Source organism: Bacillus sp. es.036, assembly GCF_002563635.1.
GTDB lineage: Bacteria > Bacillota > Bacilli > Bacillales > Guptibacillaceae > Guptibacillus.
In genome coordinates, this window is record NZ_PDIZ01000001.1 from 3224556 (window position 1) to 3339898 (window position 115343).

At 41.7% G+C, this 115343-nt stretch carries 105 protein-coding genes, 4 pseudogenes and 2 riboswitches (2 of these 111 cut by a window edge); of the genes and pseudogenes, 17 read left to right on the forward strand and 92 right to left on the reverse strand.

Going from position 1 to position 115343, the window contains the following annotated elements:
• Positions 1-273, reverse strand: the 5' portion of a protein-coding gene (gene pgsC / locus ATG70_RS16200; protein WP_098445290.1) for a poly-gamma-glutamate biosynthesis protein PgsC. The gene continues 177 nt to the left of window position 1, outside the view; the window shows 273 of its 450 coding nt (coding positions 1-273); it begins with the start codon at positions 271-273; the stop codon falls past the left edge of the window.
• Positions 274-284: 11 nt separating this feature from the next.
• The gene (gene pgsB / locus ATG70_RS16205; RefSeq protein WP_098445291.1) at positions 285-1466 is read right to left on the reverse strand and encodes a poly-gamma-glutamate synthase PgsB; all 1182 of its coding nucleotides are present in this window, start codon (positions 1464-1466) and stop codon (positions 285-287) included.
• Positions 1467-2498: 1032 nt separating this feature from the next.
• On the opposite strand from pgsB, the gene ATG70_RS16210 reads away from it, so the two are divergent.
• From ATG70_RS16210 to ATG70_RS16220, 3 genes are read left to right on the forward strand one after another with little or no spacing between them, the layout of a single operon-like run.
• Positions 2499-3650 (forward strand): hypothetical protein, encoded by a 1152-nt coding sequence (locus tag ATG70_RS16210; RefSeq protein WP_098445292.1) that lies wholly within the window; start codon positions 2499-2501, stop codon positions 3648-3650.
• A 29-nt stretch (positions 3651-3679) separates the two neighbouring features.
• Entirely contained in the window at positions 3680-4255 is a 576-nt protein-coding gene (gene sipW, locus ATG70_RS16215; protein WP_373560789.1) for a signal peptidase I SipW, read from the forward strand.
• Between the two features lie 57 nt (positions 4256-4312).
• The gene (locus ATG70_RS16220; RefSeq protein WP_098445294.1) at positions 4313-5113 is read left to right on the forward strand and encodes a TasA family protein; all 801 of its coding nucleotides are present in this window, start codon (positions 4313-4315) and stop codon (positions 5111-5113) included.
• A gap of 313 nt (positions 5114-5426) precedes the next feature.
• Here ATG70_RS16220 and ATG70_RS16225 read toward each other — a convergent pair whose 3' ends face one another.
• Positions 5427-6203 carry a transposase gene (locus ATG70_RS16225; protein ID WP_098445295.1) on the reverse strand — a complete coding sequence of 259 codons (777 nt, stop codon included), beginning with the start codon at positions 6201-6203 and terminating at the stop codon, positions 5427-5429.
• Positions 6204-6223: 20 nt separating this feature from the next.
• Positions 6224-7783, reverse strand: a complete 1560-nt coding sequence (locus ATG70_RS16230) for a YifB family Mg chelatase-like AAA ATPase (RefSeq protein WP_098445296.1) — start codon at positions 7781-7783, stop codon at positions 6224-6226.
• 762 nt (positions 7784-8545) lie between these two features.
• On the opposite strand from ATG70_RS16230, the gene ATG70_RS16235 reads away from it, so the two are divergent.
• Entirely contained in the window at positions 8546-10006 is a 1461-nt protein-coding gene (locus ATG70_RS16235; protein ID WP_098445297.1) for an ankyrin repeat domain-containing protein, read from the forward strand.
• A 305-nt stretch (positions 10007-10311) separates the two neighbouring features.
• On the opposite strand, the pseudogene istB reads toward ATG70_RS16235, so the two are convergent.
• The 4 genes and pseudogenes from istB to ATG70_RS16250 all read right to left on the reverse strand — a co-directional run bounded on the left by istB (position 10312) and on the right by ATG70_RS16250 (position 14259).
• Positions 10312-11075 (reverse strand): annotated as a pseudogene (istB, locus tag ATG70_RS16240) (IS21-like element helper ATPase IstB).
• Positions 11075-12619, reverse strand: a pseudogene (gene istA / locus ATG70_RS16245) (IS21 family transposase). Before istA ends, istB begins: the two co-directional pseudogenes overlap by 1 nt.
• Before the next feature lie 245 nt (positions 12620-12864).
• Positions 12865-13044: pseudogene (gene tnpA / locus ATG70_RS22590) on the reverse strand (IS66 family insertion sequence element accessory protein TnpA); the annotation flags it as partial.
• A 684-nt stretch (positions 13045-13728) separates the two neighbouring features.
• Entirely contained in the window at positions 13729-14259 is a 531-nt protein-coding gene (locus tag ATG70_RS16250) for a transposase (RefSeq protein ID WP_306472718.1), read from the reverse strand.
• A 464-nt stretch (positions 14260-14723) separates the two neighbouring features.
• Here ATG70_RS16250 and ATG70_RS16255 point away from each other — a divergent pair.
• Positions 14724-14885, forward strand: a pseudogene (locus ATG70_RS16255) (ATP-binding protein); the annotation flags it as partial.
• Positions 14886-15232: 347 nt separating this feature from the next.
• On the opposite strand, the gene ATG70_RS16260 reads toward ATG70_RS16255, so the two are convergent.
• Entirely contained in the window at positions 15233-16009 is a 777-nt protein-coding gene (locus ATG70_RS16260) for a hypothetical protein (protein WP_098445298.1), read from the reverse strand.
• Between the two features lie 126 nt (positions 16010-16135).
• Between ATG70_RS16260 and ATG70_RS22995 the strand changes: the two genes are divergently transcribed.
• On the forward strand, positions 16136-16222 hold the full coding sequence (locus tag ATG70_RS22995; RefSeq protein WP_373560790.1) for a hypothetical protein: 87 nt from the start codon (positions 16136-16138) through the stop codon (positions 16220-16222).
• 112 nt (positions 16223-16334) lie between these two features.
• On the opposite strand, the gene ATG70_RS16265 is transcribed toward ATG70_RS22995, so the two are convergent.
• The 15 genes from ATG70_RS16265 to ATG70_RS16330 all read right to left on the reverse strand — a co-directional run bounded on the left by ATG70_RS16265 (position 16335) and on the right by ATG70_RS16330 (position 31424).
• Positions 16335-17747: a lipopolysaccharide biosynthesis protein gene (locus ATG70_RS16265; protein WP_098445299.1), complete on the reverse strand. Its 1413-nt coding sequence runs from the start codon at positions 17745-17747 to the stop codon at positions 16335-16337.
• A 67-nt stretch (positions 17748-17814) separates the two neighbouring features.
• Positions 17815-18927, reverse strand: a complete 1113-nt coding sequence (locus ATG70_RS16270) for a polysaccharide pyruvyl transferase family protein (RefSeq protein ID WP_098445300.1) — start codon at positions 18925-18927, stop codon at positions 17815-17817.
• A gap of 137 nt (positions 18928-19064) precedes the next feature.
• A complete protein-coding gene (locus ATG70_RS16275) occupies positions 19065-20138 on the reverse strand; it encodes an EpsG family protein (RefSeq protein WP_098445301.1) in 1074 nt (357 codons plus the stop codon).
• Between the two features lie 410 nt (positions 20139-20548).
• Complete coding sequence (locus ATG70_RS16280; RefSeq protein WP_179886307.1) at positions 20549-21343, reverse strand: glycosyltransferase family 2 protein; 795 nt, start codon at positions 21341-21343, stop codon at positions 20549-20551.
• A 40-nt stretch (positions 21344-21383) separates the two neighbouring features.
• On the reverse strand, positions 21384-22484 hold the full coding sequence (locus ATG70_RS16285; protein ID WP_098445303.1) for a glycosyltransferase family 4 protein: 1101 nt from the start codon (positions 22482-22484) through the stop codon (positions 21384-21386).
• 32 nt (positions 22485-22516) lie between these two features.
• The gene (locus ATG70_RS16290; RefSeq protein ID WP_098445304.1) at positions 22517-23491 is read right to left on the reverse strand and encodes an ATP-grasp domain-containing protein; all 975 of its coding nucleotides are present in this window, start codon (positions 23489-23491) and stop codon (positions 22517-22519) included.
• Positions 23481-24428: a 1-aminocyclopropane-1-carboxylate deaminase/D-cysteine desulfhydrase gene (locus tag ATG70_RS16295; RefSeq protein ID WP_098445305.1), complete on the reverse strand. Its 948-nt coding sequence runs from the start codon at positions 24426-24428 to the stop codon at positions 23481-23483. Before ATG70_RS16295 ends, ATG70_RS16290 begins: the two co-directional genes overlap by 11 nt.
• A complete protein-coding gene (locus ATG70_RS16300) occupies positions 24415-24948 on the reverse strand; it encodes a GNAT family N-acetyltransferase (protein ID WP_098445306.1) in 534 nt (177 codons plus the stop codon). The genes ATG70_RS16295 and ATG70_RS16300 overlap by 14 nt, the downstream gene beginning before the upstream one ends.
• A gap of 33 nt (positions 24949-24981) precedes the next feature.
• Positions 24982-25590, reverse strand: a complete 609-nt coding sequence (locus ATG70_RS16305; RefSeq protein WP_098445307.1) for a sugar transferase — start codon at positions 25588-25590, stop codon at positions 24982-24984.
• Complete coding sequence (locus tag ATG70_RS16310) at positions 25591-26703, reverse strand: DegT/DnrJ/EryC1/StrS family aminotransferase (protein WP_098445308.1); 1113 nt, start codon at positions 26701-26703, stop codon at positions 25591-25593. It abuts the gene before it with no gap.
• Positions 26704-26896: 193 nt separating this feature from the next.
• A complete protein-coding gene (locus ATG70_RS16315; protein WP_098445309.1) occupies positions 26897-28720 on the reverse strand; it encodes a polysaccharide biosynthesis protein in 1824 nt (607 codons plus the stop codon).
• Positions 28721-28873, reverse strand: coding sequence for a hypothetical protein (locus ATG70_RS22595; RefSeq protein WP_179886308.1), 153 nt, complete (start codon positions 28871-28873; stop codon positions 28721-28723).
• A 99-nt stretch (positions 28874-28972) separates the two neighbouring features.
• Positions 28973-29674 (reverse strand): CpsD/CapB family tyrosine-protein kinase, encoded by a 702-nt coding sequence (locus tag ATG70_RS16320; protein ID WP_098445310.1) that lies wholly within the window; start codon positions 29672-29674, stop codon positions 28973-28975.
• Positions 29664-30404 (reverse strand): YveK family protein, encoded by a 741-nt coding sequence (locus ATG70_RS16325; RefSeq protein WP_098445311.1) that lies wholly within the window; start codon positions 30402-30404, stop codon positions 29664-29666. Before ATG70_RS16325 ends, ATG70_RS16320 begins: the two co-directional genes overlap by 11 nt.
• Before the next feature lie 255 nt (positions 30405-30659).
• Complete coding sequence (locus ATG70_RS16330) at positions 30660-31424, reverse strand: tyrosine-protein phosphatase (protein WP_098445312.1); 765 nt, start codon at positions 31422-31424, stop codon at positions 30660-30662.
• Positions 31425-31655: 231 nt separating this feature from the next.
• On the opposite strand from ATG70_RS16330, the gene ATG70_RS16335 reads away from it, so the two are divergent.
• Complete coding sequence (locus tag ATG70_RS16335; protein ID WP_142329592.1) at positions 31656-32561, forward strand: LCP family glycopolymer transferase; 906 nt, start codon at positions 31656-31658, stop codon at positions 32559-32561.
• Positions 32562-32616: 55 nt separating this feature from the next.
• Here the strand turns inward: ATG70_RS16335 and ATG70_RS22600 are convergent, their stop codons facing one another.
• From ATG70_RS22600 to ATG70_RS16355, 5 genes are all read right to left on the reverse strand, one after another.
• Entirely contained in the window at positions 32617-32781 is a 165-nt protein-coding gene (locus ATG70_RS22600; protein WP_159785935.1) for a hypothetical protein, read from the reverse strand.
• A 620-nt stretch (positions 32782-33401) separates the two neighbouring features.
• Positions 33402-34238: an N-acetylmuramoyl-L-alanine amidase family protein gene (locus ATG70_RS16340; protein ID WP_179886309.1), complete on the reverse strand. Its 837-nt coding sequence runs from the start codon at positions 34236-34238 to the stop codon at positions 33402-33404.
• Positions 34238-35266, reverse strand: coding sequence for a YARHG domain-containing protein (locus ATG70_RS16345; protein ID WP_142329593.1), 1029 nt, complete (start codon positions 35264-35266; stop codon positions 34238-34240). The genes ATG70_RS16340 and ATG70_RS16345 overlap by 1 nt, the downstream gene beginning before the upstream one ends.
• A 325-nt stretch (positions 35267-35591) precedes the next feature.
• The gene (locus tag ATG70_RS16350) at positions 35592-36992 is read right to left on the reverse strand and encodes a cell wall-binding repeat-containing protein (protein WP_179886310.1); all 1401 of its coding nucleotides are present in this window, start codon (positions 36990-36992) and stop codon (positions 35592-35594) included.
• Positions 36993-37183: 191 nt separating this feature from the next.
• Positions 37184-38542: a cell wall-binding repeat-containing protein gene (locus ATG70_RS16355; protein WP_098445317.1), complete on the reverse strand. Its 1359-nt coding sequence runs from the start codon at positions 38540-38542 to the stop codon at positions 37184-37186.
• A 228-nt stretch (positions 38543-38770) separates the two neighbouring features.
• Here ATG70_RS16355 and ATG70_RS16360 point away from each other — a divergent pair, with 228 nt between their 5' ends.
• The 3 genes from ATG70_RS16360 (at position 38771) to ATG70_RS22605 (ending at position 40795) form a co-directional block, all read left to right on the forward strand.
• The gene (locus ATG70_RS16360) at positions 38771-39670 is read left to right on the forward strand and encodes a hypothetical protein (protein ID WP_098445318.1); all 900 of its coding nucleotides are present in this window, start codon (positions 38771-38773) and stop codon (positions 39668-39670) included.
• A 123-nt stretch (positions 39671-39793) separates the two neighbouring features.
• A complete protein-coding gene (locus ATG70_RS16365) occupies positions 39794-40411 on the forward strand; it encodes a cell wall hydrolase (RefSeq protein WP_098445319.1) in 618 nt (205 codons plus the stop codon).
• A 216-nt stretch (positions 40412-40627) separates the two neighbouring features.
• Positions 40628-40795, forward strand: coding sequence for a hypothetical protein (locus ATG70_RS22605; protein WP_179886311.1), 168 nt, complete (start codon positions 40628-40630; stop codon positions 40793-40795).
• A 108-nt stretch (positions 40796-40903) separates the two neighbouring features.
• Here ATG70_RS22605 and ATG70_RS16370 read toward each other — a convergent pair whose 3' ends face one another.
• The 22 genes from ATG70_RS16370 to ATG70_RS16475 form a co-directional block, all read right to left on the reverse strand.
• Positions 40904-41626, reverse strand: a complete 723-nt coding sequence (locus tag ATG70_RS16370) for an ATP-binding protein (protein ID WP_098445320.1) — start codon at positions 41624-41626, stop codon at positions 40904-40906.
• A complete protein-coding gene (locus tag ATG70_RS16375; protein ID WP_098445321.1) occupies positions 41623-42108 on the reverse strand; it encodes an ECF transporter S component in 486 nt (161 codons plus the stop codon). The genes ATG70_RS16370 and ATG70_RS16375 overlap by 4 nt, the downstream gene beginning before the upstream one ends.
• A 3-nt stretch (positions 42109-42111) precedes the next feature.
• Complete coding sequence (locus tag ATG70_RS16380) at positions 42112-42702, reverse strand: cob(I)yrinic acid a,c-diamide adenosyltransferase (protein WP_098445322.1); 591 nt, start codon at positions 42700-42702, stop codon at positions 42112-42114.
• An 18-nt stretch (positions 42703-42720) separates the two neighbouring features.
• Entirely contained in the window at positions 42721-43155 is a 435-nt protein-coding gene (locus tag ATG70_RS16385; protein ID WP_098445323.1) for a bifunctional adenosylcobinamide kinase/adenosylcobinamide-phosphate guanylyltransferase, read from the reverse strand.
• Positions 43107-43718 carry a histidine phosphatase family protein gene (locus ATG70_RS16390; protein ID WP_098445324.1) on the reverse strand — a complete coding sequence of 204 codons (612 nt, stop codon included), beginning with the start codon at positions 43716-43718 and terminating at the stop codon, positions 43107-43109. Before ATG70_RS16390 ends, ATG70_RS16385 begins: the two co-directional genes overlap by 49 nt.
• Positions 43676-44467, reverse strand: coding sequence for an adenosylcobinamide-GDP ribazoletransferase (gene cobS, locus ATG70_RS16395; protein ID WP_098445325.1), 792 nt, complete (start codon positions 44465-44467; stop codon positions 43676-43678). The genes ATG70_RS16390 and cobS overlap by 43 nt, the downstream gene beginning before the upstream one ends.
• Positions 44464-45942 carry a cobyric acid synthase gene (locus ATG70_RS16400; RefSeq protein WP_098445326.1) on the reverse strand — a complete coding sequence of 493 codons (1479 nt, stop codon included), beginning with the start codon at positions 45940-45942 and terminating at the stop codon, positions 44464-44466. The genes cobS and ATG70_RS16400 overlap by 4 nt, the downstream gene beginning before the upstream one ends.
• Positions 45939-46490, reverse strand: a complete 552-nt coding sequence (locus tag ATG70_RS16405) for a bifunctional adenosylcobinamide kinase/adenosylcobinamide-phosphate guanylyltransferase (protein WP_257147735.1) — start codon at positions 46488-46490, stop codon at positions 45939-45941. The genes ATG70_RS16400 and ATG70_RS16405 overlap by 4 nt, the downstream gene beginning before the upstream one ends.
• Positions 46469-47545: a threonine-phosphate decarboxylase CobD gene (cobD, locus tag ATG70_RS16410; RefSeq protein WP_098445327.1), complete on the reverse strand. Its 1077-nt coding sequence runs from the start codon at positions 47543-47545 to the stop codon at positions 46469-46471. Before cobD ends, ATG70_RS16405 begins: the two co-directional genes overlap by 22 nt.
• Positions 47520-48485 (reverse strand): adenosylcobinamide-phosphate synthase CbiB, encoded by a 966-nt coding sequence (gene cbiB / locus ATG70_RS16415; RefSeq protein ID WP_098445328.1) that lies wholly within the window; start codon positions 48483-48485, stop codon positions 47520-47522. The genes cobD and cbiB overlap by 26 nt, the downstream gene beginning before the upstream one ends.
• Positions 48482-49951 (reverse strand): adenosylcobinamide amidohydrolase, encoded by a 1470-nt coding sequence (locus ATG70_RS16420; RefSeq protein ID WP_098445329.1) that lies wholly within the window; start codon positions 49949-49951, stop codon positions 48482-48484. The genes cbiB and ATG70_RS16420 overlap by 4 nt, the downstream gene beginning before the upstream one ends.
• A gap of 2 nt (positions 49952-49953) precedes the next feature.
• Positions 49954-50994 (reverse strand): FecCD family ABC transporter permease, encoded by a 1041-nt coding sequence (locus ATG70_RS16425; RefSeq protein ID WP_179886340.1) that lies wholly within the window; start codon positions 50992-50994, stop codon positions 49954-49956.
• Complete coding sequence (locus ATG70_RS16430) at positions 50978-51961, reverse strand: ABC transporter substrate-binding protein (RefSeq protein WP_098445331.1); 984 nt, start codon at positions 51959-51961, stop codon at positions 50978-50980. Before ATG70_RS16430 ends, ATG70_RS16425 begins: the two co-directional genes overlap by 17 nt.
• Positions 51962-52096: 135 nt before the next feature.
• Positions 52097-52280: riboswitch (cobalamin riboswitch) on the reverse strand.
• Positions 52281-52536: 256 nt separating this feature from the next.
• A complete protein-coding gene (locus ATG70_RS16435) occupies positions 52537-55119 on the reverse strand; it encodes an ABC transporter permease (RefSeq protein ID WP_098445332.1) in 2583 nt (860 codons plus the stop codon).
• The gene (locus tag ATG70_RS16440; RefSeq protein ID WP_098445333.1) at positions 55116-55799 is read right to left on the reverse strand and encodes an ABC transporter ATP-binding protein; all 684 of its coding nucleotides are present in this window, start codon (positions 55797-55799) and stop codon (positions 55116-55118) included. Before ATG70_RS16440 ends, ATG70_RS16435 begins: the two co-directional genes overlap by 4 nt.
• A gap of 95 nt (positions 55800-55894) precedes the next feature.
• Complete coding sequence (locus tag ATG70_RS16445; RefSeq protein WP_098445334.1) at positions 55895-56899, reverse strand: sensor histidine kinase; 1005 nt, start codon at positions 56897-56899, stop codon at positions 55895-55897.
• Position 56900: 1 nt separating this feature from the next.
• Positions 56901-57590, reverse strand: a complete 690-nt coding sequence (locus ATG70_RS16450; protein ID WP_098445335.1) for a response regulator transcription factor — start codon at positions 57588-57590, stop codon at positions 56901-56903.
• A gap of 408 nt (positions 57591-57998) precedes the next feature.
• The gene (locus tag ATG70_RS16455) at positions 57999-58409 is read right to left on the reverse strand and encodes a ferritin family protein (protein WP_098445336.1); all 411 of its coding nucleotides are present in this window, start codon (positions 58407-58409) and stop codon (positions 57999-58001) included.
• 151 nt (positions 58410-58560) lie between these two features.
• Positions 58561-59256: a DsbA family protein gene (locus ATG70_RS16460; RefSeq protein WP_098445337.1), complete on the reverse strand. Its 696-nt coding sequence runs from the start codon at positions 59254-59256 to the stop codon at positions 58561-58563.
• Complete coding sequence (locus ATG70_RS16465) at positions 59256-59660, reverse strand: DoxX family protein (RefSeq protein ID WP_098445338.1); 405 nt, start codon at positions 59658-59660, stop codon at positions 59256-59258. Before ATG70_RS16465 ends, ATG70_RS16460 begins: the two co-directional genes overlap by 1 nt.
• A 55-nt stretch (positions 59661-59715) precedes the next feature.
• Positions 59716-60555 (reverse strand): M56 family metallopeptidase, encoded by an 840-nt coding sequence (locus ATG70_RS16470; protein ID WP_098445339.1) that lies wholly within the window; start codon positions 60553-60555, stop codon positions 59716-59718.
• Between the two features lies 1 nt (position 60556).
• Positions 60557-60967 (reverse strand): BlaI/MecI/CopY family transcriptional regulator, encoded by a 411-nt coding sequence (locus ATG70_RS16475; protein ID WP_098445340.1) that lies wholly within the window; start codon positions 60965-60967, stop codon positions 60557-60559.
• Between the two features lie 238 nt (positions 60968-61205).
• Here ATG70_RS16475 and ATG70_RS16480 point away from each other — a divergent pair, with 238 nt between their 5' ends.
• Positions 61206-61922: a hypothetical protein gene (locus tag ATG70_RS16480; protein WP_098445341.1), complete on the forward strand. Its 717-nt coding sequence runs from the start codon at positions 61206-61208 to the stop codon at positions 61920-61922.
• Positions 61923-62094: 172 nt separating this feature from the next.
• On the opposite strand, the gene ATG70_RS16485 is transcribed toward ATG70_RS16480, so the two are convergent.
• The 16 genes from ATG70_RS16485 to ATG70_RS16555 all read right to left on the reverse strand — a co-directional run bounded on the left by ATG70_RS16485 (position 62095) and on the right by ATG70_RS16555 (position 89517).
• A complete protein-coding gene (locus tag ATG70_RS16485) occupies positions 62095-62490 on the reverse strand; it encodes a nucleoside 2-deoxyribosyltransferase (protein ID WP_098445342.1) in 396 nt (131 codons plus the stop codon).
• Between the two features lie 99 nt (positions 62491-62589).
• Positions 62590-62691, reverse strand: coding sequence for a lipoprotein (locus ATG70_RS23000; RefSeq protein ID WP_373560769.1), 102 nt, complete (start codon positions 62689-62691; stop codon positions 62590-62592).
• 8 nt (positions 62692-62699) lie between these two features.
• Positions 62700-62990, reverse strand: a complete 291-nt coding sequence (locus ATG70_RS16490; RefSeq protein WP_098445343.1) for a hypothetical protein — start codon at positions 62988-62990, stop codon at positions 62700-62702.
• A gap of 194 nt (positions 62991-63184) precedes the next feature.
• On the reverse strand, positions 63185-64465 hold the full coding sequence (locus ATG70_RS16495) for a D-serine ammonia-lyase (RefSeq protein WP_098445344.1): 1281 nt from the start codon (positions 64463-64465) through the stop codon (positions 63185-63187).
• Between the two features lie 80 nt (positions 64466-64545).
• Positions 64546-66399, reverse strand: coding sequence for a cell wall-binding repeat-containing protein (locus ATG70_RS16500; protein WP_098445345.1), 1854 nt, complete (start codon positions 66397-66399; stop codon positions 64546-64548).
• Positions 66400-66616: 217 nt separating this feature from the next.
• Complete coding sequence (locus ATG70_RS16505) at positions 66617-68494, reverse strand: C40 family peptidase (protein WP_179886312.1); 1878 nt, start codon at positions 68492-68494, stop codon at positions 66617-66619.
• A 171-nt stretch (positions 68495-68665) separates the two neighbouring features.
• Positions 68666-71422, reverse strand: coding sequence for a cell wall-binding repeat-containing protein (locus tag ATG70_RS16510; RefSeq protein WP_098445347.1), 2757 nt, complete (start codon positions 71420-71422; stop codon positions 68666-68668).
• A 141-nt stretch (positions 71423-71563) separates the two neighbouring features.
• Positions 71564-73186, reverse strand: a complete 1623-nt coding sequence (locus tag ATG70_RS16515; RefSeq protein WP_098445348.1) for a cell wall-binding repeat-containing protein — start codon at positions 73184-73186, stop codon at positions 71564-71566.
• 151 nt (positions 73187-73337) lie between these two features.
• A complete protein-coding gene (locus tag ATG70_RS16520) occupies positions 73338-75788 on the reverse strand; it encodes a cell wall-binding repeat-containing protein (RefSeq protein WP_098445349.1) in 2451 nt (816 codons plus the stop codon).
• 183 nt (positions 75789-75971) lie between these two features.
• Entirely contained in the window at positions 75972-79799 is a 3828-nt protein-coding gene (locus tag ATG70_RS16525; protein ID WP_257147738.1) for a cell wall-binding repeat-containing protein, read from the reverse strand.
• Between the two features lie 526 nt (positions 79800-80325).
• On the reverse strand, positions 80326-81183 hold the full coding sequence (locus ATG70_RS16530) for a DNA-processing protein DprA (RefSeq protein ID WP_098445350.1): 858 nt from the start codon (positions 81181-81183) through the stop codon (positions 80326-80328).
• 47 nt (positions 81184-81230) lie between these two features.
• Positions 81231-81848: a transposase gene (locus ATG70_RS16535; protein ID WP_257147739.1), complete on the reverse strand. Its 618-nt coding sequence runs from the start codon at positions 81846-81848 to the stop codon at positions 81231-81233.
• A 370-nt stretch (positions 81849-82218) separates the two neighbouring features.
• Positions 82219-87735 (reverse strand): alpha amylase N-terminal ig-like domain-containing protein, encoded by a 5517-nt coding sequence (locus ATG70_RS16540; protein ID WP_098445351.1) that lies wholly within the window; start codon positions 87733-87735, stop codon positions 82219-82221.
• 166 nt (positions 87736-87901) lie between these two features.
• Positions 87902-88294, reverse strand: coding sequence for an SMU1112c/YaeR family gloxylase I-like metalloprotein (gene gloA2, locus ATG70_RS16545; RefSeq protein ID WP_218925494.1), 393 nt, complete (start codon positions 88292-88294; stop codon positions 87902-87904).
• Positions 88295-88368: 74 nt separating this feature from the next.
• Positions 88369-89136: an SDR family oxidoreductase gene (locus ATG70_RS16550; protein ID WP_373560770.1), complete on the reverse strand. Its 768-nt coding sequence runs from the start codon at positions 89134-89136 to the stop codon at positions 88369-88371.
• Between the two features lie 87 nt (positions 89137-89223).
• Positions 89224-89517, reverse strand: coding sequence for a hypothetical protein (locus tag ATG70_RS16555; RefSeq protein ID WP_098445354.1), 294 nt, complete (start codon positions 89515-89517; stop codon positions 89224-89226).
• A gap of 226 nt (positions 89518-89743) precedes the next feature.
• A riboswitch (cyclic di-GMP riboswitch) is annotated at positions 89744-89841 on the forward strand.
• Positions 89842-89863: 22 nt separating this feature from the next.
• On the opposite strand from ATG70_RS16555, the gene ATG70_RS16560 reads away from it, so the two are divergent.
• Both ATG70_RS16560 and ATG70_RS16565 read left to right on the forward strand, forming a co-directional pair.
• Complete coding sequence (locus ATG70_RS16560) at positions 89864-89983, forward strand: anti-repressor SinI family protein (protein ID WP_098445355.1); 120 nt, start codon at positions 89864-89866, stop codon at positions 89981-89983.
• Between the two features lie 112 nt (positions 89984-90095).
• The gene (locus tag ATG70_RS16565; protein WP_098445356.1) at positions 90096-90431 is read left to right on the forward strand and encodes a helix-turn-helix domain-containing protein; all 336 of its coding nucleotides are present in this window, start codon (positions 90096-90098) and stop codon (positions 90429-90431) included.
• A 123-nt stretch (positions 90432-90554) separates the two neighbouring features.
• Here the strand turns inward: ATG70_RS16565 and ATG70_RS16570 are convergent, their stop codons facing one another.
• Complete coding sequence (locus ATG70_RS16570) at positions 90555-90818, reverse strand: hypothetical protein (RefSeq protein ID WP_098445357.1); 264 nt, start codon at positions 90816-90818, stop codon at positions 90555-90557.
• Positions 90819-90830: 12 nt separating this feature from the next.
• Positions 90831-90953 (reverse strand): anti-repressor SinI family protein, encoded by a 123-nt coding sequence (locus tag ATG70_RS16575; RefSeq protein WP_098445358.1) that lies wholly within the window; start codon positions 90951-90953, stop codon positions 90831-90833.
• Positions 90954-91262: 309 nt separating this feature from the next.
• Between ATG70_RS16575 and ATG70_RS16580 the strand changes: the two genes are divergently transcribed.
• The gene (locus tag ATG70_RS16580; protein ID WP_098445359.1) at positions 91263-91604 is read left to right on the forward strand and encodes a helix-turn-helix domain-containing protein; all 342 of its coding nucleotides are present in this window, start codon (positions 91263-91265) and stop codon (positions 91602-91604) included.
• A gap of 35 nt (positions 91605-91639) precedes the next feature.
• Here ATG70_RS16580 and ATG70_RS22610 read toward each other — a convergent pair whose 3' ends face one another.
• The 8 genes from ATG70_RS22610 to ATG70_RS16615 all read right to left on the reverse strand — a co-directional run bounded on the left by ATG70_RS22610 (position 91640) and on the right by ATG70_RS16615 (position 97876).
• Positions 91640-91813, reverse strand: a complete 174-nt coding sequence (locus ATG70_RS22610; protein WP_179886313.1) for a hypothetical protein — start codon at positions 91811-91813, stop codon at positions 91640-91642.
• Between the two features lie 231 nt (positions 91814-92044).
• Positions 92045-92467, reverse strand: coding sequence for a 3-hydroxyacyl-ACP dehydratase FabZ (fabZ, locus tag ATG70_RS16585; protein ID WP_098445360.1), 423 nt, complete (start codon positions 92465-92467; stop codon positions 92045-92047).
• A gap of 18 nt (positions 92468-92485) precedes the next feature.
• Positions 92486-92770, reverse strand: a complete 285-nt coding sequence (locus tag ATG70_RS16590; RefSeq protein ID WP_098445361.1) for a DNA-directed RNA polymerase subunit beta — start codon at positions 92768-92770, stop codon at positions 92486-92488.
• A 36-nt stretch (positions 92771-92806) separates the two neighbouring features.
• Positions 92807-93808, reverse strand: coding sequence for a rod shape-determining protein (locus ATG70_RS16595; RefSeq protein WP_098445362.1), 1002 nt, complete (start codon positions 93806-93808; stop codon positions 92807-92809).
• A 139-nt stretch (positions 93809-93947) separates the two neighbouring features.
• On the reverse strand, positions 93948-94220 hold the full coding sequence (gene spoIIID / locus ATG70_RS16600) for a sporulation transcriptional regulator SpoIIID (RefSeq protein ID WP_048311390.1): 273 nt from the start codon (positions 94218-94220) through the stop codon (positions 93948-93950).
• A gap of 329 nt (positions 94221-94549) precedes the next feature.
• Entirely contained in the window at positions 94550-96211 is a 1662-nt protein-coding gene (locus ATG70_RS16605; protein WP_098445363.1) for a sodium:solute symporter family protein, read from the reverse strand.
• Between the two features lie 12 nt (positions 96212-96223).
• Complete coding sequence (locus ATG70_RS16610) at positions 96224-96523, reverse strand: DUF4212 domain-containing protein (RefSeq protein ID WP_098445364.1); 300 nt, start codon at positions 96521-96523, stop codon at positions 96224-96226.
• 450 nt (positions 96524-96973) lie between these two features.
• Positions 96974-97876 (reverse strand): M23 family metallopeptidase, encoded by a 903-nt coding sequence (locus ATG70_RS16615; RefSeq protein ID WP_098445365.1) that lies wholly within the window; start codon positions 97874-97876, stop codon positions 96974-96976.
• A gap of 324 nt (positions 97877-98200) precedes the next feature.
• On the opposite strand from ATG70_RS16615, the gene ATG70_RS16620 reads away from it, so the two are divergent.
• Positions 98201-99688 (forward strand): glycosyltransferase, encoded by a 1488-nt coding sequence (locus ATG70_RS16620; protein ID WP_098445366.1) that lies wholly within the window; start codon positions 98201-98203, stop codon positions 99686-99688.
• Positions 99689-99736: 48 nt separating this feature from the next.
• On the opposite strand, the gene spoIID is transcribed toward ATG70_RS16620, so the two are convergent.
• The 15 genes from spoIID to ATG70_RS16695 all read right to left on the reverse strand — a co-directional run bounded on the left by spoIID (position 99737) and on the right by ATG70_RS16695 (position 114264).
• Positions 99737-100738 (reverse strand): stage II sporulation protein D, encoded by a 1002-nt coding sequence (spoIID, locus tag ATG70_RS16625; protein WP_098445367.1) that lies wholly within the window; start codon positions 100736-100738, stop codon positions 99737-99739.
• Between the two features lie 177 nt (positions 100739-100915).
• A complete protein-coding gene (gene murA / locus ATG70_RS16630; protein WP_098445368.1) occupies positions 100916-102241 on the reverse strand; it encodes a UDP-N-acetylglucosamine 1-carboxyvinyltransferase in 1326 nt (441 codons plus the stop codon).
• Positions 102242-102270: 29 nt separating this feature from the next.
• A complete protein-coding gene (locus ATG70_RS16635) occupies positions 102271-103017 on the reverse strand; it encodes a YwmB family TATA-box binding protein (RefSeq protein WP_098445369.1) in 747 nt (248 codons plus the stop codon).
• A gap of 548 nt (positions 103018-103565) precedes the next feature.
• The gene (locus tag ATG70_RS16640) at positions 103566-103799 is read right to left on the reverse strand and encodes a DUF1146 family protein (protein WP_098445370.1); all 234 of its coding nucleotides are present in this window, start codon (positions 103797-103799) and stop codon (positions 103566-103568) included.
• 205 nt (positions 103800-104004) lie between these two features.
• A complete protein-coding gene (gene nuoN, locus ATG70_RS16645; RefSeq protein WP_098445371.1) occupies positions 104005-105531 on the reverse strand; it encodes an NADH-quinone oxidoreductase subunit NuoN in 1527 nt (508 codons plus the stop codon).
• Positions 105532-105534: 3 nt separating this feature from the next.
• On the reverse strand, positions 105535-107025 hold the full coding sequence (locus ATG70_RS16650) for a complex I subunit 4 family protein (RefSeq protein ID WP_098445372.1): 1491 nt from the start codon (positions 107023-107025) through the stop codon (positions 105535-105537).
• On the reverse strand, positions 107025-108869 hold the full coding sequence (gene nuoL, locus ATG70_RS16655) for an NADH-quinone oxidoreductase subunit L (protein WP_098445373.1): 1845 nt from the start codon (positions 108867-108869) through the stop codon (positions 107025-107027). Before nuoL ends, ATG70_RS16650 begins: the two co-directional genes overlap by 1 nt.
• A gap of 16 nt (positions 108870-108885) precedes the next feature.
• Positions 108886-109200: an NADH-quinone oxidoreductase subunit NuoK gene (nuoK, locus tag ATG70_RS16660; protein WP_098445374.1), complete on the reverse strand. Its 315-nt coding sequence runs from the start codon at positions 109198-109200 to the stop codon at positions 108886-108888.
• On the reverse strand, positions 109197-109706 hold the full coding sequence (locus tag ATG70_RS16665) for an NADH-quinone oxidoreductase subunit J (RefSeq protein WP_098445375.1): 510 nt from the start codon (positions 109704-109706) through the stop codon (positions 109197-109199). The genes nuoK and ATG70_RS16665 overlap by 4 nt, the downstream gene beginning before the upstream one ends.
• Positions 109703-110122 carry an NADH-quinone oxidoreductase subunit NuoI gene (gene nuoI / locus ATG70_RS16670; RefSeq protein WP_098445376.1) on the reverse strand — a complete coding sequence of 140 codons (420 nt, stop codon included), beginning with the start codon at positions 110120-110122 and terminating at the stop codon, positions 109703-109705. Before nuoI ends, ATG70_RS16665 begins: the two co-directional genes overlap by 4 nt.
• Before the next feature lie 18 nt (positions 110123-110140).
• Positions 110141-111148 (reverse strand): NADH-quinone oxidoreductase subunit NuoH, encoded by a 1008-nt coding sequence (gene nuoH, locus ATG70_RS16675; RefSeq protein ID WP_098445377.1) that lies wholly within the window; start codon positions 111146-111148, stop codon positions 110141-110143.
• Positions 111148-112245, reverse strand: coding sequence for an NADH-quinone oxidoreductase subunit D (locus ATG70_RS16680; RefSeq protein WP_098445378.1), 1098 nt, complete (start codon positions 112243-112245; stop codon positions 111148-111150). Before ATG70_RS16680 ends, nuoH begins: the two co-directional genes overlap by 1 nt.
• A 2-nt stretch (positions 112246-112247) precedes the next feature.
• A complete protein-coding gene (locus ATG70_RS16685; protein ID WP_098445379.1) occupies positions 112248-113381 on the reverse strand; it encodes an NADH-quinone oxidoreductase subunit C in 1134 nt (377 codons plus the stop codon).
• Positions 113378-113896, reverse strand: a complete 519-nt coding sequence (locus ATG70_RS16690; RefSeq protein ID WP_142329594.1) for a NuoB/complex I 20 kDa subunit family protein — start codon at positions 113894-113896, stop codon at positions 113378-113380. The genes ATG70_RS16685 and ATG70_RS16690 overlap by 4 nt, the downstream gene beginning before the upstream one ends.
• Positions 113887-114264, reverse strand: a complete 378-nt coding sequence (locus ATG70_RS16695; protein ID WP_098445381.1) for an NADH-quinone oxidoreductase subunit A — start codon at positions 114262-114264, stop codon at positions 113887-113889. Before ATG70_RS16695 ends, ATG70_RS16690 begins: the two co-directional genes overlap by 10 nt.
• Positions 114265-114384: 120 nt before the next feature.
• Here ATG70_RS16695 and ATG70_RS16700 point away from each other — a divergent pair, with 120 nt between their 5' ends.
• Both ATG70_RS16700 and ATG70_RS16705 read left to right on the forward strand, forming a co-directional pair.
• Positions 114385-114870 carry a YbgA family protein gene (locus tag ATG70_RS16700; protein ID WP_098445382.1) on the forward strand — a complete coding sequence of 162 codons (486 nt, stop codon included), beginning with the start codon at positions 114385-114387 and terminating at the stop codon, positions 114868-114870.
• Between the two features lie 55 nt (positions 114871-114925).
• Positions 114926-115343, forward strand: the 5' portion of a protein-coding gene (locus ATG70_RS16705) for a DUF1697 domain-containing protein (RefSeq protein WP_098445383.1). The gene runs 137 nt beyond the window's last position; the window shows 418 of its 555 coding nt (coding positions 1-418); the start codon lies at positions 114926-114928; its stop codon lies beyond the right edge, outside the window.

The window sequence follows — 115343 nt, forward strand, 5'->3', positions numbered from 1 at the left end:
CAAAGCAAGTTTTAATGCAATTCCTGTTGTTAACATCGCCGCAAATTTTCGTCGACCATATAGAATCGTAAATTTCGCTATTCCATGCTGAACAATTAAATAGGTTAGTAAACTAATAATAAACATCGTTAACATGAAAATCGGTTGATCAAAACTTAACGCAAGATAGCCTGGAACAATTAATCCTGCTGGAAGAATCCCCGTTTTTTCTGCATAAATCAAACTTAAAATAACACCGATAACTAAAGAAATATATAAATCCGAACCAAACACTATGCTTCCCCCTAGCTGACTTGCTGCTTAAACTTGTACTGATTGAGCTTTTCAATCAATGGTTCAGCAGCCCCGTGAATATTTCCCACACCATATAGTACCTTGTCGTTCAAAAACGGCTCTAATTCAGTAAAAATCTGATCTGTTGTATAATGCTCAAGATCAAGTAAATGATCTGCTGGAATGACTCCAGCCTCAAATGCACTTGCAATCGGACTTGTCGTTTCTCCAATTAATACAAGCGTGTGTGCTTCTATATAAGGAAGAACGTCTCTTGCAAATTGCTCTGTACGATCTACGCGGTCTTCTCTGCAATTCATAATCACGATCGGTTTTTTCGAAGGATAGCCTAGCTGATCGACGCGCTCCCATATATTAAGCGTAGATGCTGCGTCATTCGCTGCGAACCCATTCACAAAAAAGGCAGGAGAATTTGGATTACCTAGAGGTAGAATTCTCATTGCGCCAGGATCTGGCTGAGCATTCAACATTCCTTTAAACGCGGTTTCTTCGTCAATACCAATTGCTTCTGCAACCGCAAGGGCGAGAGAGGCATTATCGGGGAAGACCATATATTCAAACTTCAGAAGAAATTCATCAGAAATTCTTGAGTTATCGGCTACAATAACTTTTGTATTTCTTTTCTTCGCAATTTCCTTGTAGTACTCTTCATAAGGTGATTCAGTAATAATCAAATGCCCGTTATATGGAATCGTTGCAGTAAACGCTTCTGCCACTTCATCTAACGTTGGTCCCATGACATCCAGGTGGTCTTCAAGAACATTCACAATAACACCAATATTCGCTTGAAGCATTTGTTTTTGAAAAATTACTTGATAGTCTGGATTAACCGCCATACATTCACTAACTAACGCTTCTGCATTTAAGTCAGCGGCTTCTTTAACAACCATTTTCTGTTCACGTATATTAGGTCCTTCAAGTCTTCTCTTGATTGGTTTTTCTTCTCTTGTGTTCCAATACATCATTCTTGCAGACGTACCTGTTGTCTTCCCAACTGTTCGCATATTTGCTTCCACAAGTACGCCTGTCACTAGCCTGGTAACAGTTGATTTTCCTCGAATTCCATTAATGTTCACCCTAACTGGTAAACTCTCAATGTTTTTTTGATGTTGTCTGTGCTCATAAATGCCAATAGCTAATACGAGACACAATATAAAAGGAATAAGTAGCATTTCCTTCTCCTTCCTGAAGGTTCATGTTTTAAATAGTTTTTCCATCTTGTTACCAAACGTTGTCCATTATAAGGTAACACCGACGTAAAAACAACAGCTTAACGAAAGATACTATAGGTTTTCTACATTTTTCTACCTTCCTTATAATAGCACTAGCACTTCTACAGAGATACAGGCTATTTTTGTCGAATAGTGTAAAGATATACAATTACATTTACATACATCCAAAAGCTTAGTTTAGGCCTCATTTATAATAATTTGTTTTAACTAGAACTCTTACTAATGACTTCAATTTTTACATACATTTTATTTTACATACATCTACTAGCCAGTAACTTATTACATTGTCTTATCTATTACTTTTTTTGTAATTATAAAAGGTAGTCTATTTCTCGAGTAATAACTTCCTGAGATCCAATAACAGTTATTACAGAAAGAATATCTTTCTATAAAGCTTTCTTCGTTATAACCAATAAACATTTGCTATAGTACGGGCTTGATATACTAAGAACATATTATCACCTTAACCAATGTGTTCTATTATTCTGGACCGGATGATCTTAACCCCCTACTTCCTCCGCTATAGTCTCTGACACTGTAACGATCGTCTCGCTCCTGTATTCCAACTATGGGACGCGATGTTGCATATTCATCGCGGTTGATCGAACGATAGAGATCATTTACTTTTCATTTTAAATAGGTAGCAAAATATTAAGTAAGGATCACTCAATCGCATTCATATTCTCGATTCACAATAAACCAATCGACGATTCTTTAAATATGTACTTCATCTCTAACTCCTCCTTAAGTCCCAAACGCACTAGTACTTAATAACCACCAAAAAATCTAGTATATTCCAAATATTGAGTATTAATCAGAAAAAGGAAGGAAATAGAAGTTATTTTGTTCTTTATAAAGAATTTTAATAGAATTTAAGACTTTCCAAATGAACAGGAGGATAATATACTCTATTTATTCATTCTTTATAACGAACGACCTAAGACTTTTGGAGTATGGATTAGGTAGAATGGGGTGGGTCTTCTGAAAGAAAAATCGGAAAGAAGAAAGATAAAATCACAACGACTTGTAAATAAGCCACAAATATCTTACAAAATACCAAAAGCGCTATCAATAAATTTCGCATTATCAGCGCTAATTCTCAGCGGACTAGCTCAAATAACTGGACAAACATACAGCTCCTACAGTGATACAGAATCTATTAGCGGTCAAATTAAAACATGTGAGGTATTTCCTTCTGCTATCCAGGACAGTTACAACGAGCTTGATCAACATTTACAAATAGTCATTCAACTTAGTAACGCCATTTACACTTTTGAGCAGGAGCCATTCGAGTTTGAAGAATCCAATTCAGTGGATCAAGATGCAACTCCAGAACAGTTGATAACATTATCTGGTGACAGTGAAGTTCAAATAAAAGCGTTAACAAAGGAATTACAAGCAATAGATAAACAACATCTTACATACTCTGAGATCAAAATCAGCCTACAAAATGAATTAGATGGCATGAAAAAAGTGATTACTACGCTGAAACAATATGATTCAGGTGATTCAAAATGTACCAAAATTGATAAATCCGAAATTCGCACGAAACTAATCGATGACTATAGAAAAAGTAATTTCCTTCCCTCTACTTATCAAAATGAGATTGCCACACTATTAGATCTTTCACCCAAGAATCAATCGAGCACTAATGAAAATACGAAACAAGAAATTACTAAGGATCTAGCTGATGTATTAAATATTCTTGGCCAAGAGAGCAAAGTTCTTAAAGCCAAAATAGAAGAACTAGAAAATCTAGCAATCTTACTCCAAAAAAAGGCGGAAAAAGAAAAAATCGCAAATGAAAGCACCGTTAAAGAAGACAATGAAATTGATCAAAAAAATGAGAGTGAGACTACCGACACTGAGACGAATCCTCCAAAAGCGAACAGCAATTCTAAAGATGTAACTAAGGAAGCTAAACCTCAACAAGAAGAAAATAAAGACAATCCTCAGAAGGACACCGACTCAACTGAAGATCCAAGCACAGAACCTACAATTCCTGAAGAAGAGAAAGGTTCGTCTACGGATGGTCAAGATATCGAAACACCGCCAAACGATGTGAGTGAAGAAGTGGTAAAAGAAAGCCCTGCTTCTTCTACAGAAAATGAAAATCAAGAATAACTCATGAAGGAGACGGTATAAAAATGAGTTTGAAGAAAGTGCTGAGCACTCTTGGTACCTTTGTCAATATTATTCTGTTTGCTGCATTAGCCTGTATGGTCTTTATCGTAATCTCTTCAAAAGCATCTGGAGGAGAACCTAATATATTGGGATATCAAATTAAGACAGTTTTATCCGGCTCAATGGAACCAACTTTCCTAACTGGTTCTGTCATAGCTGTTGATCCAGATATTGATCAGAATAGCTTCCAGAAAGATGACATTGTTACATTTATGCAGGATCAGAATACGCTAGTCACCCACCGTATTATTGGAGTAGAAAAAAACGGCGAGTCAGTTATTTATGAAACAAAAGGTGACAACAACGATGGACCCGATACGCAGCCGTTACTTGCAGAGAACGTGGTGGGTGAATATACCGGAATCACTATCCCTTACTTAGGGAAAATGATTGCATTTGCCAATTCGAAAGCAGGTGCCATTTACCTTCTAATTGTACCTGGACTCCTCTTAATACTCTACTCTGCCATTACGATTTGGCTAACTTTAAGTAGATTTGTAGATAGTAAAGAAATTGAAGCAACGAAATCTGAAACTAGTTCATAATGGTTTGTTATCCCTTAGGGGGTTCAAAATATAAACTTATTTTAGGGAGGAAAAAGAATGAGCATTAAAAAGAAATTAGCAATGGGCGTTATGACAGGGGCACTAGGGCTTACATTAGTTGGGGGAGGTACATATGCTGCGTTTAATGACACAGCTACGATTAACAATCATTTTGCCTCTGGAGAGCTTGATTTAAAAGTGGGGAAATCAGGCAATAAACCAATTAGTTTTGACTTATCGAATTTAAAACCTGGCGATAATGTTCAAAGGATCTTTACTCTTAACAATGCAGGATCTCTTGCGATTAAAGACGTCTTAATGGATGCAACTGCAAGCAATTTTAGCGATGAAGAAGGCGACTCAACGAAAAATGATTTCCTTGACCAGTTTGAAATTGACTTTATGAATGTTGATACTGAAACTAATCAATGGCAGCCAAGAGGCGATGTCATTAAGTCAGGTGAGAAACTTACACTTAAAGATCTGGTGAATGGGGATGTTTCAAAAGTTAAAGGGGATCACGTAGTAGGCAATAGAATTAATCTTGCTTCCATTGCAAGTGGTGATGACCGTGGTATTCCAGTCAGTCCTCCAGATACTGATGACGTATTTATCCAAATTACATTCAAAGATGTTGACACTAAGTCTGGTGGAGAATATGTTCAAAATAAATACATGAATGCAAGTGTGGACTTCTTCTTTAATCTAGAAGCTACACAGTGGGATGGCGTTAACGTCGACTCTCATAACGGTAACGGGGCTGTAAACAATGGCGTACAAAGTTCTTCTGATGGAACGAACGACACTCCTAACCCTAAAACTACTGGAACTTCTGATTCTGAGGAAGTAACTGATTAACAAGCTTACGAGCTAATCTGCTCTGTTTTATTAATTCCATTTTCTAAACGAGCATTTAACAGCAGAATAATTAAAGGAGTTCTCCTCTAACGACTGAGGAGAACTCCTTTTGAATTCACCTAAATCCAAGTACTTTGCGATGGTTGTACAAATTTACTCGTTAATGACTAATGACCTAATGAATCACCTGGACGGTTCTACCGATTCATTTCCTTGTACGAAATCACGAGGATTCATTGTATTATAATAATTAATAAAGATACCAAATGACAACCATTAAACATCACCTATTATTCGATACATACTTAATAATTCAAGCCCTATAAATCAAAGTCTGCGAAACTCCCAAGATCCTTGCCATCTGCCTTTGCGATAACCCCTCTACAGCTTTCAACCTTCGTAAAATCGGATCCCGTTTCTCTCTCGCCAAACTTTTCACCTGAGCGATTTCCAGCTTTCCAAGTAATCCTTTAATCACAACTCTCGCTTCATCATCGGTCAACCTTTTCCTTTCAGAGTCGAAATCCTCTAAACACCGATCGTCGTTTACTGTCTCGTTAAACTCCTTGAACCTCTCAATAGCCATCGCTCGGTCTTTTCCAAACATGTTTAATATCAAATTACAATCTACCAAACGGGTTACTGAAGTTAGTTGATAATACGCCCTACAGCTACTCCACTCCCATTCATCCAGAGTTCTTACCATTCTAGCTTTTAGAGGGTTTTGATGAATGTAGCGAACGACGGTAAGGAGATACTCCACTGTCTCGACATTCTCACTTTTAAATCGATCCTCAAATAGATGGCCGGATGTGTTGTATTTAAAATGATAGTATTTGACGAAGCTTACGGCGATGCGCTTTATTGTGATAGAAATGTCTTCGTTCCCTTCTTTCAGCAGAAGGTGAACGTGATTGCTCATTAAACACCACGCATAGATTTTAACCTTGTACAGGGTTGAGTACTTTTCGAGAGTTTGAAGGAATTGAAGCCAATCTTCATTATCGTGAAAGATTTCCTGTCTGTTTGCTCCTCTATAGATAATGTGATAGATTCCTGTACGGCTTTTTTGTCTCGCTTTACGAGGCATGACAAATGACGATGACGTTTCTATTTGTAGTGCACATTATGGTTTTCTCCTGTGAGTGATTTTTTGTGGAAGGATTGGATTGAACGGAGAGATAGTTTCCGTAATAGAAGGGCTTCTTCAATGGCTTCATCTGAAATGATGTCGTCGCCTTTCAAATCAGCTATCGTTCTCGCCAGTCGAATGATTTTGATTTGCACGCGATTGCTGAATCCCTGTGCACTTGATAAAGATTGGAGGTTTTGTTGCTGGAGTGGTGTTAGAGGGCTACTGCTTGTGAGTTGCTCAAATGAAACGCTCCCGTTGCAAATTTCTTTACCGTAGCGGGCGTATTGCCTTTCTCTTGCAGCGATTACACGATTTTTCACTTCTTCTGATGATTCGATACCACTAAAATGATTTCCTTTCAGATTCACTGGTTTTAACGAGAGTAGGATATCGATTCGATCTAAAATAGGACCCGATACACGACTTTTGTAAGCTTTGATTTGTTTTTCAGAACAGGTACAATAGTGGTCGCTTGAATCAAAGTAGCCACATGGGCAGGGGTTCATTGCAGCGATGAAGATAAATTTCGCAGGATACGTAATGGTGGAATGGACGCGGCTGATCGTCACCTTCTCATTCTCCATAGGTTGCCTCAACATATCGAGCGTCTTCTTTGAGAATTCTCCTAGTTCATCGAGAAATAACACACCTCGGTGAGCAAGCGAAACTTCACCGGGCTTCGGGTTGGTTCCTCCACCAATGATTGAGACAGATGAAGCTGAATGATGAGGGTGACGATAGGATGGCAAAGTGAGCGAGTCGTATGGGGCGCCAGCTAATTGATATAAGCTGATCTTTTCAAGTTGGGCTTCCTTTGATAGCGGCGGGAGGATGGATGGGAACGTTTCAGCTAAAAGACTTTTTCCACAGCCTGGCGGACCATCCATGAGAAGATAGTGCTCTCCGCTTGCGGCGATTTCTAATGCCCGCTTTGCGAAGTCATGGCCGATTACTTGATTGAAGTTCCGTTGAAAATGAAAGCGTTCATCTGTCGATTCTTTTGGCTTATTCACTGACAGGATCTGTTGACCGGAGAGTAGATCGACTACGTCCTGTATTGTCTGGATGTATACCAATTCCAGCTCGTCAATTTCTACCAAAGGAATTGTGGGGTCAAATGGAAGGAATAACGTTTGAAGCTGCAACTTTTTCGCGGCTAAAATCGCGGCAATCATCCCCTCAACCGGTAGAACCGTACCATCTAGAGATAGTGCACCAATAAATCCGGTGTTCAGAGGGATCTTGTCCTTAATCGCTTTAAGTTCTTTCAGAATACCGATCGCGATAGGAAGATCAAATAACGGGCCATTCTTTTTCTGCTCAGATGGAGAAAGGTTAATCACAACTTTCGAATCCACTAAAGGAAATCCTATACTATAAAGCGCCGCCGACACCCGCTCCTTCGATTCTTTAACAGAGGCATCCGGGAGTCCAACGATGATAACGGTCTCAATCCCTTCCGTTACTTGTACTTCTACCTGAACGCGGTAACCTTCTAAACCTTTTAATCCGATGCTTGTTACTTTTGCGGACATGGATTAGCTCCTTTTTATTTAATTTTCTTGTTTTATCATTAATTGTTGGTTTTATAAGGCTTTTTGGGAGGGACTGTAATTCATAGATAATAGTATGGAGTGGTTGTGATACTGGGATAAAGAAGGAGTTATGAGGGTTAAAACATTTTAGCCCTTTCATTGGTGGTGTTCGTAACATTTAATTTTAGAGGTTAAAACAAACATCTTAATCATTTTAACGTGGATTTAGGATAGGAGAATATCGTTTCTAAATGAGTAGTTGATGCATTAATAATGTATTCTCCCTTCATGCAAGAAGTCCTTCAATTTTCAATTGATGAATCTCATAATAGATTATATCTTTACACTCCTATGTCCTCGCCTTCAATAAACTACTTTTAGTATATTGAAAGTGTTGCTAGATTGAACGGCAACTGTTGATTCTTATTTGGGAAAATCTATTAAAACTTGTTTGCTGAAAACTGTTAACTCTAGTTTAGCGGTTACAAAAAGCCATTCAATCAAACGTTTGTTTAATAACCTGTTTGTTTGCAACGAGAGTAAATAGTTATAACCGCTCCTTGATACTTAACACAAAAAAAGTCCAATTTAATAGACTTGCAACTTGTTGTGCTAGTTTCTTATATCGGAGTTTAATCCTTACTATGGCATTGGCCGATCAATAATATTGTATTGCTACGTCTATAATCTTTGGCTTTATTTAAGCTGTTATTACAATATAGAATCACGAGAACCGTCCCCGTGATTCCGAAAGAGAACAATATGGAATTAGTTTCTAATCTTATAGATTATGGCGCTTCTCCTAATCTATTATTACCTGATGGCTACACTCCTTTAACGAAAGCTGTTAAAGAAAATAATGCCAAATTAATTGAAATACTCCTATCAAGTGACATTGATGTCAACTTTCCAAATAAATCAGGAAATACTGTACTGTTAGAGGCATTAAAATCTGATGATATGGAACTAGTGAAAACCATCTTAGATTTGGGAGCAAATCTAAACGCTTTGGATGATAATAGTACCACTACTCCTTTAATCCAGGCAACCACCCTCAATTCTGAACCCTTTGTGAAACTATTATTAGAGAGTGGCTCCAATACAAACCAACAGATTAACAATAACAAGACTGCATTAGAGATTGCATTAGAAAATAATAATAAATCTATAATTGAATTATTACTTAAGTATGGTGCAATCCCAGAGAATTTAACGAGTAATGGCAATACTCCTCTAATCATTGCTATCGAACAAAACAATAATGATTTAACTCAATTTATGCTTAAATATGTAAAAGATATAAATGCTACGAATGTTAGTGGTGTGACTCCACTTATGAAAGCGGTCGACAAGAATAACTATGAAATCTCAGAACTATTGCTAAACAAAGGTGCAGATCCTAATAAAAAAGATAAGGAAGGAAACTACCCTATTGAAATTGCGTCTATCAATAATGACACTGAGATAATCGATCTGTTACAGAAATCCGGGAGTATTAGCTTAGTCGAAATGAATATTGATCAATACATCGGCTATTGGAGTTTAGAAGATAGTATTGCTGCTACCTTTCAGCTAACAAAAGTTAATAACGCCACGCTCCAACAATCACTAGTTGAGGATTTTAAACGATCTGAAAATTTATTAAACAGAGAAAATAATTTCAAAGGACTAGTAATAATAGGTGAAGATAAAATTAAGTTAGGCCCCAATTATTATATAAGAATTTCTAAAGATGAACATGAATCAAACGTAAGCAAGCAAAAACTTAACCAGGAAAAACTTGTATCTGATAGAGAGGAAGAAAAGAATAATATTGAAGCTGAAGAATTAACTAACAAAAGAATTGAAACGATGAATAAACTAATCGGGTTCTGGGAGCGCACTGATAATCTTGGCAACAATACTCATGATGATCGTTACATTTTCATCTATGGAAACAGCGACACCTATTGGAGATTAGATTTTCAGACTGAGTGGAGTGGTGAAGAGCATGATACTTATTTAAACGAAATTGATTTTAGCGGAGAACAGATATTATGTGATAATATTACCTTTATATTTAACTCAGACACTACTATCACTGTAAAGTACAAAAAGAAGAAAGTTGGGGGAATCAACTATGATAAAAATGGCTATGTTACCCAACATTATAAACGCGTTCATAAAAGTGAGGTCGAGCAAAAATATGTTGATAGGTATCCAAACTCACAATTAGCCTATTAATATAATCATCAGAATGGATTGGTTCTTTATTACCTGTGTGTATTGATCGATGCCAAGAGTGTCACCAGGAATCCTGAAGAAAAATGAATCACTAGAACGGTCATGGTGATTCCTAGTGGTTCTCAATTCAATACTGTTCAAAACAGGGTCTAATCCCTTGAGTCTTGTTTGTACCAAACACCAAAAACTAACGAAAACACTCACCGTTATACCTGAATAACCAGGGCGGTTCTGCAGATTCACTCTCTTACACCTAACAAATGTAGACGTCAAGTTGAATTTTACACTTTTTGCTCGTTTCCTTTTTACACTTCTGCTGAAAATATGCTTCTCCGATTTTTCATACGATGACTTTCCTCATTTTCTCCACCATGTATGACTTCGACACGATGAAGTAATCGATCTAAAATAGCTGTTGTAATGCCTTGGTCCCCAATTAAATTACCCCACTCATCTGGACTTTTATTTGAGGTAAGGATGATCGAACTTCGTTCGTATAAATGGTTGATCAAATGAAAGAATAAGTTTGCTTCTCTTTGATCCATTGCCATATACATTAAATCATCTATAATCACAAGATCAGCACTTCTAAGTCGTTTGAGTTGTACCTTTGATTTGTTCAGATATTCTTCTGTCTTTAAGATCTGTACTAGCTCGCCCATTGAAGCGAAATAGACATTGAACCCTCTGTAAACGGCCTCGAGTCCCAGTCCAATGGCGATGTAAGTTTTCCCAATGCCAGGTGGCCCCAGTAGAATTAAGTGTACTGCTGTTCCAGCCAGCTTAACTCTCTGAGTTGTGTTAGCTGTCGTGCTGTCAGAACATTTTGCCCTTCCAGTTCAAACTCATCTAATGACTTAACGAAAGGGAAGCGTGCCCATTTCATTCTTTTATCAAGGCTTTTCGCTTCACGTTTTGCTAGTTCATATCGCGTAATAGATTCTAAGAATTCTAAGTAGGTCCATGAAGTTTTTTCAGCTTCTCGAAGAAGCTGTGGGAGCTCCTCCGCGGTTTCTGAAAGTCTTAACTGACGGAATTGATTTTGTAATTCAGTCACAGTCTTATTCATCATGCCCGACCTCCTAAAATGCTAGTATACGTGTTTAGAGAACGGGTAGAGGCCACGATATTAGAATGTTTTACCGGGTTAGAATTAAAGGATTCTATTTCGTGAACGGGCAGATGACTCGTTGTATGAAGGTGATAGGCGATATCGCGAAAATCGTTAGCACTATACAGTTTTTCTGTCACACACTTGGTCATCACTGAATTGATAGATGTTGGATACTGTTGAATTACACGATGAATGATTGCGAACTGATCTCGACGATACCTTGGGTATCGTTGGCTAATTTCATCAAAATAGGCTCCTGCCTGATTCTGATCTTCGAAAAAGGAAATCAGACGTTGTTTAAACGCTTCAATCCCTTTTGAACGATCACGGGTATGATTGCGGTTTTGAATGAGCTTTCCTTTTCCAAAACTAATGCCGTGCTCGGCAATAGCTTCACCCACTGCTTGCTTTCGAATCACGAGCGTTTGTTTTTCATCACCTTTTACTTCAATGAAAACAAGATTCTCAGAGTTAGTTTGATAAGTCCCAAGTGGCACGGAATAACGGTTTGACTTATAACGGATTGTGTTGTCCTTGCTTACGCTTCTTGTTATACTTTTGTTATTGGTACTTTCATATGAAAGTAACGAAGAGACTGGCTGTAAGTGTTGCTTTTCGAGGAGAAACACTTCTGCTGGTCTTTTTTTCGTTGTTTGGTGAACCTGATGGTTCCCAGTACGCTGGAGCCACTGTAATGCTCGGTGATTCCAATCCTCTATGTCACTGAAGACTCGACTATCTGCGAAGTTGCCTTTTATGTACTTCACGACATTTTCAATCATACCCTTAGACTCCGGATCAGCTCTTCTGCACAAGTGAACTTTAAACTTACGTTCATTCACATAACTTTGAAACTCAGATGTTAAAAGCAGCTGACCTGCATTCTCACTAACTGTGATTAAGTGATCCTGATCATATACGATTTCTTCTGTTCGTCCTCCGTAAAATTGGAATGCATTTTCGTGACACCGGATCGCATCTCTCGTAGTAAACGGCCTTGTCTGCCACTCCATGTATTTCTGTCTTGAGTGAGCGAGGACAAACGCAATGAAATACAGCTTGAGCTCTTTATTGTCAGTAGTCTTCTGCTTTGTTTCGCCCCAGTCTACCTGAAGTTGTTTTCCCCTTGGTTGTTCAGGAACTGCTTCATAGTGACGAACAATACTCTTCTTCTCAATCTGATGAATTTCCCTAACTTCTCTCACATAAGATCTCATAGTACTTCCACCGACCACGAGGTCGGGATATCTCTCCAGAAGCCAATCATGAATTTGTGCACCACTCAGATGAGGGTATTCTTCTAACCAGGCAAGTATTCAGTCTTTGTAGTTGTCTAATTTCTTTTTCCGCCCAAGAGGCTGTTCAGTGTAAGCTTTTGCTTCCTCAAAGGTCATCTCCAAATATTTATAGACAGTTGGTCTTGAGATCTTAAGCTCCTTAGCCATTTGTGCTACTTTAAATTTTCGTTTATGTAATTCCTGAATTTTAATATATAACACTAATTTCTCCTCCAAAATCCTAACCTCCAGTAAATAACATCACAAACTATTTTACTAGAGTATTAGGCTGATAGAGCAAAAGTGTAAAATCTAATCAAGCGAAAACTGTCAACTTTATTCTAGCGTTTACAACAAAAAACCAAGCGGCTAATCAAAGATATGATTAGCCGCTTGGTTTTCTGTGACACATGTAGTAAAACCATGAGAAACTTAGTAGCGCTCTTTATAAACCACCATTGATTCATTTATTGCTCTGTAACTTTGAAGTGAATCATGAGAACCGTCCCCGTGATTCCTCTATCTTCTTCTTTGAATTTTTTTCGCCAGTAATGAAATTGATAAACACTGATTCCTTCTTGGGTAGACACCCATTCTTGAATCGGTTGTCCGCTAGCGTCGAAGTCTTCCATACGATTTATCCATAGTTGATACTTTTCTCACGATTCATAGCCACACTTCTGAAGTGGATTGATTAATCAGAGTATCGCATGAACCTTTTCAAAGAAGAAGGTGTCGTTCGTTTGGCGCTTACGAAACAGCAAGCTGGAGAAGTTCTTAATTTATTGAAATAAAAAACGGCAACAACTTATTATTGCGAATTATCGGGACAGTTATGCTGATTCACACCTATAAACAAAAAGAAACCCAGGTAAACTATCCATTTTATGATTAGTTTACCTGGGTTTCTTTTTGAATGATATTTGTGGAAATTATATTGGGAAATGAATCACGAGAACCGTCCCAGTGATTCCAAATGTTTGTTTCAATGTGTGGTTGTTTGGAAGTTGTGGGAATGTGATAGTGAATCACTATTGGCACGAGTGGGTCAATTTTGTGTAATTAGTGGATCAAAAAGATGGCAGGGGTGGATCTATCCTGTGTCCCTTTCAAAAAACCATTCAATCAAACGTTTGTTTAATAACCTGGTTGTTTGCAACGAGAGTCAATAGTTATAACCACCCCTTGATACTTAACACTAAAAACTCCGGTTTAATAGACTTGCAACTTATTGTGCTAGTTTATTATATCGGGGTTTGGTCTTTACAATGGCATAGGCCGATCAATAATATAGCATTGCTACGTCTATAGACTTTGGCTCTACTAAGCTATTATTGCAATATAGAATCACGAGAACCGTCCCCGTGATTCAAGTGGGCGTCACTCTCCACGTTCTCGCTATTAAATCTCTCTTGAAATAGATGCCCACATCTTCTATATTTCCGATTGTACCAGTACACGTAACTCGAACTTACCCTCTTCATAAACATTGAAAGGCTCTCCTCTGTCTCTTTTACCAATAGATGTACATGATTGTCCATTAAGCAGTAGGCGTATAGTTCAATGCCACTTTTGGTTTTGTATCGGGCAAGGATTTCTAAAAATTTTTCCTTGTCTTCCTCATCTTCAAAAATCGTCTGACGGTTGATCCCTCTAAATACAACATGATAGACCCCCGAGCTACTTTTCTTTCTAGCTTTTCTTGGCAGATTCACATCACCTTTTTTGTCCGTTATTAAGAACGGAATTGGATGCGAGTTTGGAATTCTAAGAAAGGAAATATTAAAAAGAAAATAAATGTAGTGGCTGGATACTAGAGGTACTTCTAAAAAAAAGGGAAGAGGAATGTCTAGTGTAATCACTAAACGGAAGCACCTTTATTTATTAGACACGAACACAAAGAATCCTTCTACAAAATCACTTTTAAATCGATAAAACTGGAAAGAAGGATGACATCGGGAGTATGCATGTGTGCTGCCAACACTTCTGTGTGAAAGCACAAGACTCTGTACCTCTGTGTTTATTGCAATATAGAAGTGCAGACCTTTGCAACAGAAAAATGCAGAGTCCTGCACTTATTTTAATAAGGGCATAAAAAAAAGACTTGCCAGTCACCCCAAGTCCCTCTAACGTAATTGGTGTCGAATCAATACGTGGAGGTAATGGAAGGATGCTAGCAATGTCTGATGTTAATTGTATCAAAAATTTAAGAAACAACAAAGGTCTATCAATCTCCCAAATACAGAAAATATTAGGGGCTAACTGGCGCACCGCAAAAAAATATGCAGATGAGGACCACATACCAAATGAAACCCTCAGGATTAGAAAATCTTACGTAGAATGGGGAAAGATTTTTGGTGACGATGTGCTGGCTACGGCCATGTTAGATCGAATTGTTCACCACTCTACTACATTTAATATCAAAGGTGGATCTTACAGATTAAGAGAAAAAGTAAAAGCTGGCATACAGCCAGCTAAGATGCGCTAATATTAGGGAATTTGTTTCCGTTGAAATTAGGGAATTTTAAACCGTTATTGACAATTTAGAATAAGAATCTTCAAGTAATTCGTTAATAAAGCTAAAATCAATGGCTTCATTAATGACTTTAAGCGTATGATTTTCGGGGATTTTATTATATAATATGGAATATAAACTAGCTTGCTTATTATGAGTGAGCATAAGAAAAAGCCTCCAATTTGGTTGATGGTTTCTAGTCCATTCTATCTTACCAAATTTGGGGGCTTTTTCTTTATTATTTTATATTTTTTCAATTTTTAGGAGTCGTTTTTCAGTGGCTTCAACCTGTCCCCATGTCCCTCTGATTCATTTCCCATCTAACTTTCAATCACCCTATCGACTACTAAAACTTCTTTAAAGAGATTTTCTTTTTCTATAAAAGAGATTTCTGTACATTGATTTAAAATTGGATTATTACCTATTAAAAAAAACTTTTTATTTATAGGATGGAAAACATACCAAATTTCACTATTGATGGTAATTGAGATCGTTTTAGTTTGAGAGTTTTTCAAACTAAAAAAATTGTAATATGTTTTGATTACTGGAAAGTAAATAAAAACTATATATAGAAAGTAAATAACCAACAGGATTACTAAGATTTCATAATTATTTTCCATCATCTTTTTCTCTAAAGCTACCTGTGAGTAAATTTTAGTTCCAAAGTAATATGCAGGCATAAAAAAAATGTTCAAGAATGATAAAGAGAATAGAATAAAACAAACTATTTTTCGGGTATTGTCATAATTTTCGATCAACGAATGTAGCGTTATTCCTTTATTCTCTAGTATAATCATCCACGTAAACATGATTATACTGAAGATGAACAGAATAATTGCAATATAAACATTGTATACCGAGTAATTCTTAAAAATAGAATCTGTAATAAGAAATACGATAAGAGTGTAAAATAGGATTTCACCAATCGTTCTGATAGTTGTTATTAAGAATCTCTTTTCTTTAGTTGCAACCCTCATCTCAACAACACTTGAAGAAATTAAAGTAATAGGATTTATTTTTATAAATATCATTAGTATGGTTAAGATAACTGTGGGGATTTTTAGTAAAGAAAACACTTCTTGTATTGAGATAGTCATATTGTCATCTCCCAAACAATTTTACCATATATTAGTTTTTGGTTAATGCTAAATTTTATTATCAATCAACAATAAATGAATAGAATTAATCAAACATTGAAGTCAAAAAGATACGAACAAGGGGCTATGATCTTAACTTCAAACAAGTTTTGCATTGAATGGGTCCAGATTTTTATGTTAGACCGAATCGTTCACCACTTCTACTATATTTAATATCAAGGGAGGATCTAACAGATTAAGAGAAAAAGTAAAAGCTGGCATACAGCCTGCTAATAGTCGCTAACATTAGGAAATTTAAAGCTGTTATTGACAATTAGTCAAGAACCTAAAGGTTACTTTCTCTCTTGAATAATATTTGCTTACATTTCACTACCAAGATATTAATTTCATGATAGTTAACTAAAATAAGAACCATAAACAAACAGATTTCTATTAAGTATTCAAATTCAAAACCTTTATATAATACTGCGATTTGAATAAATATAACAATCAAAGACAAGAGTATTTTTTTTACATTAATTTGTATATTTACAAATTTTTTAGTGTCATATATTCTGAATAACCAAATTGCAGCAAAGCTAAGCATCGTCCCAATGGAGGCACCATTTATCCCTATATATGGAATTAAAATAATGTTTGCTATCATATTTATTACTGCTCCAATAACTGATGTTTTAAAAACTCCTGATGTTTTTTTCGCTGCTATATAATTTGTACCTAAAAACCCAGAAAAACTTGAGAAAACTGCACCTAACAATAGAAAAGGAACATATTCCCAAGATTTGAAGTATTCTGACGCTACAAAAAAACCGACTACTATTTTCAAGTGTACAAGTATTAAAGAAGCTGCTATTAACATAATTATAGAAAACCAATTAAAAACATTCGAAAAAAATTTAGATTTGCTTTCAGAATTAACTTCTTCAATAGCTGCCATCTGCCATGCTTGAAAAAATATTGAATTAATTATATTTAAAATACTGGGTATTTTAGTTGCAAGAGCATATAGCCCATTCGCACTCAAGCCTAAAAAAAACGAAATGATGTATCTATCTGAAAAACTCATAATCCACCACATCATGGCATTAGGTATTAAGGGAACACTGTAATGTAACATCTCTTTCATTATTTTAATATTCGTCTTTTTAATTTTAAAATCCTTATAAACTTTTCCCACAATAATAGCGAAAAAACTACTTACCATATAAGCAATAATAAGCGACTGTAAATACCCATCGATACCGTTATGAAAAATAACAAGGAAAAGCACATTACAAATTAATAAAAATAATGCATTAATAATTCCAGTAATAGCAAATAATTTAACCATTCCATTTGCTCTTATATATTGTGAAAGAGTAGAAAAAATTGATTGAACTAATAATAATAAATAGAAATAGTAAATATAGCCTTTGAATGGCAAGATCATTACCATTACCGGATATAATGCACACAACATGGTAATACCAATAATTGTAACTATTAATGCATTAATTAATACTGTTTCCTTATCATAATTTTTATCCATGACAAACCTGAATACTGAATCAAATATACTTAAAGTAATTAACGGAATTAAAAGACTTGTAGTAGTTGTGAAGAGATCGACCATACCAAATTCGCTTGTAGTAAGATAATACGTATATAGAGGAACTAAAAATAAAATTAAGAGTTTAGTTCCTAGATTACCTACAGCATATATTAGTGAATTATTAAACAATTTTTTATATTTATTCATTACTTTAATCAACCTTACTCATTCTTATATCAATCTGTTTTCATTAACGATTATACCAGCAATATTCTTAATGATTATTCGACTTTATGCTTTGATGAATTTCATTCTTAAACTGCATATAGTATGAAGTATAGTTTAGCTTTTTTATGTTTTTTTTATTTTTCATTTCAGCAACTTCTTTTAAGAATTTTCCTTTAGACTCAATTATACCGTCATTATTTTTGATCCATTTAAGTCCGCTTCTTATCTTATGTCCTTTTATGTCTAATGCTATGCAAGGGCTTGTAGTTAAAGCGGAAAAAATCATACCATGATATCTATCTGTTACTATTACCTCATGTGATGAAAAATTAGTAAGCATTTCGTGAACGTATTTTTCTCTTTCATTTTTCATCACTTTTTTCCCTATTTCTGTATCTTGCACTGTTACCTTGATATCGAAATTATTTTTAAAAAAGTCTATGATACTTAGTTTTTTACTTTCTACAGCAGATTCTTTATCGTCTCTTAAACACACCAAAATTCCATTTCGATTAATTCCTTTATTATTTACATTGTCAAAATATGATAAGACTATATCAGGTACAAGAATTGTTTTTGCATTACTGAAGTTATTTTTAGAAAAGGTGAAACTATTTTCATCACGTGCAGCAATTACTATGTTGCTATGATTATTATATATTTTTTTTGCTTTTTGAAATAAGACATTTCCCGTTAACTTGTTACTAAACTCTATACTCTGGGGCATCTGGACAATTAAATTTTCTTTAAATTTTTTAACGATAAATTGTCTGGTTTTTTCAGTCTTAATATACCAATCTCCTAAATTCCCACCACCCTGAATAAAAATCAAATCCTCTTTTTTGATTTTTTTTACAATTGATGGATATAAGTAGTAAAAACTATTCTCAGGTATGTCAATGAGGTTATATTCGTTGAAGTTATTTCTAATCCAAGTTTTTGTAGCATGAGCAATTGCTTGGTCTCCAAGATTCCCGCCTGTTGGAGTCTGCAACAAGAAAATATTTTTATCTTTCACTTCAAAAGATGAGGTATTATTTTTCCCCTTAATTATCTGATACTGACAATCAATATTAAAAATGATTGAATCACTCAGTGGCTTAAGTACGTTATATAAAAATTTGTTTTTCTTTAGAATCTCTTTCATATTAGAAATCATTGTTTTCCCCTTTGCAACTCTTTTATATTAACAATGCTTATTTTATGAATTATATAATATTTAATTTAAAGAAAATCCTTCACTGATAGTCTACAATTAATGGATTACAAAAGTATCCATTAAAATGTGATCGGCATTTAACTAATTAATATATCTACCGAACCATTATAAAATCCTATCAAAAGAAGTATTAACAATACTAAACTAGTAAGTAATGGATTATATTGCTTTAAAGTTGTTAAAGGCAATAAAATTAGAAGTGGTATTAAAAACCAAGAGAAAGCTGCTATTCTATCTGAATAGGTAACAAATCCTAATAATAAAAAGTAAATGTTAAACATTACATATATCTTAAGTAGTTTGTTATACATATTAAAATTAACTTTATACTTTAAGAGTCTACGTATCCAAAGCCCCCACAATAAAAACACCATACTAAAAACAAAAAAATCTAGACGATTAACTCCACCAGTATATACATTTAACAGTGACCCATCTGAATATGAACTTATAAAAATATCTCCAACTACCCCTAACACTACTTTATTTAAGTGAGTTAAAAATAATAATGCTGAAAAAATCCATATGGTAATTAAACTCCTTAATTTAACATCGAATATTTTTAATACAAATAACGCTAACGATAAAGGTAGTGCAGAAACATGAACTAGTGGTGCACAGATAATCGCTATGTAAAATGTTTTATCTTGTTTTTTCCCGCTGATTAGAATTAATAAGGCAATAAATAGTATACTTATCGCTAAACCTTGTCGCATTGTATTGAGAATATAAGCAAAAAAAATAAAATTTGTAATATAACCGATTAGAATGGCTAATATCTGATAAGGATTAAAGATTTTCTTTAAAGAAATTAAAAAAAGTGTTATAAATAAAAGCCAAGAGGCTACTTTAAAAAAAATAGGTGATATTGAAATTTTAGAAAATGTCCATTGCATAATAGTAAACAATCGCTCTTTGTCTGAATAATCTAAGGCTTCAAATAACGAAAGTTGATGATAATTTAAAAAATCTTGAAAATATATTGGCATATCATTTGTGCTATCAATTTCTAAAGCTCCAATTTTAAATGTAATAAACAATATTAAACAAAATAAAATCACATAAACATTATATTTATTATTTAATATAGAATTAGGTTGAGCTGATAGTAAAGTTAAAGATAATAACATAATTAGAAAAAAAATTAACATTTTTATTTCCTTTCAAAGTGCTACTTTTATACATTAATTACATTATTAAAAATAAGGACTAAGTTTATTTCTAGTATTATACTAGTTTCAATTAATTAATAAATATTTTTAACTAATGATTCCTTTAATCAGATAGTGTAAAAATTGAGAAGAAAGCGTATAGTAAATAAAGATTTCTATTTAAATTTCATATTAGTAAAAATGCTGAACCTGCTTGTTGAATTAAATTTTTATGTGGGAATTTTACACAAGAGGTAATTCCCAATATCTTATTTGTGGATTCTGTAATATGATGCCAATAGCTTACCCATCACCCAGATTACACATATGATTAACACTTTTAAATCTTCTTATAATTATAATTGCATCTTAAAATCGAATTCTTTTCTCAAAAATCACTATTTAACTCTCTAATTAAATTTTTTTTCATGATATTTCATTAAAATTTTCACAGGAATTATCCCGACAAGAAGTGATCTGAAAGCGAATATTTCGTATTTCACTGGTAAACCGAGCTTTTTTCTCCACTTCTTTTTTAATCTATATTCACAAACTCTATATTTAAATTTTCTTTTACTATAAGAATCCCTTGCTTCATAATATTCGAAAAGTACGTCTCTTAAATTATAACCCTTGTAGCCTTTTTCATACATTTTACACCATAAGTCATAATCCTCAGTCCTTTCTGTGTCAGTACCAGTAGTGTACATTCCAACAGTTAGAACTTCTTTTCTTCGCATCATTATAGATGGATGGGTAAAGGTCCTTCCAAGAAATATATCAAGAATTGTTCTCTCGCCCTCTTTTATACTTCTACCCCAAATACCGCTTTCATCAAATAGATTTCGACTCGTCCCTACGATTGCATAATTTGGGTTAGAATCTAAAAAAGCTACTTGTTTAGCAAACCTATCTGGATAGGATAAGTCGTCATCATCCATTCTAGCAATATATTCACCTGTAGCTACATTCAAACAATTATTAAGAGTTTGAGCAAGACCCTGATTATTCCGATTTTGGATAAGCTTTATTCTTCCATCTCTATCAGCAAATTTTTGTATCAGTTCGATACTATTATCGTTAGAACCATCATCACATATAATAAATTCATAATCCGTAAAAGTTTGATTTATTATTGACTCGATAGCCTTGTTTATACTTCTAGCTCCATTATAAACTCCCATGATTACTGATACCTTCGGCATAGCACATATCCTTTCAAATCGTTCTTTTTTATAAATCATTTTAAAAATTCGAATATATTTCTTGCATTCTTTTTAGTATATTGTTAACATCAATAATCTTAGTCTTCTCTTTATTACTCAAAGACATTCTCTTCCCAGTATCTAATAGAACTCTATCAATGCTATTAGCAAACCCTTTAACATCGTCTGGTTTAACAAGCACCCCTCCTTCACCACTTTTAATTAAATCGTTATTCCCCCTAATATTTGAACATATAACCGGTAGACCACAAGTAATAGCCTCCATTAATGCTACAGATAGTCCTTCTCTAAACGACGGGAAGGCAAATATATCTGCAACCTTTAAAATTTCATCGATATCTTCACGATACCCAATTATTTTAACCCGTTCCTCAATACCTAAATATTGGGAAAGTTCTATTAAGTCGTCTTTTAATTTCCCCGCTCCGCATATTACATAATAAATATCAGGGTTGTTCAACATTCCTATTGCTCTAATTATAGTTTGATGATTTTTGTTTTTATTAAGTTCACCAACAGAAAGTAAAAGAACAGCATCTTTGGGGACACCTAATTCCTTGCGCTTAGATAATTTATCCACTACCACTTCATTAAACCTTTGAGTATCTATCCCAACTCCAGGAAGATATTCTACTTTTCCTACACTTAAAAATTTTTCTGCTCTATCATAATCTTCCTTATTAATAGTAATCAATAAATCAGTATATCTGGCTAAGATCCTCTCGATAGGATAATATATTAACCAATTTTTTAAAGGAGCTCCTTTAAAAAAATGAAACCCATGAGCTGTATAAATCACTTTTACATCTTGAAGTTTTTTACATGCAAGTCTCGTGCAAGCTGATGCAATAGGAGTGTGAGTGTGAACTATATTATATTTTTCTTCCTGTATAAGCATTTTTAAATGTTTATATGCACTATAGTTTTGTTTCGATAGGGGGGAGCGTTGAAAACCTATATTAATTACCTTACATCCCTGTTTTGTTAATCTATTACTTATTTCACTATCAATATTACAAGCAATATCCACTTGATGCCCATGATCTAGCAATAGCTCAATGTGTGGAATCAAAAACCTATTTATAGTATTTGAGATTGTTGCTACATATAATATTTTCATTTAACTACTCCCTCCTCACTTCTAATTAAATTTCAACCACTTTTTACAATAACTTCATTAAACTTCAACATAAATAATCCTTTATCATAATCTCCAATTTTCCCAAGATTAACTATGCCACTTACATTATTAAGAATTAACTCAGGAACATTAACACCACATTCATATGCATGTGGGTAACCTCCACCAAATCGAGGATTTACTTCAGAAATATAATATTCTCCATTCACTTTAAATATATCAATATCTATAATACCTTTAAATCCTGATTTACTAACGAAGTCTTCAATTAAACTAAAGAGCTTTTCATCTTTAATTGAAACAGACTTGTCAGTTTCTCCTGCTCTCATTTTAATTTTCTCTTTTGTGAAAATTGCAACAGGCTCACCAGAATTCATATCAATATAAACATCCGCACCGTACTCAGTTCCGTCCATGTATTCTTGAATCATTAAATCATCAAATTGGCTAAATAAGAACTCTATTTCTTCTCTTGAAGTAACTTTGTTTATGTTTAAACTAGCACTACCTCTAACCGGTTTCACAAAAACGGGATAATTAATTTCCCCTGTTTCAATATCATGATAAAAATTGTCTTTATTCACATAACTTTTTACTGTTTTAAATTTGTTTTGAATTAAGAATTCAAACATTTTATACTTATCAAAACATAATTCAACAACGTCTGAGTCTGAAACAATAGGTATAGTACCAATTTCTAAAAAAGATTTTTTGTTTTCTGCAAGCAAACTTAGCTCTGGATCAATTAATGATAAAACTGCCGTTATCTTATACTCTCTGCATATGGAAAGTATTTCATCTAAATAACCATTAGCATCCATTCTTGGGACAACAAAATGTTTATCGGCTTCATAAAGTGCAGGCGCTAATTCGCTACAATCTGTTGCAAACACACGCCCTTTTCCAGCTAATTCTTTTTTAAAATACTGAACAATTTTATTTCTAGTGCCACAACTTAAAATTAGTATGTTCAATTCATCGTTCATTTTTCAGTTCCCCCAAATCATTAAAAAACAACGGTGTACCACCAGTATGAATAAACAAAATCTCTTTTTCTTTTATCTGATTTTTCTTAACGTATTCTTTCATTCCCCAAAAAGCTTTTCCAGTATATGTAGTATCCAACGGGATAAAATCGTATGTTAAGACATTTTTTACAGTTTGTAATATTTGTTCATTATGGGATCCATACCCATTCAGTACATAATCATCTAGGAATGTAATTACTTCCTCAGTTACCGGTTTTATTCCTTGTGATTTTAAGTACTCATTCACACTATCTAGAACAACTTTTCCACCATAAGGATTTCTTCGGGCATTGCTAATACCTACAATTTCTTTTTCTCCACCATATATTAGTTTTCCGCATATTAGTCCTGCTTGTGTTGTTCCGGTTCCAGAAGTGTGAAAAATATAATCAAAATGTATTCCTGAAGATTTTTCATAATCAATTATTTCTTTGTACGCTGAAACATAAGCCTGTGTACCAAAGTTACCATGCCCTCCCCCTTGAATGAAGTAAGGATTATAACCCCGAGCTCTTAAATCCTTAAGCTTTTGGTCAATTTGATTACTTACTTCAGTAACAGGGCAATATGTAATGATTGCACTAAATAATTCAGTCATTTTACTATTGTAGGTTGAGTTAGATGATTCGCTAGGAGAAATAATATAACAGGGAATTTCATTTGCGGCCGCCATATTAGCTATAACTCTACAATGATTTGAACTGCTACTACCATAAGTTACTACGCAGTCAAAGTTCCCTACCTTTAAATCTTCAAAAAACAGAATCGCCTTTCTGGCCTTATTACCTCCAAATGATACAGGTAATAAATCATCACGTTTAATATAAAAGTTGTTATTATTTAAATTCTCATTCATTAGTTTGATTTGCGTAGCTTCATAGTTACCTAGATTCATTTACCGCACCTATATTTTGAATATAATTTTCTACATTCAGGCCATAAATATACCTATCAATTTTTTCCTCATTATGAACTAGGTCGTTTTTTAGTAAACCTTCCTTTTCAAAGGAGCAGCTTTCAAAAAGTTTTTGAGCTTGAATGTTTTCTACTTCTGTATATAAATAAATTTTATTAAGACCAATTTCTTCGTCTCCAAATTTTATCAATAGATCAGTTGCTACTTTAGCTATACCTTTACCCTTAAAGTTTTCACTACCCAGACATATATAATATTCTGCTTTTTTGTTTTTATTATCAATATTAAGTAATCCAATTAATCCAGCAGGCTCTCCATTATAAGTAATGGTAAAATCAACTCTATCATTTCTATTAACAAGACTTTCATACCATAGTAAAGTCTTTTCTTCTCGAAGTGGCAACTCATAATGAAGGTATTTGTTGTTCTTTTCATCATTAATCCATTTAACTTTATAAGGTATATCTTTTCTTTGGAATTTTCGAATGGATATTTCCATATTTCCAAACCTCCATTTAATAAAAAGTCAACTTCAATCATTATTATGGGTATAAATACTACTTCCTTTAAATAATTTCTTAATCGTCTTGAGGATAATCATTATGTCTAGCCAAACATTAAATTTTTCAACGTACTCTACATCAATCGGTATTCTTTTATCCCACGGCACAGAATTTCTCACAGTAACTTGTGTCAATCCAGTCATTCCCGGCTTCATTTCAAACCTTTTCTTTTGAAAGCTACTATAATCTTCGTATTTATAAGGATGATGAGGCACCGGTGGGCGAGGTCCTACTAAACTCATTTCCCCAACTACAACGTTCCAAAGTTGTGGGAGTTCATCGAGACTCGTGGAGCGTAACACCTTACCTATTTTTGTAATTCTATTATCATTTTCTGTTTTAACAAATAAACCCGTGCCAACTTTCTCAGCATTGACTACCATAGTTCTGAACTTTAAAATCTTAAATAATCCACCATTCTTACCTAATCTTTCTTGCCGAAAGAAAATCGGCCCTTTTGATGTTAACTTTATCGCTAATGCAATAATAATAATTATTGGTGAAATTATTATTATACCTATTAAACTACCCAATAAATCAATTGACCTTTTCATAAATACATTCAGATTTTTCTTCATTTATATCCACAACCCTTTAACGACATCAACAACCCTCTTCAAATCCTCATTCGTCATCTTCGTATCCGACGGCAAACAAACCCCATTCTCAAACAACCGCTCACTAACATCCGTACCCACAAAATCATATTTCTCAAAAAACGGTTGCAAATGCATCGGCTTCCAAATCGGTCTTGATTCAATATTTTCTGCTTCCAATGCTTCCATCACATCAAGTGGTCGTACACAACCATTCAATGTCATAGCACTTAACCAGTAGTTAGCGTAATCCCACTCATTTGCTGGCATAAATTCTACACCTTCAAGATCGCCAAGTTCTTTTTTATAGTACTCATAAATCGCTCTCTTCTTTTCAACTCGCTGATCCAAAACCTTAAGCTGACCTCTACCAATTCCAGCAACAACATTACTCATTCGATAGTTAAAGCCAAGTTCACTATGCTGATAGTGTCTCGCCGTATCTCTAGATTGCGTAGCCCAGAATCTCGCTTTAGCAATTTTCTCTTCATTATTTGAAACCAACATTCCACCACCAGAAGTAGTAATGATCTTATTGCCATTGAAAGAGAAAATCCCATAATCACCGAATGTGCCTGTATGCTGTCCTTTATAATAAGTACCAAGACTTTCCGCAGCATCTTCAATAAGTGTTACATTATGTTTTTTGCAAAGTGCTACGATTTGATCCATATCTGCTGATAGTCCATAAAGATGAACAACGATAACAGCCTTAACTTCAGGATATTTCGTAAAAGCTTCTTCCAACGCTTTCGGACACATGTTCCATGTTTCTTCATTACTATCAATAAAGACAGGAGTTGCATTTTGATAGATAATTGGATTTGCTGTAGCTGAGAACGTTAAGGTTGGACAAAAAACGATGTCCTCTTCCTCCACTCCAGCTGCTTTTAAGGCAAGGTGAATTGCTGCAGTTCCTGAAGAAAGAGCAGCTGCTGATTTAGATCCTACTTTCGAAGCAAGTTCATTTTCAAATTCGTTTACATTCGTTCCAAGCGGTGCGATCCAGTTTGTTTCAAACGCTTCATTCACATATTGCAGTTCATATCCTTCATCACTCATATGAGGTGACGAGAGAAAAATTCGATCTCTCATTGCTAAGTACTTCCTTCCATGCTGTAGTCTATTTTGTACTATGTATGATTGCATTACGTTTAGTTGCTTAGTACTTAACTGAATATATTTTTCTTCAAACTAACTACTAATCCACTAAAACATCAAAGTTAGAGGCACTGGGTGGATGACCACTCAGCACCTTAACTTTTCATATTAGATGTGTATAGATAGGTTACTTCGCATACAACAACTCTTTTTCAGATTCAACCCGATTATGTGCAATATCCAAAGCCCTCTCTCTAACACCTAACTTATCCATATCCTCAAACCGACCAACAAAATCCATCACAACATTCAAATCCGCATTAATCGACTTCCCAACATAAATCTTCGGATAAATCTGCTCATCATGAACCTCATCTTTTCCAAGAAGCTCTTCATACAACTTCTCACCAGGTCGCACACCAGCAAATTGAATTCCAATTTCATCAACGGAGTAACCGGATAATTTAATGAGGTTTTCTGCAAGATCGACAATCTTAACCGGCTCACCCATATCAAGAACGAAAATCTCTCCGCCTTGTGCCATGGCGCCAGCTTGAATGACTAGTCTCGAAGCTTCAGGGATTGTCATAAAGTAACGAACCATATCCGGATGCGTTACGGTAACTGGGCCACCTTTTTGTATTTGCTTCTTAAAGAGTGGAATGACACTACCACGGCTTCCTAGAACGTTACCGAAACGAACGGCTACGAATCTTGTTGCGCTGATCTTGTCCATTTGTTGCACAATCATTTCCGCAAGTCGTTTCGTTGCGCCCATCACGCTTGTCGGGTTAACGGCTTTATCTGTTGAAACCATCACGAATGTATCAACATCTGCATCGCTTGCGGCTTCGGCAACATTTTTCGTTCCAATCACGTTATTTTTCACCGATTCATGGGGGTTTGCTTCCATTAAAGGAACGTGTTTATGAGCTGCGGCATGATAGACAACGTTTGGACGGTGTGTTTTCATCACTTCACCAAGACGTTCGCGGTCCTGTACATCTGCGATCACTGGAATGAAGGTAATGGTATCACCGTATGTATTGCGGAGCTCCATTTCAATTGTATAAATGCTGTTTTCACCGTGACCAAGTAGAATCATCTGATCTGGATTGAACTTCGAAACCTGGCGACAGATTTCAGATCCGATCGATCCACCGGCACCTGTAACGAGCACTGTTTTTCCAGTGAGCGTTTCTGCTATGTTATCTGTATCCAATTTAATTGGTTCACGGCCTAATAAATCTTCTACTTTTACATTACGGAAGCTATTGATCGATAATTTACCAGTCATTAAATCTTCAATCATTGGAATGATTTGTGTTTTCGCTGTTGTTTTTGAGCATTCTTCATAGATACGTTTCATCTCACCTTTAGAAAGAGATGGAATCGCAATAACGATATTATCGATTTCAAGTTTTCTCACTTGTTCTTCGATATCATCCGTCGATCCAAGAACAGGAACACCCATAATTTCTAAGTTTTGCTTTCGGATATCATCATCAATAAAGCCAATTGGATTCAAGTCTGAATCCACACTTTGTCTTAATTGCCTGACGATCATCCGACCTGCTGATCCAGCGCCGATGACGAGAACACGCTTTTTCTTGTTTTTCGTATTCATATACGTATCGCGGAACATGCGCCATGCGAAGCGTGATCCACCGATAAGCAACATATGAATCATCCATGTAATTGATAGCGCTCGGAAGTAGATATCCTGCAACATGACGAACTGCGCTAGTGCTGCTAGGGCTATCGAGAACGTCACAACTCTGAAAATGACGACTAGCTCCCCAATACTCGCATACTGCCACGCTCGTTTATATAGCTTGTAATAGTATGAAAAGAAATGATGACCAAGTAAAAGTACAATTGAGCTTGCAATAATCGGTTTTGATGATAGAAAATCGTTATAATTTAAAAGAAAGCTACTAATAAAAATCGCAAAAGCTACAATCAATGAATCTATCACGATTAACGACGATAACCGCTTTCGATAAGTCACTTACTTGCACCCCACTTTTGATTTTGTCATACGCTCTTCAATCGATCGATTTAACAACCCCTGAATTTCTACCAGCTTCTGATCTGGCGCATCCTGCTTAATGTACCGAATGGCTTTTCGAATCGACTTTGGTAATTGATCCGTCCCCTTCATTTCACCACTCCCCCCTTTTAATGACGGTGACTTAAGACGCGCGCCTTAAGTCACGCGATTCTCCCAAAAAAATACTTCTCTAAAGAAGTATTTTCTTATTTATTTCTGCGCGTAGTAGTAATAATAGCTACCGTCTTTCATCTTCTTACGGTTAAGCACAACGCCAAGCAGCTTCCCCTTTGCTGAATCAAGGCGTTCTTTTGCCTTTACCACTGCTTCTCTTTCAGTTGTCCCACTGCTAATCACAAGTACGGTTCCCTGAACTTTATTCGCAAGAATTTGTGCATCTGCCACCGCAAGTATTGGAGGACAGTCGAAGAGTATAATGTCATAGTACGTAAGTGCCTCTTCGATGAGCGCATCCATTGCTTTTGAACCTAGAAGTTCTGATGGATTGGGTGGAACAGGTCCACTTGTTAGCACGTCTAGATTCGGTACTTCTGTTGCAGTCGTTACTTCTGTCAGCTCCGCCTGGCGCGTCAGGACGTTGGTAAGTCCTCTCGTGTTCATGACGCGGAACGTATAGTGAACAGTCGGTTTACGAAGGTCAGTATCAGCAATCAAAACCTTTTTTCCTTGCTGTGCGAGCACAACGCCAAGGTTCGCGATCGTTGTGGATTTCCCTTCCATCGGTCCGGAAGAGGTAACCATGATCGTACGCATGTCTTCTTCCACAGAAGCAAATTGAATATTCGTTCGGATCGTACGGTATTGCTCCGCGATTGGAGACTTTGGATTTTGGTGAGTAAGTAGACTTCTTTCCTTACTCACGTTAACGGAACCTCTCTCTTTACGACTCAACTGCTTCACCCCTTACTGACTTTTTGCCTTTTTTCTTCGTGATGCCTGCTTCGCGATCTTCAATGACAGCGATTGTACCTAGAACTGGTACGCCAAGAACTTTTTCAATATCTTCTTCAGTTTTAATCGTGTTATCCAGGTATTCAAGTAAGAATGCAAGTCCAACACCAACCATTAAGCCTACTACTAATGCAATTGCCATGTTTAGGACCGGATTTGGATTCACTGGCGAAGGTGTGCCTTCAAAGCCAGCTTTTGAAAGAATGCTAACGTTATCGACGTTCATGATGTTGCTAATTTCTTTTTCAAATACGCTTGCTGTTGTATTGGCAATATCAACCGCGACTGCAGGATCAGGATCTGTCACAGATAATGAAACAACCTGAGAGTTTTGCGCGTTGCTTACTGAAATCTTATTATTAAGTGCGCTTGTTGTCATATCAAGTGAAAGTTCTTCTTTTACATCGTCTAGTATCGTTGGACTTTTAATAATGACGCTATATGTATTAATAAGGTCCACGTTGGTTTTAATCTGGTTATAATCGAATCCATTTTCGGAATCTGCTTTTTGGTTTACTAAAATTTGGGTTGAAGTTTCATAAATTGGAGTAAGAAAGAAATAAGAGACAACACCGCTCGTTGCTGTAGCGAGTAGAGTAATAAGTAGAATGAGTGCAAGACGTTTTTTGAGTACTTCAAATATTTCCTTTAAACTAATCGTTTCTTCCATAAGGTGCCTCCAACGCAATCGTCATTTATTTTGGTACTGAAAGAATTACAGTTTTTACTATAACACAGAAAATCAGTTAAAATTAGGGTTTTTTTTACGTTAAAACCATTAAACCCTTAAATAGTAAGATAGATACATAGAACTATGTCGAACACTGTCGAAGAAAGCGCTTCCTTTACAAAAACTTCACGAAATTTCTTCATAGGAAAATCCGCTTATTTTTAGAATAAGCGGATTTTCGTGTTTTATTCTTGCTTAAAACAGGCCGAGCACTTTTTTCTTTTTGATGCGTTCAGGAATATCTTTGTCGATCATTCTTCCTTGCACCATTTCTTCCGGATTTTCCTGCACTTGATAACGTATCGACATCCCGAGTTCTTTTTCAACGGTCTCATACGCCTCTCTCAAATCAAATGGGCGCGTTGTCGTGTTATGTGAATCGGATGCGATGAAGTGTGCCAAGTTATGGGAAAGCAAATCAAGCGAGAATTTTTTAATCTTCTTGCCCATTCGTCCCGTTACGCTGGATGCTGTCACCTGACTTAGTGAACCTTCTTTAATTAAACGATAGAGCTTTGATGGATCCTCCATGATTTCTCTGTTCCGCTCAGGGTGCACGATAATGGGAACGATCCCTTTTAGCTGAAGATCAAACAGCAGCTTGTTCGCATAGCGCGGAAGGTGACTCGATGGAAACTCAATCAGCATATAGATGCCTGAGTTGTTCACCGTGAGAAGATCCACATCAAGATCCTCTTCCATCTCCCCGTAGATTCTCACTTCCTGCCCAGGAAGGATTTCGATGTCGATGCCTTCTCTCGTTAGTTCTTTGTTTAATCGATTTACTTCTGTCAGGATGTCCTGAAAGTTGTTATCAAAGCTTCCATTCTTATGATGGGGACTCGCCACGATACGCGTAATCCCTTGAGATTGCGCCTGACGCGCCATCTCAAGACTATCATTCAAATCTTTGGCGCCATCATCAATCCCCGGTAGAATGTGACAGTGAATATCAATCATGCTTTCCTTCCCCTTTCTGTGCGGTATATTTATATGTTTTTATAAGATCCGACAATGTGTTCTTTTTGAAGAACGTCTTTTTATGATGTTACCATAATATGAAACTTCATGCATCTTGAATCAGTGATTCTCTGGAAGGTATTTACTTTACAAAATAGTTCGACTTATAATGAAAGGTAGACTTTTAACCTTTCATTAAGACAACTACTCTATGGAAAGATGGAATGTATAATGAAGAAATTCCTTATCATCGTTGGCGTGATTCTCGGCGTTCTTGTCGTAGCCGGTGGTGGCTATGCCTATTACTTATATGACTCTGTGAAAGACACGGCAAGCGATATACATGAGCCAATTAGTCGGGAAACCTCTAAGCTCCGGACGGAGAAAGTAGAGACAAAGGAAAAAGATCCGATCTCGATTCTCTTAATGGGCGTTGATGAACGCGAAAATGATCAGGGCCGTTCGGATACGATGATCATGATTACAGTTAACCCAAATGACAATTCAATGATGATGTTTAATATTCCTCGCGATACGAGAACGGAAATTATCGGTCGTGGAACAGTAGAGAAAATGAACCATGCGTATGCCTATGGTGGCGTTGAAATGGCAATGGATACGGTCGAGAACTTCCTCGATGTTCCGATTGACTATTATTTTAAAGTAAACATGGAAGCATTCGAAGATGTGGTATCCGCTTTGAACGGTGTGACAGTAGATAATCCATTTGCCTTTGATTATGGTGGCTATACATTTCCTCAAGGTGAAGTAAGCTTAAATGCAGATGAAGCACTTGCTTTCTCTCGCATGCGCTACGAAGATCCGAAAGGTGACCTTGGTCGAAACGATCGCCAGCGTGAAATCATTAAAGCGATTATCGACAAAGGTGCAAACGTTGGAAGTATTAACAAAATTGATGATTTGCTTGAAGCAGTCGGTAGCAACGTAAAGACGAACATGACGTTTAATGAAATGAATGATATTTTCAAGAACTACAAAGGCGCTCGCAACAACATGGAAACGTTCGAGATTGACGGTAGCGGTGAAATGATTGACGGGCTCTGGTATTACATCGTATCTGATCAAGAGAAGCAGTCGATTACGCAGAAGTTGAAAGATCATCTTGAACTAAGCTAGCACACTAAAAAAAGAAGGCCCCTTCCAATTCGTTTGGAAGGGGCCTTCTTTTTTGCTATTCGATTTCTAGTTTCGATAGCGACATGTTCTTAGAGAGGATATCGCGAATCTGGTCTATGTACGGCTTTGCTTCGCCTGCCTGCTTCGCTTCGCCTTCAACCTGCTGCACAAATTGCTGTAATTCATCCCACATAGGGTTTTGAACCTCTTTCCCTTTCATTTCAAATCCTCCGTTTTCTAGTAAACTATTTTGCGATTATACCATTTATTTCAAGAAGCGCCTATATAAAAATTGTTAATTATCTGTAAACTGACTGTAAATGAAGGGCATTTACTAGGATTGTCAATCTTGTAATATGCTCATTTCGGTATATTTGTACCCGTTCGTGGGTATACTAAAACTAGTAAACGATACAAAATTAGCGTATTTCTTTTCCGCGGAACGACAGACTTTGATAGCGCTATCACGTATAGTAGAGTCAAGTTTTGCATTTGGATGCTTTCACAGTTTTGATTGATTCTTTATAAATAAATGATCAGGGTTTCTAAAAGGGAGATGAGGAAATGCACTACCAGGAAGAAGGCAACTTTGCTGTCGGTATGGTATGGGGCGTCTCATTAAGTATTCCTCTCTGGATCGCTTTGTTTGGGTGGGGTAAGATTTTGTTAAGTGTGGTTAGTTGAGATAGATAGTGAAAAGGGCAGTGCGGGTGCACTGTCCTTTTTTTGTTTTATGAGGGGCGGTTGATGTTGAGTAGTACTCGACTGTCCGTGTGGGGTGGATTTTGTTTGGGTTTTGTCTTCGAGGGGGGTCAGGCTCGCGCCTGACCCCCCTCCTCTCTATTTGCTATAAGCAACGATGCCTTCCGTTACATACGTCATAAGCTTGCGAAGATATGCTGGATCTGAGAGATTGTGATCATCTTCCGTATTTGTCATAAAACCCATTTCAATCAGCATTGTTGGAACTTGAGACCAATTAAACCCTGTGATATCACTTCGAAACGAAATGCCGTTCGTATCGATTGACTGATCACGTTGCACAGCGCTGAAGATGACTTTGGATGCTTGAAGGCTTTGTTTATGCATGGCATGACCTTCGGCTGGTGTGAGAATATGAAATCCTTTTACGCTGCTATCATTTGATCCATCCGCGTGTAATCGGATAAACAAATCTGCTTGATGTTCGTTTGCTATTTCTGCTCTTTCTTTGTTGCTTATATCCACCATGTTCTCCATTCTTGTTAGAACAACGTTAAATCCGTGCTCTGACAGGTATTCTTTTAAGATCAGAGCTGCTTCGAGCGTTAGTTCATACTCGGGTTTTGCTGTACTGACTCCCCTCGTACCTGAGGAGACTTTTCCTTTCATTTGTTTGCTTCCGGGAGCAAGGGGCTCTTGATCGTGATTGGCTAGCTGCTGGTGGCCGGGATCGATGACGATGGTAAAGTTTTTCTTAGGACTAGGAGAAGGTAGTGCTCTTTTGGCTTCTGCTTCTTGTTTAAGAGCTGCTGTCTTTTTTGTTTGATCCTCTTCAAAGGCCGGCTGTCCAGACGTTTGACCCACTTCACTCTGACTTGTATCCTGCGCGTTATAGAAGTAAAGAAATAAGGATAGCAAGAGGCCAACGAGAATAATTGAGCCAGTTATAATCGCTACTTTTCTTTTGCCTCTCACTAATATAGTTCCTCCAAATCTTCAATTAGTTTCACATTATACTCTTCGACGTTATTTAATGAACCATCGTAGTAAGGATCCGGATAATACCAGGTTTTTGCCGCGAAGTAACTTTCTAGTTCATCTGATTTGAACAAATAACCGTGACGAGCAAAGATTTCATTTCTGGCTAAACGGAGTTCGTCTTTATTGAAGGAAGTGAGTTCACTTTCAGATAGTTTGATAACGTCACTGTGTGGTAAGAGATAGGAACTGGAGCTCTCGATGTAGTCAAACACCGGATCCGCTGTGTATTCTGACATCATTTTTTCATCAATAAATAACGTCATTTCTCCCCAGTTGGTCGCTTGTAAAACAGGAATAGAATAGCCGCAGGAACCAGAGTATTGGGTAATAACGTCGGATGGGAGAGTCAGTGGATACTGAGCCACGCAATCATTGCCGACGCTGATGTTCCAGTCTACTTGCATTTGTTTTTCTAATTGTTGTGCAATGTGTAGTACTTCTATTGACCATTTTTTGATCGGAGCTAAGTTTTGCTGATCGTAAAGGGTAAATATGTGTTCCAGGTTAGCAGATGGAATTTCATCAGCTTGAATCAAGAGTTTTCCATCGTTCTTTGTGATATCCCATTCGCCTAAGGAAATGTCTCGTCCGTTTGCCTGAATGGAAAGGTTATTCAGTTCTTTAATGGCGCTGTCGATGTCTAGGGTTTTCCTGTTTGCATCGGTGTCGTTTTTCTCTGTCGTGCTTTTTAGAGTGGGGACTGGTTTCGCCTCAGATGTTTCTTGTGTGTTTTCTTTTGCTTCATTTTGGTCTACTTGACTTTTCTCGTCTACTGATGACACCTCGTCTGTTGTGAGAGCTGAATCATCACTCACATTTGATGGTTTTTGGGAAGTATACTTACCGCCAATATAAAATGCGCCGCCTACAAGTAAACCAATCAGAATGAATAAAGCGATGCCGATCATAGGTTTTGTGAACGGAGCTTTTCTTTTCACTCTCGATGGCGTGTCTTTCTCCATTAGGTGTACCCGCTGACCGCAAGCTGTACAGAATTCTTGATTTCGTTCTAATCTCTCACCGCAATTGGTACAATGCTCCACCCTTTTCGCCCCCTTAGCAACTCAGATTTCCCTCAACCAGTATATGGGACATTTGGTAGGGATAGCACTTCAGAGTGAGGGGTGCTTTGACATGTCCACGTGGGGTGGAATTTGTTATGGTTTTGTCTTTGAAGGGGGGTCAGGCTCGAGCCTGACCCCCCTTCAAAGACAAAAAATAAAAATGAAATACAAAAGATAAAATAAAAATAAAAAGACGGTCAGCAATTGCTGACCATCTAGTTCCTTACTCAAACATCTCCCAAATCTCATCCTCTACGTCCTCACTGACCGCATTCGGTCCACCGAAAATGGTGAAGAAGAATGTTTCTTTGTCGATAAAGAGATCTTTTACTTCCTCTGGTAGCTCATTTTTCTTCGTTAAGAGAATGGGCTCGTAGAAGTTTGCGGCTAGAACTGAGCCGGAAAGAGCATCGGCGTAGTTTTCACCGGTTGCTAGATTCACGAATTCCCCTGGTAGATCAAGCTGTCTTGCGACTTGAACAGACGTGTCGTAGCGGTTGTCTCCTGCAATCCGTTTTGGATGTGGTAATTTGTTGAAGACGGTGTTGCTTACAACGGCTGTACCACCAATAACATACGTGTCATTGTAGTTTTTCAACGCTTTTGCGGTTACGGCTGGTAGCTCTTTTGTTTTCGTTAAAAGAATTGGACTTCCCTGTGAAGCAGCGACCGATGCGACAGATAGTGCATCGGGGAAGTTTCCTCCGTACGTGACGAATGCGGTGTCACTAAAGTACGGATGGATTTCCTTTGCAATCTTGGCAGCTGTGTCGTAGCGGTCTTTTCCTTCAATGCGGTCATAATCGATGCCCATTTTTGTGAGGGATTTTTCGATGTTTTTAGAGATCGCTGTTGCCCCACCAAGAATCGTCACGTGCTCGGTGCCAAAATAGGCGAGCGCTTCTTTTACAGAAGCCGGTAACTCTTTTGTTGGGGAAAGAAGGATTGGTGCACCCAATTGAAGTGCAAGTGGTGCTCCAGCAAGAGCGTCAGGAAAGTTTTGTCCTGTTGCAAGTACAACTTCAGGCGTATACCCTTCTTCAAATCCCGTTTTCGCTATTTCGACCGCAGTTTCGTAGCGGTCTTCCCCTGCGATTCTCATGACGACTGGGTCATTTGAATACGTGAAGGCTGAAAAATAGTAATCTACGTTATTGTTTTTATTCTCCGTATCCGTCACTCGAAAATAGTAGGTCCCTGGCTCAAGCTCTTCGATTGCGCCGTAGTAACCGTATTCGCCATCTTCAAAGTCCGGTGTTAGTTTGTTTTGGTTTTCATCATAAAGGTCGACCCAAAGTTCCATCGTCGGCTCTTCTTCGTCTGTCCCCGCTCCGAAAGACAGAGAAACTGGTTCGTCTGCTTCAACTTCAAGTTTATAGAAATCCTCGTCTTGATCAGTTAGTTTCCCCGTCGCCACGTCATCGCTTATAAGGACGTTTGCTTCTTTGAAACTATTATTTGGTTCTACTTCAGAAACGTATTCCCACTCATTATAATCATCGTTCATGGAAATTTTCTGTGCCTTCTTCATAAGCGCATCATGGGTGGAAGCAGAGGCAACAGGTCCCCCCATTAGGCTTCCTGCAAGGATGGCAGTCGATAATAGTCCAAGTGCTTTTTTCATTCGTATCGTTTCCCCTATCAATCTCATTTTTTAAGCAAAACGAGCATGTCCCCTGCTCCTTCATCACCCTTCCATTTCTTTACACTAAGAGGATTATATAGGAGAAACGGGGGTTCGGCTATAGGCTATTTTTGTCGAATGGTAGACTTAATGAAAAAAGACTTGGACGTTTGTCCAAGTCTTCTAATCTTTTAATCAAATAAGATGCTAAGGTCGTCTTCAACGCCTTGTCCAATTGCATTCTTTCCACCTAAAATGGTGTAAGCTTTCGTTTCATTTTCAAGAAAAAGTTGCGCAGCTGGCGTTGTGAGACTGTCCTTTTTTGTAAGAACGATTGGTTGAGATGTATCGGCCGCATAGACGGAGCCTGCTAGCGCGTCCGCAAAATTCATGCCTGTTGCTAGCGTTGCGAATTTCACCGGTACATCAAGCTGCTTGATGACCTCAACGGATGTTTCATATCGGTTGGCACCTGCGATTCGCGTTCCTTCTGGGAGCTCTTCCAGAACGTTATCGTTGATAACTGCTGGCCCGCCGATCGTGTAGGTGCTGTCGTAGTTAGATAAGACTTTTTCTGTTTCAGCAGGAAGCTCATTTGTTTTCGTTAAAAGGATCGGGCTCCCGTCCTGTGCGGCGATGGAAGCAACCGATAGCGCATCAGGGAAGTCGCCCCCGTACGTAACGAACGCTGTGTCGCTCTCATCACCTAGGACACTCGCGATTCGGGCCGCTGTGTCATAGCGGTTCTCACCTGAAATGCGACTGAAGGCAATGTTCATGTCTTTTAGTTCGTTTTCAACATTTTCCGTAATCGCTGATTCTCCGCCAAGAATCGTCACGTGATTTACACCGAAGTAGTCAAGTGCTTCTTTTACCTCACTTGGAATCGAGTTTGATTTTGTTAGAAGAATCGGGGCATCCATCTGATACGCTAGAGGCGCTCCAGCAAGGGCATCAGGAAAATCGCCCCCTGTGGCAAGAACGACTTCAGATGCATTTCCTTCATTAAAATCAGCTTTCGCAATTTCAACCGCTGTTTCATAGCGATTGGCGCCTTCGATCCGCGTGATTTCTTGCTCGCCTGTCGCGATTGAAGCGGTGAAGTGGTACTCTGCACCGTTGTTTTTGTTGGCAGTATCTGAAACGGCAAAGTAATACGTGCCAGGTTCGAGAGCTTCAAAACCAGCATAGAAGCCTTCTTGCGTATCCTTGTAGTCAGGTGTGATTTCCTCTTGTGAACTGTTAAAGGTTTTCACCTTAAGATCGAGTGAGCTCATTTCTTCATATGTACCAGCGAAAACTTCCACTGGGAGTGCTTCGTCTCCGTCAATCACGACTTTATAATAGTCCTGATCACTGTCTGTTAGTTTCCCGATTGCATAGTCATTTAATGGCAGATTATTTGCCCAATCAAACGCATTGTTTGGCTCTACTTCCTCCATAAAGTGAAAGGCTTTCTGAGCATTGGTATCCTGTGTAGCTGAGGCTGCAGGAGCACCAAGCATACTTCCCGCAAGCATGACCGTCAGCAGGCCAACTGATTTTTTCATTCCGATCTCCCCTATCTATTGATTTTTTGAATCAATCCCCCGGACAAAATATTCCATTTTATTACTCAGTGTGAAGTATATAGGAGATAGATAGCTATGGCTAGGGGAGTTTTATTTTGTTTGTGTAAAAGTACAAGGAAATTTTTAGATTGTTATTACAATTAAAAGGGATGCATGTTGAGCATGACGAAAGGAGTATCCAGTCACTTCCAAAAAAGGAGCGGTACAATGAAGCTTGTGCTAAGTCGAAAAGGTTTTGATGCAGGTAGCGGTGGAAGATTATCGCCGTATGATGAGGCGACGGGGAAGTACGTTTGGTTACCTATTCCTGAGCGGAAGCAAGTCTTTCAGGCGAGGATTCGGTATGATGAAATACCGGTGGAGCGAGGGTATTTAGGAGCTGGGATCGGGACGAATGCGAGTGATGTTTATCAGGATATCTATCGAACTTCAAAAATCAAGGTAGGCAATGGAATGCGAGAAATCGACGATCCGGATATCTATGCGCATTTTGACCCGATGCTTGGAAGGCCACCATGGGTCTCAGAGACGAGTAGGCTACAGATCGGGAAAGGATTCGGTCAGGCAAATGCAGCACCTCATTTGCGAAAAATGGACGTTGCAGATGGGGATTTGTTTCTTTTCTTCGGAGGTTTTAAGGCGGTTGGGAAAGCACGGAAAGGACATTTTTTGTATGGATGGATGAAGGTGAAAAAGCGGATTGAAACGTATGCAGAAGCGCAGTCGGCTTCGGATCAGTATGGGCTCGGGCGTCACCCACATGTGACGAAAGATGCGTTTTCGAAATTAAATTATGTGTACGTGCCGGATGAATGGCTGTTTGAAGATCTTGGGATACCAGGGTGTGGTTACTTTAAGACGCTGAATGAGGGATTATGTTTGTCTGAGCGACTTGATGGGAAGCATGGAACGTGGCGATTACCATCGTTTTTGTACCAGAATATTAGTCAGGTTCACCATCGTACGTGGCACCAGGATGCTGACGGGTGCACCGTCTCGACCGGGATTGGGCAGGAGTTTGTTTGTGCGAATCCAGGTGCTGATGGGGAGGCGTGGATCAGGGAGCTGTTTGTACGGAATCAGGCGAATGTTTTTCGTGCAAGTTAGAATCTGGATAAAACTAGACTTTCGATGGGAATTGATATAAATGAAGAAAGGTACTCTGTTCCATATCTTCCCTTGATTTCCTGTATTATAATGAGGGTTAATTTATTTGAGAGGAGTTTGCTAATGAAATTTGTACATGTACTTGGTTCTCTTGTCCTTGCTTCATGCTTTTATTTATTCTTCTTTGAGGAAAAGGCTTCGGCAATGATGGACAAGGGCTCTACAGGATCAGAGGTTGAGCACATGCAAAGGGTTTTAGAGAAACTCGAATACTTCCATACGACACCAACTGGCTATTATGGTTCGGTTACGAAAGAAGCGGTTCGCGATTTTCAGGCGGATTTCGGTCTGAGCGCGGATGGCGTAGCGGGGACGAATACGCTGAACATGCTGAGTAATCTTGAAATGATCGCACACGTTGTGCACGGCGAGTCTCGTGGTGAGATTTATGAAGGAAAGGTTGCTGTCGCGTCTGTTATTCTGAATCGTGTTCAATCTTCCGCTTTTCCAGGGAGTACATACGGGGTGATTTATCAGCAAAATGCCTTTACGGCGCTGAATGATGGGCAGTATTGGCTTACGCCTGATGCTTCTTCTTACCGAGCAGCGAAGGATGCGTACTTTGGATGGGATCCATCTGAAGGGGCGACATATTACTATAATCCGAGCGGTGTTTCGGATGAGTGGATTTTTTCGCGTGACGTGATTAAGACGATTGGGCAGCATGTGTATGCGAGGTAGAGAATAATAGTGTTAATGCCGTAAAGTCCGCCTGAGGCGGACTTTACGGCATTATTGTTTGTGAAGGGGGTCAGGCTCGCGCCTGACCCCCTTCACACCTCTTTTCATTTCTTCCCACATTCTTTGTTAATTTCTTCACAATTTCTTAACACACAAAAACGCTCAAACACGTTATGCTAGAGGCAAATGGGATAGTCAAGGAAGGAGGTTGTGTTCATGGGAGTCCAACTCCGTAAAGGCATGATTGATCGTCGAACCTACCTAATTCGTAAGCTACTAAATTCACCTGATAACCGGAAAGATCTTAGTAAGTTACACGAACTTACTTTAACTGAGCTTGAGAAGATGTATGCGGATAATAATCGTAATAAACAAGTGTTGTAGTGGTAAATGATGTTCAATAGATAATAAAACCGCGTATTGTCCGCCCGAGGCGGACAATACGCGGTTTTTGTTTGTTGAGGGGGTCAGGCTCGAGCCTGACCCCCTTCTTTATATTGACCTTTTTATCTCCACTCTATTAAAATACTGCCCCGCTCGCTTCAACAGTCGACCTTCCATCATTCCATCATAAGCGACTATAAAACTAGTAGACGGCCCTGAAGATTTATAGAGATCAAGATCAGTCTGAACCATACTCTCCTGAACTTGCACGCCATCCAGAAGCTCATTCAACTCATAGAGAATCCCTTTGGATCCCACTGGAAGCACTGCCTGAAGGCCTTCCTGCTCACTTACCCAGCGAAAGAGTTCTAGTGGAGCGATGGCTGTCTCTTCGTTCACAACTTCTTCGCCAACGAGGGGGTTACCAATCACCGCGAAGCTCGTCGCCTTTTCTAAACGAACTTCCGCTATCTCACGCTTCTGCTTCCCCACGACGACAACTCCGAGCGCCGATTGAAGCAGCGGCATGTTCGTTTCCGAGCTTCCTGTAATCGTGATCTCGTGGTCGAAATCAAGCTCTCGAATTCCACGTTCTACTCCGCTCACAAGTGCTTCCCACTCCGAGTCTCCACAAAAATTATGCATCACCACGGAAATGGGAACGCCGCCAAGGGCGATGTTTTCCATCACCGCGACGCGAAAAGCGTAGTAGGCGACAACATCGTATGGAACCGCTACATGATCTTGTTCTTTCATACCAATTGCGCCGCTGTTATCGCTTGTGATGATAAGCGTCTCGTCACCTAATCCAATGACTGTCCCATCTCTCATAAGCTTGCCAGTCCGCTTTTCTCAAAAACTGGTGCTAGGCGAGGGATGAGAATGAGCGCAAGTGCGAGATTTAACACAGACGCAATCAACAGACTTGGAACGATTGCAACGTAAAATCCTGTTCCAAGGATGAAGAGAAACGGAAGCGGCGCGACAAGTCCATTCCCGATCGCAAACGTAGCGGAAGCCCACTTCGTTTTTTTCGCTTCATACAGTTTTCCAAACAGCCAGACGAGCGCGGCCATTTCCGCTGCGATGAAGACGTGCATTGGACCGAGTGGAAAACCGACGATAAGCGCAGATAACAGATGCCCGAAGCTTGCGATCAGCGCCCCGCTTCTTTTTCCAAGAAGTACCGCCGCTATTAGGGCTGGAAAGGCATCGAGAGCGATACTTCCAACGGCTGAGGGCATTTTAAGAATCGCGCCAACGACGGAGAGCGCAATGAACATCGCAAGAAGACTTGCGCGTTTTCCAGACATGATTTACTCTCCTTTACGCTTCCCGCCGCGGAACACCTTTGCGCTTCTTGCGTACTCGATGTCTTTTACGTTTAAGCGGAAGTTGATGACGCGTGCGAGCGCGAAGAAGTAGTCAGATAGACGGTTTAAGTATTTCATTGGCACGGTTGGTACGTTTTCTTCTTGCTTCATCAACGTCACAACATGTCGCTCGGCGCGACGTGTGATCGTCCTCGCGATATGGATCGTGGCGGATGGTTTGCTGCCGCCTGGGAGGATGAATTTTTCAAGAGCGGGTGCTTCTTCAATAAATTCATCAATACGCCCTTCCAGGTATGTGATCGATTCTTCTTTTAGCTTTAATTCACGCTTTGGCGAAACGTTCGCAAGGTCCCCACCGCAGTCAAAAAGCTCATGCTGAATTTTTTCAAGGTCATCAATTAGGTCGTTCAACGAATCTTTCCCAAGTTCACTTAGCTCGACAATCGCCTGTCCGACGAAACCGTTCACTTCATCGACCGTTCCATAAGCGTCAACGCGCACGTCGTCTTTATCAACTCTGCCACCGATAATGCTTGTTTTCCCTTCATCACCTGTTCGCGTATAAATTCTCATCCCTTTATCCCCCTTTGATTATTTAAGCTGCTGGTTCAGGCCATACCAGATCACGTCAACGCGGTCAGCTACGGCCGCGAGATCCTGGTACGCCCAGCCGGTTAAATCGCGCCAGTCGCGGTCTTCTTTTTCCATCGGAACAATGCCTTTTGTAATATCCGTGCCAATAATGACAACGGTGCGCTCATGACGCTCACTTTCCCACGTCCGCCAAATTCCAAGTAGCGACTGCCAGATTGCCCGGCATTCTTCAAATCCCGATTCGACCGTTAACCCCTTGAGCCACTGTTCCACGCCTTCAAGAACGACCACATCTCCGTAAAAGCGACTCACATTAAGCGGAATTTTCGTTTGGTCATAAGCCGATTTCCAGCAATGATCTTCGGTTAAGCCGTAGAAGTTCTTCACCCATTTTGTTTTGCCGTTATAGGCACCACCCGTAACGAAGTGCATCGCGCGTCCCTCCTTAGATCTTCTCGTTTCCATTCAAGCTCCACTGCGGAACCGTGCGGAACTTTCCATTCCCAGAACGACCGCTCCTCAGGGGCGTATTTCATTAACAAGTAGCGAATCACCCCGCCGTGCGTCGTAAGGATCACCTTTTTATGCAACTGCAAATTCATTTGTTTCACCATCGCTTGAAAGCCCTGATCAATTCGCTCCGTAAACTGCGCGAAGCTTTCTCCGCCAGGCGGTGCGTCCGCGAGCGGATCGGACACCCAGCTTCGATATTGCTTATCATGTTCAAGATCGGCATACGTTTTCCCTTCCCAATCGCCAAAGAGGATTTCGCGAAAAAGCGGTATCGAAATCGCTTTTCTGTGCGGAAAAAGTCGTTTTGTCGTTTGCATGCACCGGTCCAGGTCACTCGTAAAAATCAAATCATAATCATCCGTCACGTCCGCAAACTCAGCGTCTTCACTAATCGACGGATTCGTCCAACCAATATACGCCCCGCGCTTATTGTCTTCCGTTACACCATGACGAAATAATGTAATAACCACACGCTCATCCATAAAAGCACCTCCATTCCTTCAACGCTTGCGCCAAGCACATCGCCTGTGATGCCGTTAAACCATCTTAGACTATTTCGCTTCATTCCGATTGCCACCACGATCGTGACAGCACTTAATAGTAGCGTCATCCAAAACGCCTCGACTGAAATGAGAAACGTCGCCCCGATGATCAAAAGCCAATAAACTGGGTAGACCCATAAGCATGACCGCTCGATTCCTTTCTGAAAAAAAGCGGCGAGCCCCTTCTCTTTTGCCGGCTGTATCAAAACGAGAAACGCACCCATCACAGTTTTACTAAAAAAGGGAATCAGGATAATAAGGAAATACGAGACGTCCTGCGTCATCTGTGCGATTTCATAGAGAAACAGAAACTTAGCCGCAAGCAGGACGATCACCGATAGTACGCCAAACGCTCCTGTTCGCGGATCGTTCATTATCTCGAGACGCTTCTCCAGATCGCGATACGAGAAAAACGCATCGCTCGCATCCATCCAGCCGTCAAGATGAAGGCCACCTGTCAGCACCATCATAAATAGCCAGACGAAAAACGTTGCCACAAGTGTTGAAAACGGCGTCCACTGAAGTAACCCGTACAAAAGACCTGACGCTAGCAATCCCTGGAGTAACCCAAGCAACGGAAACGTTTGAATCGAACGCGTTAGCTGCTTCGGCCCCATCGGGATTTCACGGCGAATTGGAATAACGGTAAAAAACTGAAGGTTGATCAGCATTCCCTGCCATAAGTTCATCGGTGCTCACCCTGAAACATGATGTCTTTAATCAGCTCCCATTTCAGATGAGGCTTAAGGTCATGCACGAGATCGTCGTACGTTTTTTCTTTTAACTGCTTGCGATTGATTTGTTTCTGCTCTGGCAACTCCTTTTTCGCTCGAAGCCCGTTCAGCCAAACGGTGCGCCACTCATCATTATGAAAAAGGTGATGCAAATACGTGCCAATGACGCGGCCATCTTCTCCGTAGTACCCTTCAGACCGATCGCCAATCTTGAGAAACGGCGTTGCTGGATGGTCGAAAAGTGTTTCGCCAAGATGAATTTCGTATCCTTCAATTGGTGAGCCCGTTTCTACGTGTACCCCGCTCACTCGAATCGTCGTTTTCACTTCATGAAACGTCGTTTTTGCGGGAATCAGTCCGAGACCGGAAAGCTCCGTCCCAGCATTACCGGTATCTGAGCCATGTTCGTCAATTAGATTATTGGTCAGCATTTGATAGCCGCCGCAAATGCCAACAACATTTCCACCACTTGCGGCATAGCTTTTTAACGCATCTTCAAATCCTTGATCCTTCATCCACTGCAAGTCGCTGATCGTGCTTTTCGTTCCGGGAAGTATAATCGCATCCGGCGCACCCAGCTCACGCGGATCCTGCACCCAGCGAATCGTAACGTCTTCTTCGTTAAACGGTTCGATGTCGCTATAGTTTGAAAGAAACGGAAGCTTGATCACGGCGATCTCAAGCGTGCCCTTTTTATGTAAAAAGCGATCGGTCAGCGAAAGCGAATCTTCCCCTTCGACGCGATGGTTCACATACGGGAGGACCCCGACGATCGGGATGCCCGTACGCTTTTCAAGCCACGTGATGCCGTCTTCGAAAAGGTCTGGATCTCCGCGAAATTTATTGATGATGATTCCTTTGACCCGCTCTCGTTCTTCTTTCTCAAGGAGCTCAAGCGTGCCAACAATGCTTGCAAACACGCCGCCTCGATCAATGTCTGCGACAAGAAGAACAGGAACATCCGCCATCTCCGCTACTTTCATGTTCACAAGCTCGCGATCTTTCAAGTTCACTTCTACCGGACTTCCTGCGCCTTCCATGACGATTACCTCATACGTTTTTTTGAGGTGATCAAGCGCGAGCGCAATGCTTTCAATCCCCATTTCGTAGTACGACTGGCGGTAGTCTTTGCCAGAAAGCGTTCGGTACGACGTGCCAAACTGAATCACTTCCGCATGCTGATCGGACCGAGACTTGAGCAGGATCGGGTTCATCCACACGCTCGCTTCCGTTCGTGCGGCTTCCGCCTGAGCGCCCTGCGCCCGGCCGATTTCTTTGCCTTCAATCGTAACGTACGAATTGTTGGACATGTTTTGCGATTTAAACGGCGCCACCGCGTAGCCTTCATTGGTAAGAAGGCGACAGAACGCCGTTACGATCAAGCTTTTCCCAACGTCGGATGCCGTCCCTTGAATCATGATCCCGTTCATACGCCTTCTCCTTTCATCAGTTGCGGTACGCCATTTTCAACTAAATACGCCTCATCAGCTTTTGAAACGATCCATTGATGAAGCTCGCCAAGTTGCCGTGCATAAACGTCGACGAGGCCGTTTAACGGCTCATAACCAAGTTCATTGCTAACGATGATCAGCGCTTCTGAGCGTTCATTAAGTTTTTCGATGTCATTCTGAATTTTTTGTTTCGTTTGTTGTTGAAACGCTTCGTCTCGCCAGCTCTCCTTGCGAAAAAGTTCATTAGAAAGAAGGGTTGTGACGCAATCTAGGAGCACGACGGCATTTTCGTTTAAGGATGGCGTGACGCTTCCAATATCCGTTGCGCATTCCACTGTTTCCCATGGAACATTGGCAGATGCGCGATCATGCTGGTGACGTGCGATGCGTTTTTGCATTTCGTCATCGCTCGGCTGTCCACTGGCGAGGTAATAAAGGGGACCATTTTTTATCGAAGCCGCTCGCTTTTCCGCAAAACGACTTTTTCCGCTTCTTACGCCACCGGTTATAAAAATGAGCTTCGCCATGAGGTGAGCACCTCCCTTAACCGCTCGTTTTCCTCCGGCGTGCGGATCGCAAATCGAAGCCACCTGCCGTCGAGTCCTGGAAAGTTTTCCGTATGTCTTGGAACGATGCCTTTTTTCATAAGAAAGCTTAGAAGTTCCGATTGATCCTCTCTTTCTGGATCTCGTAGGAGATAAAAGTTAACGCTCGAGTTGGAATATGTAAAGTTGTTTTCCTCGAAAAAATGAAAGCAATTCTCTCGTTCTTGTTCGATCATTTGATGTGTTTCGGCTACAAAATCGGTTTCTTGAAGGCACAGTTCGCCAGCGTGTAGCGCCAGAGCGTTTACACTCCAGTGCGGCTGAAGCTTTTTGATCGCTTCGATCACGTCTGGATGAGCCATCATGTAGCCGAGACGAAGTCCTGGAATGGCGTACATTTTCGTAAGTGAGCGCAAAATCATCAGGTTGGAAAAGGGGGCGAGCAGCGATGAAAACGATGATTCATCCCCTAAAAAGTCCGCGAAAGCTTCATCAATGATAATGGCGCAATCATGTTTTTTCGCCGCTTCAACTAAAGCGAGAATGGAAGCGGGGTCATATGTGACGCCGGTTGGGTTGTTTGGCGTACAAAGAAAAACCGCATCAACGTACGGCAATTTTTCAATCAGGTGTGAACCTAGCGCCCATTCCCCTTCTTCGAGGGTATGATAGGTCACTTCACATCCCGCACGAAGGCAAGCGGATTCGTATTCAGAAAAAGTCGGTTGAACGATGCAAACGCGCTTCCCTGCTAAATAACGACCGACAAGCGTAATTAGCTCAGCGCCTCCGTTTCCGATAAGCAGCTGATTTTCTTCCACGTCATGGACGTTCGCGAGCTTTTCCATTAAGCGGGCGGCGTGCGGATCAGGATAGGTGGTAATGAGATCGAAAGCGTCTTCCCATGTTTCTTTCAGGGAGGGTGGCGGTCCGAGCGGGTTCAGGTTGGCGCTGAAATCAATTGTGCGCTCGGGCTGGTCGATTTGGAGTGATTCGTATACATAATGGGCGTTAGCGCCATGAGATGGTAGCGTCAATGAGCAGCCCTCCGATCCAGAGAATAAGTAAAAATAGAATGCTTGCGCGATTCATGATCATGATCGCTTTTGGAATATGTAACGCGCTTAGCTTCATAATGGGATCTCCCATACGCGCGCGGTTTGAAACGATACCACCATATGTGTTCACGCCACCAAGCTGTACACCGAGAATCGCCGCGGTTGCCGCTTCGCCCCAGCCGCTGTTCGGACTTGGGTGCTGTTTGGCATCGCGGAATAGGATGTGCCAGGCGTGAGAGATGGTCGAGTGCTCCGGCCGTTTGACGAGAATCATACAAATACCGGTTAGCCGCGCTGGCATCCAGTTCACCACGTCATCAAGCTTTGCGGAGGCGTACCCGAATTCACCGTACTTTTCGTTTCGATAGCCGACCATGGAATCGCACGTGTTGATGGCGCGGTACGCCATTGCACCGACACTTCCGCCAATTAAAGCCCAGAATAATGGCGCTGTGATGCCGTCGCTCGTGTTTTCTGCCACCGTTTCAACCGTACCGCGCACCACTTCGCTTTCGTCGAGGTTTGCTGTGTCACGACCGACGATCCAGGAAAGCTTTTCGCGCGCTTCTGTCATATTACCGTCTTGTAGCGGTTCGTAAACATCAAGCGCCGCATTCCGCAGGCTTTTTTGTGCGATCGTTGTAGCGATCAGGATCGCTTCATAAAAAATACCAACGAGCGGGTGAAGCGTGTAGGCGATTGTCACGGTAAGACCGGTGATACTGATGACGATTAAAAGCACGGTTAACGTCATGAGCGTACCTTTTTGCTTGCGGTTGCGGCCGTTGTTCCAGCGTTTTTCAAGGAAGCTTATGAGCTTGCCAAATCCCTTTACCGGGTGCGGCCAATTGGGCGGATCGCCGATAAGTCGATCCAGGTAAAACGCTAAGGTGATGGCAAGCAGGTGATTTAGAATCATCGGTTGAGCCTTATGCGATAGTTTTCAAGCGCCTCAGTCGTACACGCATAAACGCCTTCGCTGATCAGTTTTCCAAGCGTTGTAATCGTTCCGGCATACGCCTGGTGCTCGCCTCGCTGAGTGGCGGCGATCAGGATGCTGTCGGTTGACGTTCCGGTTGCCGTGGTGCCTGTCACCGCGTCTTTTACTTGCTGGTCGTGCATCACCTTTACCTTCGCTTCCGTTGCCGTCATAATGCTTTGAATGAACGCTTCGTCTGTGAGCGTACCGTTCACGAAAACCCACGTATTGATCGTTCCCGGAAGCGGTTCGTAGACATGCTCACGGCTTTTAGACGCATCAACGGCATTACCGACGCCTGCCGTTACAACGACGAAAACGGAAACGCCATCGTCTTCGATGAGACGATAAGCGACGTCCTCGAGCTGAACCGCCGTCATCATGCCAACTGTTTCGGTTGGATCGATGCCGTTCGCTTCAAGAAAGCTTGTCATTTCCCCTTTATGGTCGGTGCAGTTATACGTTTTATCTACGTGACGGTTTACAAAGGTGCGATACCAGCCCGTTCCTGAGCCAACAACGCCGGATGACATTGTTCGGAGAGGGAACGGTGCGTTCAGCGTGATCATGTCTTTTTGATGAGTAAGACATTTTTCCGTAATGTGAAGATCACTTAAATCCTCCGCCTGCTTTTCCGGTAGTAGCAGCATTTGCGGTTTTGGCACAGTTGGATGCGGATGCTTCTCGATTTTCGTACGGTAAACGGACTGAATGCGCTCTTCGTTTAACACGTCATTCGGCTTGTTGTGAAGGTTGATTTGCCCATTTTCTAGAAGAAGGAGGCGATCGCAGTAAAGGCCCGCCAAATTCAGGTCGTGAAAAATTGAAATCACCGTAAGCCCTTGTTCCCGCGTCCACCTTTTCAACAAATCAAGCAGTTCTTTTTGATAGGAAAGATCCAGGTGATTCGTAGGTTCATCTAGTAAAAGAATTTCAGGTTCTTGAGCAAGCGCCTGTGCGAGAAAGACGCGCTGGCGCTCACCGCCAGATAGCTCATTCACGTAGTGATCTTCAAAACTTGCGATGCCGGTTTGCGCCATCGTGCGCTGGACGACCGCTTCGTCATGCTCGCTCCACGATTGGAACCAGCCGGATTGATGCGCGTAGCGGCCGAGCGAAACGGTTTCTTTGACCGTATAGGGAAAAGCCTGCTCCGCGTGCTGTGGCAGGACCGCGAGCACGCGCGCCAGCTGTTTCGCTGAGTAGCTTGCGATCGGCTTTTCTTTTAGCAAAATCGAGCCTGACTTTGCTTTTAGAATGCCGCTAACCATTTTAAAAATCGTTGTTTTGCCGCTTCCGTTCGGACCAACGATTCCGAGCAGCTCGCCTCTCTCTACATCAAACGAGATGTCGTTGAGCACGTCGTGACCGGGGTATCCTCCTGTAACAGATTGTACGCTAAGCATGCTTATCCTCTACTTTCTTTCCGTCTTCTAATTAAAATAATAGCAAACACAGGCGCGCCGATGAGCGATGTGATGACGCCGATCGGAAGCTCTGTTGGCGAAATGATCGTGCGCGAGATCAAGTCGGCGACGATCAGAAAAGCGGCGCCTAGTAAAATTGAGAGCGGCAGTAAATGGCGATGATCCGGTCCCCATAAGAGGCGCGTTAAATGCGGAATCACGAGACCAACAAAGCCGATCGTTCCAGACACAGCGACGGCCGCGCCTGTTAAAATGGATCCACCAATTAGAATCCAGAGCTTTCGTTTGGCGACGTTTACGCCGATATGCTGAGCGCGCTCTTCGCCAAAGGACATGGCGTTCAGCTCTTTGGTGCTGAAAAGGAGAATGCCTGCGCCAATAATGAAAAAGGGCAAGATAATCCCGATATATTCCCAGCCGCGCATGGATACACTTCCGAGGAGCCAGCCGATGATCTGCCTTAGTTCCTCTCCGGTTAGCGCAATCATGAGCGATAGAAGCGAGCCAAGAAAAGAGCTAAAGACGATTCCTGTTAGGATAATCGTCTCCACGCGCATCGATCGCTCGATTTGTCGTGCAAAGAAAAGCACGAGGAAAATCGTGAGGATCGAAGCGGCGATGCTCATGACAGGAAGGGTAAACATCCCTACAAATGGAATGGATAGGTTAAAAAAGAGCACGAGCACGGCTCCGACCGATGCGCCAGATGATACGCCGAGCACGTATGGATCGGCTAATGGATTACGTAGTAAACCTTGAAAAGCGGCCCCTGCTATCGCAAGAGACGCCCCAACAAGACCTGCCAAAATGACACGCGGCAGACGAATATCCATCACAATCGTTGTGAACATCGGATCCGTCTTTCCTAAGGAAGGAAGGTGAAGCACTTCGGTTCCGATTAATTTTAAAATGGTGAGCACCGGGACGGAAACGGTGCCGATGGAAATGCCGAGCAGCATCGCGGCGATTAAGAGCGCTGTCGCAATCGGATAGGCAATGAACCGTTTATTCAGCAAAAACATCCGGGTAAACCGCTTTTGCAAGTTCCTCTACTCCTTCAACGAGACGAGGGCCTGAGCGCGTCACAAGGTCCGAGTGCACGTCGACAACTTGCTCTTCTTTTACCGCCGTTACGTCCTGCCAGCCGTCGCGGCTTAACACTTGCTCAACAGTGTTTTCTGTATAGTAGCCGTACGTTGTGATGATGACGTCAGGGTTCGCTTGAATGATTGCTTCCTGGTCGATCTGGTTCCAGCCTTCCTCGTCGTGGGTAACATTTTTCGCGTGAATCATCGACAGCATGTCATCCATGAACGTGTTTTTTCCTGGAGAGAAAATTTCAGGCGCCGGTGCGACTTCGACGAAGACGTTTTTCTCATCTTCTTCAGGGATGCCTTCAGCTTTTGCTTGAATGTCTTCAAGCTGCTTTTTCATATCGTCGATCGTTGTTTTTGCTTCTTCTGTTTCGCCTGTAGCTTGTCCGATCATTTCGATCGAATCGTACACTGCATCAAAGCTCTTTGCATCGTTTACAACAAGTACAGCGATTCCAGCATCGCGAAGCTGTTGAAGACCAGCTTCTGAATTATGTGCGCTTGAGCCGTGGGCAAGTACAAGGTCCGGTTTCAGGGAGATGATTTTTTCGACGTTAAATTCCATGCCGCCGATTTTCTCAATATCCGCCGTTTCTTCTGGGTAGTTCGCGAAATCAGAAACGCCGACAACTTCTTCTCCAGCGCCAAGGTCAAATAGAATTTCGGTGTTACTTGGAATGAGGGAAACAATTTTTTCTGGATCGTTCTCGATCGTCACTTCCTTATCGAGGGCATCGGTGATGGTTACTGGGAAAGCGCTATCTTTTGATGATTCAGCTTGATCGGTTGTCGTATTTCCTTCATTTGTTGCGCTGTTCTCTTCACTTGCACCGCAACCTGCGATGATTCCTGTGACGAGAAAAAGTAAAACGAGTAGTGAATAAAGCTTTTTCATGTGTGTTTCTCCTCCTGTACAATGATGTCTCTAAAATAAAAAAATCCCCACGCCGGAGGGCATGAAGATGGTCGAATGGAAGTAACGGTGCATCAAGGCACCTGAATCCGTTCGCACATCCCTATCCTCGTAGGCTGTTCGCGCTTGATTCAGGCAGGTCTCCTGGCTCATGGTTATCGCGTGCTGCTCCTTCCCATTCGTTGTGCGAACAGTGGATTCTGCAGCAAGCGACCATTTACAGTGGCGGGACCGCGCTGGAATTGCACCAGCTTCCCTTTTAAGTCTTCATTGAAAAGACACCTGAATCGATCACTATGAAATTTCGTAACAAGTTTATTATACATGATTGTATGAGTGGGGGGAACTGTTGTCTTTTTTGGGGGTCAGGCTCCTCTCTGACCCCTTCGCTTTCATTCACATCGATCCCCTTATTCGTTAAGGCTTCGAAGAAATTCTCAGACTTACAAAAGCAAAAAAAGCGTCCCTCATTGAAGGACACTTTTGCTACTTTTGTCTTTTGGTGGGGTCAGGCACGAGCCTGACCCCACCTCCACCTCCCCTTCCACCACTCACCCTTACACATTCTCTTGCTTCAGCGTATCGACGATATTATTTTTCTCTAATTTCTTAATGGAGTAGAACATTGCGGAACCTACGATGATGAAGATGGCAATGATCACAAAGAGAAGACTCATCCACGGCAATGTGAACCCATAGACGAACGTATTTCTAAATGACAAATACATCAGGAACATGATCGCAATGCTGATTGGAATCCCGTAGAGGATCGCCTTCATGCCATAGAAGATGCTCTCGTAGTTCATCATTTTATTAAATCCTTTCGGTGTCATCCCAATGGACTTCAGCATAGCGAATTCTCGCTTGCGAAGAGAAATGCTTGTCGAGATGGTATTGAAAATATTTGCGATGGAGATAAGTGAAATTAACGATATAAATCCGTACGTGAAGACAGACATGAAGAGAATCATCTGCTTGTCGCGCTGTCTATTTTGAAAAACATTATAAACATACAGATCGGATCGTTTCCCCTCTTCAATCGCTTCTTGCGTCGCCATTGAATCTGAACTGTTCATATAGAGAGAGGTTCGCACGTCTTTTTGAACTTCTTTATCGATCAGCCCATTCATGGTTTCCTCCGAAACGATGAAGTCGAGTCCACCGGCGCCAGACCTACTCACACCCATTGGCAGTTCATCCGTTAATGCACCGATCTCAACGTTGTTTATTAATTTTACTTCCTCTGTTTCATAATTCATTGAATATAGCTCGATGCTTTCCCCTATTCTGGCGTTGAGAGACTTTGTTTCCTTAATCTTGCTTGTCTCAGGATCCATATAAGAGACGTTTTCAATCAAAATACCGGCCGGTTTCTCCGGATCCTGAAGTTTCTCTGCATCCATGCCTACTTTTTTTGCATATTCGTTAAAGCTTTGTTCGTCTAAGCCATGTAAAACCGCATTATATTGGTATTTTCCATCCTTCAGTAAGCTCTCATCTTGATATAAGTTTTTCTCTAGCCCATCTGGAATAGCATCATCATCCACATAGGTGTTTAGCATTAGTTCGTTGATTATACTTGCATTCGTTACATTCTTAAGGTTCGTAAACGGCTCAAGATCCTCTTTCTCAACGCTGTTTCCACTTATTTGAATATCATAATTGATGTTTTGCTGAGAGAGCTCAACGGATTTTTCTAAATTCGACGTAAAGTAGGAAACCGATAGGAACAGGATAATGCTAATCACAAGTGAAAAAACGGTCACCTGATACCTTCTTTTATTCCGCTTTAAATTCTTCAAGCCGATCTCAGCTTCGATCCCAAATAATTTTCGAATCAGTTTTGAGGTCTTCACTGTTTTGCCAGATAGCTTAATGTCCTGCGTTTGTCGGATGGCATCAATGGCTGAGATCTTCGATGCTTTGCGTGCTGGCATATAGGATGAAATAAAAATCGTGATGATCGAAATCCCGCAGGCAACGAGAACACTTAGAGGCGTTACGACGACCTGGAGCTTTTCTGTACCCCCAAGAGCCCCTTCAATAAAGGAATTAATGAACATGAAAGTAGCCGCTATGCCAGCAAATCCAGCAAGAACGCCGAGCGGAATACTGATCAGGCCGATAATCGCTCCTTCAAAAAAGACCGATGTTTGCTTCTGTCGTTTCGTCGCTCCAACGCTCGCCAGCATTCCTAAATGTCTAGAACGTTCCGAAACGCTAATTGCAAAAGCATTGTAAATCAATGCAACTGAACCGATAATGATGACGCTCATAATAATTCCAGTTAACAGTAGCATTGTTTGTAACAGATTATCGTTATCGGTCACGCCATAGTAGCGAAGCAGTTCATCGTTGAACGTGACGTTTTCAATATTGTTTTGTTTCGCCAGCGTTTCTGCATGCTTATACAGAGATCGTTTCACTTTGTCTAACACGACGACGGCATCAACGGTGTCCTTGCTATTCATAAGGCTTTGATCGACATAGCTAATCGCCGTATAACCGGGCGCCCACGCGGGTTCCCATGTAGGACGTTTGATTTTTCCTACAATCGTATACGTTCTCGTGTTCTCATTTTCTAATGACTCACTTGCACCTTCTACATCCGTTTGGAGGGGATCTTTTTGAGAAAAAGGACGTTCAACACCTTCCATCAGACGTTTGCCAACGTTCAGTGTGATTTGATCGCCTATCCCGTGTTTCAACTTTGCATTCCCCGCAACTTCTTCAGACAATACAATCTCATTGTCTTCCTGCGGCAAGCGTCCCTCGCTTATTTCGATTGGGAAGTTTTTGAATCCCTGCTCATTGTATTCTTTAATAAACAAATAAGGTTTGCTTTCATTTTGAGGTTCATCTAATTTGGCATAACCTACATCGTTTGCGAGAATCAGAGTCTTGGTTGATTTGTCGCTTTCGATCGCTTCGATTTGATTGGAATCGACGTTCTCATATTGAACATGCCACTCTCCATCCGTCGCGATCGATTGTCGTTGCAAGAGATCCATGAACGATACACCAAGCGTCGCGACAGCCATAACCATCGCTACGGAAATTATGACACCAATGATGGTAACCAGTGTCCGTCTTTTGTTTTCCTTCAAATGCCTCACGGTCAGTTTGTTTACGATGTTCATGGACGGATCACCTCGTCTTTGGCAATCCTCCCGTCTTCAATCGAAATGACGCGATCCGCTTGTAAAGCGATGCGTTCATCATGTGTAATGACAATCAGCGTTTGGTTGTAATTTTTATTAAACATTTTCAGAAGTTCCATGATCTCACTGCTATTTTGACTATCCAAATTTCCGGTCGGTTCATCAGCGAGCATAATGGAAGGATTACTAATGAGTGCCCTCCCAATTGACACACGCTGTTGCTGGCCACCTGATAATTGGTTCGGCAAGTGCCCAAGCCGATTTTGTAAGCCCAATGTGCCGACGATATTCTCAAGCTGCTTCTGATCAACTTTATGTTCATCCAGTAGCATCGGAAGAGTGATATTCTCTTCCACAGTTAAGATGGGAATCAAATTATAGAACTGATAAATCAACCCGATTTGCCTTCTTCTAAAGATAGCAAGCTGCGTTTCATCGAGTTGATAGATGTTTGTATTATCCACGAGAACGTTGCCGCTTGTCGGTCGATCCACGCCACCGAGTAGGTGAAGCAAGGTTGACTTCCCTGAACCAGACGGCCCAATGATCACCACAAATTCTCCCTTTTTAACTGAAAACGAGACGTTATCAAGTGCCTTCACGGCCGTTTCCCCTTTGCCATACACTTTAGACAGATTTTCTATTTGTAAAATATCCATTGCAGATTCCCCCATAAATTTAATGTACCTTCAGTTTATCTGCCTAAAATGACGTTAAAGTGACTCTTAGGTGACAGTTTAGTCACCTGGCCTTTCTAAACAACTTGCTTATAAAATTTAATGTTAAATTCGGTACCCGTACCCTTTTCACTCGTTACTTCAATATCCCCATTCTGGCTAGTGATAATGCTGTACGCCATCGCAAGACCGATTCCAACGCTATCGTCTCCCGCATTCTTCCCCCTATAAAATCGTTTAAAAATATAAGGCAGATCTTCTTTTGGAATGCCATTTCCATTGTCTGAAATGATGATTTCGGTATATAACGGATTGTCAGAATACGAGAGTGAAATCGTTCCACCCTCATCGGTATGCTCCACGCAGTTTTTTAATATATTTAAAAGCGCCTCCGAAGTCCAGTTAAGATCGCCAACGAACGTGACCCCGTCATCCCCGGTTATGTTTAAGGTTTGCTGTTTAATATCGACTGGGATAAGAATAGATTCTACTGCTTTTTGAATCACTTGCTGAGCGGAAATTCTTTCTTTTTTAAATATCACCGTCCCGGCATCGATTTTGGATAATTTCAGCAAAGAGGAGACAAGCCATTCGATCCTTTCTAATTGAACGCGAATGTTATTGGTAAATTCCCCCCGCTTCACCTTATCTAAATTCGGATCACTCACTAAATCTACCATCACTAGCATCGAAGTTAACGGGGTTTTGAGCTGGTGGGAAATATCTGAAATGGCATTGGTTAATTTCACTTTATCTTCTTGTAAAAGGGAACGGTGCTCTGAAAGCATCATCGTAACTTTATAAATATCATTCTTTAAAATACTGAGCTCACCCTCATGGTTATTTCTCACATCCAACGTATAATCCCCACTACTAATCTGTCTCAAATAACCAGAAAGCTGCTCGATTTCACGGTATCGCCATCTTGTAAAAAACACAAAACAACTGACGAGCATGAGTGAGGTAATCAGTGTTAAGAGTGCCGCTTGGTAAGAAAGCACGAACACAGCGAGTCCCGTTGAAACAAGAATGATTCCAGCAATAACGAGAAAAAGAAGACGAATTTCACGATTACGCAGCAACCTAATCACCCACCTTATAGCCTAAACCACGCACGGTTTTAATGATTTTGGGGCTCTGTGGGTTGTCCTCAAGCTTTTCGCGAAGACGCTTAATGTAGACAGTCAGCGTATTGTCGTTGACGAAATCACCAGCCACATCCCATATCCGTTCTAATAGCTGATTCCTCGTTAAAACTTGTCCAACGTGATTGGCGAAAATAAGGAAAAGCCTATACTCAAGCGCAGTTAGAAGAACTTCCTCGCCTTTTTTATAAACCTTGCCTTCTAGCGTATTGATTCGGATATCTTCAATCGTGATGATGTTAGTGGATTGTGGCTGTGGTTGCTTATTGTAACGACGCAACACCGATTTAATTCTCGAAAGCAATTCACGAATGCGAAACGGCTTTGTGATGTAGTCATCCGCTCCCATATCAAGACCCATAACCACATTTACTTCATCATCAAATGCCGTCAGAAAAATGACCGGTATATCGCTCCGTTTCTTAACAAACTCACAAAGATCATACCCGCTGCCATCTGGTAAGGATAAATCAAATAAACACAAATCGATTTTATGTAATTGCTCCGACAGCACATCCCTTGCCGATTCAGCATTATGGCAAACAACCGTCTCATACCCCTCGTTTTGCAAGGAATAGTCAAGCCCCGTCGCAATCGTCTTATCATCTTCCACCATTAATAACTTCAATTGGAGCACCCTCCCTTTGGTTTGTTCTTTTTGGGGGGTCTGGTTCGAGCCTGACCCCTTCCTTTCTCTATTCCCCTCAAACCCTTTAATGATAAGGCTTTGAAGGAACTACTTACATTCATTTAAATGTCAAAAGTGTCCCTAGAGGAGGAACACTTTTCACTGTTTTGTCTTTTGGCGGGGCCAGGCTCGAGCCTGACCCCTCTCAAGTATTTCCTCTTTTTCAAGTGTACAATATTTACATACGATCATATAGATCATGTCCCAAAGATTGTAACGTTGGCCTATGTACTTATTGCTATGATGCCTTGCACGGCTGATATCATTCAGTAAAAGAAACTTGTCCGATTTATCACATGTGGTGGGGGCAGAGAGGAATCGAATCCCTATAACCCCGCCAATTTTCTACTACCTTCTCTTCGTTAACATATACAAAAACCACACCGCATGATTCTGCTCATCCGCTGCTGCTCTTTTGAACGTTTCTTTTATATACGGATCCTGCGTTTGTTCAGCAATATCAAGATAGAAGTCGACTGTGTTTTGCTCATCGTTAAAGGCAAGGTCGAGACCTACTCTATAATCAGTTGCACATTCTTCAACAAGCTCGGGCTCATGCTGTTGGCCAGTTAGCTGCGTATAGATTTGTTGAAAAGCTCTGAAATGCTTCTTCTCATCCTGTCGAATTTCTTTGATGCGGTTCTTTTCCGTTTCATTTGGTGCTAGACTCGCTAACTTCTTATAGCATTGAATGGCACTGTATTGACCGTTGATCGCAGTGGCAATATCATCTGCAAGTGTTCGGTAGAGATAAGACATGAGCTCGCTCCTTTTTTTGGGGTGTTTGGGTGTTTAGATACGATAGTGTATTTGAGGGGGGGCAGGCACGTGCCTGACCCCCCTCAAATACAAAAACCGTGGATTGTCCGTCACAGACGGACAATCCACGGTTTAATTGCTTTCATTCTTTCTATTCCGCCTTCGCTTCCTCCACCATTTCCTTTAAATCATCAATCGTTTGTCCTTCAAATGGTTCACCGTTGACGAAGAGTGCCGGGGTGCCGCTTACGTTCAGGTTTCGTGCGCGGTCAAGGTCGTAGTCCACGGCCTCTTGACCAGCACCATCCTGGAATGCCGTGAGCACTTGCTCCGCTTTCTCTTCATCAGTGATTTCTTTTAAGGTATCGAAGAGGTAATCCTCAGTATAAATATCCTGCTGTTCCGTTCCTTCGGTTTGCTTTTCATACATTAACCTGTGAAACTCCCAGAAAACGTCGTTGCCGAGCTCTTCATACACGACCTCTGCAAATTCAGCTGAACGATTGGAATCGACATTAATGAATGGATAGTTCATGAACGTAAATTTCACATCGCCCGTTTGGATTAGCTCCTGATCGATTTGTGGGAAAAAGGATTGTTCAAACGCTTTACAGTAAGGACATTTGTAATCGCCAAATTCGATCACTTCCACCTGGGCATTTTCGTCCCCAAGAAACGGCTGATCCATCGCTTCTTCACTTGATCCGCCCGAGTTGGATCCAGTTGTCATGATGATGACAACGACGATCACAACAGCCGTCACAGCCGCTAATCCATACATCCACGCTTTCGGCTTTTGTTTTGACTTCGTCGCCGGGTTTTTCTTTTTATTTCTAGAGTTTTCCATTATCCCTGAACTCCTTTAGCTTGTTTTGAAAAAAGTTTATCGTCGACTGCAATCGTTCCACCACCGCTTATAAGTAGCGCGAGTGACATACCGAGAAGGGCCAGATCAAGTTCGTACCCTCCAATAAATCCTGTTCCGCTTTTTACCGTAAAGATAGCTCCGAGCATCACGATGATAAAGAGCGCAGCGACGATGCGGGTTCCGAGACCAATGATCATGAGAACACCACCTACAAGTTCGATTGTGGCAACCACATAAGCTAATCCACCACTAATCCCAATGCTTTCAAAAAAGCCAGCGGTATTCCCAATTCCCCCTGCAAACTTATCAAATCCATGAACGGTAAAAATAAGTCCAAGAGCGAGACGAAGGACGACTAGGGCGACGTTTGGTGATAATTTCATATATCATTTCTCCTTTTTTGCACTACATAGTGTAGTGTTCATTTTCGAAAAAGAATTAGGGTGTCGCCACCGTAAACATGACGGTTAACCCTAAGACGATAAAGATTGAATAAAGTATGGTTCCCACAGGCAGCGTAGCATGTACTTCTTTCTCAGGAGAAAGAATGTGCTGGATGCGGTCATTCACAGACGTATCTGCGAACGAAACGGCAAACGCGTGTCGCTGTCTGTGCTCGTTTTTCAACAATTTTAATAGTGCGCTACTAAGGTCAAGGATATTGTTTGTTTGCAACATCGCAAACTTGTCCGCCTCAATCTCCCTCAGCGTTTGATAGTGTTTCGATACCCATTTCAGGATCGGAACGTACCAGAGCGCAGTCACGAGAAGCGTGATGAGAAATTTTTTTAACGGGTCGCGGTGCTGTTGATGAAATTGTTCATGACAAATGACGGCACAAAGCTCCTCTTCAGTAAGCATGTTCACAAGCGCAGTCGAAAGAACGATCTTCGGTTTGATTAGCCCATATGTAAGCGCGATCGGTGCTTCGCTAGTGATAACTGTGATTTGGTGCAGATTATATTGATCGATTATCTTCTTTGTAGCTGAGTCGTCCTGTAAAAGCGACAATCGTTTTGAGAAAGTGACGTACCGTGCTATCTGCTTCACGAGGACGATCACGACAAGTGCAATCGTTGAAAGAATCAACACTTCTAAAAAAATATTCATCGATGATATGCCGATTGCGCGAAACAAGTTATGACAAGCTTCAAGAACGGTAAACATCAAATTCCAGTTTGAGAAAAGATGCAGACTGTACATGGTCATTTGCACGACCACAGCTACGACGAGAAAAAGAGACAGCGTGAAAACAAGCCCTGTCTGTTTGATTTTCATCTTACTTCTCCTTTAGCTGCTTGATTTTTTGCTCTAGCTTTTCAATCAGAATAGGATCTGCTTCATCAAGCGCATCAAGCATATGATTGACCGCTAGCGGACCGAATTCATCCATCAAATCCTGCGTTAGCTCTTTCGACTGCGTTTGTAAAAACTCTTCTTTTGAGAAAACCGGCTTGAACATCGACGTTCGCTTCTCCGTTCTCTTCGCAAGTACGCCTTTATCAACAAGACGATTCATTACCGTCATCACCGTATTAAAGTTCGTACTCTTTTCCTGATCAAGCTTATGCTTCACATCTTTAATAGTCATCTCCGGTCCATTCCAGAGAATATCCATAATCTTCGCTTCAAGCGAACCAAAGAAACGATTCAACCCCGTCTCATTTGTTTTGAACTGCTGAATTTTCATCGCGTCCACCTCACACTACACAGTGTAGTTTAAATGGATGGTGGGGTCAAGAGGAGTTGAGGGTGTTCTTTGTGGGAGGACGTTTGTTTGCGGAGGGGGTCAGGCTCGAGCCTGACCCCCTCTACAAGTTTAATGATGGACAGAGAAGACATATCGCCATTCCCTGTCTCTTTTTCATAGGATCTCCCTAATCAGGGTAGCATACGAATACCTAGACCTATGAAGGAGGAAACCGGTCATGACTATGAAAATCGTTACAATTGTCGCTTATTTCTATTTGATCGCCTCATCCCTTATTTTTTCAGGAGATATGTCTGGTGGGAACGATGTGCTCATCGCCCCCTCGGGCTACACGTTTTCAATCTGGTTGTTGATTTATTTACTTCTTCTCATTTCACTCGTTCGCCAATTCACGGCAAGCGAGTGTGATCAGGCACTGTATGTGAAAATATCCTACCTTTTTGCTAGCAGCATGCTTTTATCTGGAACCGCCGTTCTTGTAAGTAATTCAGTGGCGCTCATCTTTATCGCAGGTTCCTTGATTACGCTGTCCATCCTTTACGCCATCATCACAAAAAATGCTGACCGCTCTTCCTTTTTCAGCGTACCGTTTTCGTTCTACCTCGCCTGGACATCGATTGCCACGATCGTGGATGTATTCGTTGTGGCAGATGTAAATAACGTATCGCTGATTTTTGGGATGAATGAGCTAACTTGGACGATTATTATGCTCATTATCGGCGCAGGACTTGCCGTCTACTTTAGTCTTTACAACGACGATTTGATCTACCCGATCGTGTTTTTGTGGGGTTACTTTGGCATCTTTGTGAAAGACGATAAACCGTTGCAGCTGACGTACACGCTTAGTATTGTGATGATTGGACTTGTGGCGTTTGTGATTTGGAAGGTCGTGCAGGAGATGCGTGGACGGAGGATGAGAGCGGAGGCGGTTTGAATGTGTGGGGGTATTTCTTAAGGGGGGTCAGACTCGGGTCTGACCCCCTCTCCCTCTCATTGTGCTCAATCCCTTACTGTGTAAGGGTTTTGCAGCTGGAATGCTTCACAATTAATGTGAAAAAGTGTCCTATGGTGGAGAACACTTTTTGTGGTTTTGTCTTTATGAGGGGTCAGGCTCGAGCCTGACCCCTTTCCAAAATCGTTTGAACGAGCTGTTCTTCGCTACCTTCCACTCTCTTAACTCCGCTTGTGTAGTAAAAGCTGCTCGCTTCTTTAGCGTTATGAAACCCTTCTTCATTAAAAAGGTAAACTGGGATATCACGACCAAGCGCAATGCCAATTTCAATATGGGTTCCCTTTCCTCCTGGAAGCAGAACAATAAGAATATCAGCTTTTTTTACTGCCTCTAATTCTGCTTCTCCTATTGAAGCAAGTTCATCAAGCGTGGCGGCTTTTTCGTTTTTCGTCCAATCGTATGTATGCTTGAAGCCATGACGTTTCAATTCAGCAGCTAGTGTCTGAACATGTTGTTTGTTTTGAAAACTTGATGCGATGTAAAAGTTCATCTTTCTTTTCCTCCGTTCTCAATCCGTGACGAAGCACAAATCAGTATACACATAGTAGCCGTTAACCGCTACGTCTCCGTTACATCATTTTTTAGTTTCTTAGTAAGGGAGCGTTACCGTTAAAATTTCAAAAATAAGCGCCACATGCGAACAGCCCGTAACCATACATAGTGATGTAAGTAGAAGCACTATACGCTTCATTTATTCTCTCAATCAGCCGCAGCCAGCTGTTTTTGGAGTACTTTTTTTAATTTCCGTTCTTTTCGCTCTTCATACATCGGTGATCGTTTCATCTTTTTCATTTTCATTTTCCCAATCACATACCGTACAGACGTATTTTCCTGAACTGACTTGTTGTATTGAGGTTTTTCAACAAGCTCCACAAACCAGCCGTACGCCATCAGCGCCACAATATTTGCTTCAATTCGCTTCTCATCTGGTGGGTCGGCCCACCAAAACAAATCACCTGCTAATGCTAAAATCTCCATAAACACTTCCAACTCCTCGCCCCCCTCTACTCATTCAATTTTACAATAATGACCAATCTATCTATAGATACGAAATAGAAGGTGAAATTGTTTCAAAAGATCGATCAATGGAGTGTCCACAATACGTGGATTATTTCGCTATTATTGGGCGATTTGTCTTTGAAGGGGGTCAGGCTCGAGCCTGACCCCCTTCATTACTATCACTTTCACTTTTCCTTCCACTCTTCTCCCCACACCTCATCCGGCACGAGGCTACCGCCTGTTGCCCACACCAGATGTGTGCCGCGAGAACTCTTTCCTTCTACTGCTGTTGTTTGTGGACCGCTCATTCCTGCAAGAGCAGAAGGCTCAAGTTTAATCCCTTCTGTTTCATAGATCCATCGGAGCATTTCCTTCATTCGCTCATCTGTCACCGTGTAGACCCCTTCAAGCATTGGTTGCATCACACGACCAACAAATCCAGATGGTCGCCCTACGGCTAAGCCATCTGCCGCTGTATTATTATCGATTCCAAAGTCTTCAACAGATACTTGATCATGCAATCCTGTCATTAAGCCGATCAGCATCGATGGTGAATGCGTCGGTTCTGCGAAGTAACAGTGAACATGCTCGCCGAATACTTGATGAAGGCCAAACGCAATCCCACCGGGCCCTCCACCTACACCGCAAGGCAAATAAACGTGTAGGGGATTTTCAGCATTCACTTTTATCCCCCGCTCATCAAACTGCTTTTTCAATCGAATCGCTGCTACCGCATATCCGAGAAAGAGGTCTTTCGAGTTTTCATCATCAATGAAATAACACGTTAGCTTCTTCTCACACTGCTTTCGCCCTTCTTCTACAGCCGCTCCGTAGTCTGCCTGATGCTCCACAACTTGTACTCCCTTTTCACGCAAAAGGTCTTTTTTCCACTGTTTCGCATCACTCGACATATGCACGGTGACGTTAAATCCGAATTTTGCCGACATGATGCCAATACTTAACCCGAGGTTCCCTGTTGAACCGACGGAGATTGAAAAAGCCGAGAAGAACTCGGTGAACTTTTTATCAGCTAGAATAGCATAATCGTCGTTTTTCGTTAAAATCGCATGACCAAGCGCTAGTTTCTCGGCATGTTTGATCACTACATAAATACCACCACGCGCCTTAATACTGCCGGCAATTGGGAGAATATCATCTCGTTTTAAAAGAAGATCTCCTTGAATTTTGATCTGTTTTTCTTCCTCCAACTTCGCTTTCATGTTGCTGATTTCAGAAATAGACGATTCAATGATGCCGTTCGTTTCTGGAAACACTTTGCGAAAATAAGGCTCAAAACGTTTCATCCGAGCTTCAGCGTCCAGAATATCTGCCATCGAAAGATCCGTTGTTTGAGGGATTTTTCCTTTTTGCTGATTTTCCCAATAAACTTCCTTGAACTGAAGTAGGTCGTCTAAAAGTGGATGTTCAGCTTTCCACTGTTCAAGTGCTTTTCCTGCTATGTTCATGGGTCCTTCACTCCTTTATTAAGCGTCCTTCCATCAAAAGAAAACGAGAGCTAGACTTTGTCCACTCTCGTTCTGAAAATTTATCTACTTAAAATCACATCTAACAAGTCATCTTCTACATCAAGAACGTCTTTCCCTCCAAATAGACCAAATTGATCGAAAGATTGTTCTTTTAGTAGAGTTACTGTTTCATCAGTTAGATCCCGACCAGGCTTTTGTGCTAAAAAGAGGGGCGCATCATTTTTGGCAGCGACGACTGCTCCTGAAAGAGCGTCAGGAAAATTGTATCCAGTCGCAAAGTAGGCTCTCTCATTCCCCATCTTTAGGTTCCTATTGATATCAACGTTCGTTTTGTATCGATCCTCTCCTGCATATCGCTTATAATCGAGACCTTTCACCGCATTAGTACTTACAACATCACTACCGCCAACTACAATAACTTTATCAAAGGAGTTAATTTTTGCTTTTGTATCGTTATCCAGCTCACCATTACTATCTGTTAGAAATACTGGATATCCATTCTTCGCAGCATAAGGAGCTATGGATAAGGCATCAGGAAATTTGTGCCCATACGCAAGGACTGCTGTATCACTTGAAAGCTTGGCTGAAATGATCGCTGCGGTATCATAGCGATTTTCACCACCCAAACGTTCAATGGTAATATTTTTGTTAATCGTTTTGATCTCTTTTACCACGTTCTCAGAAATGGCATTTTCACTTCCTAGAATGATAACTTTATTTGCATTTAGCCGCTTAAGCTCATCTTTAGTAGACTTTTCTAATACACTGCTTTTTGTTAGTAACAGAGGACCATCTTCCTGATATGCAAGTGGAGTTCCAGCAAGTGCATCTGGAAAGGCATCCCCTCTAGCTAGTACAATAGTGTCTGCACCGTTCGGCCAGCCTTCTTGAGAGATCGCTACGGATGTCTCATAACGATCAGAACCTGACAACCGATGGATAAGAGGAAGTAAATCTGCAGATGCGATAAAAGCTTTCTTTCCATCTTCAAGCTTCACTTCATACCATGCTAGGTGTTGCAGAGGCATTTCTGATAAATTATCACCTGCAGCAGTGTTGTATTCATTCGACTTATCGCTCAATGGTTGACTTTGTAAAGTAACAACCTCACGCCCATCTGCTTTTGCTAATGACTTAGTCTCTGTCGAAGGACCCGCACGGAAGTTAGCACCTTCTGCTGTAAACACAATATTTCCTTCTTTAAATGTTTGCGTTGAGTGATGAAGCACTTCTTCAGGCAACTCATAATGAGTCGTCTCAAAATACAAATTCGTATCTGTTGGATCCTCAGTATTGTATTTAAAATCACTTACTTCAAATCCAAATGGAATAGGTTCATAGTTTCTTTCACGAACTAAAAGACTGTAGCTATAGATATCTTTGAATACTTTCTCTTGATAAGCTTCTAGATTTCGTTCTCCAAATTTCTCATCATCTTCATTTTTGTAAATCGGACTGTTTACTTGCTTTTGGCCGTTATATGCCAGAACTGCAAAATACCAACTTTCGATAACATCACGGTCATTATCGTTTACCGTCGGAAGTTTACCAGCTTTTCCTTCAAATTTATCGTTCAGTATATCCAGGCCTCGCTGGATGTTATAGCGTAAGTCATTTTTTAATCTATCTTGTTCTGATTGAGGTGCATTGGTAACCTGCATGATCCCAATTCCACCATCACCGTCTTCGTTCATTGCACTTTGATCCCAACCACTTTCCATTAAAGCAACGGCTTTAGCAACCTCAGGTGGAATCTCTCTCTTAATCGCTTCTTCTGTCAATATGTCACTAATCTCGTTATAAGAAAATTCTGCTGCATTCACGTTCATTTCACCAGTTACAAGAGACAAACCATTTCCTACCCCTGAAATTAAGAGAAATGCAACAACCAAACGAATTAATCCTTTTTTCAATTCATTCTCCCCTTTCCATCTTTTAGAAGTATAGCAGATTCAGAAGTTCCTATGGTGTATTTTGGAAACAATCTAGTGATTCATTCAAACGAAAGAAGTGATATAAACTTTTTCATAGAATTATCCCTCTCATTTTGCATCTTTACATAGTAAAAAAAGTGTCCGCCAGCGGCGGACACTTTTGCTTGTTTTGTCTTTTAGAGGGGTCTGCCCCCCCTCAATGCGCGCGCTTCGCTCCTAAATACCTCGGTCCCCAATAGCTTGATGTCATATCGCTAATGGTTACGCCTGTTGATGAGCCTGCGTGGATGAATTTATTGTTACCGATGTAAATCCCACCGTGCGAAGCACCTGGTTTATAGGTGGTGAAGTATACGATATCGCCTACTGATGGTGAGCTTACTGACGTTGTAACGTTCCACATTTGTGCCATCGTTCTTGGTAAGGAAACGCCTTGCTTATTAAATACATAGACGAGGAAACCGCTGCAGTCGAACCCTTGTGTTGGGGTGTTTCCGCCCCAAACGTAAGGAACACCTATGTATAACGATGCGTCTGCGATCAGGTCCATGACGCTGAAGCTTGAATTGGAGCTTCCGCTGTCGCCGCCATTGCTATTTCCTTCATATCCAGTTGATTGTTTTAGCTTCTCCCAAGTCGCCGGTCCGACGATGCCATCGACCGTTAACTTGTTACGCGATTGGAAGTTTCGAACAGCCCGGTCTGTTCCGTTTCCGAAATCACCATCAAGAGAACCGCTGTATAAGCCAATCGCTTGTAACTTTGATTGGAGTTCTTTCACAAGTGACCCTGTTGATCCTTGTTTCAATAAATCTCCGTAATCTTCTCCAGTGGAAGATGATGACACGACTTTTTCTGTTAAGCCGTCAAGCGCATCCATTGTTTCTTTTGTCGCAGTGCCTGTCACCTGCAGTTTCTTTGCTTTCTGAAAGTCCTTGACCGCTTTCTCAGTGACAGGACCAAAGTACCCTGTCGCCTCAGCGTGGAATGTTCCGGCTTTTTTTAACTTGTTTTGAAGATCTGTTACCTTGCTCCCAGTTGATCCAACTTTCAAAACGGTCGTTGTCTCCTGCGAGCTTCGCGATTTTAATGCATCCACTGTTTTATCATCGGCTACACCTGTTACGGATAATCCTACGATACTTTGAAACTCTTTCACTGCTTTTTGCGTAATACTACCAAAGATCCCGTCTATGTTATACGAATAATAGCCACGATCTTTCAATAACTGCTGAAGATTCGTGACAGCACTTCCTCGAGAACCAACGGTCAGTCCACTCGTCGCAGGTTTGGCTGCATCACCGCTTTCAGATAGCGCTGATAATGTTTTACTATCCGCAATACCCGTTTGTGAGAGACCTTTTGCTTTTTGAAAATTTTGGACCGCTGTCTTCGTAATTTGACCAAAAATGCCATCTACATGATATGTATAATAGCCTCTTGCTTTTAGTTTTGTCTGAAGATCTGTTACCGCACTTCCGCGCATCCCAACTGAAAGATCTGAAGAGGAACTTGAGGAATTTGAGCTTGTAGAACCTAGATTGGCAACTGCACTGATCGTAGCGGAATCTGCCTTTCCTGTTACCGCAAGTCCTTTTACCTTTTGAAAATCTCGCACGGCTTTTTGCGTGATCTGACCGTAAATGCCATCCACATTGTAAGAATAGTAGCCTGCTTCTTTTAATTTGGTTTGAAGATTGGTTACATCTTGACCGCGGGAGCCGACTTGTAAAACGGATGAAGATTTGGAAGCTGAAGATTTGCTAACCTTACTTGCCCCTAGTTTCTGGAGGGTGTCCGTTGTCGCCACTCCTGTTACCTTTAACCCTACAGCCTTTTGGAACTGGCTAACGGCATCTTCTGTAATTGGACCGTAGTACCCTGTTGACGCGTGATAGGCAAAATACCCCTTCGCCTTCAATACATCCTGTAGCTCTTTCACGTCCTGATTATTCATTCCTAGCTTAAGCTCTTGATCTCCAAACGCTGCTTCTGCACCATCAGGCTGAACAAACATGACGCCCGCGACAATCGCAGAACCAGTTATTGCTTTCTTGACCAATGAAGGTTGCATCCAGATCCTCCTCATTCCAATTAAGTTGCTGCCCAAATATCGACACTCTGCCTATACTATCGGCTATAATTCAACAAAGTTTAAGCGATATCCTGTTATTTTTTCCTAAAAATAAGAGATACAGGTCAAATTCCCTGTATCTCTTAATGATTTACTGCATCTTTTGTCGCATTATTCCTGATATAAGCGCTGTTCGACTTTCTCATTTATTGCTGAGGGACCACCTAACAAGTTAAAGCCCGTCACATTTTTTATCGCTTCTACTGTTTCTAGAGGAAGCTCATCAGACTTCACTAACAAAAGTGGTGCACCTTCTTTTGCCGCAAGAACAGATCCTGCCAGGGCATCTGCAAAGCCAAAACCAGTGGCCAAATAAGCGGTTTTTGCATCTGGATAAAAAGCGGTTTTCACTTTAGCAGCCGTTGCAAATCGATTATCTCCCGCGATCCGATTTGGTGATGGTAGATTACTATAAACCTTCTGCGTAATGACACTTTCGCCACCAATCACAATCGTCTCTTCAATGTTTTTCAATGCATTTTTCGTTTCCGCAGGCATGCTATCTTTATTGACTAATAAAATCGGAAAGCCTTGTTGCGCAGCATAAGGAGCGATTGCAAGAGCATCTGGAAAATTAAGACCATACGCAACAATCGCTTTTTCAGGTGCTCCTCCCATGCGCTTCGCAATTTTCGCAGAAGTGTCATAACGATTTTCTCCACTAATCCGCTCGACTTCTAAGCCGAGTGTCTTTATTGCCTTTTCTGTTGTAGGTGAAATCGCATTTTCTCCACCAAGAATAATCGCTTTCTTCGCTTTAAGTCGCGCAATTTCTTTTTTTGTTTCTGTTGGAAGCTCATTTGTTTTCGCAAGCAGGATCGGTGCTTGTAACTGATATGCAAGTGGTGCCCCAGAAAGCGCGTCTGGAAAATCGAGACCTCTTGCGATGACTACCGTTTCGGCTTGATTATAAGTTCTTGCACTTACATTCGCTGCTGTTTCAAAGCGATTCAGCCCTTCAATTCGGTCCACTGTGTTCGCTGACGTACTAACATTTAATTTCGGTCCATTAGACGTTGCGTAGCCTTTATTGTCCATGGCTTCTACCTTAAAATCGTACGCCTTATCGGTCGCAAGCCCCTGAACCGTTAGCTTTCTCGTCGAGCCATCGACTTCTTTTAAGACGCTACCATTTTTATAGACCACATAGGAAGCAACCCCCGAATCATCAATGGCTTCCGGCCAATTTAACGTGAGGCGATCATTTTTAATCATGGTCGCTGTCAGTTCTGCATTCTTAGACCATAATGGCGGCTGTTGATCTTCGCCATATGGCACTTTAACAGAAACTGTCATTGCATCACTTGATGGATCAAGAACGGTGACCGAAACACCTGAGCTTGCTCCTGAATACACTTTACTCGTTGGAGCTGTTGAGCTATTAAAGCGATTATAACCGTTTCCGCTAAAATAATGGTCGTAATACAGTCGAAAAACTTGCTGCTGATCGAGTTCTGGATAACCAAGCCTGCTTTCGTTGGCCTCTTCGATATCGACCGCTTTATGTGCTTCATTATTGTTATTTTGACGATTCTTAAACTGCTGTTCATCAATATGCCAGATGGCAACCCCTGGCGCTGCTACTTCATCTGCTAACCCAATATCAAAACCAGTAAACTGACGATTTTCAATTAAAAAGTACTCTGATGGATCAGTCGTCTTCAATTTCAGCATAGACGGCTGTTCTGCTTTAAAACTCTTTACCTCGTATGACCCATTATTTTGCACGTCGATAGGTCGAACAAAGCCAAGCACCATTTTTGACCAAGGATCAAGATGCGTTGGATAAGTTCCTTGATCCTCACCGTTATGGGTCGTCCAAGAACCGCTTGCCATTAAACTATGAATGCCCACGCCCTGTGACGAGCCATCCGTATCATATAAATCTGGTAAACCGAGGTCATGCCCCATTTCATGTGCAATGATGCCGACCGTGGCCATGTGTCCACCATGTTTTTCTCCAAACATCGTATAGCTGCCACCTGTTTGATATGAGCTAATTTTCACTCCATCAAGCAGCGGCGCTTCGCTTTCATACAAGCTAGACATATGACCCCAAACGACTTTTCCCGTATCGCCATAGCTCGCTTCGCCACCAGCAACGATCGTGACAATATGTAATTCTTCTGAAGAAAGGGAGCCGTCTTTGTTTTGATCAAATTGCGCATAATTCACTTTTGCATTTGATGCCTTTAACGCTTCTTTCACGATTTGTGAATAGGTACTGTCAGAATTATTCGCCGTCTCAGGGCGAGGATGTGCTTTTGGAAGCGTCACTTTTACAATCCCATCATTAGAGCCACTCCCTTCTGTTGCCCCTTTGAATCCTAACTTTCCTTTTGAAACTTCCTCATAGTAATGATTCAACGTACTTCCTTCCATCCCAAAGAAACGATTCCGCCAATCTGCATCTGAATAGGCAATTTTCGCATCGGTATATTCCACTAATAAAACAAGCGTATTTTCCTGCTTCCCTGCACTCAATAAATCTACTTGTTCTTCTGGATTCGGAATTTCTTTTTGCTTCATCCCTTCTTTCGGTTGAAGGTATCGTACTTCTTCAAGCTCTGCCGCATCAGATGGTTTATCATCTATCCCATATTTAGCATTCGTTACTTGTAAACTCTGACCTACTATTTGAGCGTAATACCAATAGTGATCCGCTCCCATTTTTATCACAGCTTCATCACCTGTTGTCCACCAGTTCAGGTTTTCACTACCGCTTAGTGAAGCTTGAAAGGCTTCCCCAGATGGCTGAACAAGCTCCTGCTTTTCTTCTAGCGCAGGCATAGCGTTCGCATCATTTACCCCAATAATCATAAATAGACTACATAGAAGTAATCCAATCCCATAGATGTTTCTTTTCATTATTTTCCCCCTAAAATTGTCGAGCGAACTTCACTACCACTTATACTCTATAAGTCTATCATTAGCGAGTTAAAATTTGCCATTATTCTGTATGTTTTTCCATGTAAAAGGGACCAGCTTTGAAGCTGCCCCCTTTTTTAACTATTCAACTCCGATTAGCTGTCTCTCAATTAATGGGCTAACGGCTTTAGGCCCTCCTAGAATCGTAAAATGATAGATTCCTAGCTTCTCTTTAGCTTCAACGACCGAATCCTGCATCTTATTTGGATCTACAAGAAGAAAACTACTGTCTCTCTTAGCCGCCAAAACGCTTCCAGTTAGGGCGTCTGCAAATTCAAGACCCGTGGATACTAACGCTTTATGAGATGGATTCAGTTCCATTGCAATGATTGACGCTGTTTCATAACGATCTGCTCCACCGTATCGCTTTGCTTTTGGGAGCTTGTTAAAGAGATCTTCAGATAGAACGGCCGTACCACCAACAGCAATGCTTTCCGGATAGCGTTCTAACATTGTCGCCGTATCATCTGGGAGCTCGTCTTGTTTTGCGAGCAGAATCGGATACGTATTTTCCGCCGCATAAGAAGCGATAGCCAGGGCATCAGGAAATTTCATTCCGTTCGCAATAACAGCTTTATTTGAGTGTGGGAGGGTCGCGGCAATCATAGCAGCCGTTTCGTAGCGATCTGCCCCAGCAATCCGTTCGACAGGAATACCCATCTCTTCTAATGCATCTTCAACATCTTTGGAAAGAGCCTTCTCTCCTCCAAGTAGAATTGCAAATTCTGGATCAAGACGCTCAACCTCATCCTTCACGATTTGATCAAGTGCGTTCGTGTGCGTTAATAAAATCGGTGAGTCCAAGTCATAAGCAAGCGGCGCACCAGCCAGGGCATCTGGAAAATCATCACCTCGTGCGATAACGACACCCTGCGCATGTTCCGCCCAGCCTGTCTGAGAGATTTTCACTGCTGTTTCATACCGATTGGCACCAGCAATACGCGTAACGTTTGTCGGTAAATTTAGTTTAATTTGTTTCCAAAATTCATCTGCAATCGCCATATAGCCTGCTGGTGACGGATGAACATTTTTAGGATTTGGCAGATAAGTCAGTGAATCAGTCGAAATGATATCATAGGTCGGAACATAGTGACTGTTTGAATCGGTTGCAATTTGTTTGATGATGCTATTTACCGTTTTCATAATTTCTACTAGTGGACGCTGCTGGGCCTCAGGAAAAGCGTAAAAACCGTTGTAATAGCCCATTAAATAAATCTCAGCCGTAGGATTAACATTCCGGATGATCGTCATGATTGAGACATAATTTTCGGAGAGCTCAGTGATGATCTTCTTTACTTCTTCAGGATCTTGTAATCGCTCTGGTTCCTTACTGAGCACTTGAAGAAAATCATTCGCGCCGATCGTAATTGTGATCATATCCTTCGAGGCGATTTTGATTTGCATATCACGATCCATCAGTGCAGTAAGCATATCCTGAGATGTTGCACCTGGTACTGCATAAGGTTTTTCATAGCTTCCTAACAGATCGACACGTTGGAGATCTTGAGCTATGTAGTCGGTATAACTTAATCCGATCGTATTATCTGATAACACACCAGCAGCCAATGAATCGCCAAACGCAGCATAATGCACCGCATTTTTTTCTTCATCGACGCTTGCAGTAGCGAACGCTTGAGACGGCATGAGCATCGTGATTACGAGAATGAGCAGTAACAGTGGACTTCGCTTACCGAATCTCTTCAATCAGAACCCTCCCTAGAATACATTCGTTATAACGAATGATTGCTTACGTATACATTTAGCTTTCAACGTTCCAATCCCTGCCTATACAAAAAATAAATATCAAAAAGCGCAGGGGGGCGTATCAGTGCCCCTGCGCTTTCATTGTGGTTGATTATTTTTTAAGTTCGTCTACGATTTCTTTGCTAACGGCATTCTCGCCACCAAGTACATTGAAGTCATAAGCTTCCATATCCTCAACTGCTTCTGCTGTTTCTTTTGGAAGCATATCAGGTTTTACAAGAAGCATCGCTGCATTTTGCTTCGCTGCAAGAACCGATCCGGAAAGAGCATCCGCAAAGTTCATGCCTGTTGAAACGTAAACGCGTGCGGAAGGATTTAAGTTTGTTGCGATATCAGCTGCCGTACCGAAACGGTTGTCTCCAGCATAGCGTTCTTCCGCATGTAGCTTCTTATCTAGCTTTCCGTTAACAGCCGTTTCGCCACCAACAATAATTGATCCATCAATGCCTCTAAGTGCATTGCCTGTTGCTGATGGAATTTCATCCGCTTCTGTTAAAAGAATTGGATAACCCTTCTGTGCTGCGTATGGCGCAATCGCAAGAGCATCAGGGAAGTTCATGCCATTTGCCACAATTGCCTTGTCTGGTGAGCCACCAAGACGTGCAGCAATGTTTGCAGCTGTATCGAAACGGTTGTCACCTGCAATACGCTCAACGTCGATGCCCATTCCTTCAAGTTGGAACTTCACATAGTTGCTAACTGCACTTGTCCCACCAAGAATAATGACATCTTTTGCCCCAAGACGTGCAATTTCTTCTTTCGCCATCTTGTTCAGCGAACCACTTTCTGTTAAAAGAATTGGCGCATCATATTTATAAGCAAGTGGTGCTCCTGCTAGTGCATCCGGGAAAGAATCGCCGCGTGCGAGAACAACGGTATCAGCAGACTCCCAGCCTTCTTGTGAAATCTTTACTGAGGTTTCGTAGCGTGTTTCACCTTCGATACGCTCTGCGTCAGCTTCAACGATACGTGCTTCGTCTTTCGCTTTTACTGTTCCAATTTCATCCAGATATTCTGTAAATACTTCAAAGTCTACAAAGAAAAGTTCTTCCATACGACCGTCAGCTGCTGCTTCACCCATTGCGTCATATCCGTCGCCGCCTTGAGCGATATATGCGTTTGTTGCAACAGTGTACATCGCCTCTGGATCAATGTCTTCATAGCCATTCTGAGTTTTCACATTTACATCGAGAATTCGCTCACCAGAAGGAAGATCTTTGTCAAAGGAATATTGAAGTCCTGATACTTGAGCGAAGCGCCCCTGTTCCGATTCAACCGCACTTACACCGTGCTCTAAAGAAGCGATAATTTCAGCACCTGTCATATCAAGTGTGACGAGATTGTTACCAAATGGCATCGTTGTTAACACTTCACCTAATGTGATTGGTCCTTCATCGATTGATTCACGGATTCCTCCGCCGTTCGTGATGGCGATCGATGCATCTGTGTATTGCTGGGCTTTATAAAGCATGCCGTCCGTAATTAAGTTTCCTAGATTTGTTTCGCCTGTTCTAACTGATCCACGTTTACCGTTAAGATAAACTTCTGACTCTCCGACAACTTCTTTTTCAATTTCTTCAAGTGGTTTTTTCAACTCATTGAAAAGATTTTGTGCCTCAGTATCCGCTTCGAAACTACCATCTGAACTAAGGTCTAGAAGTTCATTGTCCCATTCTGTTAGAACGCCTTCTTCATTGAACGTTACTTCCAGATCACCTAAATATTTGCTATATTCATTGGCTTGTACAACAAGTGTTGGATCTTCAAATGTATCGACAACAACAGCCTCTTCGATTTTCGTATGGCTATGTCCCCCAACGACAACGTCAATGCCTTCGACCGTTTTAGCAAGCTCTACTTCAACCGTTTTTCCAAGGTGAGTGAGGGCAACGATTTTGTTTACGCCTTTATCCTGGAACATTTTCACCATTTTTTCTGCTTGCTCCTGATGGTTTTGGAAAGAGATTGTTTCCCCTGGGCTTGAAAGTTCATCTGTCGATTCAATTGTTAGACCGAATACCCCAACTTCTTCTCCGTTCACATTAAGAATAACTGCTGGATAGATCGTGCCGTCATCTCCTGTCATCGCCATTTCATTTTTGTAGAGAGGGCTAAGATAAGGGTCCTGGCTGTAATCAATGTTTGAGCTTACGATTGGGAATTTTGTTTGCTTTACGAATTCAGAGAACGTTTTTGGGCCTTCATCGAATTCATGGTTACCTGGTACCATTGCATCGTATTTCATCATGTTCATAAATTGAACATCAGCAAGGCCTTTGTATTTATTGAAAAAGAGGGTACCAGAGAAAACATCTCCAGCATCTAATAGAATCGTATTTTCACGAGCCGCACGGATTTCCTCGACAGCTGTTAGGCGTCTTGGCGCATTGTCCAGGTGCGCGTGTGTATCGTTTGTATGCATAATTGTAAGATCAAAATCGCCTGCTGCCGCTTCCGCAGGGGTTGAGGGTGATGCTGCTGCGATCCCCATTGCAAGTGCAGCTGTTGATAGAACGCCGAAAAGAGGTTTTTTCATATTCATGTACGTAATCCCTTCCCTTTCGAATACCCAAATTTTGTCGGATTGTCTCCGCGATTTTCATTATATCCTAGACTACTAGGTGAATGGTCCTTTTTGTCACAATAATTAACATATTCAAAACAATACTTTATAACTAGTTTCATAGAAAATGAGAAGGCGGAGAGAGCCCGCCCTTTCCTTACTTTAGTTGTTCTTTAAATCGTTCATAACGTCATCACTCACGGCGTTAGGACCGCCGAGGATGTGGAAATTATGAATGTCATTTTCATCAATGGCTTCTGCAATCTTCTCAGGAACTTCATCCTTCTTCACTAGAAGGATGGCTGCCTCTTCTTTTGCTGCAAGGACAGAACCAGAAAGCGCATCGGCAAATTTCACACCAGTGGCTACAATCGCTGTATCTGCATCTGGGGTTAGAACAGTTGCGATCGATGCTGATGTGGCATAGCGGTCATCTCCACTAATGCGTACGGCATTGGAAAGATTGTCGACGATCGTTTCACTAATGGCATTTTCTCCGCCAACTACGATTTGTTCGTCTGTTGTGTTTAAAATTTTATTCGATACGGCTGGAAGCTTATCGTCAGCTGTTAGCACGATCGGGTAGCCATTTTTTGCTGCATAAGAAGCAACAGAAAGGGCATCTGGGAAGTTAAAGGCATTCGCCAAGATCGATTTTTCAGGCGTTCCGTCAAGCTTCGCTGCAATGTTCACAGCTGTTTCATAACGCGTTTCTCCTCCGATACGATCTACTTTCAGCCCAAGACCTTTTAGTTCATATTCCGTGTAAGAAGAAATTGCGGATGTTCCACCAAGAACGATCGCTTTCTTCGCACCAAGACGCTCAATTTCTTTCTTAACAGCTGCGTTTAGCCTGTTTTGTTCGGTTAAAAGGATTGGGGCATCGTATTTGTATGCAAGTGGTGCTCCTGCAAGGGCATCTGGGAACTCATCGCCTCTTGCAATCACAACGGTATCTGCACTTTCCCAACCTTTTTTCGAAATTTCTACCGCTGTTTCATAACGCGTTTCTCCTGAAGTACGGTCTACGCTGTTTTCCATTTGAATCTTCGCAAGCACCGGATCGTGGTCACTTGCACGTCCATCTGCTTCACTAAAATCAGAGTTAATGTTAATGCTATCAATCATCGTGCGTTTTGCTAGATTGTTAGATACGAGAATATGATCGAGCACTTGCGCGTTACCTTGATAGTTGTACGTGTAACGTTGCTCTGTTGGAAGCTTATTGATCATGTTTGTTAAAACATCGCCTTCAAGCGTTTCGATTGGCTTTGAAAATTCAAAGTCATTCAAGTCACCTAGAACAACAACGTTGCCACCATCCATGTTCGTCACAACGTCATTAACAAAGTTGTTTACGACCGATGCTTGCTTGATGCGCTGTACTTCACTTCCTAAAACAACAGGGTGATCCGCGCCAAATAGTGCGCCATCTCCACCTTTTGAGTTGAAGTGATTCGCGACAACGACCACTTTTTCACCGTTAAATTCAAACTCCGCTGCAAGTGCTTTACGAGAATCTTCAAAGGCTTCATTTGTTGGATCAATGCGACCAGGATTAAGCGTTAGGCCGTTTTCATCCACGCTAACGGAAGACGTTGCATCGCCAGATTTCTTCTCAGGGAAATCAACACGATCTGGATTATAGATGAAACCAACGCGAATATTTCCGCCAGGCTGTCCGCCGTCCGTTTTATCGGCTGGTGCGATATCAGCAAACTTGTACGTCGGGCCGCCTGCTTCTTCAATCGCTTTAATGATTGCTTCGTAAGACTCGTTTGCCTTTGTCGTGCCATCATCTGTTGGACCGTTGTTATCTTGTACTTCGATTAAGCCAACGATGTCTGGTGTCTTCATGTTCTTTACGATTGATTCAGCAATTTTGCCTGTTTTCTCTTCTCCAACACCCGGGTAGTAGTTTTCGATGTTGTAAGAAGCAATCGTTAAATCGCCTGGTGCCGATTCGATTGTTGTCACTTCACGCTCGGTATCCCCATCAATAACCGTAGGGAACGTTCCCGTTGGACGAATTTTAAAGTTGCTGTAGTCGTAACTCACGTTTCCTGTAACGGATCCGTTAAGTTGATCTCCAGTTGTTACGTCAATATCAATGCCATCAACATCAATGAGGAGACGCTCAGGATTAGGGTCGTCTGCTGTCAGCAGAAGTCCGTTCGCACGAGTGAACAGTTGATCTTCACTTGCGTTCACATAGACTGGTAGCTCATCGTATTTCACTGGACCTGTTACCTTTGCATCTGGAATCTCAATGAGCATCCCTTCAAGACTTTCGTAAAAGTCCAGTCCATCTGTTTTTGGATCAAATGTCTTCATTTCATCGTCTTCTACGATTTCAGTTGGAGGTGTGCGGTCTTCTCCAATCACGATTGCTTCTGGTAGTGTGTTTCCTGAAGAAGCAACCGTTATGCTTGAAGCTGTAATTTGAGTCGTTAGAAGATCTTTTGCATCGCTATAACCACCTTCACGATACTCTTTTACCTGACCGTCTACTTCTACTTTGTCACCAACGCTTACACCAGCTCCACCGCTTTTGTAAACGTAGATGCCTTCTGAAGTAGCGACGTTATCGTCCGGGTTTTCTTCTTGCATATAGAATGCGTTATTGCCGTCTTTTGCTGTCACGATCCCAGCAATTTTTGTAACAGCCATTCCATCATATGGAGAAGAATGGCCTGCACCTTGAATGCCGTGAATGCTAATGCCGTCAGCAGATTTTAGAACTGTGTAGTCGAAAGTTGCGACTTCACTTGTTTGACCATCTTTTGCTGCAACTGCTTTGATTGTTGTATCTTCTGTTAATTCAATAGGAGCTGTGTATTCTGTGCTTTCAGCAGTTGGTTCGCTACCGTCTGTTGTGTAATGAACCGTTGCGCCTTCTTCTGCTGTCGCAAGTTTGACCATTGTGCCTTCAAGAACAGATCCTGACGCAGGATTTGCTGTTACCGAGAAAGCTTTTTCGATCACATCAGCGGCGCTACGAGGTACGAGTTTATATTCGTTATAGTTATAGTCGATAACGCCTTTAAGAAGTTCATACGTTTTGCCGACTTCAAGAAGTGATTTGTCGTTAGGCTTAATGACGAATTCACCTGAATCGTCTTTCGCTGTGAAGTTTCCATTGCTGTCGACTGATTGAACCGTAACGTCTTTAAATTGAGTGAATTCAGCTTCGTGCTGTTCACCATTTTCTTTGGAAAGGTCTGTCGATTTAAGGGACTGAGGGGACGGGATGCCTTTATCTTCAGTTGTTATAACAACTGAAGAAGCGCTTGTCTTGACCTGTTGCATTCCGTAGTAGTCAGACATAGTTCCTTCAACAATAACTTCATCGCCAGGCTTAGCTGTAATGCCCGCTGCACGTACAATAATTCCTGCAGTGTCATCCTGAATAAAGAGGTTTGTTTCGCCACCAGTTTCGAAGGCTGCAGTGGCAGTTCCTTGAATTTTTACTAGTGAATCGTTTGCTGCTTTTCTAGCATCTGTAATGGCTGAGAGTTCTGGTTCTGGTTCTGGGTCAGGGTCTGGGGCTGTGCCGTCAGAAAAAGTGTAAGCTGTTGGCCCTTTCAGACCTGGTACACCGAAGTATGTTGCGAGGTCTCCAGTAATTTGAATCTTCTTACCTTTGTTTGCGGGATTAGCTACTAAATTGAGCTCGTCTCTTAAAGATCCTTTAGGTAGTTGAACCGGCATAATCTTGTCTGACTGGGTTTCACTTGAAGAATCTGCAATGGCAATGTTCGTTTCTACTCCATTTGCGCCATCTAAGTTATAAGAAGAGCTGCTTGAAGTTGTTCCTACAATATAGCCTTCTACTGTTGCTGAACCAGTATTGTTGGCGATCGCTTCCCCAACAGAAATCACGTCTTCAGCAGAAGCCGAAAGCTGTGAGACTGGCAATGCGAAAAAACTAAGAACCATTGAGAATATTAGCGCAAAGCTAATAAAACGACTGGTTGATCTTCGTTTCAAATTTCATCCCCCCGGATATGTAGTCGAATTTTGGTGATAGTCCCACCAATTGTCAGTATACAATAACTTTAGGCCCAAATGTGTAAAAATAGCGTAAATTGTCTAACTTTAGAATGCGCTTACATTATATAGGCGGGGTCAGACCCCCCTTAAAGACAAAACCGCTCTTTTCAGTTCTTTAGTCCACGCTGACGGGACACTCTACCTATCAGTAATTAACCAATATTGAGTGCTTTTCATTGTAAAGATTATATAAATTTAATATATGCCAATAGGTTTACTAGTTTAGCTTCGAAGTGTTCGCTTGTTTCTATACAAGTCTAAAGAACTAGTCTTGCTCATTAAAAAAACCACCGTATCGATGGCTCGATAAGGTGGTTAAGAGGCAGGTTTATCTTCTTCTTTCTTACATCACTTCCCTGATGGGTTGGATCCATCATGCTCTAGTTAGGGAAAGATGTTCTTGAAGATCCTTGAGGGATCAAAACACGTTAGGCTTGCGAAGGTTTTTCATTGTTTGGTGGTTTCAGAGAATAGGAAGAATCTCTTTTTCAACCGATTGAAAGCTATGATAAGGGCGTATACCTTGATTGATTAGACAGTTTGTCCCCTGCCTGAATCGAGCGTCGTTGCTTATAAAAACAAAGACTTTTCTTGCATGCTTTCGAGCAAAGTGAGCGGTCGTCATCGCACCACTTTTTACGTTAGCTTCTAAAATCACAACATGACTTGACCATGCGCTGATTAACGCGTTTCGCTGAATAAATTGCTTTGGTGCAGGTGCTGTGCCAGGTGGATACTGCGAAATGACAGCGCCTTCATTAATGACTGCTTCGTAGAGCGAGCGGTGCTCTTTCGAATAACACTCATCAACCCCAGTTGCAACAAAAGCAATCGGTTGCCCACTATTTGCGAGGCAGGCAGTGTGAGCAGCATGATCGATTCCTTTCGCGAGACCGCTAATAACAGGGATGCTCAGGCTTGAGAGTCTGGTGGATAACTCTTCCGCAGCATATCGTGCGTGATTGGAACAAAAACGGGAACCAACAATACCGACAGAAGGTAAGCAAGGTTTGATATGACCTTTGACGTATAAAAGAACTGGCGATTCAGCAACATCTTTTGCATAACTTGGATATAGCGGGTCATCCCGGGGTAAAAGCCAGATCTCCTTTTGCTGAACAAGGTCAAGAATCCGCTTCGATTTCTCAAGAGATCGCGTTGCCTCAATGGCTTCGCGTGCTCGACGAGGGATTCCTACTTCCTTAAGTTCAGATGGAGAGGCGTTATAGACTCGTTCTGGATTTCCGAAAGTGCCCAATAGTTTCTTTTGCGTTATAGGGCCCACGTAGGGAATCGAACTTAGCCAGATCCAGCGCTCCATTCATTCACTTCTCTTTCATGATAAATTTTTAGAGTAAGGCTTTTTATTTACTGCGGTAAATTGGAGAGCAGATAAATCTTTTTTCCTTTCCATTCTGGCAATTGTTGCACAAGATCTGGTGGAAATGATGGTTTCTCATTTTCGACGTAGCGCTGATAAGCTTCCCGTGAAGGTTTTTGAAACAATGAGAGTATGTAATCAGGGTAAGCGTGCGGATTCTTTCGATATGAAATATAAGCATGATAACTGCTCCACATATAGTCCGCTGGCTTAGCAACCATTCGGGCTTTAACTGGATTAAGGTGAATGTATTTACTTACGTCAATTTCATAATCAATTGAATCAAGCAGTTCAGCATTGTAGCGACCTTGAAAAACATGGCCTGTGTACTCATATTTGTCGTTGAAATATCTAGCATAGTTGGAGTTGATCACTTTCATGATTTCACCAGGGGGATGGTCGAAGGTTTCGATGGAGAGATGCACATGGTTAGTCATGAGACAGTATACGTGTAGGCGAAATGGAAAGGCGAGACGAGCTTGTTCTAGAATTTGAAAATACTTTTGACGATCGATTCGTTCTTCAAACAACGGTGCTTTTCGATTTCCACGGCAGATAATATGATACTTTGCACCAGGAAACCAGGTTCGTTTCTTACGAGGCATTCGAATGACTCCTTTGGCAAGGAAAATGGGGAATTTCTACTATAGCGGGGCTGATATTTGTAGTATACCACTTTTCAAGAATTTGGGAATAGTTAATTAATAAATTATTCAGAAATATTTTTTAATTATTTTGAAGGAATATAGAGAGAGAGGTAATAGAGGGAATAAGGGGGAGCGGTAGGGGGTCAGGTACGAACCTGACCCCCTCACACTCCTTTATCCCGCAAACACATATACACCATGGCTTTTCAGCTTATTAAAGGTGATTTGCTAATGAAAAAGTGTCCACCTGAGGTGGACACTTTTGGGGTGTTGTCTTTTCGTGGGGTCAGGCTCGAGCCTGACCCCCATTAGACACTACAATCAACAATCACTTCAATCCCTCTACCACTTCATTACTAACCGCACTTTCGCCACCGAGAATGGTGTACGAGTCAGCTTTAAGTTCTTTAATGGCTTCTGATGTTTCTGCCGGTAGTTCATTCGGTTTGACAAGAAGCATTGCTGCATCTTGCTTGGCTGCAAGAACAGAACCTGTTAAGGCATCAGCGAAATCCATTCCCGTCGCCACGAAGACGTGAGGAGACGGATTCAATTCCGTAGCAATCGACGCTGCTGTACCAAAACGATTTTCTCCAGCATAGCGCGTGGCGTCCGGTAGCTCGCTAAACGCGTTCTTACTAATGACTGCTTCGCCACCAGCCACGATCGTCTGATCAACACTGCGAAGCGCTACTTCAGTTGCTTTTGGAACCTGATCCTGCTTTGTAAAAAGAATCGGGTAGCCATTTTCTGCTGCATAAGAAGCGGCAGAAAGGGCATCAGGGAAGTCCATCCCATTTGCCACAACCGCTTTATCAGGACTACCACCAAGGCTTGCCTGAATATTAGCAGCTGTTTCAAATCGATCTTCTCCATATATCCGTTTTACTTTTAAATCCAGTCCTTCTAACTGATAAGCGATAAATTTCGGCACCGCCGAAGTCCCGCCTAGAATAATAGCTTTCTTCGCACCAAGGCGCTTAATTTCGTTAATCACAGACTTATCAAGTCCCTTTTCGCGCGTTAAAAGAATCGGCGCATCGACTTTATACGCGAGCGGTGCCCCAGCTAGCGCATCTGCAAAGTTATCGCCTCTTGCAATAACGACCGTATCCGCTTTTTCCCAACCCGCTTTTGAGATCTCAACCGCGGTCGCATAGCGATCATCTCCAAACAACCGCAAAGGCTCTTTCGCCTCCGCTTCCCCAGCATCCGAAGTCACTTTCCACGTATATTTCTTCGTATTCTTTCCAATTGCGCCACCATCGTTGTTAAAGATTGCGGTTTTATTTTCTTCTGATGGTTCAATCGTGATCGGTATTTCATTCTCGCCATTTTCAAGCGTTACTTCATGCGTAAATGTCATATCCTCATTTACCGCCACTTTTTCACCATTGATCGTCAGGTTACCTTCTTTAATCGCATTACCTTTAAACGTAACCGTGTCACCTTCCACAACCGCACCATTTTCAGGAGACGTCACGACAACCGGCATGTCGATCCAGCGAAGAATTTCATCCTGTACGACCATTTTATTGCTGCCCTGGTTCGTTACCGTTACTTTAAGGTCTGTGCCTTCCGCTCCGTAACCATAGTAGCTCACGTCATCGTCTGACTTATCGTTACGTGTATGATCGGCAAGTCCCTCTTGTTCCCAAGATTCCCCTTTTACATATTTGTACGTTAAAATCGTCCCTTCTGGGAAAGACTTTTGGATCTCCCAGTCTGGTGATACCGCTCCATTACGAGACATTTCCCATGCGCTTGTACTCCAGCCATTTTGATCACCTGGCATCGTTACTTTCGCGCTAAGCGGTGTATCGTCCGGCGCATGAACTTTAAACGTGACGTCAACCATGACAATATCTGGCGTAACCTTTACTTCATTTGAAGCCTTTTGATTTCCAGCTTGATCATACGCCACAATCCGATATGTGTACGTTTTTCCGTTCTGTACAGCAAAATCGGTGTAAGTAGTCGTCTCTGCATTTTCGATGAGCTCAAGTGTTTCACCATTACGCTCCACCGCTAAAAGATAAGCACCGTCAGCTCCATCAAGCTTCCAATTTAACGTTACTTGACCGGATTCTTTTAGTGGCTCCTCTAATTTCACCGCATCAGCCGGCGCTTTCGTATCATCTTCATTTTGCGTAAATGTCACTTCTTCGGTGTTCGTTGTTTTCCACGTTGCACCACGATCGGTTGAAAAAGCAAGTCGATAAGTATACGTTCCTTTTTCGATCGGACGGAAATCAGCTTTAAATTTATTAAATGCTCCATCCTGTCCCGTATAAATCGCCTTCGACTCCTGCCAATCACCGTCACCCTGCTTCACTTGAAGCTTTCCAACTAAGCCTTGTGCAAGGTCCGTTTCTGTAGCGCCGTCGATTTTCACACCCGCTTCAATCGCAAACGTATTTGCTAAATCGAGCACCTGGTCTAGGGTCGCGGTTACAGAAGAAATCTCAAATTTTCCTTCTTTCCACTCAATGTGTGGAATCGTTGGTTCCGTCGTTTCTACCTTAACGGATTCATTTCCATCTTCATCTACTGCCGTTATGGCAAAATAGTAGGCCTGGCCGTTTGTTAATCCGTCGACGGTCAGGTCATTGCCTTCTGTCACATCTACTTCTTCATACATCGCTCCTTGAAGCGTTGAGCGATACACTTTGTACTTCGCTGCGTCCCCTGTCCATGAAAGAGTTGCACTTCCTTCTCCAGTAGCGACTGTTAAATCAGTTGGTGCTTTCGGAAGTTCAAAATTCTGTCCTTGATCGGCAATTAGCATGCGACCAGTCATCGCAGGAATTGTGACAGATACTTTACCGTCTTTGACCGATACGCTGTAATCGTTCGCAAGTCCATCAGTAAAAGAGATTTTATTTTTTACAACATCTTTTACATCTAGATCGATCGTCTCTACTTTCGTGCCGCGGTTCACTGCGATGATTGCTGCACCGTCTTCATTCGTACGCGCGAATGCATAAACATCGCCATCTGCATGTAGCGTTGTGAGCTTTCCATATGCAAGAAGATCTGCATTTTCAGTACGGATTGCTCCTGCAGCTTGATAGTGCTCGATCAGGTCTGTATTTTCATCACCCCATGGGTACGTGCGGCGGTCATCCGGATCTTTAGAACCCGTTACGCCAGCTTCATCGCCATAATAAATCGTCGGAGCACCAGGGTAGCCCATTTGCAGCACGGCAGCTAGCTTTAGACGCTGCACGCCAAGCTCATGATCGTAATTCGGATCAAATTCTGCTCGCTCATACGTATCCGTTCCGCCGCCAAGAACGTAGATGGCACGCGGCGTATCGTGAGAACCCATTAAGTTCATAAGCGCATGAAACGCTTCAGCAGGATAATCTTCCTGTACCGCCATCAGCTGCTCATTTGCACTCGCTGCATTTCCGCTTTTCAAGAAATTGAGAATGGCGCCTTCAAACCGATAATTCATCACGGAATCATATTGATCGCCAAGGAAGTATTTCGAAGCATCATCCCATATTTCACCGAGAATAAGCGGCTCTTCCCCTTCTTTTAACGTTGCGCCAGCACCGGCCATCTCTTCAGACTTTAATTCATCACGGAACTCTCGCCAGAATTCCATATCCACTTCATTCGCTACATCAAGGCGCCAGCCGGACGCGCCATTTGTTAACCATGATTTGGAGGCAGAATCTTTGTCGTACATAATGTAGTCCGCAAATTTTTCATTATTTAACTCGCTGTCGTAATCAACGGCATCGCCTTCAATGCTTTTGATTTCAGGAAGGGAATCGTAGCCCCACCATGCCTGGTAATCGTAACGTTCATTCCCATTTTCATCCGTTACTTTTTCATTTTTAAAATTAAACCAGTTGTGGAAACCGTATTCGTCATTAAACGTTTGTCCCTCATCCTCCAGCTGTTTACGCGCTTCTGCTTTCGCCTCTTCTTCACTCATGCCGTCTTCATTCATCAGGTCATAAATGCGAGACCAGTATTCGTAAGCACCAACTACCTCATATTTCCCGTAGCGGTCAAAATAGATGGAGTCATCGCCAACGTGATTAAACACGCCGTCCATAATAAGATGCATGTCACGTTTTTCGAGTTCATCCGTAAACGCTTTAAATTCTTCCGGTGTGCCAAACATCGGATCGACCGCTTTCCAATCTGTTGCATCATATTTGTGGTTTGATGCTGCCTTAGCGATTGGATTTAAATAGATCGTATTAACACCGAGTGATTGGATGTAATCGAGCTTTTGCTGAATTCCTTTAATGTCGCCACCAAAGAAATCATTGCTCCAAATCCCATCACCATCGTAGTTGGCACTATCCGAAAGCCTTGGATTATCCGGTAGCTCTCCCCAATCCTGATCTTCAATTGGCTCAGGACCACGCGCCGTTTCCTTTGCATCGTCATTGCCTTCATTTCCATTGTAGAATCGATCAGGGAAAATTTGATACACAACAGCTTCCTTCATCCAGTCTGGCGTTTTATATCCTGGATCAAAGACCGTTAATTGGTAGAGTTCTGCATTCGCATCCACTGCTTTTCCTGCTTCACCCTGCTTCGTATCTTCTCCGTATTCCGCTTTAGCTGAACCATCGCGAACGATAAATTTATAGCCGTAGAGGCCTTTTTCTTCAGGCGTTACTGTCGCTTCCCAGTAATCTTTCCCGTCAGAAGTAGCGGCTTTTTCCATAGCAATCAATTTACTTGTACCTGTATTTTGATTTTTAATAGAAAGATCGGCTTTTGTTAAATCATCTTTCTTTGCTGCTAGACGTAGTGTTACGGTCTTTCCTTCTTGCACGGCACCAAATGGAGAGCGAAATGCTTCTTCCCACGAGTTATGTAGAAGACTTTCCTTCGAAATGGCGCCATCTGATCCTTCCGCTATATAATCTGTGCTTACTTCTTTTGTTTCTGTATTAAAAAAGAACGTAACGTCTGACTTTTCAATCACGTTTAACGTTGCATTATCTGCAGGGTAATCTTCTCCCCATGTATCTCCAAGCACGACTTTATACTCATAGTTTCCTTTAGGAACACTTGTCGAAAAGGAATAAATGTTATCATAATCGTCATCAGAGAACAGTGCAGTGGACTGTTCAGGACTCCATTCAGCCCCTGCATCAATCGCAGGTTGGATCGAACCAACAAGTCGTGGTTGTTTATCTATCGTCACCGGCGTATAGGTCGTTGAGTTCGCAATGGCGTGCGTTCCATCATGATAATAAAACGTCACTTTCGTTTTTTCATCTAGCGTTAGTTTCAGATTATTCGCACCATCTCCATAGCTTTCTCCCCACGATTGGTTGATTGCTACTTTATACTCATAAGTCCCAGCTGGGAGCTCACCAGAGAATTCATAAAACCCTTCTCCTTTTGCTTCCATCTTTGTTTCCTCAGACGCTGGATCCCATTCACCCGCAGCTCCAAGCTCTTCCTGCAAATCACCGACAAGGGTAACAATCCGTTCATCTGTCGTCTCACCAATTGTAAACGTACTGTTATCGCTACCATTCGGATTTAAAGGATCTTTCATCCATTCATCCCCTACGATAAATTTGTACTGATGAAGTCCATCGGATAAATCATCTACCGTTAACTTCCAGACACCCTCTACCTTCTCGAGCGGTAGCGCTCCTTCCTGCCAATTTGTGAAATCACCGGCTACAAGAACCGATTCCTCGCTCCCATCTCCTTCGAAAATAAACGTTGCAGACGTTCCATCAATAATAGGACTACTAGCTGCCTTCACTGTTCCTGGAATAGCCCCAGCAAGCAGTTGTATAACAAGAATAATGACGAGTGACAGTGAAAGTTTTCTTCGATTACCCCTTTTCATCCTTTTCCCCCTTAACGAAAATGTGAAACCGTTTGCACAAAACGATAAAAACAAGGAAATCGCTTGTCTTTAAAAATAAACCAACGATTCCATCATTTAGCAAACGCTTTCACTCTTTATTTTGTCACAGGTTTTAAAAGGAATCAACTATTTTTAGAATATTGTTTCATTTCTCATATAGTTCAATTGGCAGACCGTCTGGATCTGCGAAAAAGGTAAAGCGCTTGTTTGTGAGCTCATCCACTCTTGTGTTTTCAAGTGATGAAACGCCTTTTTCCTTAAGGTGTTGCACCGCCTCATCAAGATCCGTTACTTCAAACGCCACGTGCCTTAAACCTCTCGCTTCAGGGTAACTCGGTCTCTCAGGGGCGTTCGGAAAAGAAAACAATTCAATTTGAGTATGTTCCCCTACAGCTAAATCGAGTTTGTACGAATTTCGTTCTTTTCGATACGTTTCTTCGATAACTGTTAATCCCAGGGTATTCGTATAAAATTCTTTGGATCGTTCATAATCTGAGCAAATAACAGCCACATGATGGACTTTTGTAAACATTTTCATCACCTCTGTTCCACGATAGTCCCGAGATGCTCTAACGTCAATAAGAAAACCTGACTCAACGCCAGGTTTTTCTTTTATAATAGCGATTCTGCTCCATCTACAAACATCGCTGTGCCTGTCACATGACTGGATGCTTCCGAAGCTAAAAAGTAAACCACATCCGCTACTTGCTCTGAAGAGCCTGGCTTTTGCTCAAGAGGATGACTTCCTTCAGGATATTCGACAGGGATTTCGATGTCTTCCACACTTTCTTTTTTATCGGTATTCTGATCAATGTTTGTTTCAATCGCACCAGGACAAATCGCGTTAACGCGAATGCGATACTGAGCCAGTTCAAGCGCAGCCATTTTCATAAAAGCCACTTGTCCTGCTTTGGACGTACTGTAGGCAGACATGCCGAAGTTTGAGAAGGTGCGATTCCCATTGATGGAGCTTGTGATAACGATACTCCCACCGCTTTCTTTCATATAAGGAATCACATGCTTTACCATTAAAAACGTACTTCGCAAGTTTGTTTCAATCGTTTGATCCCACTCCTCTACCTTCATTTCTTCAATTGGATTGAGCGTTCCGTTAATCCCGGCATTATTGAAAAGAATATCAATGCGTCCCCATTCGCTCACAACTTGCTTTAATCCGTATGTAACCCGTTCTTCGTCGGAAACGTCCACATCAAGTACTAATGCTTCACCCCCGTCATTAATAATTTCTTCCTTCACTTGTTCTGCACGACTTTCTTTTAAATCAAATAAACAAACGCGAATCCCTTCTTTCGCCATTCGCTTAGCTGTCGCTTCTCCAATGCCAGAACCTCCACCTGTAATCACTGCCACCTTGTTCATGTTCATAACCTCCTTTTTTCTGCTATTCCCGCTGCTACGTTTTTTTAGACCGTTTTTTGAAAATAAAAAGAGACCTGCATAGGCCTCTTATTGCTGATCTTCCGTTTCATCATTCGGCTGCTTCTCGGCGTCGTCCATATCGCCTTCCTCCATGTTGCCATCTTCATCTTGATCGCCTTCTTGGTTCCCATCCTGATTCATCGTATCGTCATCTTCTTCATCAATTGTTCCATCGTCTTCATTCACATTCTCTTCATCCTCAGGCGTATTCTCCTGCATTTCTGGATCTTCAACGGGACCTTCTTCTTCATTTGCATTGGAGCATGCTGCAATGTTCAACGCAAGTAAACAAGTAACTAGTGATAGCATCCACTTTTTCAAAATAACTCCTCCTTGTAGCCGTAATAGTGGTATTTTTGCCATCTCTTTGAAAAATATGTATCCATGAAACCACCGTCTGCAGATGAGGATAAATTAAGCCGCTTTTTTACAAAAATAGTCATAAATAATTGTTATTTTTTACAATTTTCTACACCTTTCGTAGGTTAAATGTCCTATGATGAAAGAAGTTATTTTCGTTAGCATTCGTTAATCGTACAACGTATCCTCCAGAAAAGGGCAACTATTTTTGAAAAAAAGTAGACGCAAAGTAAACAGATCTAAGGAAGTTGTTATTGGAGCTTCTACGATGGCTGAACTACCTGGAATGAATTGAAGGAGGAGTTACATGGGCGTACATACGGAGGAAAAACTTGATGAAGAATGGGTTGCACTAATCATTGAAGCGAAAGAACTTGGCATGGATATTAACGAAATTAAATCATTTCTTCATCAAAATGGAAAGTAACTTTAACGAAAGCGGCATTGCATTATGCCGCTTTCGTTCTATTTACGGAACAAAAACATACTGGTATAATTAAGAATAGAAAGAATTTTGTCGAAGAATCGGAGGGTTGAACGTGATCGGGGAAGAAGTTAAAAAATATCGTTTACGCAAAGGATTATCACTTTCAGAATTAGCAGAACGCGCCAACGTCGCGAAATCGTATTTAAGTTCCATTGAACGAAATATACAATCTAATCCCTCTATTCAATTTTTAGATAAAATATCGAATGTTTTGGACGTTTCAGTCGAAGTACTTCTTCAAGGGGATGATCCGATTCACCAAAATGAATTAGACGCTGAATGGAAGAAGTTAGTGAAAGAAGCGATGGAATCAGGTGTAAGTAAAGATCAATTCAAGGAATTTCTTGAATTTAATAAATGGCGCGCAAAGCAGGGGCCTCATCAATAAAGTGTCACGCAAGAGCCGACACCTTTTGGTAGGCTCTTATTTCATTTTTAAATAAGGTCACGCAAGCACAAATCTAGCGAGTAAACCGGGGAAGCTTAATTAAACCTTATGGTCCTTTTCCCATCACTCATCATGAGGCGAAATGGTTTGGTTTTTAATAATTTTACTTAGTTCCTCATACATCTTTTGTTCATCCTCAACCAGTCCCTTGATGTCCTGATCTTTATATTCGAGACTGTGAATTTTCTCTAGAATAAAAGGCAGATCACAGTTTCCTTTATACTCATCGTTAATGTAGAGCTTGGCGATTTGTTCATCAACCGCAATCACTTTGATTCTTTTCCCTAGTATATAGGATACAAACGTCCCCTCACCTAACTTAATCACCATCATTCCTCCTTACTTTTTTGAGGAATTGATTAAAAACCGCTTCACTTCCTCCTTAGACAAACCTATATTTCTTGCGATTGACATAAGGGTCACCCAATCCTGATCCAATTTTTCGTCAGTATACGTTCTCATTCCCCATCCCCCTTATCAAATTCAGCAATAACCGACACTAATAAAGAACCTTTTGTTCTTTATTTAGAATGTACATCTAATATAGTCTTATTTTGGAAGATTAAAAAGAGTGAAAATTCTTTATTTTTAGCTGTATTTTTGGATAAACTTTCTATTTTCTAACAAATCCTCTACTATTCTTAATTTTTCACAATTTTATATTTCTTCCTATCGTTTATTTTTAAAATCTATGACTTTTGTTCTGTTTACAGAACAAACTGTTCTTGATAAAATTAACTCATTAAATAATGATAAAGTCGAGGTAAAGGGATGATCGGTGAAAAAATTAAACTTTATCGAAATAGAATGGGATTGTCTTTGACAGAATTAGCGAAGCGGGCAGGGGTAGCAAAGTCTTATTTAAGTTCCATCGAGCGAAATCAACAAGCAAATCCTTCTATTCAATTTCTTGAAAAAATCGCAGCGGAACTTAAAGTGCCGATTGAGGTATTCATTCTTGAAGAAGATCATGAGGAACCTGCGCTTGATACGGAATGGAAAGAATTGATCGAAGAGGCTATGCGCTCTGGCATTACAAAAGAAGACTTTGCGGATTATTTAGAGTTTAAAAAGTGGCAATTGCATCACGGAAAAAGCGAGCCGGAAAAATAGAAACTCCTGTCCAAGAAGGACAGGAGAGAAAGTTCTTATTCAGCAGAGTTCTCGGAGTTCTCGTTAGCTGCGGGCTCTTCGGTGTTATTTCCATTGTTCATAGAGTTGTTGCCGTTCTCTGAATCATTTTCACCGCTGTTACACGCTGTGATTAACATAACAGCTACTAACGAAGTTGCAATTTTGAGCATGAATTTCTTGTTATTCATTTCCAAAATTCCTCCCTGAACTCGATAAATTTTTACCGCTATTGAACGGTTGAGTAAATCATATCAGGTCAAAAAGGGAAAATGTTGAAATTTACATAGTCTCTATTATGGTTTTACAATCCGGATAAGTGCTTAACATCCCCTCAATAATTCCGTTCTGGTTCTAAAAAACAATCCTACTTTCTTGTGTCAAAATACTGACTCAAGAAGGAAGGATTCGTTCTTTCATGGTTACTTCAGGGCAAACATAATTTCAGCTTCAGCAGCAACTTCACCATCAACAGTGGCTGTTGCTTTTCCTTTACCAATCGGTCCTTTAATGCGGATAATTTCCACTTCAAGACGAAGCTGATCCCCTGGTTTCACTTGTCTTTTAAAACGGCATTTATCAATGCCTGTAAAGAAAGCAAGCTTCCCCTGGTTTTCTTCTTTCTTAAGCATCGCCACTGCCCCTACTTGAGCAAGTGCTTCTACAATCAAGACACCTGGCATAACCGGGTAGTCCGGGAAATGGCCATTAAAGAATTCTTCATTTGCTGTCACGTTCTTAATACCGACCGCGCGTACTTCTTCTTCTACTTCAAGAATTCGATCAACAAGAAGGAAAGGGTAGCGATGCGGGATAATCTTTTTAATTTCCTGACTATCTAACATATCTTATTCTCCTATCTGTTACTCTTCTTTTTTAACAATATCACTGATCTTCACCCAGGTGCTCTTTTTAAACACATCGCCAGGACTACCATCACCAATTACACCGTAACCGATCATCGCGCCTGCAAGAAGGGATGCCATGAGCAAGAGGGCAACGAGAAGAAGGCGTAGCCAGATGGGGATTAACCGCACCTTTGGCTTACGCTCTTGCTCGTCGTGATTCTTATTCGTTTGTGCGGCCTCTTTATTAAGAATGACTTTTTCTTCAGAAGCCTGGTTCACCTTTTCATGGTTGTTCGCCATTATGATTACACCCTTACGAATAGTTTCGGTTCTAATTTAGATTAATTTTTTCTTAGCAATCTTGTCAATATGTTCAAGCATAAGGCCTGTCCCTTTTGCCACACAGCTCATTGGCTCTTCCGCTACGAGAACTGGAACCATAAGCTCCTCAGCAAATAGCTGATCGATCCCGTGAAGTAGTGCGCCTCCACCTGTCATAATGACACCACGGTCGATAATATCCGCTGAAAGCTCCGGAGGTGTACGTTCTAGAACGCTCTTAGCAGCCATCACCATGTGGGAGATTGGCTCTTGAAGTGCCTGCTGAATTTCATCCGATTTTACAGTGATAGTCCGTGGAAGTCCTGATACCATATCTCGTCCACGAATATCAAGTTCTTCATTCCGGCCGCCTGGAAATACCGTTGCTACATTAATCTTAATTTGTTCTGCTGTTCGCTCCCCGATGAGAAGCTTATACGTTTTCTTGATGTAATCCAGGATTTCGTAATCGAACTTGTCCCCTGCCATTTTAATGGAAGAGGCGGTGACAATATCGCCCATTGAAAGCACTGCGATATCTGTCGTTCCACCGCCAATGTCCACAACCATATTACCGCTTGGCTGAAAAATATCCATGCCAGCGCCAATTGCAGCTACTTTTGGTTCTTCTTCAAGAAAAATTTGTTTCCCACCGCTTTTTTCAGCAGCTTCTTTAATCGCTTTCTTCTCAACAGATGTGATGTTCGTAGGCGTACAAATTAAAATACGCGGCTTTGATAGAAAGCTTTTTACATTAATTTTGTTCAAGAAATGTCTTAGCATCACTTCTGTAATATCGAAGTCTGCGATCACGCCGTCTTTAAGTGGACGCGTTGCAACGATGTTTCCAGGAGTCCGGCCAACCATTTGTCTTGCTTCTTCACCAACAGCAAGTGCTCTTCCAGTACCCGTGTCTAGTGCTACAACAGACGGTTCATCTAAAACAATGCCTCTGCCTTTCACATAAATCAGTACGTTCGCCGTACCTAAATCGATCCCAATATCACGTGAAAACATGACGTATCCTCCCTGTATTCTAACACTCATCTATAGTTTCAGTACTAGTATGTTTAAACTACGTATCCATTAGTATATTGTACCATAAATTAAGAAACAGGAAGAAAGTATTTAGAAAAAATTGTCGTTTTTAGGCGCATTATTTGACAGCTTCTTCTTTTTCCGTATCCTTTCTATATTTTATTCTCGTTGCTTCGCCGCCGCGGAGATGGCGTATCGATTTATGATACTCGAGAATGCCCTTCACCTCATTGGCGAGGTCCGGATTAATTTCAGGAAGTCGTTCTGTTAGATCCTTGTGAACGGTACTTTTAGAAACGCCAAATTCCTTTGCGATCACCCTCACCGTTTTCTTAGTCTCCACGATGTAATTTCCAATCTTGATGGTTCGCTCTTTGATGTAATCGTGCACACCACTCGCCTCCCTAAATTGGATGTGAGAGATGCGAAATGAGACTGATAAAGTGATCATGCTACGAAGCTCTAGTCATCAGGTGACCTACATGATGTCAGGAGTATTGCATGCAAGAATACTTCGAAGCCTTACCACAACTTCTCACCTCTGCCCCTCATTTACTAAGTTTTGTAACATTTTATTAAAGCAAAGGTGGTTATATTCCTAAAAGTCAAGAGGGACAAGGGATTTTATTTAAATATTCTTTTAAATGGACCATGTTGGTTTTTTTGTATGTTTCGAAACAAGAAAAAAGAACCTCCAGTTTACAACCGGAGATTCTTCTTTTAGATGACCTCGTCGTCTTTCCATACCTCTCCATCTCTGAATGTAAGCTGTTCAGGATATCTGAGATCCATCACTTCATTCTGAAGCTTCTCAGAAGGTGGTTTTGTACTTAACGATACGATCACATTTGTTAAAATGGCTGACGTAGCACCGAAGATTCCTGCTCCAGTGTCAATAATGCCTAAAATCGTAAATCCTCCGTACTTTGCAAGGAAAATGTACGTTAAGGTGACCAATAATCCCACGATCATCCCCGCAATGACACCTGGTGCATTCGCTCTCTTCCACCACACCCCAAGTATAAGTGCTGGAAAGAATGTTCCTGAAGCAAGGGCAAACGCCCACGCTACAATTTGCGTGATCACTCCCGGTGGATTTAACGCCACGACTCCCGCTACAATCGTCGCAATCAAAATAGACCAGCGCGCAACAGACATCCGCTTCCGCTCCGTTGCCCTAGGATTAATGATGCGGTAGTAAATATCATGAGAAAACGACGAAGAAATTGCAATCAGTAACCCACCAGCCGTCGATAACGCTGCGGCCATCGCTCCTGCTGCGACGAGACCAATCACAAAAATGCCTAAGTCAGCAATTTCAGGTGTGGCCATAACCACAATGTCATTGCTGATCGCAATCTCTTGCCACTGGAGAATGCCATCTCCACTCGTATCAGCCATCGTTAGAAGCCCGGTATTTACCCATTTCTCCGTCCATGCAGGCAAAGAGTCGATCGGACTGCCTGCTACTTGTTTCATCAAAATAAAGCGAGAAAAAGCCGCATAGGCTGGAGCAGATAAATAGAGGAGACCGATAAAAAGTAGCGCCCATGCGCCGCTCCACCGTGCTGCTTTCATTGTAGATACGGTATAAAAGCGAACGATCACGTGCGGCAACCCAGCTGTTCCTGCCATTAAACTAAACATAAGGGCAATAAACTGCCACTTTGAAGCTGATTCAAACGGTGCAAAATACTCAGAGATTCCGAGCTCTCGATCTAATTCACCGAGTTCTGATACGACATTCCCATAGCTTAGCCACGGAATCGGGTTATTCGTAATTTGAAGTGACATGAAAATAACGGGTATTAAGTAGGCCAGAATTAAAATAATATACTGCGCCACCTGGGTCCACGTAATTCCTTTCATCCCACCAAATGTTGCATAGATCGCGATAATAACGACCCCAATCATAACGCCCACTTTGGCATCTACTTCAAACAATCTTCCAATCACAACGCCCGACCCAGCTAACTGACCAATCGAATAGGTGAAGCTAATAATGATTGTTGCAATGGCTGCGATAACTAAGGCTGTTTTGCTTTGAAAACGATCGCCGATAAATTCCGGAACCGTGTAACGCCCATATTTCCGCAATTGCGGTGCTAACAGAAAGGTTAACAGCAAATACCCTCCTGTCCAGCCCATAATATAAGCAAGCCCATCATAGCCAAGAACCATCACTGTTCCAGCAAGACCGATGAATGAAGCTGCACTCATCCAGTCCGCTCCGATCGCCATACCATTGTAAATCGCGGGTACGCCTCGACCGGCAACAAAGAACTCGGACGTTTGACGTGCGCGATTAAAGACCGCAATCCCAATGTATAGACCAAATGATGCGACAATAAGTAGAAGTGAAACTAGAAATTGTGTATCCATCCCTTATCCCCCTTATGATTGTAAGGTTTGTCCTTTCGTTGCTTTCACTCGCTTTTCGACTAACCCATACTTTTGATCAATTCTGTCCGATATGTAAGCGTTAACAAATAATAGAATAATAAAAACAACAATCGAACCTTGCGCGCCCATAAAATAATGAAGCGGGAATCCGTTAAACGTATATTGCGCAAGCGTTTCAGCAAACAGTACCATTCCAAAAGACACGGCAAACCAGAAAAAAAGTAAGATCGAAATCAACCTTACTCTCGCATGAAAGTAAGCATCTGCCATTTTCTTATCAATCTTTTTCATAAGTGAACCTCCTAACTATTTTAAGTTAAAAATAAGTTCGATTGTTTCGACAAAGCCAAGCGGAACTCTAGCAATCTCAATAATAAAATAGATTCCCATAAGCGCAATTGGGATTAGTAAGTATACGCCTTTTCGCTTTTTGATTGTAAAAATTAAACAGACTATAGCAGCAGCTAGCAACACATATAAAATAAGTAGTCTCTCCTTTCTTGTATAATTATCTGAATTTTCTAAAATACACTTCTCATTATGTTTCTACCATACGAGGAAGTCAATGAGACTAACTTACCAGTAACTGTATATTGCGACATGACAATAGACCTGTGTTCCCGACACAAAAAAGCGAATCTTTTTAATCGATAAGGAATGATAGCGCTATTTCCCGGGAAAGGTCGAATGGTGTCCGATTTTATTCCATACAAAAAGCCCCCGATCACTCGGGGACTTCTGTTATTCTGAATCCTTTGTATCTGATTTTTGATCGTCCGATTTCTGCTCGTTGCTTTTTTGCTCGTCGGATTGATCCTCGTCAGCACTGTTTGCATCTTCTTCGGCGTCTTTCTCAGCATCCATTTCGGATTCTGTACTGTTGTCCTGATTTTCAACGTCAGTACCTTCTGAGGCTGATGGGTTTGAAACTTCGTCACCAGCTTCTGGCGCTTCAACTGCTGAAGAAGGCTGGCTAAATACATCAAGTGGGTTAACCGGCACATCATCTTTACGTACTTCAAAGTGTACGTGGACACCTGCGTCTGTATCAAACGTGTTTGTTCCAGCTGTACCAAGCTTTTCGCCTTGCTTTACAGTATCGCCTTGTTCTACTTCAAGAGCTTCAAGCGATTCATAAACAGTTACAACACCATCGTTATGTTCTAAATGAACAACATTTCCAAGTAACTGGTCGTTCGTTGCTTTCACAACCTTACCACTCATCGCGGCTTTGACATCAAAACTAGCGCCATCTTCTTTAGCATAGTCGATTCCTGCGTTCTGGTAGTAGGTATTATTATAGAAAACAAGGGCTGCTTGTTGTTCTTCCGTGCTAGCTGATGTGTCATAGAATTGTTTCTGCACAAATACGCCACTATCTTCGGATGCAGGTACTTTAAAGACTTCTGAATCACCAAGAACTGGAACAGACTCGTCATTTGTGTCAAAGGCACTTCTTTCTTCATCAATTCCACTTAAATCTTTTGCATTGTCTTGCCCGCCTTGCATCCATAGAACGGTTGCAAGAACAATTGCTGCAAAACCAAGATAGACTGCTGGATAAATCCAACGTTTTCTTGCTAGCTTCTGCCATTTAGAAGCGCTTTTTTCAACAGGATGAGATCGTTGTTTTTCGTCTCCCATTTGTTCATCACCTCAGCAACATTGTGGTCAGGTTACGAGATTTATATACCTCTTACGAAAAAAAGTTCTATTTATTTTTCGACAAAGGAGTTTCTTTTATGCATGGACTTGAAATTTCTTTGTTTCCCATAATGGATGAACGCATGATATCACTGATATAATTTCCCAGTTCTTTACTCAATATGTAAGTGTTTCTTGTATCTATTTTGTTATCTATTTGTAAGAATGATTCCTTAGGCAATAGGGTATATAACCTTTATACGCTTTTGACAACAAAATCTATTTTGATAACATCAAAATGATCATAAAGGGGATTAACCATTAATGAATTACGTGATTACGTCAACACTGCCTGAGCAATACGGAGGCAGAACAAAGTCCCTCCTTGACCGCACGAAGAAACTAGTTGAGCAAGCTGACCTGTCATATACAATTATTACAACAAACTACAACCCATACTACGGAGAGATCTACGAGCAGTACTATCGCCAAAATAAAGTTCCGCGCTCGGTAAAAATGATTAATATTTACGATTATCTGGCCAATCGTTCTTATTCAGGTGATAAAGTAGAGCAACCAATCGAAGAAGAAGGCCTTACGTATCGTGAAGTAAAGAAAAATAAAGCCTACCGCTTTTTTGAAAACGGAGAGTACGTTCTTTATAAAAACTATGATACGGAAGACGGCTCTTTGAAATTTATCGACTTTATGGATTCTTACAACCGTAAACGGGCCTGTAGAAAAGAATTTAATAGCCTTGGGAAATGCCATAGAAAGATTAACTACAAGCAAGGAACGACGAATAAGCTTGAAGAAATCTATTATGATGATGCTGGCAATGCTTATGTAAATAAAACGTTTGATGGTTCAAATGAAAGTAAGTTGATTCGCATGCATCTCTTTAATGGACAAGACATTCTAGAATTTAAAACAGAAAAAGACTTCTTCCGCTATTGTCTTGAGCACATGATTGAAGATGGTTCTACCATTATTAATGATGCTCGTCTTCTTGATAAACCAATGTGTGAGATGAAGGGAAATGATGTAACGAAAATCGCCATCCTTCACAATACACATCTACAAAGCGAAGACATTCATGACGTCAAATCGTCTTACCAGTATTTGATCGAGCATGCGGAAGACGTCGATCATATTGTTGCGTTAACGTATGAACAGAAAAAAGATCTTTCTCATCATATCTTTAACAATGAAAAGATCAGCATCATTCCGCATTCCATTGCTCCTTCTACTCGAAACAAGAGTGTTCAGAAGGAAAATAAATTTGTTTTCATCGGCAGGTTAACCGATGTGAAACAACCTGATCATTTAATTGAAGCGTATCAAATGGCGAGAGAACAGCTATCTGACTTTACACTTGATATTTATGGAGAAGGACCGGTAAAAGAAAAGCTTGAAGAGCAGATTAACGAATACAAGCTTGAAAACCACGTAACTTTAAAAGGATTAACCGATGATCCAGAAGGTGTCTTTGCTTCATCAAAAGCTTCTTTCCTCCCGAGTCAGTATGAAGGATTTGGACTGGTGATTATGGAAAGTCTGAATAACGGCTGTCCTGTTGTGGCTTACGATATTAAATATGGTCCGAGAGATTTAGTGAAGGATCATGAAAATGGGCTTATCGTTGAGAAAAACAATATTGAAGCACTATCAAAAGCAATGGTACAAGTAAAGGATATGGATTTTGGAACGATTGACGTCGAGAAAGAATTCCGAGAAGAAGCCTTTGTATCAAATTGGAGTGTTCTTCTAGGTAAACAACAGAAAAAATTTAAGCTTCCCTTCTTTAACTAAGGTCTCTCCAGAAAAAGACCGCTACTGTTCACAGTAGCGGTCTTTCTTTTACCTTTTCGCCGTATAATCTGTCACGTAGTTCTCCATCTCACTAATCGCGACACCTTGATAATAATGTTTCACAATATCAGCGTACGCCTTACCATCTTCCGCCATTCCATTTGCTCCATATTGGCTCATTCCAACACCATGTCCGTACCCTTTTGTTACCACGTTAATCGTTTCTCCCACTCGTTCCCACGTAAAGTCAGAAGACCTCAGTCCGAGAAGATCTCTTATTTCTCTACCAGTAAACGTTTTCCCACCTACTGAAACTTCTGCTACTCTTTTGCCTTCGGTTAAATTTTCAATGGATCCAATGGAATTGTTTGAAAGGTCTACACCAAGTTTCTTTTCAAATTCTGCCACTGTGAACGTTGCTTTATCTTCGTATTTTGGCGAATCAACATCCCACGGACTTTCAACACTTCTTAAATAAGGTGCTTTATTTTCCCAATAGTCTTCTGAATTCTCTGTATAGCCATTACTTGTGGAGAAAAAAGAAGCATAGATTGGATTGCCTTCATAGGTTAAAATTTGACCGGTCGTCGCTTGAACCGCTTCTTCAATTCTCGCATACTTTTCGTCAAATTCTTCTCCCCACGCTTTTTTCAATTGTGCTTGATCCTTATATACCTGATCCTGAATCGTATCTGTGACGACAGCTTGATCAGGAAGATTGGCAGAAGGATTTTTAAGCTTCGTTACGACAAACGTTCTAGCGGTAAGCGCCTGAGCTTTCAACGCCTCCATATTAAAGTCTGAAGGCATTTCAGCAGCGACGACACCTTTCACATAGTCTTCGATCGGGATACTTATTGTTTCTTTCTGATCTGATCGAAAGACCGGTACGTCTACTTCCACCACTTCTGTTATTTTCTCCTTCGTCATCTGATTCCCTTCACTGGTCTGTGGTTTCATCTCCGTTGCTCCAAAAGGTAAAACCAGAATAGATGGGAGAAGGATTAGAATCGCCGCAAACAGAATTAGTGAGCCAACAATTCGCTTCATTCACATGCCTCCTTCTCGTTTGCTTACCCCTACCATCGTATGGAGATGGACAACCATTTAGAACAGAAACGGCAAGCAGATACGGAGTTTTTTTACCATATATATGCAAACGATTGATCGCACAGCCACTTTTTGCACATAAAAAAGAGGAGGCCATGGCCTCCTCTTTTATTCACATTATGCAAATTTAGGTTTCACATTAACAGCTTGCTCAGACTCTTCTGTTGCAGGCTTTGCTGTCTCATCAACTGTTACACGTTCAACGTCAGCTCCAAGGCTTGCAAGCTTCCCAGAGAAGTTAACGTAACCGCGGTCAAGGTGCTTCAGCTCATCAACGCGAGTGTAGCCATCAGCGACAAGTCCAGCTAGAATTAAAGCAGCTCCAGCGCGCAAATCAGTAGCAGAAACTTCTGCACCTTGAAGTGTAGAAGGTCCTTCAATGATTGCTGCGCGTCCTTCAATCTTGATGTTTCCGTTCATGCGACGGAATTCTTCCACGTGCATGAAGCGATTTTCAAAGACTGTTTCGGTAATAACACTTGTACCCTTAGCTTGAAGTAATAGCGCCATCATCTGAGATTGCATATCCGTCGGGAACCCAGGGTGAGGCATTGTTTTCAAGTCAACTGGCTTTAGCGTTTCAGGTCCAACAATGCGAAGTCCCTGACCTTCTTCAGTGATTTGAACGCCCATTTCTTCCATCTTCGCAATCAATGGACGAAGATGTTCCGAAACAGCATTTTCAATTAATACGTTACCACCTGTAATTGCAGCAGCTACCATGAATGTTCCTGCTTCAATACGGTCTGGAATAACAGCGTGCTCTGCTCCTACGAGCTTTTCCACACCTTCAATACGAATCGTACCAGTACCTGCGCCGCGTACTTTTGCACCCATTGCATTTAGATAGTTCGCAAGACAAACGATTTCAGGTTCTTGAGCAACGTTCTCCATTACCGTTGTACCTTCTGCAAGTACAGCTGCCATCATAATATTTTCAGTGGCGCCTACACTTGGGAAATCAAGATAAATCTTTGCCCCTTGTAGTCTTCCTTTAATACCAGCTTCAATAAAGCCGTTACCGATTGTCACTTCTGCACCCATTGCTTCAAAGCCTTTAAGATGCTGATCAATCGGTCTTGAACCAATTGCGCAACCTCCAGGTAGTGCAATACGGGCATGACCCACGCGGGCCAAAAGTGGTCCCATCACAAGAAACGAAGCTCGCATTTTACGAACTGCTTCAAATGGTGCCTCTGTTTCCAAAGGTTTTGTTGCGTCTACTTTAATTGTGTTACCTTCTATTTGCGTCTCAACATTAAGATAGCTTAATACTTCACTAATCGTGTGTACATCTGAAAGGGCAGGCACATCATTTAACGTGCTCGTGCCTTCACCTGCTAAAATAGATGCTGTGATGACGGGCAAGACTGCATTTTTAGCTCCTTCTACTTTCACAGAGCCTGACAATCTCCTGCCACCTCGGACGATGATTTTTTCCAACGTATTCCCCTCCGCGTCCTATTTGTATATTAATATTCAGTCGTAATTATTGGTGTGCCAATTGTAGCGGTTATTCCGCCGCCTATTCCTGTATTCCGTAATGCTATTTGTATGTTCATTCTCTGGTTGTTCGTTACGAGATCTGCTTCCCACTCTTCATGGTATGCGGAAAGAGATACAAACGTCTCTTCATTGATTTCTTCTACTTTTGAAGCGGAAAAAGCTCCTAACAGCTTGTCTGCTTCATTGTACAAAACAATGTCCATTGTATCATTTTTCTCACCCACAAAACAAGAGAAAACTGGGGCTTCTTGCGTAACTAATTGTGACTTTTGCGCCTTAAATCGTTCGTACGTTGTTCGCCATTCCTCCTGATAAAACCCTTTAATTTCCATGTTATAAATAAGATAAGAGCTAATGCGATTTTCTTCTGGATAAGATACGAGTGTCAGTGTTTCTTTCGTACCCAATTCTGAATCGATTCTTGTCCCGCTTACTTTTACATTACCGTCTTTTTTTTCCAAATCACCCCATTGAAAACCTGGTGCTCTTTTGGAAATCTGGGACATAATACCTTTGTACCCTAACGACTTTGGAATGAAACTCACTTTTTCTCGCGTGTAAAGCGACCACTTTTGTATAGAATAATTGTGGGTCAGTAGAACATTCGCCATCTCGGCAGTCTTTACTTCCGTTTCATCTTCAATTGAGACTGATGTACCATTCGAAAAGCTCGCTAGAAGTAAAATGGACAGTAATCCGATTAGAAGCCTCATCTTAACCCTCTCCCCGTTCTGGTCTTCTTATCTTTCAGTGTGACCATGGGAGGGGAAGGCATACATGGAAGTTGTAGTCAGATCCCGACAAATTCCGTAAGAAGCTTCCGTATATGAACTGTTTTTGAGTTTTTCTAGCTGGCAGTGCCTGTTTAAACCCTGGGGCTTAAACAGGTGCATTCGCTTTTCATTGTCTAGCTGCTGCGCCCAGTCCCTCGAGTCGCTTCACCTTGTAGATTGAACACAAAGAGCGTGTTCATTCTACAAGGTTCCAGCGCTTGTCGGGGCTTAACGGGCGCATTCGCTTTTCTTGGCTAGCTTCAACCCCCAGTCCCTCGATCGCTTCACCTTGTAGATTGAACGCAAGTGTTCATTCTACAAGGTTCCAGCGCTTGTCGGGTCTAAACGGGCGCATTCGCTTTTCTTGGCTAGCTGCAACGCCCAAACCCTCGAGTCGCTTCACCTTTTTGATTGAACACAAAGACCGTGTTCACTCTAAAAGCCTCCAGCGCTTGTCGGGTTTAAACGGGCGTTTCCGCTTTTCGTTTTTAAAAGAAATATTGTAGACGGAGTGACCAGTTGTAGTAATCTAGGAAGAAACTGCTTGCGAGGGAACCGATGCTTAGGGTTAGCAAGATCATGAGGACTTTCGCCTGTGGACTGTTCGGTTTTTTGAAAAAGACATCGAACCGAACGGTTTGTAACGCCCACCAGGTAATCATAATGAAAACCAGGTTAATCACAATCGTTAAAATCGATTGTTGCGCCAGTGCTTCTGTCATCTTATCTACCCCCCTATCTGCAAGTGCACCATTCGACAAACGTACATTTTTCCATCTAATAGCCTATTATAAGAGATTTCAATACAAATGAATATCCTACTTTACCCCTAATCAGCGTTTTTTTCTCACACAAATAAGGCGTTTTCGCCATATTTTCCTTTTTCTTCGTTTCATACACGGAAAAACAGCAGATTCCTCTGCTGTTTCAGGGATTAAAGATTTCAAGGAATTGAAAGTGATCGTGAATAAAAGTTAATGCAACGGAAGGAAAGACGCCAAGTATAACGGTTCCTGCTGCGGTGATCGCGAGTACAGCGACAAGCCCATTTGAGGCAACGACTGGCTTTTTCGTTACTGATGGACGGAAATACATTTGAATGAATAAGCCAAAATAATAAACATAGGAGAGGATTGTTCCGGTTAACATGGCGAGTGCCAGAACGAATCGCTTCGGCTCGGTGCCTAGTGCGCTCATGAAAATCTCAAACTTGCCGATAAAGCCAGCCGTTAACGGGATGCCAGCGAGCGATAAAAGGTAGATCGTCATCGCGATTGTGACATAAGGAGAGCGTTTAAATAAACCGGCAAAAGAATCGACTGTTACCTCTTTCGTCTCGTCACCTAGCGCATGAATCACGGCAAATGCCCCGAGATTCATTAACAAATAAGCGGCAAGATAAAACCATACGGCATCAAAGACGAGCTCTGATAAAGCAGCTAACGGAACGAGAAGGTAGCCAGCGTGCGCAATACTCGAATAGGCGAACAGCCTTTTCGCATTCAACTGTCTTAGCGCAATGAGATTTCCAATCAGAATTGTGAGAACAGCGAGTAACACAAGATAGGGACGAACCGAGACAAGTAGCGTCTCATAGCTTAACCCATCTGGTGTAATGACTTTTCCAGTTCCAGGTGCAAAAACAAAGGGAACCATGAGGAGTCTGAGCATGATCGCAAACCCTGCAATTTTCGAAACCACACTAAGATAGGCGGTGATCGGCGTTTCAGCCCCCTGGTAAACGTCCGGCGCCCACATATGAAATGGGGCGGCTGTTATTTTAAAGCTGAGACCAACAAAAATCATAAGAAAAGCAAACACAGCGATGTACCGATTCTCTGTCACAATGTCGCTACCCATTAAAGCTTGAATTTCATAAATGTTTGTTTCCCCAGTCAGGCCAAATAAGTAACTCATTCCAAACAGCGTGATGGCTGTCGCAATTCCGCCATTAACGATGTATTTAAAAGCAGCTTCATTCGCTAACTGGTTCTTTTTACGAATGCCAACAAGAATGTAGGATGATAGACTAAGAAGCTCTAACCCGACGAAAAGCGTAATTAAATCCGCACTTGAAGCCATCATCATCCCACCAAGTAAACCTGTTAGCAAGAGGTAGGGATATTCTCCTTTCACCTCATCAAGGTCATTTGCTTTTATCCCTAGCAGTAGAACGAGACCCGTCCCAATGAGCATAAGAAGCTTAAATGCTTTTGCGAAGGAGTCGAGTCGATACGTTTGATTTATTATCGTCACAACGCCATCATCAAGCTGAAAAATGAGAAAGACGATGGCCAGCGCAATGCCTGCGAGGGCAAACCAAACGAGAATCGCTCTATCCCTGTTCTTTGGCATAAACAAATCAAGTAGTGATAGCGTCACTGCCGTCAGCAGTATTGTAAACTCTGGCATCATGCTGCTCCATTGGTAGTTTAGTAACTCATTGATCTCCATATCTTAACCCCCAATCCCGAGCGTACGCGCTAGTTGAAGTGTGTTGGACAATACTGCAGGATAAACACCAATCCAGATAATGAGACTGAGAAGAACGGCGGACGGAACTAGTTCCATCGCTGATAAATCTTTTTGTTTATCAAAAAGCGGTTTTCTTTCTCCAAATGTCACGGCCAGCACTGCCCGGAGCATATAAACCGCGGTTAAAATCAGACCGATTACACCGATACTGCCAATAACAGGCATCGTTTCGAATAAACCGAGAAACGCGAGAAATTCACTAATAAACCCACTCATTCCTGGCAACCCAAGTGAAGCAAGACCTGCAGCAAGAAAGAATCCTGCGAAAAGCGGCGTCTGACTTGCTACTCCCCCTAAATTCGCAAGCTCTGTTGTGTGAAAGCGGTCAATTATAACGCCAACAAGGAGGAACAGCAGCGCTGCGATCAAACCATGTGAAATTGTTTGAAAGATCGCTCCCTGTAGACCAGCCGTGTTAAAGGATGCCACTCCAATGAGCACAATGCCCATATGGGAAACCGATGAATAGGCAAGCAAGGCACGCAGCTCCGTTTGCACAAGAGCGATAAAAGCTCCATAGAGTAAATTAACAACGCCAAGAATCGCCAGAATAACGGCCGTTTCTTTTAGCTGATCAGGGAAAAAACCTGCCCCGAAACGAATAAGACCATAAGCACCAATCTTCAGTAAAACACCTGCATGAATCATAACCACTGCAATTGGAGCTTCGACATGCACACGAACCATCCACGTATGAAGTGGCACAATCGGAAGCTTTGTACCAAACGCGACTAGAAGAAGGACAAAGAGCCACATTCGCGTATTCCCTGAAAGAAATTCATAAGAATCAGCTTCTTGCAAAAGAAGGGTTAGTTCACTAATATTCATCGTTCGCATCTCAACGAATAGCACAATAATGACAATTAAAAGCAGAATTGAACCGATGCCGTTATAAACAAGGAAAGAAAAAGCAGCCTTTTCCCGCTCAAACCCTCCCCACTTTCCAACAAGGATAAACATGGCCACAAGTGTCACTTCAAAAAATAAGAAAAACAAAAATAAATTTTCACTAGAAAAGACGCCAAGAATCCCGAGTTCAAGTAGTAAAAAGAGAATATAGAACCCTTTTACATCCTCCTGGATCCGAACGGCAGCGAGTGAAGCGAGAAAGGTGATAAGCGCAGATAGCATTAAAAACAATAGCGACAGACCGGTTACCCCAAGGTCATATGTGACCGGATATGGCTCATTTGGACTAATTGCCGTCATCAGTTCAAACCACTGATAACTTTCGGCAAATTGAATACCTGAAAGTGTCCGATCATAAAAGCTATAAACAACAATCGTTACCATTAGCGGTAGCACTGTTCCAAGAATACCAACCATTTTAATCGATCCATGCTTTGATGGCATAAGGCTTAGCACGATTACGCCGAGCAACGGGGAGAGAATTAAGATCGTTAGCAAGCCCATTAGAAATACCCCCCTAATATGGCAATTAACAGCATGACAACGACAAGACCTGAGAAGGCTACCGTTCCATACGTTTGCACCTGACCGGATTGTACGCCTGATCCCGCTTTTCCGATTCGTTTTACAAGCACTGTGACCGCCTGTGCACCTCCTTCGATGATAAAACGATCAAAGTATATCCAGAAGTAGCCGAACACACGCGTTCCTTTTACGACGGTTTTATCATAAACCTCATTGAGAAAGTATCCTTTTGATAAAAGACGGTGTAAGGCACTTGAACTCTCTTCTGCATGTGGTCGCTTTTTCGCATACGTCATCCAGGCAAGACCAATGCCCGCTAGTGAGAAAAGAATCGCACTTATTGGAATCCACGTTGGCGCAGCGTGATGAACGACCGCCACTGGGTATGGACTCGTTTCTAACCAGTCTCCAAGAAACGAACCGAACCAGGCTGTCTGCATATAACCTGCAACGATGGAAAGCACCCCGAGTACGAGCATTGGAATCAACATCACCCTTGAAGACTCCTTCGCTTCACACGAACGGTCGCCAGAAAAGACGAGAAAGTACAGACGGAACATATAAAAAGCTGTGAGAAAAGCCGTCAATAGCGCAATCGAAAATAAAACGTATCGCCCGTCGGCAAAGGTTGAAACGAGAATTTCATCTTTACTAAAAAAACCTGCGAAAAGCGGAAATCCGGAAATCGATAAACAGCCGATCAAGAATAATGCTGCTGTCATCGGAAGCTGCTTTCTAAGCCCACCCATTTTAAAAATGTTCTGCTCATGAACGGCATGAATCACACTTCCTGCCGCAAGAAACAGAAGCGCTTTAAAAAAAGCGTGTGTCGTTAAGTGAAAAATACCTGCTGTGTAACCTGCTGCACCTAATGCAAGCATCATATAACCGAGCTGGCTAATCGTTGAATAAGCAAGAATCCGTTTAATGTCTCGCTGCACGAGAGCGATTGTTGCTGCAAAAATCGCCGTAAATCCTCCCGTGATGGCTACAGTCGTCATTGCCGTTTCAGAGCTTGAGAAGAGTGGATACATCACGGCAACAAGATAGACACCAGCTGCTACCATCGTAGCCGCATGGATCAATGCTGAGACTGGCGTCGGGCCTTCCATTGCATCCGGAAGCCACGTATGAAGCGGAAACTGTCCTGACTTTCCAACCGCTCCAACAAAAATTAGAATTGCGATAAGTGTGATCATCGATGGCGCGATGTCACCTGCTTGCACTGCTGTAAAAATAACATCGAGCTCAAAGCTACCAGTTTGCCAAAACAATAAGAAAATCGCAACGAGCAAACCGATATCGCCTATTCTCGTTACGATAAAAGCTTTTTTAGCAGCTGCTTTTGCTTCAGGTTTGTAGAAATAAAAACCAACAAGAAGGAAGGAGCAAACCCCAACAAGCTCCCAAAAAATGTAGAGCTGCAGAAGGTTTGGTGAAAGAACTAGCCCCGTCATTGCAAACGTAAAGAGACCGAGGTAGCCAAAAAATGTGGCAATGCGCTCGTCATTCGCCATATAAGCGATGGAATACATATGTACGAGAAAACTGACAAGCGTCACAATCACAAGCATTAACGCATTTAATGGATTAACTTCATATCCCACCGTAATCATTACGGTATCGATCGACAGCCAATTGGCTTCTACGAGCCGATTTCCTTGTATCAAATGGCTGAATAGGACAAGAAGCGCACAGCCAAAGGCAGCTCCAGCGAAAATCGTCCCAACAAAACCGGATTTTCGATAGAGGATCGGCCGGGTGAATAGAATGATAAGGAATGAGAGAAGCGGCAATATCGGGATAAGCCAGACAGCGTCCACGTTTCTACCCCCTTCGCTACTTTTTAAGTGTGTTCATTTCATCAACATTGACGGTAGCCCTGTTTCGATAAAGGGCAATCAGGATAGCAAGCCCGACAGCCGCTTCAGCTGCCGCAACCGTAATCGTAAAAAGAGAAAACACCTGACCACGAATCGATGCGCCAACACCGTATTTTGCAAAAGCAACAAGATTTAAATTAACGGCGTTCAGCATTAATTCAATAGAAATTAACACAATGACCGCATTTCGCTTCGTTAGCGCCCCGTATAGCCCTATACAAAACAGGAGCAAAGCGGTTAATAAATAGGCCGAAAGTGGAATCGAGCTCATGGCTTCTCACCTTCTTCATCATCCTTTTTCGCGAGGATAATGGCTCCAACAAGCGCAACGAGTAAAACGACGGATACGAGTTCAAATGGAATGACATAATCTGTGAACAACATTAGCCCCACTTGCTCGGTATTGTTTTCATGAAGTTTCTCCGCTTGCGGACCGAGTGAAATTGTCCGAATTCCTTTAAATACAATTAAAAAGAAAGCGGTGATCACTGTTAACACGATGCCTTTTTTTGCCCACCCTGTCTTCGGCTCTTCCTCTGAATGTTTTGTCAGCATAATTCCGAATAACATAATGATCGTAATCGCTCCGGAATAAATTAAAATTTGAACGACCGCTACAAATTCAGCGGAAAGCATTATATAGAGTCCTGCAATGCCGAGAAACGTTAGGACGAGCGCCATCATCATATGAATCACTTTTGAAAGATTAATCATCAGCAAGCCGCCGGTCATCGTAATAAGAAATAGGAAAATAAATATGAGCAGCTCCCCGGTCATACTTTGTTTTCCTTTCGAAGGTTCGTATCATTTTCATCGAGCCACTCTAAATTTTTAAATAGATCATCGCGGCTATACGTAGCGAGCTCAAAATTATTTGTCATGATAATCGCTTCAGTCGGACAGACCTCTGTGCATAAATCGCACAAAATGCAAATTTCAAAATTAATATCGTACGTATCGATAATTTTTCCTTTTTTAGTTGGATCGGGATGTTTGATACCTGTCAATGAAATGCAGTCTGTCGGACAAATCGCAACACACTGATTACATACAATACATTTTTCAGGATAAAATTTTTGAATGCCGCGAAAGCGATCTGGTAAAGCAAGGGGCTGATCCGGATACTGGTACGTCACTTTTTCCTTCGTCATGTTTTTGAGGGTGTAAGCTAATCCTTTCGCTAATCCACGCATGTTGGCTTCCTCCCTTGTTTAGAATGAGCGAATGATTTCGATCACAATGGTCGTTAGAAAAATGTTTAATAAAGCGAGCGGTAAAAGAATTTTCCATCCGAATGACATAAGTTGATCGGCTCGAAGACGAGGAAACGTGCCGCGAATCCAGATCATCACGAACACGATGAAAATAAATTTAAGCGCAAACCAGACTGCGCCTGGTATAAAGGTTAAAAACGGGATCGCCTGCCATCCTCCAAGAAAAAGAATGGTTGTTAACGATGCCATCGCAAATAAATAAACATATTCCGCAAGCATAAAGAATGCAAAGCGAAATCCTGAATATTCAACGTGATAACCTGCGACGAGCTCTGATTCTGCTTCAGGTAAGTCAAATGGGGTTCGATTCAATTCCGCAACGGAAGCAATCAAAAAGATTAGAAACGCAAGCGGCTGTTTAAACAAAAAGGCAACAGACTCCTGCTCGGCAATAATTGTATTGAGATTTAACGATCCTGTTAACAGCACAATTCCTACAACACTCATCACTAGCGGAATTTCATAGGAAATCATCTGCGCCGCTGATCGCATACTACCGAGCAACGCGTATTTATTGTTCGACGCCCATCCCCCTGCTAGAATGCCTATCGTTGAAATCCCAGATATGGCAATGTAATAAAGCAAGCCAACGCCAATATTGGCAAAGGAAACCTGCTCGGTTAGCGGAAGTGCTGCGATTACGATAAACGCCGGTGCAAAGGCAACAACAGGCGCAATGATAAAGAGCGGGCGATCCGCATCGCGTGGAATCGTATCTTCTTTTAATAAAAGCTTCAAAACGTCCGCTACCGTTTGTAATAATCCGAATCGCCCACCAACTCTGTTTGGACCATGACGGAGCTGCATAAACCCAAGCACTTTTCGCTCAGCCAAAATGGCGTACGTCACGAATCCGAGTACAACCATTAACATGGCGGCACCGACAAGGAAAAAACTGAGCGTCTGCCAGTATCCAGGTGGCGATGCAAGCATGTCGTTGATCATTAGCCGTCCACCTCCCCGAGCACAATATCAATGCCACCGAGAATAGCGATCAAGTTCGAGATATTCTCCCCTTCAAGTAGCTCAGGTAAGATTTGCAGATTATAAAAAGATGGTCGACGGAACTTCAGGCGGTAGGGCTCTTTTTTCCCTTTGGAGGCAATGTAGCAGCCAATTTCTCCGCGCGGCGATTCAATGCGCACATATGTCTCACCTGCAGGAGGCTTAATGATCCGCGGCACTTTTGCCATAATCGGCCCTTCGGAAATTTGTTCCACTGCCTGCTCGACAATTTTCAACGCCTCTTCTATTTCAGCCATACGACAGTTGTAGCGTGCCAAAGCGTCACCTTGTGGAAAGACAGGAATTTCAAACTGAAAGCGATCATAAAGCGAATAAGGTTCGTTTTTCCTGAGGTCCCACTGCACGCCTGTACAGCGTAGGTTCGCACCACTTAATGAGTACGCAATCGCCTTTTGTTTGGAATAAGCGCCTACCCCTTTCATTCTTGCCATAAAAATTTCATTCCCTGTTACGAGGTCATGGTAGCCGGCGAGCTGTTCTCTCATATACGGCACAAACTCTCGCACCTTCTCCAGCCAACCTTCAGGCGCATCCCATTTGACGCCACCAACGCGCATATAATTAAAGGTCAGTCGTCCTCCTGAGATCTCCGTTAACAAATTAATGATCACTTCTCGCTCTCTGAAGGCATAAAGAAACGGGCTCATCGCGCCAATGTCGAGCAAATAGGTGCCGAACCAAACAAGGTGACTCGCTATTCTTCCAAGCTCCATCACAATGACGCGAAGGTAATCCGCTCGCTCAGGAATGTCCATTGCCATCATCGTTTCAACCGCATGGCAGAGAATGTAGTTATTCGTCATGGCAGCAAGATAATCCATTCTGTCTGTATACGGGATAATCTGCGTGTATTGCAGGTTTTCTGCAATCTTTTCCGTGCCTCTATGCAGGTAACCGATAACAGGCTTTGCTTCTTTTATGACTTCTCCATCAATTGTAAGCACGATGCGGAAGACGCCATGCGTACTCGGATGCTGTGGACCTACATTTAAAAGCATCTCCTCTGTCCGAATCATCGCTACACCTCCACATCATATGGCTCATAATCTTTTCGAAGCGGATGGCCGACCCAGTCATCCGGCATCATGATTCGCGTCAAATTTGGATGCCCATTGAAAACAATGCCGAGAAGATCATATCCTTCTCGCTCAGGCCAATTTGCCCCAGCCCAAAGGGATGTCAACGAATCAACGACAGGTTTGTCTCGATCAATCCTCACTTTTAAGGCAACGCTCTGGCGATTTTGATACGAATACAGGTGATTGTAAATTTCCATATGAGTCTCAAAGTCGGTGCCGTGCGTTTCAGAAAGATAATCAAAAGCAAGAAGCTCATTGTATTTAAGAAACTGCGCCACCTTTAAGTACGTTTCTTTCCTCGCCACAAGCGTCGGCACGTCTTTCGCCAGACGATTAATATAAGCATCTTCAAGAAGGTCGTCGCCAAGGTTTTCTCGAATGATATGCAGGTATCGGTCAAGCACAGGCTGATTTGGTGAAGGGCTTTCTTCTTTTAGAGGCTCATCCGTTTCCGAAGCAGCCTTCTTTGCTTTAGCAGCAGCGGCTTTTGCCTTTGCAGCTGCGATCGCTTTTGCATTCTCATCCGTAGCCTCGGAATTACCTGCCTCTTTTTGCTTTCTTAGGGCTGCCGCTTTCGCCTTTGCATCAGCTACAGCTTTCTTTTTTGCGAGGGCAGCTTCGTCTTCTCCCTCTCCCTCTATTTGCTCCCCTTTTTCTTTCTGCTTTTTCAGCGCAGCGGCCTTCGCCTTCGCAGCAGCAACCGCCTTCTTTTTCGCAAGGGCGACATCGTCTTCCGATGCTTCCTGATCCGTTTCGTTTTGGTTCATTTCTTTTTGTTTTTTCAGCGCCGCAGCTTTCGCCTTCGCGGCTGCGACTGCTTTCTTTTTCGCAAGTTCAACGTCTTCTTTCTCCGCGACGCTATTCTGTTCACTTTGCTCCATTTCTTTTTGCTTTTTCAGCGCAGCTGCTTTTGCTTTAGCTGCTGCGACCGCTTTTTTCTTTTGAAGTTCAAGGTCATCAGCGGGATTTTCGGCTTCCGCCTTCTTTTTCCGTAACTCAGCCGCCTTCCGCTTTGCTTCTTCTACGGCTTTTCGTTTTTCTTCCGCCAACTCTTCAGGTGTTTGATCGCTCATCGATTCGTCACCCGCTTTCCAGTGCGCGCTTCATAGCGGATCTTTTCTTGTAGTTTATTTATGCCGTATATGAGGGCTGCTGGGTTTGGCGGACAGCCAGGGATATACACATCAACAGGGACGATTTGATCCACTCCCTTAACCACTGCGTAGGAGTTAATATAAGGGCCGCCAGCAGTCGCACAAGAGCCCATCGCAATGACCCATTTTGGTTCAGGCATTTGATCATAAAGACGCTTTAGTACAGGAGCCATTTTTTTCGTTACGGTTCCTGATACAATCATGACATCAGACTGTCTTGGAGACGTTCGAAAAAACGTTCCAAAGCGATCAAGGTCATAGTGGGAAGCCCCCGAACCCATCATTTCGATTGCACAGCAGGCGAGACCAAATGTTAACGGCCAGAGCGAATTGCTTCGTGCCCAAGCCTTTACATTTTCAAGCGTTGCGAGAAAAACATTATGCTTCATTTCCTCGTATTCTTCCGGCGTTATATTTTCTAAGTTCAAATCCATTTCAACACCTTCTTTTTCCATGCGTATAGTAAGCCAATTAATAGCATGACAATAAAGATCATCATTTCGATGAACGCAAAGAAACCAAGCTTTTGATAGGCAACCGCCCATGGATACAAGAAAACGGTTTCGACATCAAAGATGACAAAAAGCAGTCCGAATAAATAATAACGAACGTTATACTGAATCCAGCTTTGGTGAAACGGCTCTATGCCGCTTTCATAGGTTGTTTGTTTCTCAGATGTTGGTTTTGAGGGACGAAGGAATCTTCCTGCCGTTAGGGCAACAGCTGGAAGGAGAAGGCCAAGGAAAAGGAACATGATTACGAAGAGGTAACTATTTTGGTACACGTTAAGTGATTCACCCATGAAGGTCTCTCCTCTCATCGTGCTGTAAAGTTGCTAGTCTTGTATACTAATTCAACATCCCCACTCTTATTCTTGCTTTTATTTGTAAGTTTTTTTTAAATTTCGAACAGAGGTGGTCAAATGAGCGATAAACGAATTCGAACGCTGACAGAAAAGCTGTGGGCAAGAAATAAATATACGGTGATGGCCAAAGGCTATGAGCATTACAAAAACATAGGAGACTCATTAAAAAAAGCGCAATCTCCTGAAGAACTGCTTTACGTCTATGACTTACTAAAAGAAACCTTAACTCTTCCCTATACTAAAAAAGGTATGCGGACAACACTCCAACATATGTGGGGCTATTTCAAAAAAAGAGCAACAAGTGAGGAGAAAGATGAATTTATCGCCGCTATGAATAAGCAACTATCTGATTTAGATCCCTTAACCGATCACAACATTGAACTGTTTCGTATGCAGCTTTGGAAGCTACTCGAAACCTATCCGTCTGATTATTTGTTACAAAGCAGCTTTGTTCAACCACAGAGGAAATGGAATGAAGTGTATGATCAAAAACAGATGCGGATTGTTTCAAGAGAAGATTATCTAGAAAGCAGTGAAAAATAAAAGGATTTCCACGTTAGCATCCCGTAGTTAACCAACAAAAGAAGGTGGGATGAAAATGACAACCTATGTCGGATTATTAAGGGGCATTAACGTCGGCGGTAAAAATAAAATCAACATGTCCGAATTGCGCGATGCCCTTTCAAATGAAGGGTTTCAGCATGTGAAAACGTATATTCAAAGTGGGAACGTCTTGTTTCAATCAGAAGAATCTGAAGTCCTTTTAAGAAAAAAGATGGAAGAGATTATTCGTAAACAGTTTGAATTAAAGGTCCCCATCGTTTTAAGGACCGCTGTAGAGTGGAAGAACTTGATCGAAAACTGTCCTTTTCATGACCAACAAATTTCAAAAGCGCAGAAAACAGCGATTGGAGAAAGTCTTTATGTGGCAATGGTAGCAGAACCTCTCTTAGCGGATGACGTAAAGAAGCTTCTTACCTATTCATCTGAAACCGAAGAATGTGAGATTAGAGGTA

What these genes read in the sequence shown, in the direction of transcription:
- pgsB (WP_098445291.1), bottom strand. Translation starts at nt 1,466, where the DNA reads ATGCTACTTATTCCTTTTATATTGTGTCTCGTATTAGCTATTGGCATT.
- ATG70_RS16220 (WP_098445294.1), top strand. Translation starts at nt 4,313, where the DNA reads ATGAGCATTAAAAAGAAATTAGCAATGGGCGTTATGACAGGGGCACTA.
- ATG70_RS16225 (WP_098445295.1), bottom strand. Translation starts at nt 6,203, where the DNA reads ATGCCTCGTAAAGCGAGACAAAAAAGCCGTACAGGAATCTATCACATT.
- ATG70_RS16230 (WP_098445296.1), bottom strand. Translation starts at nt 7,783, where the DNA reads ATGTCCGCAAAAGTAACAAGCATCGGATTAAAAGGTTTAGAAGGTTAC.
- ATG70_RS16235 (WP_098445297.1), top strand. Translation starts at nt 8,546, where the DNA reads ATGGAATTAGTTTCTAATCTTATAGATTATGGCGCTTCTCCTAATCTA.
- ATG70_RS16260 (WP_098445298.1), bottom strand. Translation starts at nt 16,009, where the DNA reads ATGACTATCTCAATACAAGAAGTGTTTTCTTTACTAAAAATCCCCACA.
- ATG70_RS22995 (WP_373560790.1), top strand. Translation starts at nt 16,136, where the DNA reads ATGATCTTAACTTCAAACAAGTTTTGCATTGAATGGGTCCAGATTTTT.
- ATG70_RS16265 (WP_098445299.1), bottom strand. Translation starts at nt 17,747, where the DNA reads ATGAATAAATATAAAAAATTGTTTAATAATTCACTAATATATGCTGTA.
- ATG70_RS16270 (WP_098445300.1), bottom strand. Translation starts at nt 18,927, where the DNA reads ATGATTTCTAATATGAAAGAGATTCTAAAGAAAAACAAATTTTTATAT.
- ATG70_RS16275 (WP_098445301.1), bottom strand. Translation starts at nt 20,138, where the DNA reads ATGTTAATTTTTTTTCTAATTATGTTATTATCTTTAACTTTACTATCA.
- ATG70_RS16280 (WP_179886307.1), bottom strand. Translation starts at nt 21,343, where the DNA reads ATGCCGAAGGTATCAGTAATCATGGGAGTTTATAATGGAGCTAGAAGT.
- ATG70_RS16285 (WP_098445303.1), bottom strand. Translation starts at nt 22,484, where the DNA reads ATGAAAATATTATATGTAGCAACAATCTCAAATACTATAAATAGGTTT.
- ATG70_RS16290 (WP_098445304.1), bottom strand. Translation starts at nt 23,491, where the DNA reads ATGAACGATGAATTGAACATACTAATTTTAAGTTGTGGCACTAGAAAT.
- ATG70_RS16295 (WP_098445305.1), bottom strand. Translation starts at nt 24,428, where the DNA reads ATGAATCTAGGTAACTATGAAGCTACGCAAATCAAACTAATGAATGAG.
- ATG70_RS16300 (WP_098445306.1), bottom strand. Translation starts at nt 24,948, where the DNA reads ATGGAAATATCCATTCGAAAATTCCAAAGAAAAGATATACCTTATAAA.
- ATG70_RS16305 (WP_098445307.1), bottom strand. Translation starts at nt 25,590, where the DNA reads ATGAAGAAAAATCTGAATGTATTTATGAAAAGGTCAATTGATTTATTG.
- ATG70_RS16310 (WP_098445308.1), bottom strand. Translation starts at nt 26,703, where the DNA reads ATGAGAGATCGAATTTTTCTCTCGTCACCTCATATGAGTGATGAAGGA.
- ATG70_RS22595 (WP_179886308.1), bottom strand. Translation starts at nt 28,873, where the DNA reads ATGAAGGGGACGGATCAATTACCAAAGTCGATTCGAAAAGCCATTCGG.
- ATG70_RS16325 (WP_098445311.1), bottom strand. Translation starts at nt 30,404, where the DNA reads ATGGAAGAAACGATTAGTTTAAAGGAAATATTTGAAGTACTCAAAAAA.
- ATG70_RS16330 (WP_098445312.1), bottom strand. Translation starts at nt 31,424, where the DNA reads ATGATTGATATTCACTGTCACATTCTACCGGGGATTGATGATGGCGCC.
- ATG70_RS16335 (WP_142329592.1), top strand. Translation starts at nt 31,656, where the DNA reads ATGAAGAAATTCCTTATCATCGTTGGCGTGATTCTCGGCGTTCTTGTC.
- ATG70_RS22600 (WP_159785935.1), bottom strand. Translation starts at nt 32,781, where the DNA reads ATGAAAGGGAAAGAGGTTCAAAACCCTATGTGGGATGAATTACAGCAA.
- ATG70_RS16345 (WP_142329593.1), bottom strand. Translation starts at nt 35,266, where the DNA reads ATGGAGAAAGACACGCCATCGAGAGTGAAAAGAAAAGCTCCGTTCACA.
- ATG70_RS16350 (WP_179886310.1), bottom strand. Translation starts at nt 36,992, where the DNA reads ATGAAAAAAGCACTTGGACTATTATCGACTGCCATCCTTGCAGGAAGC.
- ATG70_RS16355 (WP_098445317.1), bottom strand. Translation starts at nt 38,542, where the DNA reads ATGAAAAAATCAGTTGGCCTGCTGACGGTCATGCTTGCGGGAAGTATG.
- ATG70_RS16360 (WP_098445318.1), top strand. Translation starts at nt 38,771, where the DNA reads ATGAAGCTTGTGCTAAGTCGAAAAGGTTTTGATGCAGGTAGCGGTGGA.
- ATG70_RS16365 (WP_098445319.1), top strand. Translation starts at nt 39,794, where the DNA reads ATGAAATTTGTACATGTACTTGGTTCTCTTGTCCTTGCTTCATGCTTT.
- ATG70_RS22605 (WP_179886311.1), top strand. Translation starts at nt 40,628, where the DNA reads ATGGGAGTCCAACTCCGTAAAGGCATGATTGATCGTCGAACCTACCTA.
- ATG70_RS16370 (WP_098445320.1), bottom strand. Translation starts at nt 41,626, where the DNA reads ATGAGAGATGGGACAGTCATTGGATTAGGTGACGAGACGCTTATCATC.
- ATG70_RS16375 (WP_098445321.1), bottom strand. Translation starts at nt 42,108, where the DNA reads ATGTCTGGAAAACGCGCAAGTCTTCTTGCGATGTTCATTGCGCTCTCC.
- ATG70_RS16380 (WP_098445322.1), bottom strand. Translation starts at nt 42,702, where the DNA reads ATGAGAATTTATACGCGAACAGGTGATGAAGGGAAAACAAGCATTATC.
- ATG70_RS16385 (WP_098445323.1), bottom strand. Translation starts at nt 43,155, where the DNA reads ATGCACTTCGTTACGGGTGGTGCCTATAACGGCAAAACAAAATGGGTG.
- ATG70_RS16390 (WP_098445324.1), bottom strand. Translation starts at nt 43,718, where the DNA reads ATGGATGAGCGTGTGGTTATTACATTATTTCGTCATGGTGTAACGGAA.
- cobS (WP_098445325.1), bottom strand. Translation starts at nt 44,467, where the DNA reads ATGAACTTATGGCAGGGAATGCTGATCAACCTTCAGTTTTTTACCGTT.
- ATG70_RS16400 (WP_098445326.1), bottom strand. Translation starts at nt 45,942, where the DNA reads ATGAACGGGATCATGATTCAAGGGACGGCATCCGACGTTGGGAAAAGC.
- ATG70_RS16405 (WP_257147735.1), bottom strand. Translation starts at nt 46,490, where the DNA reads ATGGCGAAGCTCATTTTTATAACCGGTGGCGTAAGAAGCGGAAAAAGT.
- cbiB (WP_098445328.1), bottom strand. Translation starts at nt 48,485, where the DNA reads ATGATTCTAAATCACCTGCTTGCCATCACCTTAGCGTTTTACCTGGAT.
- ATG70_RS16420 (WP_098445329.1), bottom strand. Translation starts at nt 49,951, where the DNA reads ATGCTTAGCGTACAATCTGTTACAGGAGGATACCCCGGTCACGACGTG.
- ATG70_RS16425 (WP_179886340.1), bottom strand. Translation starts at nt 50,994, where the DNA reads ATGTTTTTGCTGAATAAACGGTTCATTGCCTATCCGATTGCGACAGCG.
- ATG70_RS16430 (WP_098445331.1), bottom strand. Translation starts at nt 51,961, where the DNA reads ATGAAAAAGCTTTATTCACTACTCGTTTTACTTTTTCTCGTCACAGGA.
- ATG70_RS16435 (WP_098445332.1), bottom strand. Translation starts at nt 55,119, where the DNA reads ATGAACATCGTAAACAAACTGACCGTGAGGCATTTGAAGGAAAACAAA.
- ATG70_RS16440 (WP_098445333.1), bottom strand. Translation starts at nt 55,799, where the DNA reads ATGGATATTTTACAAATAGAAAATCTGTCTAAAGTGTATGGCAAAGGG.
- ATG70_RS16455 (WP_098445336.1), bottom strand. Translation starts at nt 58,409, where the DNA reads ATGTCTTATCTCTACCGAACACTTGCAGATGATATTGCCACTGCGATC.
- ATG70_RS16460 (WP_098445337.1), bottom strand. Translation starts at nt 59,256, where the DNA reads ATGGAAAACTCTAGAAATAAAAAGAAAAACCCGGCGACGAAGTCAAAA.
- ATG70_RS16465 (WP_098445338.1), bottom strand. Translation starts at nt 59,660, where the DNA reads ATGAAATTATCACCAAACGTCGCCCTAGTCGTCCTTCGTCTCGCTCTT.
- ATG70_RS16470 (WP_098445339.1), bottom strand. Translation starts at nt 60,555, where the DNA reads ATGAAAATCAAACAGACAGGGCTTGTTTTCACGCTGTCTCTTTTTCTC.
- ATG70_RS16475 (WP_098445340.1), bottom strand. Translation starts at nt 60,967, where the DNA reads ATGAAAATTCAGCAGTTCAAAACAAATGAGACGGGGTTGAATCGTTTC.
- ATG70_RS16480 (WP_098445341.1), top strand. Translation starts at nt 61,206, where the DNA reads ATGACTATGAAAATCGTTACAATTGTCGCTTATTTCTATTTGATCGCC.
- ATG70_RS16485 (WP_098445342.1), bottom strand. Translation starts at nt 62,490, where the DNA reads ATGAACTTTTACATCGCATCAAGTTTTCAAAACAAACAACATGTTCAG.
- ATG70_RS23000 (WP_373560769.1), bottom strand. Translation starts at nt 62,691, where the DNA reads ATGAAGCGTATAGTGCTTCTACTTACATCACTATGTATGGTTACGGGC.
- ATG70_RS16495 (WP_098445344.1), bottom strand. Translation starts at nt 64,465, where the DNA reads ATGAACATAGCAGGAAAAGCACTTGAACAGTGGAAAGCTGAACATCCA.
- ATG70_RS16505 (WP_179886312.1), bottom strand. Translation starts at nt 68,494, where the DNA reads ATGCAACCTTCATTGGTCAAGAAAGCAATAACTGGTTCTGCGATTGTC.
- ATG70_RS16510 (WP_098445347.1), bottom strand. Translation starts at nt 71,422, where the DNA reads ATGAAAAGAAACATCTATGGGATTGGATTACTTCTATGTAGTCTATTT.
- ATG70_RS16520 (WP_098445349.1), bottom strand. Translation starts at nt 75,788, where the DNA reads ATGAATATGAAAAAACCTCTTTTCGGCGTTCTATCAACAGCTGCACTT.
- ATG70_RS16530 (WP_098445350.1), bottom strand. Translation starts at nt 81,183, where the DNA reads ATGGAGCGCTGGATCTGGCTAAGTTCGATTCCCTACGTGGGCCCTATA.
- ATG70_RS16535 (WP_257147739.1), bottom strand. Translation starts at nt 81,848, where the DNA reads ATGCCTCGTAAGAAACGAACCTGGTTTCCTGGTGCAAAGTATCATATT.
- ATG70_RS16540 (WP_098445351.1), bottom strand. Translation starts at nt 87,735, where the DNA reads ATGAAAAGGGGTAATCGAAGAAAACTTTCACTGTCACTCGTCATTATT.
- gloA2 (WP_218925494.1), bottom strand. Translation starts at nt 88,294, where the DNA reads ATGAAAATGTTTACAAAAGTCCATCATGTGGCTGTTATTTGCTCAGAT.
- ATG70_RS16550 (WP_373560770.1), bottom strand. Translation starts at nt 89,136, where the DNA reads ATGAACAAGGTGGCAGTGATTACAGGTGGAGGTTCTGGCATTGGAGAA.
- ATG70_RS16560 (WP_098445355.1), top strand. Translation starts at nt 89,864, where the DNA reads ATGGGCGTACATACGGAGGAAAAACTTGATGAAGAATGGGTTGCACTA.
- ATG70_RS16575 (WP_098445358.1), bottom strand. Translation starts at nt 90,953, where the DNA reads ATGAGAACGTATACTGACGAAAAATTGGATCAGGATTGGGTGACCCTT.
- ATG70_RS16580 (WP_098445359.1), top strand. Translation starts at nt 91,263, where the DNA reads ATGATCGGTGAAAAAATTAAACTTTATCGAAATAGAATGGGATTGTCT.
- ATG70_RS22610 (WP_179886313.1), bottom strand. Translation starts at nt 91,813, where the DNA reads ATGAATAACAAGAAATTCATGCTCAAAATTGCAACTTCGTTAGTAGCT.
- fabZ (WP_098445360.1), bottom strand. Translation starts at nt 92,467, where the DNA reads ATGTTAGATAGTCAGGAAATTAAAAAGATTATCCCGCATCGCTACCCT.
- ATG70_RS16590 (WP_098445361.1), bottom strand. Translation starts at nt 92,770, where the DNA reads ATGGCGAACAACCATGAAAAGGTGAACCAGGCTTCTGAAGAAAAAGTC.
- ATG70_RS16595 (WP_098445362.1), bottom strand. Translation starts at nt 93,808, where the DNA reads ATGTTTTCACGTGATATTGGGATCGATTTAGGTACGGCGAACGTACTG.
- ATG70_RS16605 (WP_098445363.1), bottom strand. Translation starts at nt 96,211, where the DNA reads ATGGATACACAATTTCTAGTTTCACTTCTACTTATTGTCGCATCATTT.
- ATG70_RS16610 (WP_098445364.1), bottom strand. Translation starts at nt 96,523, where the DNA reads ATGAAAAAGATTGATAAGAAAATGGCAGATGCTTACTTTCATGCGAGA.
- ATG70_RS16615 (WP_098445365.1), bottom strand. Translation starts at nt 97,876, where the DNA reads ATGGGAGACGAAAAACAACGATCTCATCCTGTTGAAAAAAGCGCTTCT.
- ATG70_RS16620 (WP_098445366.1), top strand. Translation starts at nt 98,201, where the DNA reads ATGAATTACGTGATTACGTCAACACTGCCTGAGCAATACGGAGGCAGA.
- spoIID (WP_098445367.1), bottom strand. Translation starts at nt 100,738, where the DNA reads ATGAAGCGAATTGTTGGCTCACTAATTCTGTTTGCGGCGATTCTAATC.
- ATG70_RS16635 (WP_098445369.1), bottom strand. Translation starts at nt 103,017, where the DNA reads ATGAGGCTTCTAATCGGATTACTGTCCATTTTACTTCTAGCGAGCTTT.
- ATG70_RS16640 (WP_098445370.1), bottom strand. Translation starts at nt 103,799, where the DNA reads ATGACAGAAGCACTGGCGCAACAATCGATTTTAACGATTGTGATTAAC.
- nuoN (WP_098445371.1), bottom strand. Translation starts at nt 105,531, where the DNA reads ATGGAGATCAATGAGTTACTAAACTACCAATGGAGCAGCATGATGCCA.
- ATG70_RS16650 (WP_098445372.1), bottom strand. Translation starts at nt 107,025, where the DNA reads ATGGGCTTGCTAACGATCTTAATTCTCTCCCCGTTGCTCGGCGTAATC.
- nuoK (WP_098445374.1), bottom strand. Translation starts at nt 109,200, where the DNA reads ATGAGCTCGATTCCACTTTCGGCCTATTTATTAACCGCTTTGCTCCTG.
- ATG70_RS16665 (WP_098445375.1), bottom strand. Translation starts at nt 109,706, where the DNA reads ATGACCGGGGAGCTGCTCATATTTATTTTCCTATTTCTTATTACGATG.
- nuoI (WP_098445376.1), bottom strand. Translation starts at nt 110,122, where the DNA reads ATGCGTGGATTAGCGAAAGGATTAGCTTACACCCTCAAAAACATGACG.
- nuoH (WP_098445377.1), bottom strand. Translation starts at nt 111,148, where the DNA reads ATGATCAACGACATGCTTGCATCGCCACCTGGATACTGGCAGACGCTC.
- ATG70_RS16680 (WP_098445378.1), bottom strand. Translation starts at nt 112,245, where the DNA reads ATGATTCGGACAGAGGAGATGCTTTTAAATGTAGGTCCACAGCATCCG.
- ATG70_RS16685 (WP_098445379.1), bottom strand. Translation starts at nt 113,381, where the DNA reads ATGAGCGATCAAACACCTGAAGAGTTGGCGGAAGAAAAACGAAAAGCC.
- ATG70_RS16690 (WP_142329594.1), bottom strand. Translation starts at nt 113,896, where the DNA reads ATGGATTTGAACTTAGAAAATATAACGCCGGAAGAATACGAGGAAATG.
- ATG70_RS16695 (WP_098445381.1), bottom strand. Translation starts at nt 114,264, where the DNA reads ATGGGTGAATCACTTAACGTGTACCAAAATAGTTACCTCTTCGTAATC.
- ATG70_RS16700 (WP_098445382.1), top strand. Translation starts at nt 114,385, where the DNA reads ATGAGCGATAAACGAATTCGAACGCTGACAGAAAAGCTGTGGGCAAGA.